Source organism: Kaistia terrae (assembly GCF_026344005.1).
Classification (GTDB): domain Bacteria; phylum Pseudomonadota; class Alphaproteobacteria; order Rhizobiales; family Kaistiaceae; genus Kaistia; species Kaistia terrae.
The window spans coordinates 853,045-966,144 of the sequence record NZ_JAPKNH010000002.1 but is presented as its reverse complement, the minus strand read 5'-3'; the positions used below and the strand labels follow the sequence as shown (position 1 = coordinate 966,144).

Sequence of the window (113,100 nt, the reverse complement as noted above, 5' to 3'; positions counted from 1 at the left end):
TATTGCGACGGCTGCGCTCCCATGGGCTCGACCCTGGACTGGACGCTCGGCAGGACGGTCGCCAGCGGCGCATTGTCATGTGTGCTGCGAATGCTGACGACAACGACATCGCCCGGCTGAAGCCGCGTCGCCGGTGTCGCCCGCAGGTCGGCATCGCCCTCCGCGGTGCTGCGCCGGACCGTGAAGTCCAGCACGACCTCCCGGTTTGCCGCCATCTCCTGTGCCGACAGCGCGGATAGCAGCATCAGTTGCTCCTCCGACGCCCGGCGCGAACTGATCGCCGTGGCCAACCCGGCGGTGTGCGTCTGCAGATCGATCAGAGCCTGCATATGCCGGGCATGCTCGAGTTCGGCGAGTTGGCGCTTCAGGGTTCCGATCCCGCGCCGACCGTCCGAGAGATCGCTCAGAACCTGCAACTGCCGCGCCTCTTCCATGGTCAGCTGGCGCTCAAGGTTGGACACGTCGGTCAGGGTCTTGATGCCGCGCTTCTGCAGACCCTGCCCGCGCTCCAGATCGGCCCGGCTGAATTCGATCGTTTGCGTGACCTTCCCTGACAGTTCCTGCAGCAGATCCTGCCCGCGCACGGCTTCGGCGATCCCCTCGACCAGAATGGCCTGCTGCGCCGCGAAGCCCTGACGATCACTCTGCAGGATCCGAAGCTCGACGGCCCGCATCGTTTCCGCCACCGGACCTTTCATGTAGGCGCGCGCCGATACGGGGATGTCGTTGTCCTGGATCACCTCGCGATCGGCCAGCAGCGCGGTCAGGCGCCCGATGGCCAGTCCCTCGCGGATGATGGTGGTCTCGATCGCTTCGAGTTCGCCATGCAGCCGGGAGCGGGCAAGGATCGGATCCTCGACATTGGCGGCGGTGATCTGGCCGCCGGCGAGGCCCATCGCCTTCTCCACGGTCAGATCGGCCTGGAAGGGAAATGTCCCCGGCTGGCGCACATCGCCGATCACGAAGACCGGGCGATAGGCGGCAACCGACAGTCCGATCTTCGGCGTGACGAAGATCTTGCGCTCGATATAGCGCGCATTGAGATGGTCCAGCGCGGCGGCGACGGTGAGCCCGGCGACAGAGACGGAGCCGAGATAGGGAGCTTGCATCGACCCATCCGAGGCGATCAGCAGATCAACCGGCTCCTTGTCATCGTCCAGAATGTCGAATTTGAGCGTGTCACCGGGCGCAAGAAGCAGGTCCGCCCCAAGCGACCGACCCGAATTGGCAGCAGCCAGCGCTGGCGCGCCAAGCAACACGGCCAAGCATATGGACCACAATATTGTCCATAATCGATTTCTTTCAGCCAACGTCAACATGACAACACCTTCAGACATCAATACATCTGAAATAAATTCTCGATATCGAGCTACGATATACTTAATATAGGATGATACAATTTCAATTCATGTTATTATCCCCGCAATAGCGAGAAGAAGATCTGCATTCCGGGGCAACAGGCAGCGGGTCAGCGAGGCTTGACCGGCATGACGCGGAGGCGAGACGCCCATGGTTCAACATGCCGGTTCGCGTGCCTTCCGGAACGCCACGGTCCAACGCATGACCATTGCCGTCGTCTGCAGCTACACCGTTTCGCTGGTGAATTTCCGCTACCGCCTTCTGGCGGCGATGGTGGAGAACGGCCACGAGGTCGTGGCCTTCGGTCCAGAAGACGACGCACCGACGATCGAGGCGCTCGCCGCGATCGGGGTCCGTTTCGTGCAAATTCCGATGGCAAGGGCGGGCCTCAATCCGCTGGAGGACCTGCGGACGCTCGCCGCCCTGTATCGCGAATTGCGCCGCCTCTCGCCCGATCTGATCCTCTGCTACACCATGAAGCCGATCGTTTATGGCCTGATCGCCGCGCGACTGGCCGGCATCAAGCAACGTCACGCGCTGGTAACCGGGCTCGGCTATGTGTTCAGCGGCGATGAAACCAACCCTCGCCTGCCCCACACCCGCCGGCTTGCAACCTGGCTCTACCGGATCGCGCTGCGCGGCAACGGCCGCGTCTTCGTCTACAATCAGGCCGATGCCGACGACATCCTCGCCGGTCGCATGGTCCGCGATCCCGCGCGCATCCTTGCCGTTCCCGGCTCGGGCGTCGATCTCCAGCGCTACCCCGCGTCCGGGGTTCCGGAAGGCCCGCCGGTATTCCTGATGGTGACGCGCCTGCTCCGCGAGAAGGGAGCGCGCGAATTCGTCGAAGCCGCCCGCCGGCTGCGCCCGCGGCATCCGCAGACCCGGTTCCAGATTCTCGGTCCGCTGGACCCCGGCCCGCTGGCGATCCCGCGCGATGAAATCGATCGATGGGTGGCAGACGGTGCCATCGAGTATCTCGGCGAGACGGCAGACGTGCGCCCCTATCTCGCCGCCAGCACCGTCTTCGTCCTGCCATCCTACTATCGCGAGGGTCTTCCACGCAGCATTCTGGAAGCCCTGGCAACCGGCCGCGCGGTGATCACCGCCGACATGCCGGGCTGTCGCGACGCCATCGTCGAAGGCGAAAACGGCTTTCTCGTCCCGCCCCGCGATCCCGAGGCTCTCGCAGCCGCCATGCAGCGCTTCATCGACGATCCAACCCTGGCCAAGACGATGGGCAGGTGCTCGCTGGAGATCGCGCGCCAACGCTTCGATGTCGAGGCGGTCAATCGCATTCTCCTCACGGAGATGGAGCTGGTACCGTCGACACTGGACTGAAGCTGCGGGCACGCTTTCCTCCCCTGGCCGCCACGGCCGCTCGTCAAACCTCGAGATAGTCCCGCGCCTGTCGCGGATGGTTCATCGCCCCGAGCGATTCCTGCCCGGGCTGTGCATGCGCCTCGACTCCGTTCAGGACCGTCCCGATCAGCGGCGCGTGGTTGATCTGCAGGCGCGAGACGGCGTTCGTCAGTTCCTGTTCCGTGGTGTGGCCGAAGCGAACAACGAGCAGGACAGCATCAACGAAGGGCAGCAGCCAGTTGGCGTCCTCGAGGATCAGCACCGGCGCGCAATGGATGACGATCATGTCGTAGGAAACACGCAGTTCCTCGATCACCCGGCGCATGTCTTCGGAACGAATCCGCAAATCGGCATGGCCGCCATAGGGCGCTTCGAAGGCAGCGATCACGTCCAGCCCGGGGACCTCGGCGATCGGCCGCACCGCCCCGGCGAGCTTGCAAGAACCGGCGAGCACATCGCCCAGATCATGGCCGGAAGCGCCGGCCGGGATGCCCGAAACCTCGGCGCCCGGCGGATCGAAGTCGATGAGGACGGTTCTGAGGCCGTCATGCGCCGCTGAATAGGCAAAGCCCAATGCGACATCGGCCGACCCGTCCTTGGGGAGCGGCGACGCGAAAAGAATAGTGGGCTTGGCGACCGGGAGCCGGATGCGGCAGGCGAGATAGAGCGCGCGCAGGGCCTCAGTATAGAGGGAGCGCGGCCCCTCCAAAAGATGCGCCAGGAACGGCGTGCGCTGCCGGAACCAATGGCGGGCCACCTTCGGGATGCTTGCCAGATTGGGAATTCCGGCAATCTGGAAGATGCGCTGGCCCGACCGGATCCGCATGTCGATCGCCTCGATCATGATGGCGAGCAGGATGGACAGGACGGTCGCCCCGACGACGCCGCCGGCGAAGATCCGGCTTCTCTGCGGGAAGGAAGGCTCCGTCGGCACGGCGGCGACCGACACCACCCGGGCGCTCGGCTTGGCCACCTCGGCATAGGGATCCAGGCTGCCCAGACGCCCGACCACGATATCGTGCAGCTTCTGGTCGGCCAGCAGGTCGCGCTCCAATTCGCGCAGCCGGATCTCCGCCAGGCTGCGTTGCCGCAACGTACCCCGCAATTCGGAAATCTGCGCCTCGAGCTGTTGCACGCGATCGGAGGTGATCGCCTCCTCCCCCGACATCTCATCGACGATGTGACGGATCTCGCGCGTGATCATGGCGTCGACACTGCCGAGTTCGGCATCGGCCTTGAGCACCTGCGGATGGTTGACGCCGAGGTTCGACGCATATTGTGCGCGCTCACGCATGAGCGTGGCCTTGTTGTCCCGCAGGGAAACCAGCAGCGGCGAGGTCAGCGTCGTTCCATCGAGGTCCGCGTTGCCCACCAGCACGATGCGCCCCTGATCGCGGCGCGCGCGAACGCCTGCCAGCTCGACCCGCGCCGCCGTAAGCTGGGTGTTCATGCCATCAATACGCTGGCGTAGTATGTCGTCGCGCGCGTCGGAGGCGAGTTCGTTGACCCGGCTGAACTCGGTGATCTCGCGTTCGTTCTGGGCGATGCGCGCGGCAACCTGGGCGGCACGATCGCGCAGGAAGCTGACCGCATCGGTCATCGCCTCCTTCTTCAGGCTGCGCGACCAGTCGACATAGGCATTAGCCACCGTATTGGCGATCGCCGCCGACAGTTCCGGATCGGCGCTGCTGACATGGACAGACACGGCAAGGCTTTCGCCGCTGCGGGTCACCGACATCCTGGAAAGCAGCACCGTGATGGCCCGGTCGCGCTGGACGGAGAGCGGCGGCATCTTGGCCGGTGGGGGCGAGGTATCGACGCCGAACATCGCGGCCACCGCGTCGAACAGACTGCTGATCACGCCAGCCGGCTTCGCCGCATCGTCGGCGGCCGCCAGATAGGTGTTGAACCACGGGTGCTCGACCAGATTCATTGCGTCCACCACCCGCCCGGCGAAAACGCGCGAGGTGATGATGTCCATCTCGGTCTCCATCGCCGAGCGATCGCGGACCTCTCCCTGCAACTCGCTCACCGCCTCGAGCATCGGCGTGTCGTTGCGTTCCAGCACCAGCGCCGACGTCGCCGTATAGCTGTTGCGCATCGACGCCAGAGCCACGACGAGCAGCATCAAGCAGAGAAGTACGAATGCTATGATGAAGTATTTGTGGCGACGTAGAAGTCCTAACGTCTCGCGCAAACCGATGACGTGCAGAGGACGCGCCGGAGACAGCCCCTCAGGAACAGTTCCAACCGTCGAATTACGGTCGAACTTGATTGCAGAATCCATCACCATTTACCTGCATTTAAATTATTTCGTGATAATACCCTTTAAATATAGAACGCATAGAACTAGCACTCTGGAATCTCGAGTCCGGTAAACTTATGTTTACTGTCCGGGCCTCGAATGTTTCAGCTAGGATCCGAGGATCCTCCGGCGCGCCCAAACGTCCCGATCGGGAGTTCGCATGGATCCGTCTCCTTCCTTTCCGGCCGCCCCTTCGTTCGCCGCCATAACCGCACGTGCGGCGCGGCCATCCGGCCTCGCGGCCAGTCGGTTCGAATTCGTGCTGGCTTGCGCGGTCGTATTCTTCGCGCCGATGAACGTCCTGCGGCTGCCGAGCTTCTACTTCACCGCGAGCGACGCCTTCGCCTGCCTCTGCCTCGGCTTCATGGTCCTGAACCGCTCGATCCATCTGAAGCCGCTGGGGCCGGGAACGGCCTATTGGCTGTTCGGCCTCGCGCTGATGATCGGCGCCCTTCTGGCCAGCAGCCTGCTGGCAGGGGCCGTCGATCGCGGCCTCATCCTGTCGATGCAGTATCTGTTCGCCTATTTCCTGCTGCCCATCATCCTGCTGGCGCGCCCCTGGCCGCAGACGACGATCCTGATGAAGGTCTTTGTCGCCTCGATCGTCGTGATGATCCTGCACGGCATCTACGTCGTCGATTTCGTGGGCGTCACGAACAGCACCTTCGTCAGCGGCAATGGCCGCCTGTTGGGCTTCGTCGAGCGGGCCAATGAATGCGGCAGCCTGATCGCCCTGACGGTACCGATGATCCTGTCGATGGCCGCCATGCGCACGATGCATCCGCTGATCGCGCTCGCGATCCTGCCGCTCGTCGCCTATGGCATCATGCTGACCGGCTCGAACACCGCCCTCTACGCCATGCTCTATGGCCTCGGCGTCTTCTTCCTCGCCACGCTCACTCCGCTGCGTGCCGTCGTCGGCGTCACGGCCATCTTGCTCCTGTGGTCCGCGCCAAACCTGCCGGTCATTAGCGACCACCTGCCGGCCGTGTTCCAGAAGCGCGTGCTGACGGGGCTCGAGACGGGCAATCTGAACGAAGCCGGCACCTTTGTCGGCCGCATGCAGCTGAACCAGGAGGCAGTACGCCTCGGGGGCGAGGCGCTGCTGGTCGGCCATGGCGCCGACCAGTATCGCGAAATCAGCGAATGGCACGCCCCGGTCCACAATCTCTATCTGCTGATATGGAACGAGGGTGGCCTGATCGCCTTGGCCGGCTTCCTGATCATGCTGACCGGCGGCGTCATCGCGCTGGCGATCCCGTTGCGCTATCGCGGCGGCCGACCTGTCTTTGTCTGCGGCTTCGCGACGCTCAGTCTCTTCGCGATCCTCATCAACGCCGTGCCGCATGTCTATGGCCGCTTCTGGGCGGTTCCAATTCTCCTGTCCCTCGCTCCCGCCATCACCTTCCTGAACGAAGGGCCGACATGGCAGCGCAAATCGACCGCGCGACGGAGCTGACCGGAAGCCCGGATCGCGTTTGCCCCCCGACAGCCTCGGATCAATGTGTCGGGCCATCACCTGACCTCACGGAACGCATGCCGGCGCCATCGCCCGCCAGCTCATGGAGATATTCCTCAAGATTGGTCCACCCATCGCCGTCCCGGTCCAGCTGACCGTCGCCCGGATCGGCAGAATTGAGGCCCCTCGCCGTTTCCCAGGCGTCGGCCATGCCATCCTCATCCTTGTCGGGCGGCGGCGTCGCGGCGGCGAGTGTCGGCCAGCCGCCGACTTTTTCGGGGCTAGCCTTGAGCAGCCGTCCCGACCGCGTCCGGACCGCTTCGACGATCCTCAGATCGACGGCATCCCGCGCCGGCCGCGTCGCGCCCGCTTCCGCAAGGACGTCGTCATAGGCCTGGCGTGGCGGGCTGGCCCGGACAGCCTGAACGTCGAAGGGGGTCGGCACCAGAAAGTCCCGCCACGGCTCCGCGATGACCTGATCCTCAGCCGTCGCATCATCGGGCCGGTAGGTCTCGTCGAGATTGTCGGCGACGTAGATCGAGAAGCCGTGCCCGCCCTCCGGGAAGAGATAAACGAGATGGTCGTCCATCGCCCGTTTTCCCTGGATCTTGTAGTTGCCGACCACATTGGCCCGCACCTTGGTCCAGCGGTCGCTGAAGCTGATCACATAGTCCCAGATCGGCGAATACAGCACGTTGTTGACCACGTCGGCCGTACCGCCGCGATCGCTCAGCTGGAACTGCGGATTGCGGAATTTGCCCAAGGCGAAGAGGTTGTGATGGACGGATATGTTGCCGCCCTTCGTCATCAGCATGTTGCGCGCGCGGTTGCGTTTTCCCGGGCCGCCATCGAGCAGCGGCTCGGAGATGATCCCCCACTGGAAGGTGATATTGCTGGCGCCTTCGGAATCGACGGTCTCGTCCGAGCCCCAGCTCGCTGAAACATGATCGACGATGATGTCGGTCGCGTCCTTGCCATAGAAGCCGAGCGCGCCCGAACAGCAGGCCTTGACGGCATGCGGCCCCGGTCGGAGCCGAAGGTGCCGGATGATCACGTCATGGGTGTCGATTTCGAGGGACGGGCGGATCTGCTTCGGTCCATTGCGGATCGCGATCCCCTCGCCCGGCGCCGTCTCGCCGGCAATGGTCAGGAACGGGTTGAGCACCACGAGCGAACCATAGTCGAGCGTGATGGTGCCACTGGTGCGGAAGATGCACGTTCGCGGCCCTTCCGCGCCGATGCAGGCCCGGAGCGATCCGACGCCGCGATCCGCCGTGGTGGTTACGAAGATTGCCCGGCCGCCCCGCCCGCCGATGGCGCCGGCGCCAAACCCCTCGGCCGTTGGAAAGGCGCGCTGGCGTCCGTTCGGCAGTTTTGGCGGGATCGGAATATTGGAGCCGACATCGGTGCTCGGCGGCGAATCCAGTTGGGCGACCCAGCGCGGGATCATCACGGCCAGTTGTCCCTTGGTCGAAAACAGCATGATCGCGACCAGAGCCAACCCGGCGGCAATTCCCAGACGCTTGGCATCACGGAGCGATCGGGTCCGGTTCATGACGCCCCCCGCCGTTCCGCCGCGCCCGCATCGCCGACGACCAGGGCCTCGATTTCAGAGCCCTTGCCGACCCGCGCCAGCACCCTGAAGCTCCCCGCTTCCCCCAGCTCGAACAGGGTGCCGTCATGCTGCGCGCCCCCGGTTTTCACGACCAGCAGCAGCGCGCCCGGCCCTCGGCAATAGGCACGGATGTTGGCGATCGCCACGCGCAGCCTGTCGGGCTTGAAGTAGCCGAGATTGAGGATGTTGGCCGCCCGGATGAAATCGAACCGCGCCTCGAAGGCCGGCTCCGGCACGAAGATGTCGTTCTCGACGAGCCGGATCGGCCGACCGCTCAAGGCCCGGCTCTCCATTCTCACCGATTGCGACGCTCCCGCCGCGATCTGTCGGCGCAGGCGCGGGCGCAGGAGCGAGCGGGCCAGCAATCGGGGCAGGACAGCGAGCGTGACATAGTCGAGCCGCCGCACCCAGGCGCGGATACCGACCCCGGCGACGCCATATTGTAGCGGCCAGCCATCCGGATCCGAGAGTACGTGGATACCCGGCGCGAGATCGACCAGATGCGCCTCGATGAACAGATCCGTTCCGATGACATGCGGAGCAGCCCCTTGCGCGCGCAGGAAATCGGCGAGCTCGACCGTCGTCAGGCCGGTCGACGCGCCGATATCGAGCACGGTGCAGGGACCTTTCACGCGCTCCCGAAGGATCGGGCCGAACACAGCCTCAAGCATCGCGAACCGAGACGGCCGGGTAAGCTTGAAGGTGCCGTTCCGCATCTTCAGGTTCGAAAAATACTCACACTCCAGGGCGAGGTCAGCCTCCATGGAGCGATCTGCCTCCTTGGCGCGACCCGCCTGGAATCCGCGATCGAGCCGCGATCCAGGAGGCGAAAAGAAGCGTTTCGCTGTCAACGTCATGATCGGCGAGCTCCGGGCACAATCATCCGGCACCTCTCAACCCTGTCCAATGAACAAGTCATAGTGACGCGCGACCTGCGGCAGGGAGTAGTTCTCGTCTACCCGGCGCCGGGCGGCGTTTGAAAGGCCGACATAGGCGTGGAGGTCGATGTCGAGCATCCTGCACATGCCCTCCGCCAGGGCGTTCGCGTCGCCGGGCGGGACGACCAGTCCGGTGTCGCCGACCACCGCGGCGGCCTCCCCGACATCGGTCGTGATCACCGGCCTGCCATAGCTCATCGCCTCGGCCACCACATTGGGAAAGCCTTCCGTGCGGGAGGACAGGACCAGCACGTCAATACTGCGATAAAAGGCATCCATATCCGTGACTTCGCCGCGAAGCTTGATGGCCGAATCCGGCAAACCGGACTCGGCGATCATGCTCCGCACCGTGGCGTTATCGTCGCAAAGGCCGGCGCCCACCGCCAGGAAACGGGTCGCCGGATGCCGCCGCTGAACCAGCGCGGCGGCTCGGAAGAACGTTGCGTGATCCTTCTGTCGATGCAGTCGCGCCGCGATACCGAATACCTGGGGCACCCGGCAGGCCGGCTGAATCGCAACGGGCTCGAACCCGTTCGGGATCACCTCCATGTTCTGGTTGCTGAAGCCGAAGCTGCGATGGTGCTCCAAGGCGCGCGAGGAATTGAAGATGATCCCATCCGGCATCCGGGAGAGCAGTCGGGCGAGACGAACCGCCTGTCGCGTGTTCCATGACAGCGCCGAAGGATCATCGAGCGACTGGCGCACGTTCCAGAACACCGGCACGCGGTGGCCGGAGAGCCTGGCTGCCAGCACGCCCGCGATCATGGCGTGATACATCCAGCACAGGATGACCCGTGGCCGCTCGCGGGCGATCAGTCGCGAAAGCCGGGTGATCGCCGGCAGCGCACCGGTGATCGAGTTGACCCGCAGCGGCACATAGCGGATCGAACCGCCAGCGAGATCCCGATGACTGTCCGAGATGTCGATAAGCGAAGCCACAACAGCCGGCTCGGTCGACACGCGGAGCAGCCTGGACAGCATAGCCTCGGCGCCGGCGTTCGCCGTGTAGTTTGTAATGACATGCATTATCATACTACAGATCGCTCCCACCATTCATTTGCACTGACGCCTGAAACAAGCATCAGCGGCAATAAATTGACGCCGATCACGATTTGATGAAAAAGTCATTCTAATATTGAAATATATAGACTCCGGACTTTTTTTCAGGCACAGGAAACGGAGCGGGGTCACACGGATCCATCTGGACGATGGCGATCTGCCAGGGACTACTTCTACAACTCAAGTATAGTTAGAAATTAAACCTGAGCGTGGGTAGTAGCATAGTCCGCCTGGTGCGTAGTCTGGGAGGATTAAAAGCCTGACACGCGCCGCCGTATCTCCTGACGAAGCAACTTTCCGTCGTTCCACTCCAAACGCATCGCTCCGTTCAGGTCGATTTTACCCGTTTGACGGCCTAGCCGGGAGATTCCCGTCAAGTCGGGCAAGCCCGCTTTTGCGGGCCGCCCGCAGCCTGCAACCCGGGCAGGCGCGAGCCAAGCCGTATCGACACAACCAATAATGCAATCAGCCGATACAATACAACCGCAGATCAGCAATAAAAGTCGCACGTAGATACAATTGTATTCACAAACCGTGACTCAGATCGACAAGTGTCGATGTCAAAAGCACGATCCTTGGCAAGGAATTGCTTGAGACATACAATCTAAGCATGATGATAGATAAGACGCATCGATAAGACATCCATACGAACTAGCGGTTAAGTTCTCACGTTTGGTTGAAACGACACCACTTTGACCTGTAAATTATTCATGCTATCTCAAACAGCATGCGAAGCACCGTCTTCGATTTCGGCGGTAGCATATGGGGCAGATGGGGTTTTCCCGGCGTCCACGGAATGAGGGTTTTCACCTTACGTTCCTCCCCTCTTCAGCGTGAAGTATACATTTAAGGGGATCATATGATGACATTGCTACCAGATATTGCAGCCGGAGATGATTCAGGAATATTGCCTTCTATTTCATCTTTTACTGATCAAAATTTAGACATAGAACTCATTGGTGTAGTCGGTGGCGCCGCGCGAGAGAATAGCGCTTGCCTAGACAGCATTGCATTGCGTAGCTCGCTCGATATTGCGAACTCGCCCCACGCAGCATCGATAAATCAGAATAAAATAAATTCTGGCGGCTCTTCGATAAGTTCAAAGTGGGCAAGTATTTACGGCCAGATACCGAGCGCTTTGCCCGCGATAGAGCGCTCGCGCCTAACCAATTGGGAAATCGTCGAACGAGAGCGCCAGAGGTTTTCGCGAGATATTCATGACGTTTCCGGCCAATACATTGTCTCGATGCTATTCCGGCTGGCGGCGCTGGAGCGGAACGTCACCGATCTGCGGCTCCTGTCACAGTTTGCCGATCTGCGCGAGACGCTGACCCATTTCAGCGAAGAGCTGCAGCAACTCGCAACCGGCGAACGCCCCGGCGTCCCTCCTGGCTATCGCCTCGTGGCGTCGCTCTCCGACCTGATCGGGCGTTGGGAAAACCAGGTCGGGATCACAACCCGGTTTCGGCATCATGGAATGAACCGCCCCGATCTCGACGACCGAACGACCGAGGCCGTGTTTCGGATCGTCCAGGAAGCGCTGACCAACATTGCCAAGCACGCCACCACCGCATCGATGGTGACGATCCGGCTGCGGCTCATGCCGGACTATCTCATGCTGCTGATCGAGGACGACGGCTACGGACCGGGGCCGGCATCGACGACGGAGGCGGCCAACGCGCGCAAACGTTGCGGCATCGCCGGGATGATTCAGCGTGTGACGGAACTCGGCGGCACATTTGCGATCCGTGCCCGGCGCGGATCAAAGGGAACCCGGCTGGTCGCCACGATCCCGCTCTTGGCCCGCCGCGGCCTGCGGCGCTCCGGAGGCGATCCGCAATGACATCGCCAATACGGACAGTGATTGTCGACGACCACCCCGTCGTGCTGGCCGGCGCTCGTGCGCTGATCGAAGCCTCGGATGACATCATCTGCGTCGGCGAAGCCAGTAACGGCGCCGATGCGCTGGAGGTCATCAGCCGGACCATACCGGATGTCTCCGTGCTGGACGTCTCGCTGCCGGACATAAACGGCCTGGTCCTGACCGAGCAGATCATCAAGCGAGGCTATTCTGCGCACGTCGTGATCATGACGCTCTATCATGATCGCAGCTACGTCCAGCAGGCGTTGCAGGTTGGGGCAAAAGGCTTCGTCCAGAAATGCTCGGCCGGTCAGAATATGCTGCTCGCGATCCGCTCGGTCATGCTGGGCGGCCTGTTCTTCGACCCGCCGACGGCGAGTGAAATGACGGTGGCGCCGGCCGAACAGAACGCGGCGATCGCCAGATCGGTCGGTGCCCTGGGGCTTACAGCGCGCGAGCAGGATGTCTTGCGGATGGTGGCGCTCGGCTATTCCAACAAGGAAATCGCGGCGCGCGCCAATATCAGCATCAAGTCGATCGAGACCTACAAGGCGAGAGCCACCGAAAAGCTGAAGCTGCATTCGCGGGCGCAGATCGTTCACTTCGCCGTGACGCATGGCTGGCTGAACGTCACCTGAGATTGATGCGACGCGTGCCGCGGAAGTCGTTCAACTGGCAGTGCTGGCTTCTGAAGCGGCGATAATCCTTGTAAGCGGCGGCGAGACAGCGGAGGCCGAGGTGAGAATTGCGTTCGTCCTCTCCGGGCTCGGCGCGGGCGGTGCGGAAAAGATTGTCAACCTGCTTGCCCATCACCGCAGGCAAAGCGGGGACGCGATCCATATCCTCGCCGTGAATGCCGACGGCCCGGAATCCTATTTCCCATACGATCCCGACATCAAGGTCTCGACGCTGGGTGGTCGTGGACTTGGGAGTCAGGGAAGACGCATCGCGGGTGCCAGCCGGCAGATTATCGCGCTCCGCCGCCGCCTCGCCGAGATTTCCCCCGACCTGGTCATATCCTTCCTGACCAAGATCAACGTGATAGCGGGTCTCGCGACGATCGGCTTCGACACTCCGGTCATCATGTCGGAACGGAACAATTTCAAATCCCAGTCGATGAGCTCGGTCTGGCGGCTCGCCAGCCCCCTCGCCGCGCGCCGCGCCTCCAGGCTCGTGATGCAGACAGCCGATGCCTGCGACGCCCTGCCGCCGGGATTGCGATCGAAGGCCACGATCATCCCGAACCCCGTTGCCTTGCCGGACGGCTTCGCTCCCCTCCCCGGCGATGGAACAAGGGTCGTGGCGGTCGGCCGACTGGAGGAGCAGAAGGGGTTCGATCTGCTTCTCGAGGCTTTCGCGCGTTTCGCCCGTCAGGTGCCCGCCGGCCGCCTGACCATCTTTGGCGAAGGCCCGCAGCGCGCGCCCCTCGAACGACAGGCGCAGGATCTCGGCATCGGCGACAGGGTTCACATGCCAGGCCTTACCAAGCGACCCGGCGACTGGTTGCTCGCCGGCGACATGTTCGTGCTGAGCTCGCGGTTCGAAGGATTTCCGAACGTCCTGCTCGAGGCCATGATGGCAAGCCTCCCCAGCATTGCCTTCGATTGTCCCTGGGGACCGTCCGAGATACTGAGCAGCCCCGATATGGGCGTTCTGGTCCCGGCTGGCGATGTCGACCAGCTTGGTGACGCCATGCTGCGCCTCGCAGGGGACCCGGAGCTGCGACACAGTCTGGGCGCTTCAGGCGCCCGCGTCGCAGCCGCTCGCTACTCGATGCCCTCGTTGCTCGCGAGATGGGACGGCCTGATCGCCGACGCGATCACGGTGCCGGCGACGAAACGGCTTGCCCCGGTCGCCTGAGATAGAGGACCGCGTTGCCGTAGCGATCCCTGATGCCGAGATCCGTAACCCGCTCATAGCCGTTTGCTTCGGCATAGGCGACCATCGGCGCTTCGAGCGTGTCGTCGAAGCCAAGCAGCAGCGCCGCCGGTGGATCGCTGTCAAGCAGGGCGCCGATCCGCGTCGGCGACGTCATGCGATATTGGCCAGCGAGCGCGGGCGGCGTGATGTCACCGGTCCGGTAGGCAAAGGGCCCCGTCGCGAGTTCGGGATAGACCTCCAGCCCGCCCTCAAGCGGATAGATCGGCGCCAGAGTCGCCACCCTGCCATCCGCGCCGGCCTCGGTCATCCGCTCCGCGAGCGCAACCCCGCCGTCATGGACACGCATCACCGTCCAGCGTTCCGGATGAAGCGCCGTGCCGAGATACTGGCCGAAGCGCGGCGCCGCGATCACCAGGGCAATCACGGTCGCCGCGAGAAGCGCCGGCGCGACATGCCGGCGCTCGTTGGAACCGAGCCCTGCGAAAAGGACGGCAAGCGCCAGCGGAATGCAGATCAGCGGCTGCGCGAAATATTGCGGGAAACCCGGCGTCGGGATGAAACTCAAGGCGGCGCTGAAGATCAGTGCGCCGACCACGACCCATGCCGGCCCCATCGTCAGGCCGCGTGTCGCGGGGCGAGCTTCGCCTCCCCCCCAAAGCAGCGTGATGAGCAGTGCCCCCACGGCCACCAGCGCCACGGCGACCCCGGCCGCGAGCCAGATGTCGTGGGCGAGCAGAAGCTTGGCAGCCAGCGTCATCGCCGCCCCCTCATCCGCGACGCCGGGCATCCGCATGTATTGGACATGCGGGCCGGTATGATAGCCGAGCACATGGGCCAGAAAGCGCTGCCGGTCGGTGACGAGATAGAGAAGAACCGGTAACCCGCCGATCGCCCCGCCCAAGGCAAGAGGCGCCACAACGCGCAAACCCCTCTCCTGCACACCGAGCGCCCGCGGCAGCAGGAAGGAAGCGATCACCACCGGCGGAATGAAGGCGACGGCGCTGATCTTGAAACAGACGGCCAGCGACAGGAAGAACCCCGCCCCGGCATACAGCATGGGACGGTCACGCTCGTCCCGCACACCCAGGATGAAGAGCCCCAGCCCGAGAAAAGAGAGCGGCAGCGGCAGCAGGTTGTTCGTCGCCGTCATGCCGGGTTGCGTCAGGAACAGTTCATTGGTCACACTGAGAATGACGATGCACCAGCTGATCAGGCGCGACTGCGTCAGCGCATAACTGATGCCGCCGATCACCGCGATCAGGACCACCCATCCAAGCAGGACGCCGAGGCGCCCGGTCAAAAGAAGATGATCCGACCCGGTCAGCCTGCCGAGGCCATAGAACAGCCAGGCCGAGCCAGGCGTATGGTTATAGAAGAAGTCCCTGTAGATCTCCTGCGTATCGAGCAGGCGGATCGGCGGGACGTAGAGCTGTTCATCCTTGCGCATCTCGTAGTTCAGGATGCGCAGCGCCAGGGCAACGAAGATCAGCGCCGACAGGATCGCGACGCCGGCGCTGAGCAGCAGCGATCCCGATCTTGCTGGATGCTGCACCCTTTGCAGCGGGGAGACTTTCTCAAGATAGGCCATCTCGAAGCTCCGAGCGGAAGGCGTCGTCCCAATCAGGGCAGCGACCGAACGACGGCCGCTGAACCGGAATCCTGAATTCGCGAGTATCCAGATTGATGCAGTCGAACCATACAGCATGAATCCCGACGGATGGACGAGGGATTATCCTGACATGCTGCGGCCTTGCGGGTTTACCCAAGATGAGATAGCATTTCAGTCAGTATAATACTTATTGATATTACCTGAATTCGATAAACAAGAACACGATTTGGCAAAGCAGTCTGAATACTTCCGCTCAGATTACCAAAGAACTCGACTGCTTGCATGCTGAACATGCTGTCCTCGCGACACTGTTATCCAGGCCAATCCTGAACGTTGCCGATCGAGGCATTTCGCGGGAGCGCGTCCAGAGGGACGCGCCCCCTCGCATGGACACGATGACCACGCTCCATCCCACGGCTGGCACGCTGGAGGCTCGTCATGAAAATTGTTCTTCTGGCCGGAGGTCTCGGCTCTCGCCTTGCCGAAGAAACCAATCGGATCCCAAAGCCGATGGTGGAGGTCGGCGGACGCCCGATCATCCTGCACGTCATGGATATCTATAGCCATTGGGGCTATCGCGATTTCGTCGTGGCCGGTGGCTACAAGTGCATGATGATCAAGAACTTCTTCCACAATTTCCACTTGTCGACGGCCGATTTCACGGTCGCGCTGGGAAGTGGCTCGATGGTTCTTCGACCTACCCGGCCGCTCGACTGGAATGTCTCCGTCGTCGACACCGGGCTCTCGACCATGACTGGCGGCCGCCTGCTGCGGCTGCGCGACTGGCTCGATAGCGGCACCTTCATGGTGACCTATTCGGACGGCGTCGGAAATATCGACCTCGACGCCCTGCTCAAATTCCATCGCTCGCATGGCCGGCTTGCCACCGTCACGGCGGTGCAGCCGCCGGCCCGCTTCGGCAATCTGGAGATCGAAGGCGACCAGGTGGTCGAGTTCACCGAGAAGGTGCGCAAGTACGAGACCTGGATCAATGGCGGCTTCTTCGTCTTCGAACCCGGCGTGCTCGATTACATTCCCGCCCTCTCCGAGCCGCTGGAAATGTCCCCGCTGACCAGGCTCGCCAAGGACGGCGAACTATTCGCCTACAAGCATCAGGGCTTCTGGCACCCGATGGATACGGTGCGCGATCGCGACTATCTCGACGGCCTTTGCGAGAGCGAGGAGCCGCCATGGCTGCAGTTCGCCAAGCCGATCGTGCCGCCGATCGTCGGCGCGACGCAGCCCGAGGCGAGGATCTAGGCCATGTCCGCGCTCGTCGACGAGAGCTATCTGTCCGAAGTTTTGCGGGGTCGACGCATTCTCGTCACCGGCCATACAGGCTTCAAGGGCGGCTGGCTGTCGCTTTGGCTGCGGCGCCTCGGCGCGACCGTCGTCGGCGTCGCGTTGCCCCCGACCGCCCCTTCGTTCTGCAAGGCGGTCGGGCTGGAAGATCTGGTCGATGGCCGCGTCGGCGATATCCGTTCGGAGAGCGCCTTCGGCCAGAGCATCGAAGGGCAGGATTTCGATCTCGTCATTCATCTGGCGGCGCAGGCGGTCGTACGCGCCTCGTTCGAGGCGCCTGTCGACACCTATCTGACCAACGTCGTCGGCACGGCCATCGTCCTCAATGCCGCCCGGCGCATGCCATCGCTGCGCGGCGTCGTCGTGGTCACCAGCGACAAGTGCTATGAAAACCGCGAGTGGGTCTGGGGCTATCGGGAGAACGACCCGATGGGCGGTCGCGACCCCTACAGTTCCTCGAAGGGCTGCGCCGAACTGGTCGCCGCGGCGTTCCGGTCCTCGTTCTTCAATGATCCGAATGGCCCGCAACTCAGCACGGTTCGCGCCGGCAATGTCATCGGCGGCGGCGACTGGGGCACCGACCGCTTGATCCCGGATCTGGTCCGTTCCGTCGAGACCGGCGCTCCGGTGCGGTTGCGAAATCCGAAAAGCGTGCGGCCCTGGCAGCATGTGCTGGAGCCTGTCCGTGGCTACTTGTTGCTTGCGGCCCGCTTGCTCGAAGCCGGCGCGCGCTACGCCGGCGGCTGGAATTTCGGCCCCGACACCAGTTCCACCGTCGAAGTCGGCACGCTGGCGGACATGGTCATCTCGAAATGGGACGGGCGCCGCCCGCATTATGTCGTCGAGCGTCGCGACAACGAACCGCCGGAATCCGTCGTTCTTCGCCTCGACAGCACGAAGTCGGGGGTCGAACTCGGCTGGAAGCCGCTGCTCCGGCTCGAGGATACCGTCGCGATGACTGTCGCCTGGTACCAGAAGTATCAGCAGGATCCGGCGCGTATCCGCGCCTTCTCAAACCATCAGATCGATGAATACGCCGCCGCCTGGGGGCGCGGCGGCTGACGTCCGACGTGTCGACCAACGGCAGATGAGGATCGCAAAATGCGCGTGAACTACGGTCAGTCCGTCTATGGCGAAGAAGAGATCGCCGCTGTCGTCCAGGTCATGCGCTCATCGACCCAGATGGGTGCTTCGGTCCGGGCGATGCAGGAGCGCGTAGCCGCGCTGTTCGCCAAGTCGCACGGCATCATGGTCAATTCTGGTTCGTCGGCGAACTATCTGGCGATCGAGGTCCTGAACCTTCCCAAGGGGGCGGAAGTGATCACCCCCGCCCTCACCTTCGCCACGACCGTCGCGCCGATCGTCCGGGCCGGCCTTGTCCCCGCCTTCGTCGACGCCGCCGAGGCCACCTACAATATCGACGTCGACGCGATCGAGCGCATGATCACGCCGAACACACGGGCCGTGATGATCCCGTCGCTGATCGGCAATCTTCCCGATTGGGACCGCATTCGCGCCCTTGCCGATGCACACGGGCTGATCGTGATCGAGGACAGCGCCGACACGCTTGGCGCCACCTTGAACGGCACCAGCACCGGCACCCGCTCCGACATCAGCACCACCAGCTTCTACGGCTCGCACGTCATCACCGCCGCCGGCAATGGCGGCATGGTCTGCATCCGCGACGAGGCACTGGCGCGGCGCGCCCTGCTGCTGCGCTCCTGGGGCCGCACTTCCTCGCTTTTCGTCGATTCCGAGACGATCGAAAACCGCTTCAATGTCGAACTGGACGGCTTCGCCTATGACGCCAAATTCGTCTTCGAGGAGCTGGGTTTCAACATCGAGCCATCGGAAATGGGCGCCGCCTTCGGGCTGGTCCAGCTTGACCGGCTGGAACAGAACATCGCGGCGCGCGAACGCAACTTCGCCGCCCAGCGCGCCTTCTTCGAGGAGTATGAAGAGTGGTTCGCGCTGCCGCGACAACTGGCCGGCGCCAGGACGGGCTGGCTGGCCTTCCCGCTGACCGTTCGGCCCGATGCACCGTTCACCCGGCGCGACATGCAGATCTTCCTCGAACGGCGCGACATCCAGACCCGCCCAGTCTTCACCGGCAATATCCTGCGCCAGCCGGCCATGGCCGGCGTCGCCCACAAGGCGGCCCCCGGCGGCTATCCGGTCGCCGACGATGTCATGCGCGGCGGCATCCTGCTTGCCTGCCACCACGGCCTGACGAAAGCGCAACTCGACCATATTCACGAGACGTTCCGCGATTTCGCCAAAGGCTACTCAGCCCAGAATTTATCAGCCAAGCCCCCCGTCAAGGACGGCGTCCGCAAGGAACGCGCCCCGGCGGCAATCATGGAAGATCGATGATGGCCCTCATGACCCGTTGCCGCGCCTGCCTGACGCGCTCGCCCCACGTCTTTCTGCCGATGGGCGACCACCCGCCCGCCAACAGCTTCGTACGCTCCGAAGACGTGCTGAAGCAGCAGCCGGTCTATCCGCTCGACACGCAGGTGTGCCTGGAATGCGGGTTGATCGAGGTCGAGGACCAGGTGCCCGAAGGGTTCTTCGAGCATTACCTCTACGTGCCGTCCGGGGCGACGCTGATGCATACGCATTTCGGCGAGCTGGCTGCGATCATGAAAAAGGAAGCCGGAAACGACCTCGTCGTCGACATCGGCTGCAATGACGGGCTTCTGCTCTCGGCCTGCAACAAGCTCGGCTGCCGGACGATCGGCGTCGACCCGGCTGCCAACCTGGCCGAGATTGCGCGCTCGCGTGGCGTCGATGTCGATGTCGGCTATTTCACGTCCAATTCCGGCGCCGCGCTGGCCGAAAAATACGGCAAGGCGAAGGTGATCGTGACCACCAATACCTTCAACCATATCGGCGATTTACATGACTTCATGGCCGGCGTGGATCATTGGCTGGCCGAGGACGGCGTCTTCGTGATCGAGGTGCCCTGGGCGAAAAACCTCATCGCCGGCAATGAGTTCGACACCGTTTATCACGAGCATGTCTCCGAATTCAGCCTGCTGTCGCTGGTCAAGCTCGGCGCATTCTTCGACCTGGAGGTCGTCGATGTGCACCGTCTCGGCGTGCATGGCGGATCGATGCGGGTGTTCCTGAAACGCGCGGCCACGGCGACAGTGCCCAAGGCGATCGTCGCGGAAATGCTCGCCGAGGAACGCGACGCCGGCATGCTCTCGGTCGAAACCTACGAGGACTTCGCCGCAAGGATCGAGCAGGTGCGGGGCGAACTGATCGCCATGCTGGCCGAACTCAAGGAAGCGGGCCTCAATATCGCCGGCTATGGCGCGCCGGCCAAGGGCAACACGCTGCTCAACTATTTCAAGATCGGCCCCGAAACGCTCGATTATCTCGTCGATCGCAACACCCTGAAGCAGGGGCTCTATTCGCCGGGCATGAAGATCCCGATCCGTTCGCTCGACGCGCTGGAGGAGCAGAAGCCGGACATTCTGCTGGTGCTCGCCTGGAATTTCTTTGACGAGATCCGCCAGCAGCAGAGCGCCTTTTCAGCGCGCGGCGGTCGGTTTCTGGTGCCCTTGCCGCGTCCTGTGCTGGTGAACTGATCAGGGCGGCCGACGTTTGGAGGCGACGGAGATGTCGCGGGTCCTCATCACGGGTGGCGCAGGCTTTATCGGCTCCCATCTGGTCGCCGCCTGCCTGTCCGCCGACCATTCCGTGCATGCGATCGTCCGGCCCGGCTCCGACGACCACCGGCTCCGGCCCTTTGACGGCCGCATTACCCGCCACGGCTTCGATCTCCGGGACCCGGGCGCACTCAAGTGCTGCATGACGGATGTGCAGCCCGAGCGGATTTTTCATCTCGCCACGCGTCCGCGCCGGATGGCAGATCCGAACCTCGACGATGCCCGGCAGAGTGTGCATGAAGATTTGCTGGGGCTCATCGGCCTCCTTGCCGCTGCCAGCGCCGCTCCCAGGCCTGCGAAGACGCTGGTCCGAGCCGGTTCGCTCGCCGAATATGGCGCGACCCCCTCCCCCTATCGCGAGGATGCCCGCGAGGCGCCGCTCACCGCCTATGGCGCAGGGCTCGTCGCCGCCACCCATTTCTGCACCGCGCTACAGCGGCGGCTGCCCTTCCCGATCGCCACCGCCCGGCTGGCGCTCACCTATGGCCCGGCGCAATCGACCGATTATCTGCTGCCGCTCCTGATCCAGCGTTGTCTCGCCGGCGAGCGTACCTTCGTGCGCCACCCGATGGACAGACGAGACCTGATCCATGTCGACGATGTCGTCGAGGCGCTAATGCAACTCGGCGCGGCTGCCCTGCCGGGGGCGGCGATCCTCAATGTCGCCAGCGGCGTCGCCCCGACGATGAAGGAGATGGCCGAGCTGGTCATTGAGCATACCGGCGCCGATCCCGCCTTGATCACCTATGGCGACGGCCAAGCCTCGTCCGGCGCCATCGATCTCCGTGGGTCTGCCGCCCTGGCGCGCCGCAAGCTCGGCTGGCGGGCGCGGATCCCGCTCTTCGACGGCATCGCGCGCACCGTGGCGTGGTATCGCGCGGCCTCGGTCGAGGTGGACCCGCACCCTGGCCGTACAACCTTGGTCGATGCAGGCGAGGTGCCGCGATGGGTGAACTGAAACCGCTGGTTTCCGTGCTGGTGCCGGCCTTCAACGAGGAGGCGAATGTCCAGCGCGCCTATGAAGCGATCGTCGACACCTTCCTCGACCTGCCCGGCTATGACTGCGAAATCATTTTCACCGACAACCACTCGACCGACCGCACCTTCGAGATCCTGAAGGAAATCGCCGGCCGGGATCCCCGCGTCCGTGTCATCCGCTTCAGCCGCAATGTCGGCTACCAGCTGTCGCTGCTCACCGCCTACAAGGCGGCGAATGGCGATTGCTCCGTGCAGATCGACTGCGACCTGCAGGATCCGCCGCACCATATTCCCGCCATGCTGGGGCTCTGGCGGCAGGGCCACCAGGTCGTCTACGGCATTCGCCGCTCGTTGCAGGATGATTGGTTCACCGCCCTGCTCCGGCGCGGTTTCTATCGCTTCATCCATGCGTTGAGCGAGGACGATCTGCCCGTCAATGCGGGCGAGTTCCGCCTGGTCGATCGCCGCATTCTCACCGAGCTCAGGCAGGTCGACGACACCTCGCCCTATCTGCGTGGCCTGATCAGCGCCATGGGCTTTTCTCAGGTCGGCTTCGAATATGACCGGCAAACGCGCATCGCGGGCGAGAGCAAGTTCCCGTTCCGGGCCATGCTGGCGCTCGCCGTCGATGGCATCCTCAACCATTCGCTCGCGCCATTGCGCCTCGCCTCGATGGCGAGCCTCGTCGTCGGCACGGTGACTCTGCTGCTTCTGCTTGGCTATCTGATCGGCAAGCTGCTGTTCGGGCAGGATTGGCCGGCCGGCTTCGCCACCACCACCATGCTGCTGCTGCTGTCGATCACGCTGAATGCCGTCTTCCTCGGCATTGTCGGCGAATATGTCGGCCGCATCTTCATGCAGGCGAAGCACCGGCCGAAGCCGATCGTCGAGGCAACGCTGAATGGCGATATCCGTCGCGTCCACAAGCTGACGATCCCGGATCTGGAGGCGGGTTGATGCTGTCGCCTTCCGCCCCGCGCGGCCCGGGTGCGCGGCGCTTCGATACGCTGCTGCGCTTCGCGGCGGTGGGGGCGATCACGACGATGCTCGACATCGTCCTCTTCACCGGGCTCGTGGCGGCCAACGCTCCACCGGCGCCGGCCAATCTCGTCTCCTATTCCTGCGGCATCGTCGTCAGCTACGTACTCAACCGGTCCTGGACGTTCGAGGTCGGCCACAGTCCGGTCCAGGCGTTGAAATTCGGCGCATCGACCCTGACCGGCCTGCTGATCTCGACGGTACTCGTCACAGCTCTCGCCACCCTGATGCCGCCGACCATCGCCAAGGTGCTGAGCGTGCCGGTGGTCTTCGCATGGAACTACCTCACCGCCCGCCTCTGGGTGTTTCGCGTCTGAACGCGGCACCCAGAGAAACGGAAAGATGTGTCCTTAGCGGATCGACGCGAGCGACAGCCGCGCTTCGAGCTTCGCCGCCGCCTCTTTCCGCTCGCTGTAGCGATCCGTCAGGTAGGGCGCGGCATCCCGGGTCAGCAGGGTGAACTTCATCAGTTCCTCCATCACGTCGACGATGCGGTCGTAATAGGGCGACGGCTTCATGCGGCCGGCCTCGTCGAACTGTTCATAGGCGCGCGCGACGGAGGATTGGTTCGGGATCGTCAGCATCCGCATCCAGCGGCCGAGTACCCGCATCTGGTTGACGGCGTTGAACGATTGCGAGCCGCCGCTGACCTGCATCACCGCGAGCGTCTTACCCTGGGTCGGGCGCACAGCCCCGATCGAGAGCGGGATCCAGTCGATCTGGGCTTTCAGGATGCCGGTCATGGCGCCGTGCCGCTCCGGGCTGCACCATACCTGCCCTTCCGACCAGGCCGACAAGTCGCGCAGCTCCTGCACCTTGGCATGGTTCGCCGGCGCATCGTCCGGCAGCGGCAGGCCGCTCGGATCGAAGATCCGCACTTCGGCGCCCATCGCCTCGAGAAGCCGAGCCGCTTCGAAGGATGCAAAGCGGCTATAGGAACGCTCGCGCACCGAGCCGTAGAGCATGAGGATGCGAGGCGCATGCTGGCTCGCAGGCGGGCGCAGCGCCTCCCTGTCGGGAGCTTGAAACAGCGGTGCATCGAGGCTGGGCAAGTCGCGGATCTCAATCACTTCCGCTCCCCCTCGCCGGTTTCGATGACCTCGCCATCCTCTTTGGTGAAGCGTCCGAAATGCGGGTTCGGCAAGATCTCCAGCACGCGTTCGGACGGACGGCAGAGCCGCGTTCCCTTCGGCGTCTCGACGATCGGCCGGTTGATCAGGATCGGATGCTCCAGCATGAAATCGAGCAGCGCATCGTCGCTCCATGCCGGATCGGCCAGCCCCAGTTCCGCATAGGGCGTGCCCTTCTCGCGCAATAGCGCCCGCACCGGCATGTCCATGGCGCGGATCAGCGCGACCAGGCGCTCGCGGTCCGGCGGCTCGTTGAGGTATTCGACAACGATGGGCGTTTCGCCGCTCTGGCGGATCATCGCGAGCGTGTTGCGCGAGGTTCCACAGGCGGGGTTGTGATAGATGGTGACGGTCATGCTGCCGGCTCTTCGTTCGACGATACGGAGCGCACGGCCGGGCCGCGCTCGTACCAGCCCTTGCTGCGATTGACGATCCAGACGACCGATAGCATCACCGGCACCTCGATCAGGACGCCGACGACGGTGGCAAGCGCCGCGCCGGAATGAAAACCGAACAGGCTGATGGCAGCCGCCACGGCGAGTTCGAAGAAGTTGCTGGCGCCGATCAGCGCCGAGGGGCCAGCGACGCAATGCGCCTCGCCGGAAACGCGGTTCAGCCAATAGGCGAGCCCGGCGTTGAAATAGACCTGGATCAGGATGGGTACCGCCAGCAGCGCGATCACCAATGGCTGGTCGATGATCTGCTTGCCCTGGAAGCCGAAGAGCAGCACCAGCGTTGCCAGGAGCGCCACAAGCGACATCGGGCTGAGCACGCGCAGAAGTCGGTCCAGCGCCGCCGGCCCGCCCGCCGCGAGCAGGCGACGACGCAGGATCTGCGCCACGACAACCGGAATGACGATGTAGAGCACAACGGAGAGGACGAGCGTGTTCCAGGGCACCGTGATGGCGGATAGGCCCAGCAGCAGCCCGACGATCGGCGCAAAAGCCACCACCATGATGATGTCGTTCAGCGCCACCTGGCTGAGCGTGAAATGCGGCTCGCCTTTGATCAGGTTCGACCAGACGAAGACCATCGCCGTGCAAGGCGCCGCCGCGAGAATGATGAGCCCGGCGATATAGCTGTCGATCTGGTCCGCCGGCAGATAGGGCCGGAACAAGGTGCCGATGAAGAACAGGCCCAGCGCCGCCATGGAGAAGGGCTTGACCGCCCAATTGACCAGGAGGGTGACGCTGATGCCGCGCCAATATCGGCCGACCTGGCCGAGGGCGGCGAAATCGATCCGCAGCAGCATCGGGATGATCATCAGCCAGATCAGCACGGCGACGGGAATGTTGACGTTGGCGATCTCGGCCGAGCCGAGCGCGCCGAACAGGTCAGGGACCAGGTGCCCCAGCCCGACGCCGACAAGGATGCAGAGCCCGACCCAGACGGTCAGGTAGCGCTCAAAGACGGTCATGGGAGATTTCAGCCTTCGATGACCGGAGCGGACGCCGAACGGGCGTCGGCCGTCGCGCAGCAGGCCGACAGCGACTGGATCGCCGGCGTGCAGATCTCTGGATGGCCCTGGCAGCAATCGTGCATCAGGAATTCGACCAGCGCGGAGAGTGTCGAATAGCGGGCGCTGTAGATGATCGATCGCGCCTCGCGGCGCGACTGGACCAGCCCGGCGCGCTCCAGATGCGACAGGTGAAACGAAGCCGCGGAGGACGAGGCACCGACTGCCTCCCCCACCGCGCCGGCCGCCAAGCCCTCGGGCCCCGCCTGCACCAGCGCCCGCACCATGCGCAGGCGCGTTTCCTGCGAAAGTGCGCCAAAGGCGTCGAGGGCCTTGTCTTCCTGCATCGTCATTTCAATATCTCAACGTTTATTGAAATGAACGAGTATCACGCACGCGCCGGGAGCGCCAGCCCTAAGAGTCAGGTGCAGCACAGGGCGAGTACGGCGGCGCTGCCCTGACTGCGATCAAGCCTCAATAGACGTCGGCCTGGAACCGGCCGGACTTCTTCAGCGACCGGATCGCCGCGACGGCCTCGTCAGGCCCCAATCCGCCATGGCTGGCGGCAATGGAGACCAGCGCCGCCTCGACATCCTTGGCCATGCGCTTGGCGTCGCCGCAGACATAGAGGTGGGCACCCTCGCCGATCCAGCGCCAGAGCTCCGCGCCGACCTCGATCATCCGGTCCTGCACGTAGAACTTCTCGGCCCCGTCGCGGGACCACGCCAGCGACAGGCGGGTCAACAATCCGCTGGTGCGCATCGCCTGCAACTCGTCCTTGTAGAAGAAGTCCGTCGCCTGGCGCTGGTGGCCGTAGAAGAGCCAGTTGCGACCCGGCGCGGCGATCGCCTCGCGCTCCTTGAGGAAGGCGCGGAACGGCGCGATTCCGGTGCCGGGACCGATCATGATGACAGGTGTGTTCGGATCGGCCGGCAGGGCGAAATCATGTGCCTTCTGGACATAGCAACGCAGTGTTTCGCCGGCTTCCATCCGCTCGACCAGGAAGGTAGACGCGACGCCGAGGCGCTTGCGCTGGCCGATCTGGTAGCGCACGGCATCGACGGTCAGGGTGATCCGGCCGGCCTCAGTCTTCGGCGAGGACGAGATCGAATAGAGGCGCGGCTGCAACGGCTCCAGCGCATCGACAAAGGCTTCCGGATGCGGCCGGGCGGCGGCGAATTTCTGCACGACCGCGAACACGTCGAGCTGCGCCGCGTCGCCGTCGGGATCGCCGCCACGCGCCAGTTCCCGCGCCTTTTCGCGCAGCGTCCCGCCGAGGATATGCGAATAGAGCTCGTAGAGCGCATCCGGCGCGAGGCCGAGCGAAACCTCGTCGCTCAAGACGTCGCGAAGTGTGCGGCCACGAACTTCCGTCGTGTGGGCAACGCCGAGCATGGCGATGATCTGGTCGACATGGCCGAGGCTGTTTCGCGGAAAGACGCCAAAACTATCGCCGACGACATAGTCGAGTTCGCTCGCGCCAATATCGAATTCGACGTGGTGTGTGTCCTTCTCCGAGCCCGCGCCGTTCAGGCGACGACGGCCGAGAAACACGGCATCGACCGGCTGTTCGCGGCTCGTGCCGGGTTTTGAAGCGGGAACCGCGACAGCAGGCTTGTCCTCAAGGCCAGGTGACGCCTTGGCATCCGCGCTCGCGTCGCCAAGCTCGGCCGCCAGCGCCTTGACCAGCCGAAACGTCTCCTTGCCGCCGGGCGCGCAGAGGTTGAGCCGCGCCTCGTCCTTCAGGAAAATCGCATTGGCATAGGCGGCGCAGCTATAGCCGCACTGGCCGCAATCCTGCTGCGCCATCGCCGCCATCAGCTTCTGGCTGGTGGGGCGGCCTTCGGCGAGCTTCATCCGCTCATCGGCAGGCATCGCGGCATCGTGCCAGGGCGCGTCGTCATTGCTGGCCAGTGGCGGTCCGGCGGGTGTTTCCGGAGTCGCGATGATGCCTTGCGGCAGGAAACCGGCGGCGTCGACGGGCGTGAGCGAGCCAAGGGCGGCGGCAAGGAAGCCGGAGAGCCAGGCGCGCTGCTCGTCGCTGAACGGCGCCCCCTCGGGGACGATGTTGGTGGGCGATGGGGTCGGCTGGAAGGTCATGTGGCGGCCTCCAAAGCCAAGGCTTTCAACGCCTCGGCGTCGTGTCGACGGGTGAAGTCGGCGAAGCTCTCGGTCGCGTCGGCGCGATGGGCGAGATAGACGCGCAACAGCCCCTCGATCCGGGCCGGCGCGTCCTCGGCCTTGACGTCGGAATGGAGCAGCCGGCCGATCCGTGCGTCAGCGCCGAAGCCGCCGCCGACATGGATGTGATAGCCCTCGACCTGATCGCCCTCTTCGTTGATCGAAACCTTGGCGCCGACCAGGCCGATATCGCCGATATAATGCTGGGCGCAGGAGTGATGGCAGCCGGTCAGGTGGATGTTGAGCGGCTGGTCAAGCTCGATCCGGCCGTCGAGATGGTCGGCAATTGCCAGAGCATGTCCCTTGGTGTCGGAGGCGGCGAACTTGCAACCCCGACTGCCGGTGCAGGCGACGAGCCCTGCCCGCACGGCGGAAGCGGTCCAGGCAAGGCCGCTTGCCTCAATGCGCGCCTTCGCCTCGGCGATGCGGCTGTGCGCGATGCCGGACAGGATGACGTTCTGCCAGACGGTGAGACGGATATCGCCGTCGCCAAGATCCTGCGCGATCGCCGCGATCGCGCGCATCTCCTGCGCGCTCATTCGGCCGGCTGGAATGACGATCCCCGCCCAGGACAGTCCGGGCTGGCGCTGGGGATGGAAGTCTATGTGCGCGCCGCGATCGGTTACCGGCCGCTTCGCCACATGGGTCGCGTCGACCCGCGTCAGCGGCGCGCCGAGCTTCTTCTCCACCTCTTCGAGGAAACGGGCAAAGCCCCAGTCGTCGAGCAGGTACTTCAGCCGCGCCTTGGTGCGGTCGGTGCGGTTGCCATGATCGACAAACACCCGGACGACGGCGTCGGCGACCCGGACGGCCTCGGCCGGCTCGACAATGATGCCGGTATCGCGGGCAAAATCCTTGTGGCCGGTGATGCCGCCCAGCGTCAGGCGATACCAGATACCGGGACGCACTGGCGCGCCGGGCAGGATCTCGACCGCCTGGAAGCCGATATCGTTGGTTTCCTCCAGCGTCGGGATCTTGCCGCCGCCATCGAAGGCGACGTTGAATTTTCGCGGAAGGCCATACATCGCCCGGGTATTGAGGATGTGGTGGTGCCAGGCGCGGGCATGCGGCCTTGTGTCAAGCAACTCCTGCGGATCGATGCCGGCCGTGGCCGAACCGGTCACGTTGCGGATGTTGTCAGCGCCCGATCCCTTTGAGACGAGACCGACATCCATCAGGCCCTCGACCAGGGCCGGGCCATTTGCCGGCGCGATTTCGCGGATCTGCAGATTGGCGCGCGTCGTCACATGGCTGTAGCCGCCGCCGAGACGTTCGGCGAGATCGGCAACGGCGGCGAACTGCCAATGCGTCAGGATGCCGTTCGGGATCCGCAGCCGGCACATATAGCTGTCCTGCGCCGGCGCGACGTAGAAGAGGCCGTGATAGCGCCAGCGGAAATTATCCTCCGGCTTCGGCTTGGCGCCCGAGCGAGCGTCGCGGCTCAAGCGATCATAGGCCTCGAACGGGTGATCGGCGCGCTTCCACTTTTCCTGGTCGACGAGCTTGCCGCCGGCGGCGACCGTGCGGTCTTGCGCCTTCCACTGGTCGGCGTCCGGTCCTGTCGGCTCGGCGGCAACAGCGGGTGCGGCAGGCGGCGCAACGTTGCGCGCCGCCGTCGCGCCGGAGAGGAAACCCTCCAGCCAGCGTTTCTGTTCGGGGAGAAAATCCTGGCCCATGGTCGCCTCCTCACTCAGCCGCGACGATGCCGGCAACCGGCCGGGACGAAGGTCGTGCCGCCGCCACCCAATAGGCGCCCGCCATCAGCACGGCGCCGGCGAAGGTGTTGCCGATGGTGACCCAGAGCAGGTTCCACGCGGCGCCGGCCCAGGTGATCGTGTCGGGATGCTTCGAGAACAGGGCCAGCGCGAACACCGTCATGTTGGCGACGGAATGCTCGTAGCCGGAGGCAATGAAGGCGAAGAGGCACCAGGCGATGGCGATCATCTTGGCGGCATCGCTGGTGGTGCGGGCCGACATCCAGAGCGCCAGGCAGACAAGCCAGTTGCAGAGGATGGCGCGCGCGACCAGTTGCACCGGATCGGCGTTCATCTTGGCGGCGGCCGCCTTGAAGATGAACTCGCTCGGTGAGGAAAGGATCGATCCGCCACCGGCCACGACGAACAGTCCGGCCAAAAGCATCGCGCCGACCAGATTGCCGACCCAACTCATCAGCCAGACGCGGCCGAGCTGACCGAGCGTCGTCTGACCTTCCAGCGTCGAGATCGTCATGTTCATGGTGTGGCCGGTGTAGAGCTCGGCGCCGGCGAAGACGACGAGGATCAGCGCCAGTCCGAACGACGCGCCCATGACAAGCGGCCGGATGCTGGGATCGAGCAGCGAGCCAAGGCTGAAGATCAACAGGATACCGAAGCCGACATAGATGCCGGCCATAGCCGAGCCGATGAAGAAACCGGCCGGGTTGTTTTCGAGCAGACGGGCCTTGGACGCGCCAAGGGCGGAGAGTTTGCTGATGGTCTCGTCAAACATGCTGCTTGTCCTCAGGTGCCAAAGAGAAGGGTGGGAGTTTGGGAGGTGGTCAGGGCTGCTTTCGCCGTTGCGGCGAATTGGAAGGCCTCGCCGATGCCGACCAGGACCGGGCCATCGGACCGGCTGGAAAGCTCGGTCGCGAGGCTTCCGAGTGTCGCGTGACGGATGGATTGCTCGGGTCGGGAGACGGATTGCGCCAGCACGACGGGCGTCGCGTCGGCGCGGCCCTGCGCCAGAAGGCGGCGGGCAAACTCGGGGGCCGTACGGCCGCCCATATAGACGGCGAGCGTCGTCTCGGGATCGGCAAGACCGCGCCAGTCGAGATCCGGCATCTCGCCGTCACGGCCATGGCCGGTGACGAAGCGGACCGAATGCGCGTGGTCGCGATGGGTCAGCGACGCACCAAGACTGGAGGCCAGCGCCGAGGCCGCCGTGATGCCGGGAATGACCTCGACCGCGATGCCCTCGGCCCGCAGTGCCTCGATCTCTTCGCCGGCGCGACCAAACACCATCGGATCGCCTGACTTCAGGCGAACGACGTTCTTGCCCTGACGCGCCAGCTTGAGCGCCATGGCGTTGATGTCGTCCTGCGAGCAGGAAGCACGGCCGCCGCGCTTGCCAACCAGCATCCGTCGCGCCTCGCGGCGGGCGAGTTCGAGAACGCCATCGGAAACCAGATCGTCGAATAGGATGACGTCGGCAGCTTGCAAAGCGCGAACCGCCTTGACCGTCAGAAGATCCGGGTCGCCCGGTCCGGCGCCAACCAGCGTGACGCGGCCGACGGTCTGGACGACCTCGCCATGGCGCGCTGTGTCGATGAGTTGCTCGGCGAGATCGCCGGCTTCAGCTTGCGCGGTCTGGCCAAGCGCCAGATCGGAAAAGCGCTCCCAGAACCGGCGTCGCTCGGCCCCCGGCTGCAGCCGATCCAGAACCGCCCGGCGCATTTTCATCGCCAGCGTCGCCCACCCGGCGAGCGCAGGCGGCAGCGCGAATTCGATCCGACGACGCACGGCCTGGCCGAGGATCGGCGCGGCGCCGCTGGTTGAAATGCCGATCACGACCGGCGAGCGGTTGACAATGCCGCCGAACTGAAAGCTGCAGAAGTCGGGACGGTCGATGACGTTGTGGGGCACGCCGGCTGCGATTGCCTCGTCGCGAAACTGCGCCGCCTGCTCGTCCGTCTCAGCGTCAAAAACGGCGATCGCCATACCGCGCAACTGTCCGGGCCCGTAGGTGCCCACAACGTTGATGCGACCGGCCTCGACCAGCGCCGCGAGTTCGGGAGCCAACGGCGCATCACCTACACAAGCGAGGCAGGCGGTCGCTCCGGTGGCGGCGAGAAGTTCGGCCTTCCAGGCCGCGGCGGCACTGTGGCCGACAATCAGGACGCACTTGCCTTCCAGCCGCAGGAAGACGGGCAGGACGGCGAGCGGGGCGATACGCGGCGCGGCAATACGGGGCTGGCGAAGCGGCATGCGATCTCCTGTCATCGGGAGGATGGACACGCTTTCCGTTCCGAAGGCATTCGGAGGGAAGCGGGATCGTCGCCGGGAAAACGGATGCATGCGTCGCGGCCGTGCGTTCATGCACTCGAATGCGGCGACGTCGTTGTCGGGGTTAGCCTCGTCAGAGGCAGGCCAATGGCGGATCATCGTTGATCGCCCTGGCGGCGAATTCGGCTCGGAACCGAACTCAGCTTGGAATAAGTGTAAGCCTCTGCCTCATCTTTGCTCAAGTCTATTTATTGAGCATAACGCTGGAATTGAGGGCGGCGATATGCTGCTTTCGGCAGCTAGAGCATTCCACCGTTTCCCTGAAACGGCGCAATTCTCTCGCTCCTTGTTTGGTCGCGTTTTCTTCACGCGAACCGGTACCCACTTCGCTCGAAAAGCTTCAGAGCGGATCGTGACTACCGCTGCCCGCCGTCGGATTGGCGACCGGGAAGCCGGCGACATAGTCGACAATCCGGTCCGGCTCAAAAGCCCGTCCATCGAGAAACGGCGCGGCGCGAAGCGCCATCGGCCCGGCCGTCGTCGCGATCTCGATGGGCACAGCACTTCCCTCGACCTTGCGATCGGCGATCGGCAACGGCGTCGAGGAACCCGCCAGCGCGTGGCGATAGAGATCAGGCCGATAGGCCGACGCTGCCCTGTCGATTCCGTCCGGCGTCAGCGACGCCTGGCCCCAGCGCGCCATCTGGCTGTAGAGCCAGAGCGCCTCGCTGACCCAGGGAAAATTCGCCGCCTCGCCGTGGAAGGTCAGGTAGTTCGGGATATCGCGAAGCGTGCCATCCGGGTCGACAAGGAGGCGATCGGTGAGCAGCGAGCCGATCAGGGCCGATGAACCGCCGACATAAGCGGGCTGCGCCAGCATCTCGGCCAGCGTCGGACGGTTCTCCGGAACGTCGCACCATTTCGCGGCGGCATCGAGCGCGACGATCAGGCGCGACAGCGTTTCGGGCTGGCTCTCGGCCCAATCCGGCCGCACGCCCAGCACCTTTTCCGGCGCGGCCGGCCAGATATCGGCCTTGACCGCGACGACACGACCGACGCCGCGTTCCACCGCGATCATGTTCCACGGCGCATTGACGCAAAAGCCGTCGATAGCCCCAGCGGCCATCGCATCCGCCGTCAAAGGCGGCGGCACGACCGTCATCGTCACATCGCGGTCGGGATCGATACCGGCCGCCGCCATGAAATAACGGAACTCGTAATTATGCGACGAGAACGGATAGGTCATGGCGAAGACCAGCGGCCGTTGCCCGGCCTTGCGCCGCGCCGCGATCACCTGTGCCAGCGCGCGCGCATTGGTCAGCGCATCCTCACTGCCGCCGAGGCCGGCCAGCGCCTGCATGTCGCGATAGAGCCCGACGGAAAGCGTGATGGCATTGCCGCCGCGCCCAAGCACAAACGGCGCAAGCGTGGGCGACGGGTTGGAGCCGAGACCAAGACAGGAGGCGACCGTCATCGGCGCCAGCATGTGGGCGACATCAAACTGATGAAAGGCCAGACGATCGCGGATGTTGGCCCAGGAAACGTCCTTGATCAACTGCAGGCTGATGCCTTCGCGGGCCGCAAATCCCTGCTCTTCCGCTGCGACCAGAACGGCGATATCGAGCAGCGGGATGAAGCCGACGCGCACGACGCGGCTATGGTCCGGCCGGATCACGGCGGCTCTGGCGATCCGCTGATCTCGCGGGTTTGGCGTTATCGAGCTTGCGGTCATGGCGTCGTTTCCGCCTTTCCTGGAATTCAGCATGGCTATTTTCCGAGCAATCCGGCAGCGGTGACGAGGCTTTGCGCGATGTCGGCAATCCGGCGCTTCTCGTTCATCGCCGCCTGCCGCAGCAGCGCATAGGCCTCCTCTTCGGAGAGGTTGCGCGAGCGCATCAGGATTCCCTTGGCGCGGTCGATCACCTTGCGGTCGGCCAGTTCGCTGCGCGCTTCGAGCAACTCGCGCTGCAACCGATCGAATGCCTCGAAGCGGCTGATGGCCATGTCGACGATGGCTTTCACCCGCTCCTTCTTCAGCCCGTCGACGATATAGGCGGAGACGCCGGCATCGACGGCGGCGCGGATCATGGATTGATCAGACTGGTCGACGAACATTGCGACCGGGCGCGAGACGACGCGCGAGACCTGGAACATCTGCTCCAGCATGTCGCGGCTGGGGTTTTCCAGATCGATGATGATGACGTCGGGATCGATCGCGGCGAGACGGCGAACGAGTTGTGTGCTCGTCTCGATCACCTCGACGCCGTCAATGCCGGCTTCGCGCAGGCCATCGACAAGGATGGCCGCCCGCAGCGCATTGTCATCGACCACGACAACCCGGATAGCATTTGGCTTCATCGGCGACCCATCAGTCCTCGCACGCTCTGCATGGACATGAAGCGCAAGCAAGAACCATGCAAGGCCGGGAAGAAAGGACAGGTAGCCATCAAACATGTAGAATTTTCCAGAAGGGCCGACGGTTGCGGCCCTTCTGGAAGCAGAGTGCCGCTTACGCCGTCAGCGGGCGCACGCGCATCTTGATGTGCTTGGACTCGCGGAATGCCAACAGGCCTTCCGGACCCAGCTCGCGACCGACGCCGCTCATCTTCCAGCCGCCGAACGGCGCCTGAAGTTCGGTCGTGTCGTTGACGTTGACGCCGATCGCACCCGCCTCGATCTTGTCGGCGAGCGCCCAGGCCCGCTCCAGATCGCGCGAATAGACGTAAGCCGCGAGGCCGTAGGGCAGCGCGTTGGCGACGCGGAGCGCCTCGGCGTCGTCCGCGACAGGGCGGATCGCCGCGAGCGGACCGAAGGTCTCTTCCGTCAGCGCCAACGCATTGTCGGGTGCATTGTCGACGATGGCCGGCTCGTAGAAGAAGCCGTTGGCGTATTCGTCGCCGACCGGAATCCGGCCGCCGACGAGCAGCTTGCCGCCCTTGGCGACGGCATCCTCGACATGGGTGGTGACACGCTGGCGAACGCCCTCATGCAGCATCGGGCCATAGAGCACGCCGGGCAGGCTGCCATTGCCGAGCTTGATTTTTCGCGTCTCGGCGACCAGCGCCTCGACAAAGTCCTTGTGGATGCCCTTCGAGACCAGGATGCGGTTCACCGCGATGCAGATCTGCCCCATATTGGAGAAGGAGCGTCGCGCCGCTGCCGCAGCAGCCTCGACCGGATCGGCATCGTCCAGCACCACGAACGGGCTCTGGCCGCCCAGTTCCAGCGACAGCCGCTTCAGCGTGCCGGCGGAGGCGCGCATGATCGACTGGCCTGCCGGCACCGAGGCGGTCGCGGTGATCATCCGGATATCGGGATGCTCGGCGAGGGCTGCGCCCACTTCCGGACCGGTACCCGGAATGTCGTTGACGACGCCTTCCGGCACGCCCGCGTCGACGAAGCACTGCACCACCATGCCGATCGCCAGCGGCGTCTCGTGCGGCGGCTTGGCGACGAGCGTGCAGCCCGCCGCCAGCACCGGCGCGATCTTCCAGCAATAGAGATCGACCGGGTAATTCCACGGCACGATCGCGCCGACAACGCCGACCGGCGCTGTCGTCACCATGCTCTTGATGTCGGGACGCGACGAGGGCCGGAACGAGCCACCGATACGGCGTCCCTCTTCGGCATAGTAATGGATGACTTCTATGCCGAAGCCGATTTCCTTCTTCGAATCCGGAACCGGCTTGCCCTGCTCGCGCGTCAGCATCGCCGCGATGGCGTCGATGCGTTCGGCGACCAGATCCGCCGCACGGTGCAGGATTTTTGCCCGCTGGTCGGCATGCATGGCGGACCAGGCCGGCAAGGCGCGACCGGCGGCCGCAACCGCCAGATCGACATCGGCGCGCGACGCCAGTGCGCTGGAACCGACAAGCTCGCCGGTGGCGGGATCGCGGATCTCAATCCGCTCGCCCTTGGCCGCGTCACGCCATGCGCCGTCGATGAAAAGTCCTCTCTCCATCATGTTCACCGCGACTTCAGCCTGCGCCACAATTCCTCGTAATTGCGGTCGTTTTGCGCGTTGGCCTCCGCCTTGCTGGTCGTGTTGGGATTGACCATCACGAACGGCTGGATGCCCTGCTGGACGAGCTTCTCGGCCGTCGTCGCGACGATCGCATGGGCGATCGCTATGGTGACGCTGGTCGAATTGGCGCCGACCGGATGCTCGAGGCCTTCAATCGCCAGCGACGCGTCGGCCTTCGGAATGCCGGTGTCGATGACGACATCGGCGACCTCGAACAGGCGCTTGCCGGAGGAGTGACGCGAAGGCGTGACGCTCGAATGCGGCAGCGACGTCACGCCGACGACCTTCAAGCCGCGCTCCTTGCACTCCAGCGCGATGTCGAGGATCACGGCGTTGATGCCGGAATGCGAGAACAGCACCATCGTGTCGAGCGGGTCGAGCTGGTGCGAGTTCAGGATCGCCTTGCCATAGCCTTCGGCCGCATGGATGAAGCGATACTGCCGCGCGCCCATGTCGCCGAGCACGCGGTGGAACGAGATCATCGTGCTTTCGACGATCGGCCGGAAGCCGGTGATGGTGCCGGTGCGCGGAAAGCTCTCCAGCGCCGGCAGCGCGCCATGGCCGGTTCCGAAGGTGAAGGCCAACTTGTCGGCGGCGATGCTCGCCGCGCACAGCTCGGCTGCCTGGTCGATGGCCGCGGCCTGCGTGGTGCGAACCTTCTCAAGCCGCTCGGCCAGATTGTTGAAATAGCGGTCGACCATCGACGTCATAGCGTCACCTCATTCTTCTTCGTTGCAAATTCAGCGATCGAATCCAGCGCGACATCGAACAGTTCGCGCTCGGCGACGGCCATGGCCGCGTCGTCGATCTTCTCCTGGCTAAAGGCATCGACGGTGGCGATGCAGAGCGTCGAGGCGCTGGCGCCGAGCACGCGGGCCGCCACCAGCAGCGCCGAGGTCTCCATGTCCGTGCCGATCAGGCCGAGGCGCTGGATGTCCTGCTTCAGCGTGTCGATCATCGCCCGGCTCTGGCCCGACAGACCGAACATCTCGGTGTAGAAGCCGTCATAGGTGCCGTAGACGCCGGCGTGCCACTTGCGCCCGGAACGGCCAAGCTGCTGGCGCAGAACCGTGTTCAGCTCGAAATCGGCCATCGCCGGAAAACCGAGCGGCGCATAGGTGTTGGACGTTCCCTCGGCCCGCAGGGCGCCGTCGGCCAGCACGAAATCGCCGAGCTTCGCCGGCGGCACGGCCATGGCGGTGCCGATGCGCAGGAAGCTCCGGACGCCGAGTGCGAACAGCTCGTGCAGGACGATCGTCGCGATCGGCGCGCCCATGCCGAAGGCGCTGACGGTGATGCGCTGGCCGTTGCGCGTGCCGGTGACGGTGCGCAGGCCGCGATTTTCCGGCAGGAACTCGACATCGCTCAGATGCTCGGCGATGCGGCCGATGCGGGCGGGATCGCCGACGAGAATGGCACCGCTGCCGACCTGATCGCGCTTCGCGCCGATGTACCAGGCGGTGTTGGTCTTTTCGTCTTGCTTGGTCATTCTCTCAATGCACTTTCGTTTTCTGAAATCTGGCGTGCCAGCAGCAGCCGGCGCGCGGCGGCATGGCCGGAGCGCACGACGGCAGCCAGATCGGTCTCGCCCTTGGCAAGGGCAGCCAGCACGCCGCCGGCAAAACTGTCGCCGGCGCCGGTTGGATCGGTCACGGTGAGGGGTTCGGCGGAAACGTCGATGGATTGGCCGTCGCGCGTGATGCCGGCGCCCTGCCCGCCGCGCGTCTCGATCAGCACCTGGCCAGGCCGCGCCGCGCCGGCCTCGGCCAGCGCCTGCCGGACAAAGCCCGCCTCGGCTTGGCTGAAGCAGATCAGATCCGCCCGCGCCGCGAAGCGCGCCGCCTGCGCCACTGACATGGCGCGCGGGTCATGCTTGACGATCCAGGCGAGACGGGTCGCCTCGCCGATCGCACACAGCACCGCGTCATTGACGGAGGAAGGCCCGATGGTGACGCAGACCCAATCGGCGGTGCCGACCAGTTCAACCTGCGAGGCCGATAGCGTCAGCCCGGCCGGCATGCCGGGATCATAGAGGCAGATGCAGCCGCCCTCCGGCTCATAGGCCAGCACCGAGACGGGCGTGCGCGCGCCGGCGACGGCGTCGAGCCCGCGGCCCGACACGCCCTTGGCGGCGAGCTGGTCGCGATAGGCGCTGCCTGCCTCGTCGTCGCCGATCCAGCTGACCGGAACCACGTTGTCGATGCCGTCGGCCGCGAGCGCCATCGCCACGAAGGCCGGACCGCCACCAAGGCGTGGCCAGCCATCCTGCGGGCGCTGCAATATCGTCGTGGTCCGGCCCGCCCTTGGCGCGCCGTCGAGGATCGCCACATGGTCGAGGCTGGCATAGCCCGTGATCGCGATGGTGGTCATGCCAGCATCCCGAGGGCTTCCTGCAGCGGAACGACACGGCCCATATAACGGTCGATGTCCTCCAGCGACGCATCGGCCAGATGCGGCCGGTTCGAATTGGTCGCCTCGCGCGGCACCACCGGCTCGAAGCCATTGGCGAAAGCATCCTGCGCCGAGGCGCGGATGCAGACATTCGTCTTGACACCGGCGATGACGACACGCGTCACCTTCTGCTCGTGCAGAAACAGCGCGAGATCGGTGGCGAAGAAGGCGCTGAAGCGGCGCTTGAAGATGGTCGTCTCGCTCGGTCCCTCGGGGCGGAAGTCGGCGAAGAAGGCGGCGTCATGCGCGTCTTCGAGATGATGGACGGGAAGCTTGTTCCATTCGAAGTCGTGGAATTCCGGGCGGTGCTTTTCCACCGCGTGGACCACGATCGTCCCCGACTTGCGGGCCGTCTCCAGCAGGGCGCGCATCGGCTCCAGCACGGCCTCTACGCCGGCGTAATAATTCGGCTGGCCGGGCTCGAAGAACGAGTTGATGACATCCACGAGGATGAGCGCGGTCTTTGTTGTTTCGACCATGTCAGGCTCCTTTGTTCCGCGCACGCTTGAGGGTGATGGCGACCAGGGTGAGGATGACGATGACCATCACGTAGGGCAGCGTCTGCACCAACTCGGCCGGCAGGCCCCTGCCCTGCAACCGGATCTGGATTGCGTCGAACAGGCCGAACAGCAGCGCGCCGATCGCCGTCGGCCAGGGGCGATTGCGGCCGAAATAGAAGGCGGCGAGCGCCAGGAAGCCGCGTCCGGCGGTGATGCCTTCGTTGAAGATGCCAACCACGCCGATGCAGAGATAAGCACCGGCAAGGCCCGACATCATGCCGGCGAACACCGTCGAGGCATCGCGCAGGTTGAGCGGATTGAGACCGAGCGCCCGCGTCGCCTGGGGCGCCGCGCCGGCAGCCCGCAGGCGCAGGCCAAGGCGGGTGCGGGCGAGGAACCAGGCCGTCGCCGGCACCAGCAGCCAGGCTGCCCAGGTGAGCGGGTCATGGTCAGAAAAGACCGCGCCCAGAACCGGAATATCGGCCACGACGGGAATATGGATGCGCGGCAGCATGGCGACATCGGGCAGGCTGAGCGTGCCCGACGTACCGTACCAGCTCTTCAGGAAGAAACGCACCAGCCCGGCAACCGCGATGTTGAAGCCGAGGCCGACGATGATCTCGTTGGCCTGAAGGCGGGTGACGGTGAGCGACATCAGCAGTCCGAGCAGGCCGCCGACGAGGGCGGCGGCGACGAGGGCCGCCGGCCAGCTTCCCGTCTGCGAGGCAACCATGAGGCCAACCAGAGCGCCGGCCAGCATCATGGAATCGAGACCGATATTGACGAGCCCGGCGACTCGGTTGACCAGGCCGCCGAGGGCGGCGAGCAGGATCGGCGTCGTCATGATGAACGCCGCGTGGATGATGTTGTCGATCATTTGCCGCCCTGCCGATTTTTCAGGAGCCAGCCGAAGCGGGCGACCGCGAAGATCATCACCGTTCCCTGCAGGATGTTGACGATCTCGATCGGCACATCGCTGAAGAGCTGGATGGTGGCCCCGGAGGTCGCCAGTGCCCCGAACAGCAGCGCCGCGAGCAGGATGCCGATCGCGGAGCCGCGACCGAGCAGCGCGACCGCGATGCCGGTGAAGCCGTAGCCGGGCGAGAAGCCGACGACGAAGCGGTTGACGGTGCCGAGTGCCTGGATGCCGCCGGCGAGCCCACCGATGGCGCCCGAAAGCAGCATCATCTTGATGATCAGCATCGGCACGTTGATGCCCGACGCGATAGCGAAGCGCGGATTGAGGCCGGCGAGCCGGGTCTCGAGCCCGAGCGCCGTGCCGCGGCCCCAGAGCCAGTAGAGCACCAGCAGCGCGATCGCGATCAGGAAGCCGGCATTCAGCGTCGACGGCGGCATCAGGCGCGGCAGGCGCGCGGCCTCGACCACCATCGGCGTTGCCGAATTGGCGGAGCCCGGCGCCAGCAGCGGGCCATTGACCAGCCAGGCGGTCAGGCTGACGGCGATGAAGTTCAGCATCAGCGTCGTCACGACTTCGTCGACGTCGAGCCGCGCCTTCAGGAGCGCCGGGACCAGCATCCAGAGCGTGCCGGCGATGACGGCGGCGCCGAGCGCAAAGGGTAGCAGCAGAGTGGCCGGCAGGCCGACAAAGGTGAAGCCGACATAGGCGGCGGCGAGGCCGCCGACCAGCACGCAACCCTCGACGCCGACATTGAACACGCCGGAACGGAAGGCGACGGCGGTGGCAAGGCCGGTCAGGATCAGCGGCGTCGAGGCGGCCACCGTCGCGGCGATCCGCTTCACGCCGCCAAAGGATTCCTTGAGTAGCAGCCAGTAGACTTCGAGCGGATTGTGACCGGCGACGGCGAGCACGATCCCGGCGACCACAAGGGCCAGCACCAGTGGCGCCACGGCCAGCGCCACGTCGCGCCAGCCGATGGCGGGCGTCGCACGAGCAGATGAAGCAACGGCGCTCATGCGGCGACCTCCTTGCGGGTTTCGCCCAACATCATGCGGCCAAGCTCCTCGACCTTGGCCGATCCGCGCGCCACTTCACCGGTGACGCGGCCGTCATAGAGGACGACGATGCGATCCGACAATGCGATGAGTTCATCGAGTTCTTCCGAGATGACCAGCACCGCGCCGCCCGCCTCGCGATAGTCGAGCAGGCACTGGTGGATGAAGGCGATGCCGCGAATGTCGACGCCGCGCGTCGGCTGGCAGGCGACGAGCAGCTTCGGGTTGCCATCCAGTTCGCGCGCCATGGCGACGCGTTGCTGGTTGCCGCCGGACAGGCTGGAAATTGGCAAAGCCGCAGAAGCGCGCTTGACCGAGAAGCGATCGAGCAGCGTTTCGACATGGCGCTTGATGGCGCCCTTCTGCAGGACACCCGCCTTGCAGAGAGCTGCCGAACGATGGCGCCCGGCAATCAGGTTTTCCGAGATTGGCGCGGAGAGGCAGAGCCCTTCCGCCGCGCGATCCGGGCTCAGATAGCTGAGGCCACGCTCGCGCCGGGCGCGCAGGCCGAGCTTCGTCACGTCCTCGCCGTCGAGCCTGACCGAGCCGCGCTCGATCCGGCCGAGGCCGGTGACGGCGGCGATCAGCTCGTCCTGGCCATTGCCGGCGACGCCGGCGATGCCGACGATCTCGCCGGCACGGATATCGAGATCGAGCTCCTTGAGCCGCAGCACGCGTCGCGCATCCATGGCGGCGAGGCCGCGAAGCTCGAGCACCGTCCGTCCGACCGGGCTCGGCCGGGCATTCGGCCGACTCAGGATCTCGCCGATCATCATTTCGGCCAGGGCCGCCTTGCTGGTTTCGGCGGTCTTCATCGCGCCGATGACCTTGCCGGACCGGATCACCGTGATCTCGTCGGCCAGCGCCATCACCTCGTCCAGCTTGTGGCTGATGAAGAGAATGGTGCGGCCTTCCGAGCGCAGCTTGCGCAGCAGCACGATCAGTTCCTGCACCTGCGCGGGCGCCAGCACGGCCGTCGGCTCATCGAGGATGAGCACGTCGGCGCCGCGATACAGCAGGCGCAGGATTTCGACGATCTGGCGCACATGCACCGGCGCGTCATCGACCGGCATGTCCCAATCGAGCGTCACCCCCGCTTCGCGCTCCAGCTTTCGCGCGGCGTCGAGGGCCTTCTTTCGGTCGATGCGGCGCAGACCGTCGAGCGGCTCCTGCGCCAGCACCAGGTTTTCGAGAAGCGTCAGCCCCGGCACCAGCATGAATTCCTGATGCACCATGCCGATGCCCTTTTCGAAGGCATCGGCGGGTCCGAAGAAGACGGTTGGCATGCCGTCGACGAGGACGACGCCTTCGTCGGGACGGTCCATTCCCTGCAAGATGCGCATGAGCGTCGACTTGCCGGCCCCGTTGCCACCAACAATGGCGTGAATGGTTCCGCGATGCGCGCGGAAGGTAATGCCGTCATTGGCGACCAGTTCGCCGAACCGCCGGGTGACGCTATGCGCCCCCAGGCGGATCGTCGTGTCTGGCGTGAATTCAGCCATCGACATGGACTGTCCTTACGAGATGGAAAGCGCTTATTTCAGGAAGTCCGGATAGCCCTGATCCACGACGTTCCAGACCTTGATCTGGCCGGAGAGGATGCCCTGCTTCGCGGCCTCGACCTTATCGAGGATCGGCGCGGGAATGAGATCCTTGGTGTACTTCATGTCCGAGAGACCAACGCCGTTCTCCTTGAGTCCGAGCGTGATGGTCTTGCCGCCCGGAAACTTGTCGGCGGCATAGTCCTTGATCACGGTCTCGACGGCGATGTCCGAGCGCTTGACCATGCTGGTCAGAACGTTGCCCGGCGCGATGCCGTCCTGGTCGATGTCGACGCCGATCGCGTAGACGCCGGCTTCCTTGGCCGCCTGGATGACACCCATGCCGGTGCCGCCGGCGACGTGATAAATCACGTCAGCGCCTTCTTCGATCATCGCCTTGGCCATCTGCAGGCCGACCGCCGGATCGCCGAAATTGTTGGAATAGGCGACCTTGACGACGACGTTCGGATTGGCCGCCTTGGCGCCCTCGACATAGCCGGAAATGAACTTGTCGATACCGGCCGACTTGGTGCCACCGATCACGCCGATCACCGGCTGCGCGTTGATGCCCTTGATCGACGTATCGGTCGTAACCAGGGCTGCGAGCGTGCCGGCGAGATAGGAGCCTTCCTGTTCCTGGAACAGCACCGAGGCAATGTTCGCGCCTTCTCGCACCTGGTTCAGGATGACGTATTTGGTATCCGGATAGTCCTTGGCGACTTCGAGCATCGGCTCGCCATGGGCATATTCGAGATCGACGATCAGGCCGAAATCGGCATCCGAGGCGCGACGCAGGATCTCGGTCGCCTGCGAAACCACTTCCTTGGATTCAACCGCGCGGCCGACCAGACCGGTATCCTTCAGGGCGCGCTCGAAGCCGGAATGGGCCAGGTCATTGTAGGACTGGTCACCGAGGCCGCCCTGCGAGACGATCAGGGCGACGGGCTTGTCTTCGGCATGGCCGCTAGCCGTTCCAAGGGCCGAGGCGAGGACCATCGTGGCGAGCGCCATCGAAGTGGTTTTCATCTGACTTCTCCGTGTTGGATACGTGGTTTCGCGGCTGGCGCATGAGCGTCGCCTCGTAGGAGTAGCGGCGCGCGTCATAGACGGCGTCGACCGCATCGAGAGGCGTCCCGTCCGCGGCAAAGGAATGACGCGTCACGGCGACGACGACGGCATCGCCGCCAAGGCTGAGCAATTCCCGATCCCCCGGCTCCGCCGCGCGGGCGATGAGCCGCTCGGTGGCGCTATGGACCGAGAGGCCACGTTCCTCGAAGAAGCGATAAAGCGAAAAGGCGTGCGACGCGGCAACCTCGCGGGTCAGCCCCGTCGAGCGGGCGAGCTCGGCCGAGATCAGCGACCGGTGCAGCGCCACCGCCATGCCGTCGACAAGGCGCAGACGATCGAGTCGGATCAGCGCCGCCCCTTCCGGATAAGGAAGACCGGCCTGCCAGGCGGCTTCCTCGAAGGCGAGCAGCTGATGCGTGGCCCGGTGGCCGGCAGCCTCGACGGCTTCGGTGAAGCTGAGCAGATAGCCGGGCTGGCGACGCAACGGCGCGGGGGCGACGAAAGACCCGCTGCCCTGGCGACGCGTGATCAGCCCCTCGTCGGCTAGCTGCTCGACCGCCTTCGCCACGGTGAAGCGGCTGACGCCCCAATCGCGCGCCAATTGCGGCTCGCTGGGGATCCGGGCGCCCTCGCCGAGCTCGGCAATGTCCTCGCGCAACCGGTCCGCAATCTGCAGATAAAGCGGTCCGTCACGATCGCGTACGCCTGCTGCCATCGTCCCCTCCTCCAACTTGTCCAGTCAACTGTACAAGACGAATTCGGGATTTCAAGCCAGGTCCGATCATTTGCCGCGAAAATATTCGTCGACTAGGGAGAGGTCATGAGAAGGAGGGATCGGGCTCCTCAGAATAAGCCCGATAAAACAGTGAGTTAGCGAGCTTCTCTCTGGCGTCGAACGACAGTCCTGCAGCCCCATTCTCCATTACCCCGATGAGGTTTTCGGAAAAGGCCGCCTCGAAAGACGCACGGCATGGGAGCAAAATTTCGACGGCACAACCGATCTGCGTCCTTCGAGACGACCTTCGGGTCTCCTCAGGATGTTGAGAACGGCGTCTTGCAAGGGTCTCCCTTGGGGAGACCAGATTCCACTTGGATGGGTCAGGTTCTTGGAGTGCGGGCGGTCACGCTTGCGGCAGATGTCCGTCAATGCGTTGGTCGATCCAGGCGGAAACCCGGGTCGCCATGGTCCGCAGATGATCCGCCGTCGAAAAGCCCGAGACGCTCTTGCGCGGCTTCAAGTCGTGATCGCCATCTTCGAGCCAGAGGATCCCGATCCGCTCCGACAGATCGTAGCCCGAAACCTCCTCGCGCGTGCCAAACGGGTCGCGAGTTCCCTGGCAGATCAGCGTCGGGGTCCGGAGGTCCAGTAGATGGGCCGTGCGCAATTGCTCGGGTTTTTCCGGCGGGTGGAAGGGATAGCCGAGGCACAGCAGCCCGATGATCCGTGCCTCGATGAAAAGTCCGTCCGCAATCAGGCTGGCGACGCGGCCGCCCATCGACTTGCCGCCGATGATCAGCGGCCCCTTCGCCGCGAGCGCCGTCACTGCGGCCTGATATTCCGGAATGAGCTTGTCGGCGCGCGGCGGTGGCTTGCGCCCGTCTCCGGTGCGGCGCGCCGCCATATAGGCGAATTCAAATCGCGCCACGCGAAACCCGGCCTCCGCCAGCGCGTGGGCTGCCGCCGTCATTGAGGCCGAATCCATCGGCGCGCCGGCGCCGTGCGCCAACAGGATCGTCGCCCGGCCGTCTTCCGGTCCGTCCAGCAGAAATTCACCGTTCATTCGCTTGGCCCATCCATGTCACTTCAAGCCCGATCGTACCCGGACATCACGCGGAATTTCGGCCGACGCCACCTTCCGTATGGTAATCATGCCGGGCGAGAGGTTTGAGCGTGGGCTCTCCTTCGCAACCAGGGAGGGGATCGTGCGCATGAACATACCAGCAATCGGCCGCTTGAAGCTTGCCTGCCTTGCCGTGGTGCTGACCGGCATCAGCGGCCTGGGCCTGCTGGCGGCAACCACCACATCCAGCGAGGCCGCCGTCTATTGCAAGCGAGTCGGCTATCCGGTCGGCTGCATTGTCCGGCCGGCACCGGTCGTTCGCTCGGGGGCGGTCGTCTATTGCCAGAACGGCGTCTACGTCAAGGGCTGCGTCGCCCGCCCGGCCCCGCGCGTCGTCTATTGCAAGCGGGTCGGCTATCCGAAGGGCTGCGTCGTCCGCTAGAGCGTTTTCAAGCGAAGTGGGTACCGGTTCGCGTGAAGAAAACGCGACTGGAACAGCCAGTTTTTCACGCGGCGCCGGCGCGCCGCGTGAAAAGACATCAACGCGGCTTGGTTGCTTCGGCCAGCGTTGCCAGTGCGCGCTGCGCCTCGCGGGAGCCGGTGCCTGCGACGGCTACGAAGATCGTCTTGGCGTCGTTGAAGCGGCGCAGGTGGAAATAGGACCAGCCCCGCATCATCATCAGGTCGTTCTGCTCGGGCGCAAGGCGCGAGCGCTCGTCCAGCATCAGCAGCGTCTCGATATAGCGGCCGTCGGAATAGGAGCCGATGGCGCGCTGGGTCAGGACTTCCGTCTTCAGCTCGATCGCCCGCGGCACGCTCTGCGAGGTCGAAGCGGCCGAGGCGGCTGCCTGATCCGTCAGCCCGGCGCGCAGATAGGCCAGCGTCCGGCCATAGGCCGCGTCCTGCGCCACCTGGCCGGAGCTGGAACGAACCGCCGCGTCGAACGCATCCGCGGCTTCGATCGGGCGGTTCAATTCCATCAGGCACCAGCCACGATTGAGCGCGCTCATCGAAGAGAGCTGCTCAGGCCGGACCTCGCCCGTGCAGCTGCGGCCGCTGCTTCGAGCGGCGGTCCGCTGGGCAGGACGACGCTCAACCGGCTGGGCAGCGCGGGCGGCCGCCTGGCGGCGCGCGGGCCGGGCCACCGGCTCGGCTTCCTCGACTTCCTCGACGCGCGATGTCTCGACCGTCTCGCCGTCCGGACCGGGGATCGCTTCCGCCGCCGGAATGAGATTGCGCCGGGCCTTCGGGTCGGCCAGCGCCGCGATGCGCGGCGAGCGGTCGCCCCATTCGCGCACGATCTTGTCGAAGCCGGCCTTGTCCTTGAGCTTCTGGTTGGCAAGCGCCAAACCATAGGCTGCGGGCTCGTCGCCGGGCATCAGCGAAAGCGCCATCTCGAACCAGCGGGCGGCGATCGCCGTCTGGCCGATCTTGTAGGCGTACCAGCCGAACTCCTGTGCGCCGGGTCCATATTTCGCGTCGCTGATCGCCTTCGCCGTGCGGGTGAGCACGTCGCGCTCCATCTTTACCGGCGGATCCACGGCCAGCATGGCGGTGGCGACGACCAGATAGGCGTCGGTGTTTTCCTTGCTGGCATCGCGCCACTTGTAGGCAGCGGCCTCCGCCTCGGCCGGGCGCTTCAGCGCGTTCAGCACATAGGCGTAGCCCCGGGCGATGTCGGCGGTGTCGGCGCGCCCCTTGGCGAGTTCGAACCACTGCGCGGCGCGGGTCGGGTCATTGTGCTGGAACCAGTAGGCGCCGAGCAGCACGGCATCGTCCGGGCCTGTGCCTTCGCGCACCAGCCGCTCGACGAGCGCGATATCGGCCGGCGAGACGACCACGCTCGCATCGGCGCCGCCGGCGGCGACGCGGCGACGGGCAAGATCATTCTTGACCGGGGCAAACTCGCCCTGCCCGTCCGGACCGATGCGCTCCAGCTTGAGCAGGTCCGCCAGCTCGGCATCGTCGAGATAGGCCATCGCCTTCTGAATGGTGGCGAGGCGTTCCTTCGGGTCCTGGCAATTGGTCAGGATATAGGTGCCGACATCGCGGGCGCGGCTCGTGCGGTCCGATTTGCCGAATGCCTCGGCGACCCGCCAGAGCACGTCGACGTCGGCGCAGGTCAAAAGGCTTGGCGTGGCGGAGCCGATCGAGACGACCGTATTCCATTGCTGCGCATTCGAGGCATTGATGAGCCGGTCGCGCGCTTCGCCGATATCGAGGCGGGTGATCAGGTCGGGCGGCGCCTGCCATTGTGGCTCGCGCACGAGGCGGGCGGCGATGGCGCTGCGGACCGCGGCGTACTGGCCGTCGCCATAGAGCTTCCACATCTGGTCAAGCTGGGCGTCCGATATCGGCGCAGGGGCCGAGAAATCGTCCGGAGGCGTCCAGTCGGGATAGAGCGCGCGCAGGCGAGCGATTTCCGCCTGCAGGCGACGCTCGTCACCCTGGCGGGCGAAATAGCGCAGTGCCGTCTCGTCGACCGCCGGTCCGACGGGGGGAGCCGGAGCCGCTACCGGTGCGGGCACAGGGGCCGGTGCGGGCGCAGGGGTCGGCGCAGCGGCAGGCGCGAGCGCCGCGGGGGCCGTGGCCGTGCCGGTTGCCAGCTCCGCCATGCGTATGGGCGCGTAGAATGCTTGCTGCGAGCCGGACGGGCGCTGAACCTGCAGAATGGGCGCTTCGCCCCTGGCCTCCGCCGAAGACGTGGCCAGATCCAGGAGATAGGCGCCCTCAAGCCCGATGACTGCGAGCGTTCCGAAGACGAGGAGCTGCTGCTTCAAAGACATTCGGCGTGCCTTTCCGTCAGAAAGGACAGGGAGAGGAGATGAAGCGTCGACGGGAAATACAGTGTCGGCGCGAAGGTCTTGAGGTCGTCCGGCACCTTGGTTCCGCTGCGCACGCAGGCAAGAGCTGCCGCCAGCATCCGGTAACCGGGCTCGTTCAGCGGGCTCTCGACGGCATTCGTCTTCACATTGATGACGGCGGGACCGAGCTTGCCCTCGCCGAGCCATGCCTTTTCATAGGGCGCGAGCAACGCGGCGTCGGTAATGCCGGCGCGTATCAGATAGAGCGGAATGCGGATGGCGTTGTAGCCGAAGTCGGGATCGAACCCAGCCGCCGGAACGGGCGTCTTGTCCTTGACCGAAATCCAGTCGGTCGGGAGCTTTTGCACGCCGAACTGGGCCAGCTGCAAAAGCGCCAGGCCGGACTGCGACAACCCCTGCCAATCGGTGTGCGGAGCCAGTTGCGCCATCACCGGGAAGGCTTCGAAAATCCAGTAGGACAGATTGACGACCGGGCCATCAGGCCGGGCTGCGCGGCTGAAACCATCGACGCCCGGCAGCATCAGCTGGCGGCCCAGGTCTTCCACCACGGTCTTCTTGCCCAACACCTCGGCAATCGCGGCGGCGGCCTTGAGAAAGGCCGGCTCATTCCACGTCCAGCCTGCCTCGGCCAGCGCATAGGCGATCAGCAGGTCGCCATCGCTGGCGTTGTTGCTGTCGCGCACATGCGGGAGCGTCGGCTGCCAGCTCCAGACGGCGAGTCCGTCATCACGCAGCATCAGTTCGGTGCGGGTAAAGCTCCAGATCCGCTCGAAGCCGGCGCGATCGTCAGCAGCCAGCGCCAGCAACAGGCCATAGCCCTGCCCCTCGCTGTGGCTGATCCCGCCATTGCCATCATCGATGACGCGGCCGGATGCATCGACGAAGCGCTCGCTATAGGCGCGCCAGTCGGCGGCCGTGACGGTTCCGCGCATGGTGGATGGCTCCGCATGGGCCAGGGTCGCCATGGAAACAGTAGCCGCGGCGATCAGCGCGGCAACACCGGCGGAACGGAGGAGCGAGGCGATCATGTCGCTCTCCCCAAGCGGCGCAGAAGCCCGGTCGTCACGATGCCGAGGAGGATGCAGAGAACGACCAGAGCCAGCGCGTAGAACGCGATATTGCTCGACAGCCAGTTGGCGGCAACCAGGCGCAAGTTGACCAGCGAGAAAGGCTGGGTCTGCACGAACTCATAGCGGACGAGCGGCCGGCTCTCGACCCGATCGGTGGTCGCCGAATAGGTGGTGAGCGGTCCGCTGACGTCCTGCCAGCGCTGGATGGCCGTGATCGTGTGGATGCCCGAGATCAGGCGCTCTTCGGACGGCGCCGTGAGAACGGTCCAGGTGCCGCCGCCATTCGGGCTCGCCGCCTGCGCCAGGATCAACGTCGTCTTCGGCTCCGGCACATAGGCGGGAACCTCCGCGTCGAGCAGACGCATCGTTGCGAAGGAAATATCGAAATTCCGCTTCAGCCAGTTCTCGATACCGGTGCCGTAGTCCTGCCAGCCGCCGCCGACAACCTCATTGCGCCAGCGGTCCAGGGTGGCGTCGGTGTTCTCCGTTCCGAAAGCCGCCCGCGGCGCCTGGCCGAGTTCGGCTCCGGGGGGCAGAAGGGCTCCGCCGAGCGCGCCGAAATCGTTGGTTCCGGCGGCAGGAACAGCGCGAACGCCAGCACTCGTCTCGTCGCGCCAGCTTGTCCGGATGCTTTCCGCGACACGCACCTGCCCCAGCACGCTGCTCGGGATCTGCGCCGCCGTACCGACGAAGATCGCCGAACTGTCGCCGACACCCGTCGCCGGCGTCGGCGTCAGGGGAATGATGCGGCCCGACTGGATGGCCATCCGCGCCGCCAGGCTCGCGGCGGCAGAGTAGGTGCTCGGATCCGTGCGCCCCAGAACCATCGAGACCGGATCCACCGTGCGGTTGTACGGCGCGGACGTCCCCGCGAAAGCCGCGAGATTGGGGCGCTGGCCGATGCGGGCGAAGTTCGGCATCGCAAAGGTCGTCGTGTCGAACAGCACGAAGCGCTGGCCACCCTCCGTCGATCCGCCAGGCGCGCAGGCCGCATCCTCGGCAGTGTCGAGCATTGCGTTGATCGAGATCCGGTTCACGCCGGGCTTGAAGTGGCGGAGCGGAATGTTGATCGGAAACTGCCGATAAATGCCGCCCTGCTGCCGGGTGATGCGGGTTGTCGCGGCGATTTGGTCGTTCACATAGATGTCGATATGGCTGGCAGGGCGCACCGCCGAGGTATAGGCGGCGTCCAGCAGAAGCTGCGCCTCGCCATAGGCCTGGGCATACAGATCGGACGGCACGCCAACCGCGAATTCGCTGCGGAAGCGACGGCCGGCAAATTCCTGCGTGCCGACGCCGGCGTCGGCGATGCGGAAGCTGTCCCTGCCGGTGACGAAACGCGCATCCGGCGCCATCCACGGCGCGGTGTTCAGCGTGGCGCGAGCCACGCCCACGGGCCGATCGACACTGGCGGCGATCGATTCGATTGCCGTGCCGATCTGCGTCCAGTTGCCGCCCGAGACCACCAGAACCGAGGAACCAAGCTTCTCGTCGTCGACGAAGCCGACGATCGGCCGCGTGGCGGCATCCGCCGGCGGGTTGGACAGCAACGAACGGATCTCGCTGGCGACGCCCAGAACAACCGTCAGCGTTCCCTCTCTGTCGGAAGAGGCTGCGCCATCGGACGCGGCGGCGTCGGAAACCGTGACATTCGGATTGGGATAGTTGCCGGCCAGCGCAAGCGCCTGCACCAGCTTCAGCAGATGCGGCGCGATCGTCACCTGATTGCTGGCCGGTGCGATGACGTGGATCGAGGTGATGCCGTCGCCATTGTATCCAATGGCCGGAAGGTCATCGAGGCCGCGCAACAGACGCGGGGCATCGCCGCGCGCAAAAGTCAGCGACGTGCCGCCGGCATCGATTTCGGTCCACAGCTCGTAGGTCGATTGAATGCTGCAATCGGTCCGGTGGCGCTGGGAAACCTGGAAGCGGATCGTGTTGGCGCCGGCGCGCAGCAGGCCGGGCGGCACCATGGCGACGACATCACGGAACGATTCCGACGCCGACAGCGCCGTCTCCAGAACCGGCTCGTTGTTGATCGAGATGCGCAACCGGGAGGCTTCCGGCATCACGACGATGGCGTTCCTGAAGGAAACATCGAGGCGTGCCGGCTGGGTAGCTTCTTCGCCGGAGAGGAAGATCGCCCAGGCGCGCTGGTCCATTTCGCCTTCGAGCCGCAGGGTCGACGCAGGAACGATGAAGCGACGATCGAGACCGGCGGGAAGCGGCGCTTTGGCCGGCTCGTTCGCAGCCTGCGCTTCGATCGCGGGCGCGGCGATATCAGGAACCGGAGCCGGCGCAGGGGCTGCGACAACCGGCGCGACAGAAGGTGCCGGAGCGAGGATCGGCTCCGGCGCTGCGACGGGTACGGGTGCAACCGCTGGCGGCGCCACCGGCACGGCGATCGGCGTCTGCGGCGCGACGGGCGGAGCGGCCGGGGTTGCCGGCTCAAACTGGAACGGCGCTGCCGGCTGACCGGGAACGGCGCGAACCGGCGCGGTCGGCACGGCAATCGGCGCCGGGTTCGCGGCACGCTCGCCGCTCATGTCGAAGGGAGCCGGGCTTTGGGCAACCGCCCAAAGGGCGCTGGTGCCCAGTAGGGTGACGGCGAGGCCGGCGCGGGTCAGCGTTTTCATGCGTTCGGCTTTCCGGCAGGCGCGGCAACAGCGGCCTTTTCCGGCGCCGAGCGACGGAACGATTTCATGAAATAGGTCAGCCCGCGTCCCGTCTGGTAGATCGACAGGCTCAGGAACCAGATCGTGCCACGCAGGATTCCGATATTGGTGCGGCGCGACCACTGGAACTTGGTCCAGAGATCGGAGCTGGCGAACACCAGGTCCGAGATCAGCTTGTAGTGGCCGGCGACCGTCGGTTCATAGCGGACGCCGAGTATCACGCCATCCGGCGTCCGGGTCATGCTGCGGACGCTGATCGGCAGGGAGTCGGTTTCGATCGACACATTGGTCTTGAAGCGCACGTCGCAAGCGAGGTCGCGGCTGATTTCGGGAACCTTCACATTGCCCAGATTGATGCGCGCGCCGCCGACCGAGGCATCCTCGATGGTGGCCGGCACGGCCTTGTCGCCGACGAGGATCTCGCAGCGCCGCTTGACGTCGACGCGGCGGCTGCCCCGGTTCTCCCGCCGCTCGGAGACGACGCCGAGCGCACAGCCGGCGATGATCAGGTTGAGAAGGTTCCAGCCGCCCACCACCATGGTGACGTCGGCCTTGTAGGGCTCGTTGATGACGCGCCAGACCGTCATGACCAAGGCCAGCACCAGCACGAAGAAGATGATGAAGAACGGACGCGAAAGCTCCGAGACACGAGCGGTGTCGAGCGACTCGCTCTTCGACGTTACCTTGAAGGTCGGCTTGCTGGGATTGAGGATGACCGAGACCAGGGCCGGAAGCAGATAGACGGACTGCACATACTCATACAGCTCCGAGATCCATGGCCAGCGGAAGCGGCCATAGAGGTAGTTCTGCATCATCAGGTTCACGATCATATAGGTCGCGCTATAGGCGAGGAACTCGCCGCCCGAGGCCGTGAAAATCTCGAGATTGAGGAAGAGGTAGCAGAGCGGCGCGAGCAGGAAGACCCAGCGCGTGATCGGGAAGAACCAGAACAGCGTGCTCGACATGTAGCAGAGGCGCTGCGGGATCGAGAGGCCGCGCTTCCCCGGCGGGAAGCGGTAGCGCAGGATCTGGTACATGCCCTGCGCCCAGCGGCTGCGCTGGCCGATGAAGGAAGCGAAGGTGGCGGGCTGCAGGCCGGCGATCAGCGGGCGGTCGACATAGACGCTGTGCCAGCCGCTGGCATGCAACTCCAGCGCCGTCTCGGCGTCCTCGGTGATCGAGACGCCGGAGAAGCCGCCGGTCTGGTCGAGGGCTGCGCGACGCAGCACGGCGGCCGAGCCGCAGAAGAACGAGGCATCCCACTTGTCGAGGCCGCGCTGGATGATGCCGTAGAACATCTCGTTCTCGGAGGGCATCGCCTCGAAGGTGCGCAAATTGCGCTCGACCGGGTCGGGGTTGAGGAAGAAGTGCGGCGACTGGACGAGGAAGAGCTTCGTGTCTTCCTTGAAGTAGCCGACCGTGTAGAGCAGGAAATCGCGCGCTGGGGCGTGGTCGGCATCGAACACGACGACGAGATCGCCGGTCGCATATTGCAGGCCGTTGTTCATGTTGCCGGCCTTGGCATGCTCGTTGCGCTCGCGCGTCAGGTAGCGGCAGCCCATGTCGGCCGCCAGCTTCTGCAGCGTGATGTAGCGCTCCTCGGCCTCCTGGGCCGATTGCATGTTCTCGGCATTGCGCTTCTGTACCGTGGCGCCGTCATCGAGCAGCCAGACCGTCAGCTTGTCGGCCGGGTAATCCATCGCCTTCGCGGCCGCCAGCGTCGTCGCCAGCAGCTCCGGCTCTTCATTGTAGGTCGGAACGAAAACGTCGACCGTCGGCAGGTCCGCATCGGACGAAGAGATCTTGAGATTGCGCGGCGGATGCGGAAGCATCACCACAAACAAGCTCAGGAACAGCATGAAAATGCTGTACATTTCGCAGATGTAGACGAGGAAACCGGGGATGAAATTCTGCAGCTCATTGACCGGCGGCAGCGTGCTGGTCGTGCGCCAGTAGGCGTAGCGCAGCACGATCGAGGTGCCGAGCGCGAGCGCGATCTGGCGCCAGACGCCACCGCTGGTGAAGGTCTTCAGCACCATCATCGCGCCGAGCACGGCGGTGCCGGCGATCAGATGCGCCTGCAGGCTGATCGGAAGCGTGATGAGGAAAGCCATCACCAGGGCCGCGACGGCCCACAGGAGCCCGATGCCGATGCGTGCCATCAAGCGTTCCTCATTTCACGTTCGAGCATGAAGCCGGAGAATTTTCGCGACGTCGCCCGACAAGCGGAAAGGGCGGCGGTCGTTGCCGACCGGGCCGCCCTCATGGCTTTGCTGGCCGATGAGCCTGCTTGTCGCGGAGATGCTGGGTTGCGCCACATGTGACTGCTCAAAGTTGGGGTGGCGGAACAGGGGCGTAGTCTTCGAAGCGGCCGGAGTCTTCGGGCGCAGCCGCCTCGACCGCGGGAGCCACCTCGACAGGCGCCCTGCGCACAGCGCGCCGAACCGGGGCAGCAGCGACCGGAGCCGGCGCCGGCGCCAGTTGCGGCGTCACGGGCGGCGTGATGGGCGTGGTCGGCACGACGGTGGTGCCAAGCTGGCCGAGATGCGCGGGAATCGGCGGCGCGCCGCCATAGGGATTCCAGTTGGAAGCCATGACGTAGGAGCTGATCGTCATGCCGGTCATGACCGCGAGCAGGTTCTCCTCGCTCATCCCCGGCTCGCAGAGCCGCAGGCGAAGCGTGATCGTGCCCTGGCCGATAGTCATGTTCGAATCGAGATCGGGGGTGCGGATGCGCTGCCAGGCGTAAATGCAGTTGTCGCCCTGGGGCGACGTGCCCATGGCATAGCCGAACGAGCCGTAGCGGCTCTGGGCGAAATAGGGTGAGACACGCATCGACACACCGGGCATCGCCTGGCGCATTTCCCCGCCGATGGCGGAAAGGCTGATGGCCGGATTCGACTGCAGGTTTTCCGGCCCCGTCACCGACTTGACCGGCCCGAACAGCGTCGCCGTGACCATGTTCTGGCCGGGCGTGTTCGAGCGGTTGGAGAGGATGATTTCCTGCGTGGTCGAATTGGCGAAATGGCGCTCGACGACACCGACAACGCCGGGACCGCCCGGCGGCATGTCGACGAAAGCCTTCTCGATCGGCGCGCGGGTGGCAATGGAACCGGACTGGATATCCTTGCCGACGCTGCCGCAGCCGGCGAGGCCTGCCAGGGCCAGCGCGCAACCAAACCAGCGGATCGAGGCAAGGCGTCTCGTGGAGGTCATCGGGCGACATCGCCCCGGCCGCGGACGCGCGCGTCGGGATGCTGTCGGTTGTTCGACTTAACTGAATTTCGTTGCATCGATCGCCTCACGCCCGCCATTGCCTTGTCGGACCTATCTGGATCCGCTCGACTGCTGAACAGCCGATCGATCCGACCGCAAACAGCCAAGGGTCCCTGATGCAATCTCTTCCGGGCATGGTTAACGAACGGTTAGCGAGACGTGGTTAACCGCCGTTAATCCCGCGCCGCAGCAAAAAAGAATTTACGTCAAAAATGCAAATAACTGCAAAACCTTGCGGGAGCCGGCTTCACCTCGTGTCCGGCTCCGAACGCAGGGCTCAGGCGACGGTTGCCAGGGTCGCCTGCAAACGCGCGACCAGCGCCTCGCGCTCATCCGAAGGATAGGGATCCCGAGCACCCTTCCCCCAGACGGGACCGGGCCAGGCGGCATCGCCAACCGTCCGGCCGATGATGTGGACGTGCATCTGGCGGACGATGTTGCCGAGCGCGCCGACATTCAGCTTGTCGAAGCTGGCGACGGCGGCGAGCGCCGCCCCTGCCCGCTTGATCTCGACCGCGAGAACCGCGAGTTCGCCGTCGTCGAGCTCCGTCCACTCCTCCAGCCCCGGCTTGCGCGGCAGGAGAAGCAGCCAGGGAAACCGCCGGTCGTCCATCAGCCGGAGCTGGGAGAGCGACCACTCGGCAATCAGAACGCTGTCGGCCTCGATCTGGGGAGCCACCGCGAACGCCGTGCTCATGCGGTTTCCTTCATCAGGGCATCAAAATAGCGGATCGTGTGGCCGAGACCCTCATCCAGCTCGATGGTCGGCTGCCAGCCAAGCACGCGCTGCGCGAGGCCGATATCGGGCTGGCGCTGGCGCGGATCGTCGGAAGGCAAGGGCTTGAAGACGAGCTTCGACGAGGAATTGGTCAAGGCGATCACCCGCTCCGCCAGCTGGCGGATGGTGAACTCGTTGGGATTGCCGATATTGATCGGTCCCGTCACCTCGTCGCCCGTATCCATCAGGCGGATCATGCCGTCGAGCAGGTCGTCGACATAGCAGAACGAACGCGTCTGGTCGCCCTCGCCATAAATGGTGATGTCCTCGCCGCGCAGCGCCTGGACGATGAAATTGGAAACGACGCGCCCGTCATTCGGGTGCATGCGCGGACCATAGGTATTGAAGATCCGCATCACCTTGATGCGCAGCTGGTGCTGGCGCCAATAGTCGAAGAACAGCGTCTCGGCGCAGCGCTTGCCTTCGTCATAGCAGGAGCGGATGCCGATCGGGTTGACGTTGCCCCAATAGTCCTCGGTCTGCGGATGCACGGACGGATCGCCATAAACCTCGGAGGTCGAGGCCTGCAGGATCTTCGCCTTCACGCGCTTGGCGAGCCCCAGCATGTTGATCGCGCCATGCACGCTGACCTTGGTCGTCGCCACGGGATCGTGCTGGTAGTGCACCGGCGAGGCCGGACAGGCGAGATTGTAGATCTCGTCGACCTCGACATAGAGCGGAAAGGTCACGTCGTGGCGCATCAGCTCGAAGCGCTTGTGGTCGATCAGATGCTCGACATTGCGACGGGAGCCGGTGAAGAAATTGTCGGCGCAGAGCACCTCGTCGCCGCGCGCCAGCAACCGGTCGCACAGATGCGAGCCGAGAAAGCCTGCGCCGCCGGTGACGAGAATTCGCTTGTTCGAATGCATGGGGGCCCCTTCGATTCGTGAGCGCCATACTAGCGCTTGCAACCCGCCCGCCAATGCGGCCGATGCCCCCTTGACCGGGCTTTTCCGCCACAGGCGCTCAACAACATCATAACATCATCATACTGGCCCCGAATCGGCGCGAATACGCCTTGATTCCGTCACCGGGCGGGTCTTGCATTGGCTTGCAACCATGGCTGGTGAGTCTCTCCAGCCGGTCTGTCACCCGCACACCACCCGAGGCCGTCGTGTCTATCCTTGCCGAGAAGCGTCGCGTCGTTGTTGACGCGCGCTGGATTAAAGCGCTTTCGAACGAAGTGGGTACCGGTTCGCGTGGAGAAAGCGCGATCAGACAGAGAGTTGGAGCCGTTCGGCGTTTCCATGAAACGATGAACCGCTCTATCCCGCTTCACAGGAGCGGAAGCCGATGACGGCTGTGCTGCCCACCACCAACGACCACGCCGAACGCGTCGTCGCCGGCATCCTGATCGCGCTCTCCGGCAACATCCTGTTCGCCACCAGCGACGCGATGGTCAAACTTCTGACGGCGCGCTACTCCGTCTTCCAGATCATCGTCACCCAGGCCCTGTTCGCGCTGATCCCGCTGACGGTGATGATCCTGCGAAACAGCAGCTTCCAAGCGCTTCGCATCCGCCACCCACGCCTCGTCGTGCTGCGCGCCCTGCTCGCCGGCAGCGCGACGGTGTTCGGCTTCTACAGCTTTTCACGTTTGCCGCTGGCCGAGAGCTATTCGATCGCCTTCTGCACGCCGATCTTCGTGACGATGCTGTCGATCCCGATCCTGGGCGAGCGCGTCGGACTGCATCGCTGGGGTGCGGTGCTGGTCGGGTTGCTCGGCATCCTGGTCATGGTGCGTCCCGGCTTCGAGGCGCTGAATGCCGGCCATGCGGCGGCGCTGGCCGGTGCCTTCCTCGGCTCGTTCACCGTGCTGGTGATGCGCCGGATCGCGCGCGAGGAGCAGCATGCGGTCATGGTGCTGGCGGTCGTCACAGGGCTGATCGTCGTCGGCCTGCCCGGCATGATCGTTACCTTCCGCATGCCGACATGGCCGGACATGGCGCTGTTCGCCTGCACGGGCCTGTTCATGGGCAGCGCGCAGTTCTGCGTGGCGAAGTCGCTGTCGCTGGCGCCGGCCTCGGTCATCGCGCCGATGCAGTATTCGATGATCCTCTGGGCGATCCTCTATGGCGCGCTGTTGTTCGGCACGCATGTCGACCCGATCATGGTGTTCGGCGCGACGATCGTGATCGCCAGCGGCCTCTACATCATGCACCGCGAGCGCAAACGCGCCCGCCAAGGGCGGTAGGGTCGAGCCGAAGCCTTCCCTTCACCTCTCCCTCAGGGAGAGGTCGACGCACGCAGTGCGGCGGGTGAGGGTTTACGGCCTCACCGGATGGTTTCCTAAACCCTCACCCGGAGCTTCGCTCCGACCTCTCCCTCAGGGAGAGGTGAAGAAAGCCCCGCGCCAATCGACGAGCGCCCCTAGAACTTCGGCTCGGGCTTGCCGGCAGCGCGGCAGGCGGCCGTCAGCGTGTTGGCCATCAGCATGGCGATCGTCATCGGGCCGACGCCGCCGGGAACCGGCGTGATCGCGCTCGCTACCGCCGCCGCCTCGTCATAGGCGACATCGCCGACGAGGCGGGTCTTGCCCTCGCCGCGCTCGGGCGCGGGAATACGGTTCATGCCGACATCGATGATCACAGCGCCGGGCTTGACCCAGTCGCCACGAACCATCTCCGGCCTACCAACCGCGGCGACGATGATGTCCGCCTTGCGCGCCAGCTCCGGCAGGTCGCGGCTGCGCGAATGGGCGACCGTCACGGTGCAGCTTTCCTGCAGCAGCAATTGCGCCATCGGCTTGCCGACGATGTTGGAGCGGCCGATCACGAGCGCGTCCTTGCCGGCGAGATCGTCGCCGAGCACGCGCTTGACCAGCAGCAGGCAACCGGCCGGCGTGCAGGAGACCAGCGCGCGGTCGCGTTCGCCGATCGCCAGTCGGCCGACATTGATCGGGTGGAAGCCGTCGACGTCCTTGGCCGGATCGATTGCCTCGATCACCTTCGACGTGTCGATATGCCGGGGAAGCGGCAGCTGGACGAGGATGCCGTGGATCGCCGGGTCGCGGTTCAGCTGCTCGACGATGGCCAATACTTCGGCCTCGCTGGTCGAGAGAGGCAGCGTGTGCTGGACCGAGTGAAAACCGAGTTCGCTCGCCTTGCGCCCTTTGGCCCCGACATAGACCTGGCTGGCGGCATCGTCGCCGACCAGCACGACGGCGAGGCCGGGAGCCAAACCTCCGGCCTCGATCAGGCGGCCGGTCTCGACCGCGACCTTGGCGGTGATCTCGGCGGCAACCGCCTTGCCGTCGATGACGGCGGCCTTAGCGGAAGACGACTGTCCGTGTGTCATTGAGAAGGACCCGATGCTCGATGTGGAACTTGACCGCGCGGGCCAGCACTGTGTTCTCGATATCGCGGCCGATGGCGATCATCGTCTCCGCCGACATGGCGTGATCGACGCGGCCGACATCCTGTTCGATGATCGGGCCTTCGTCGAGTTCGGCCGTGACGTAATGCGCCGTCGCGCCGATCAACTTGACGCCGCGCTCATGCGCGCGGTGATAGGGCTTGGCGCCCTTGAAGCTCGGCAGGAAGGAATGGTGGATGTTGATGACGCGGCCAGCGAGGCGGGCCGACATGTCGTCCGACAGCACCTGCATGTAGCGGGCGAGCACGACCAGATCGATCTTCTGTTCGTCGATCAGGGCGAGGATCTCGCCTTCCTGCTCGGCCTTGGTGCGGCCATCCATCGGAATGTAATGATAGGGCAGCCCCTCGCCCTCGACGCGGCGACGCATCGTTTCGTGATTGGAAACGACGGAGACGAGATCCATCGGGATCTGGCCGATCGAATTGCGATAAAGCAGGTCGTTCAGGCAGTGCCCCATCTTCGAGACGAGGATAAGGACACGCGGCTTGACCTTCAGGTCATGCAGCTTCCAATCCAGATCGTACGCGGTCGCCACCGGCTCGAAGCCGCGGGCAAAGCTCTCGACCGAGGTGTCAGGCAGGCCAGAGAACGAAACGCGCATGAAGAAGCGACCGCTGTCCGGATCGCCATATTGCGCGCTCTCGACGATGTTGCAGCCCTGCGAAGCAATGCAGTTGGCCACGGCCGCGACAATACCTCGACGATCGCCGCACGACAGGGTGAGAACAAAACGCGCGGGTTCGACGGACATGGTTGTGACTAACCTCGATCTGGATGCGACGAAGACGGGCTCCGCAGGCGCGCAGCACTATCCTCCACATCGCCGCGCCGCAACTGACAACTGCGTCGCATGAGGGAAAACGCCGAAACGCTTGCGCCGTCCTGTGGGCTCGGGACAGAGTGCAGGCCCCGTCTGCAGGAAATCGTCATGACCGACCGCCCCATCGAACCGAGCTATGTCGTCCCGCCCTTGCCGCGTGTCTCCGTCGCGGTTCGCGATTCGACCGACCGCTTCCCCGTTCACCGGATCTATTGCGTCGGCCGCAACTACGCCGCTCACGCTCGCGAGATGGGACATGACGACCGCGAGCCGCCCTTTTTCTTCCAGAAGAATCCGGACGATATCGTCGAGGCAGGCAAGCCCGCCCCCTACCCGCCCCTGACCGCCGACCTCCATCATGAGGTCGAGCTGGTTGTGGCGTTGGCGCATGGCGGCAGCGACATCGCGGCCGAGAATGCGCTATCGCATGTCTATGGCTATGCGATCGGCCTCGACCTGACCCGCCGCGACGTGCAGGCGGAAGCCAAGAAGGGCGGCCGGCCCTGGGCGACCGCCAAGGGCTTTGCCAATTCTGCCCCGCTCGGCGCGATCCTGCCTGCCACGACGGTCGGTCATCCGGCGGCAGGAAAGCTAACCGCGACCGTCAATGGCGACCCCCGCCAGGAAGGCGACCTTTCCGACATGATCTGGTCGGTGCCGGAGATCATCGCCCATCTGTCACGCTGGTTCGTTCTGGCCCCGGGCGACCTGATCTTCACCGGCACGCCGGCCGGCGTCGGCGAACTGAAGCGCGGCGATGTCGTCGTCGGCGCCATCGAAGGGCTCGGACAGCTCGAAGTAAGGATCGACTGACGGGGAATTTCAGATCCCCTGACGGGGTCTGCCACTCTCAACGGTTTGGAAACGCCCGGGCGGCATGGTACGCCCGGTCAACAGCAATACGGACGCGATCCGTCGCGACCGGGAGGAAATCATGGCGATCGAACCAGTGCGGCAAGGGGCGATCGCCTTCATCGCCAGCGGGACACCGGACGCGAACGAGGCGCAGACGCGTCTCTCGGCGCGCTATGACGGTGTCGACCCCGAGGCCGCCGACATCGTCGTGGCGCTGGGTGGCGACGGCTTCATGCTGCAGACGCTTCATCGCTTCATGAATTCCGGCAAGCCGATCTACGGCATGAACCGCGGCTCGGTCGGCTTCCTGATGAACGAATATCGCGAAGACGATCTTCGCGAGCGCATCGCCGCTTCGATCCCCTCGACACTGCATCCGCTGCGCATGGATGCCCACGATGCCAGCGGCAACGAGCATCGCGCCTTCGCCATCAATGAAGTGTCTCTGTTTCGCCAATCCTACCAGACGGCGAAGCTGCGCATCTCGATCGACGACCGGGTCCGGCTGGAAGAGCTGATCGGCGACGGCGTGCTGGTTTCAACGCCAGCGGGCTCGACAGCCTATAACCTCTCCGCCCATGGACCGATTTTGCCGATCCATGCGCCGCTGCTGGCGCTGACGCCGATCAGCGCCTTCAGGCCCCGCCATTGGCGCGGCGCGCTGATCCCGGATCGAGTGACCGTGACAATCGAGGTGCTGGAGCCGGAAAAGCGCCCGGTCAACGCGGTGGCCGACCATACCGAGATCAAGTCGGTGATGAAAATCGCCATCAAGCAGGATCGCCGCACCAAGAGCCTGATCCTGTTCGACCCCGGCCACAGCTGGGACGACCGCATTCTGGCAGAGCAGTTCCGCTACTGAGGCTCGGACCACCCAGCCGCTGCTGCTTCCCACACGCGCGCCGTCATCCCGGACGGAGACCCGGGATCCATACAGCCGAGGCATCGGGATTATTCCGGTCAAGGCTTCGGCTGAATGGATCCCTGCTTTCGCGAGGAATGACGGAGCTTTGGCGATCAGACTACCGGAGGCGTCCACTCGCTGACAATGTCGGCGAGCGACGGGCGCGGACGCTCGAACGGCTCGGTGTTGGGCGTGCCGACATAGACCAGACCGACCAGCTTCTCCGTCTCGGCCAGGCCGATCACGCGGCGAGCCTCGGCGTCATAGGTGACCCATTCGGTCAACCACTGCGTCGCGAAACCCATGGCATTGGCGGCGACGATCAGGTTCATCGCAACGGCGCCGGCCGACATCAACTGTTCCCATTCCGGGATCTTGGCATGCGGCGCTGCGCGGCTGACGACGGCCACGACCAGCGGCGAGCGCAGGAAGCGGTTCTTCTCGTGCGCCAGCGACTTCTCGTCGAGATCCGGACGGTTCTTCAGCAGCACTGCCGCCGTCGCCTCGCCGGCCTCTGTGCGCGTATCGCCCCGGAACAGGATGAAGCGCCAAGGCGCCAGCTTGCCGTGGTCCGGCACGCGGCTGGCAATGGTCAGGAGTTCAGTCAATTGCTCCGGCGTCGGGCCGGGCTCGACGAGGTTCATGGATGGGAACGAACGTCGTGTCTTCAGAAGCGAAATTGTGTCTGTCATCGTGTCTGTCTTGGCATCCGCGAACAGGAAAGACGGGAGGAGTTGGCGGGCGGCTTGCCATCGATGACAAGGCGCGTCTAGCTGCAGCAGACATCGGATGAATCCGCTGCCATTGCAACCCCCGTGGATTCGCAGGCTTTCCGAGGCTGCGGAGGGTCGATTTCCAATGCGCTGGTCTTGAAATCGCCATGCTGATCGGGCTCTAACGGACATCCGGAAGGATCGTTCGGGACTGGATCGAGATGTGCGCGTGAACGCTTCAAACTGGTGGATGCAGCAGGTCCGGATGGCGGGAACCGCCATGGCCGTCATTTTCGCGGTTTCCACCCTGCCCGCGCAGGCGCAGGACGCGCCGCCGATCCCGCCCGCCGACATTCCCGATGGCGCCGCCCCTTCGGACCCGCTCTCTCTCGCCCCTCTGCTGCCCGACCAGATCGACCCCGCCGCCCTGCTGAAGCCGGGCAAGCCTGTAGCGGTAAGTCCAAGAGCCACCGAAACCCGGCCCCAGCCGGGCCTCATGCTGGAAGCGAAGCTGCTCGACGGCGGCCCCAGCATCCCCAAGGGCATCGTCTGGCGCGTCTTCTCCAGCAAGCCCGGCAAGGACGGCAAGCTTTCGCTCGTGCGCGAAACCGAAGGCGGCACGGTGAGCCTGCCCCTTCAGGCCGGCGAATATGTCATTCATGCCGCCTATGGCCGAGCCGGCGGCATGAAGCGGATCAGCGTCGGCGGCGGCGACGAGCACGAAACCCTCGTGCTCAATGCCGGCGGTCTCAAGCTCGATGCGCTGGTCGGCAAGGACCTCGCCCCCCTGCCCAATCTCGTCAAGTTCGACATCTTTCCAGGCGACAGCTCGGGTGGCGAAGAACGCTCGCCGCTTGTGCCGGCGCTGCGCGACTACCAGATCGTCCGCCTGAATGCCGGCACCTATCACATTGTCAGCCGCTACGGCGAAGCCAACGCCATCGCCCGCGCCGACATCGTCGTCGAGGCCGGCAAGCTGACCGAAGTGCGCATGTTCCACCAGGCCGCCCGCATCACGCTCAAGCTGGTGTCGGAAGGCGGCGGCGAAGCGCTTGCCAACACCTCCTGGACGGTGATGACACCCGCCGGCGAAACGGTTTTCGACAGCGCCGGCGCCTTCCCCGACGTGATCCTGGCGATCGGCGACTACACCGCCATCGCCAAGCACGACAACCAGATCCACGAGCGCAACTTCAAGGTCGAGCCCGGTCTCAACCGCGAAGTCGAGGTCCTGGCCAAGTAGGCTGCCGCCAAGCCGGACGGCCCAGGCGGACCAGCGCCTCTCGCGGCACGGCTAAAATGCCCTTCTGGCGAGCTCAGCCAGGCCCTGCGCCTGCGCTTCCTGACCGATAGTCGGATCCGCACTAGACTAAAGACTTAGCGCGAATCCGTTCGGATTTACTTGAGCGGCTAGCGCTCGTGATGCGCGAAGCCTGTGACGGCGATCACGACGACACCACGGCGGATCCCGACGTCTACAGCATCGCGCTCCCGGAAAGCCTCTGGCGGATCAAGTCCTTCCATGGCGGAAGTATAGAGTCCCGTTATATTTTACCGAGCCTCGCGTACTGTCACAACTTCGTTACACCAGGACACAACCATAACGTCTTGTTGCGCTCCATTTCATATGATGAATTAAGTGTCTCAATCTAGCCATAATTCAACGCAGCCGATTGCTGGCAAAAATTTCGCGCAATAGCGAATTTTGAAACAATTCTCCGATTTGCGGGCCGACCAACCTGGCTGAGCTCCCTTCACGTCAGTCATACCGATAAGACAAGCATGCGAGTCATGCGGCTTCACCAATCGTCTATTACTATAGATTTACTGGCAGCCCGTAGCCGGATATTGGAAATATTGGCTGATACTGGAATAGAGCGGGGAACGCCCCCCTCTTCAATACCCCTTTGAGATGCAGTAACTTCATGCCAGCGAGAGGTGAGGTCTGGCAGGACCTGCGTCTCAATTGAAGCCAATTCATATTTGTATTTTCAATTAGGGGTTCAAATCATGTTCCGGACAAAAGGTTCGTCCGCCCATATTGTTGGGCAGACTTCGCGGTATATTGCCCTGGCGGCTGTCCTTTTGATGCTCTCCCCGCCCGTTGCCTACGCGGAAGACGCTTCAGGCACGGGCGGCTCCGCCGGAACCACGTCATCCAGCCCCAGCGACTCCGGCGCCTCATCCACCACCACCAGCAGCGGCGGTGCGCAATCCTCCCAGTCGGACGGTGGCTCCGCCACCAGTGCGGGAGCCGGCACCAGCGCTACCGCCAGCGTCTCCAATGAAGGCGGCACCATCCAGGCCTCATCCTCCGCGACCGGCGCCGCAGGCGCCTCGGCAACAACGCCGTCGGACGACACCAAGGCAACAGCCGGCACGACCGTGACCGCAGTCGCAATTTCAGGCGAAACGCCGACGGCCTATACCAGCGCCGGCAGCGAAACCAGCGCCACCGCGGTAGGCGGCAAGAACCACAAGACATCGGCGACCGGCGGCACCGTGGTGAACAAGAAGATGCGCGACGGCAGCACGATGTCGATGGCCTATACGGATACCGGTACCTATTCGATCGCGATCTCCAACCGCGTCAGCGCGACAGCGATGTCGAGCACCTTCGCCTCGGGCACCGCTTTCACCGCCCGCGACGTTCGATCCGCAGCCAAGAGCGCGGCCACCGCTTACGCTCACGCGACCCAGAAAGGTGCGACAGCCTGGGCGCGGGCAACCGCATCCGCCACGGCTAAGACGCCGTTCGGCTCATCCAGCGCCATGAGCAGCTCCTTTGCCAATGCCAAATTCAACATGGGCACGGTCGGCCTGAAGAGCGTTCGGATCGCCAACGCCAACGGAAGCAATGGCGCCAATTGTGTCTGGAGCCAGCAGCGGAAGACTCTCTACTGCCAGCCGTTCCGCTCAGGCCGCTAGTTCCGCGTACCAAAATAAGAAGAAGTTTGAGGAATACAATCATGAGTACCATCCACCTTTCACGCTCAACTTCGCTTCTTACTATCGGCCTTGCCGCTGGCCTCCTGCTCATCGGCGCCACCAGCACCAATGCGAGCAATATCGGCGTTCAAGATGACGTGCTGTCCTGGGCGCAGCAGACCAACGCCAGCGCCTCGGCATCGGCAGGGACCACGCAACAGAGCAGTGCCTCCGCCTGGTCCGACAGCAATGGCGATCACGGCATGACCGTCACGACAACCCGGTCGGGCGACCGCACAAGCTGCATGGTCGTCGAATGGAAGCGGGAGAATGGCGGCATCAAGAAGTGGCAATACCGATGTGACACGCCACAGCCTTGAGACGCACAGTCCGGGCCGATCAGCTCAGACCAATAGACTAGATCTAGGACAGAATATTCAAATTCATTGCTGGCCCCTTTTCGAGAGGGGCGATTAGGGAGATTTGATCATGCATTCCTATTCCATCACCAAGCGATCGCTCGCGACGTCTGTAGCCTTGCTTTCGATCGTGGCTTTCACTGACGTATCCATCGCCGCAGGCTCGGCCTCGAGCAGCAGCGGCAGCCACTCAAGCGCATCCTCGTCCGGTCCCAGCGGCTCGGCCAGCGCCTCCAATACTTCCAGCGGCAATTCCAACGGCAGTGGCGGCGGCGGCGGGGCCAGCGCCGGCGCCAATGGCAGCTCGACGAGTGGCGCGAATGCCTCCACCTCCGGCACAGGCACGGCCCAGAGCCTGGCCTATGGCGGCTCCGACTCGACTGGCAAAGGTTGGGATGGCACCGCGACCGCCACACACACGGCGAAAGTCGGCACAGTCGCCGGCGCCTTTACCACCGGCCCCGGCGGCAACCCCGGCCCCGGGCCAGACCCGAATCCTACTCCGAGGGGCTTCTTCGCCAGGCTGTTCAGCAATACCGGCGGCTCGTCTGGCTTCAACTGCGCCAACTATAAACCAAAGACGATGAAACAACAAAAACAATGGGAAGAACGGTGCGAATTCAGAAATTAGCGATTTTATGAGTATAAGCTCACTTTCACATCACATAAATATCAACAGACGTTACTTTTTATTACTTATAAACATACTATAATATCAATTGCTAATTGTGAAATTACACAAGAAGCAAGAACAAGCAGTGAAATGCAGCCACAGCATAACCAAGGGAGTTCAATTATGACCACGTATCGTAATATTCTTATCGGTGTTGCCACTTCAGCTCTGTTTGTCATTGCGTCCGCTTCGGCTATGGCCGGCCAAGCTTCGAGCAGCGCCAGCCAGAACGCCGGCGGCACCTCCTCTACGTCATCGAACGGCAGCGGCAGCGGCACCGGTGGCTTGTCCAGCGGGGGCGGCGGCGGCACTGGCGCGAGCACGAGCTCGTCCAGCAGCTATTCCAACACCTCGACCGCCTCGTCGACCAACAGCTACGGTTCGGTCGCCGCGGCTGGTGCTCTCGGCGGTTCGTCCGGCAGCGCCGGCAGCGACTATCATGGCGGTGGCGGCGGCTCGGGCCTCTTCGGCGGCCATGGCGGTGGCGGAACGTCCGGCGGCTCGTCGCAGGGCAGCGGTGCCGGAACGGGCGGCTTCAGCTTCTCGTGGGGCCCGTAACAGGCTTTTGCCCGCTTGCTGAACTGAACATGGCAAGCAAAAACGGCCGGGGGAAACCCCGGCCGTTTTACCATGTCGAGAGCGAAGTAAAGCCCGATCAGGCCTCGGCGCGCTCGCGCACCAGATCCGGCGCCGTTGCCTCTGCCACCAGCGAGGCGATCGCCTCGTCCAGCGACATCGACACCTGGTCGCGCGAACCGATGCGGCGCACGTTCACCGTCTGCTCTTCCGCCTCGCGCTTGCCGCAGACCAGGATCACCGGGATCTTGGCGACCGAATGCTCGCGGACCTTGTAGTTGATCTTCTCGTTGCGAAGATCGACCTCGGCGCGAAGGCCGGCCTTGCGAAGCTTGGCGCAGACTTCCTCGGCATAGGCATCCGAATCCGAGGTGATCGTCGTGACCACGACCTGCTGCGGCGCGAACCAGAGCGGGAAGTGACCGGCGAAATTCTCGATCAGGATGCCAAGGAAGCGTTCCATCGAGCCGCAGATAGCGCGGTGGATCATCACCGGCGTCTTCTTGTTGCTGTCGGAATCGACATAGAACGCGCCGAAGCGTTCCGGTAGGTTGAAGTCGACCTGCGTCGTGCCGCACTGCCATTCACGGCCGATCGCATCACGCAGCGTATATTCGAACTTCGGACCGTAGAACGCGCCCTCGCCTTCGAGGATGCCGGTCTTGATCTTGCCGCCCGACTGCTCCTCGATCGTCTTCAGAACCTTAGTCATGACCTCTTCGGCATGATCCCAGTTCTCGTCCGAGCCGACGCGCTTTTCCGGCCGCGTCGACAGCTTCACGACAATCTCGTCAAAGCCGAAATCGGCATAGGTCGAGAGGATCAGATCGTTGATCTTCAGGCATTCTTCCGCCATCTGCTCTTCGGTGCAGAAGATGTGGGCGTCGTCCTGCGTGAAGCCGCGAACCCGCATCAGTCCATGCAACGCGCCAGACGGCTCGTAGCGGTGCACGGCGCCGAATTCGGCGAGGCGCAGCGGCAGGTCGCGATAGGACTTCAGGCCGTGCTTGAAGATCTGGACGTGGCCGGGGCAGTTCATCGGCTTCAACGCAAAGACGCGCTCGTCCTCGGTGTCATCACCGGCTGACGTCGCCGCAAACATGTTCTCCTTGTACCAGCCCCAGTGACCGGACGTTTCCCAGAGCGATTTGTCGAGCAGCTGCGGGGCGTTAACCTCCTGGTAACCAAGCGGACGCAGCCGGCGGCGCATGTAGGAGATCAACTCCTGGAACATCGTCCAGCCCTTGGCGTGCCAGAAGACGACGCCCGGTCCCTCTTCCTGGAAATGGAACAGATCCATCTCGCGGCCGAGCTTGCGGTGGTCGCGCTTCTCGGCCTCTTCCAGCATGTGGAGATAGGCGTCGAGCTGCACTTGGTCATGCCAGGCGGTGCCATAGATGCGCGTCAGCATCGGATTGTTGCTGTCGCCGCGCCAATAGGCGCCGGCCACCTTCATCAGCTTGAAGGCGGAACCGATCTGGCCCGTCGAGGCCATATGCGGACCGCGGCAGAGATCGAACCAGTCGCCCTGGTTGTAGATCTTGAGATCTTGGCCTGCCGGGATCGCGTCGATCAGCTCAACCTTGTAGGCCTCGCCCTTGTCGGAAAAGACCTTCTTGGCGTGATCGCGCGACCAGACCTGCTTGGTGAAGTGAGCGTTGCGCGAAATGATCTCGCGCATCTTCTGCTCGATCTTCGGCAGGTCTTCGGTCGTGAAGGGCTCGTTACGGGCGAAATCGTAGAAGAAGCCGTTCTCGATCACCGGGCCGATGGTGCACTGGGTGCCGGGGAACAGCTCCTGCACCGCCTCGGCCATCACATGCGCCGCATCATGGCGGATCAGCTCGAGCGCGCGCGGGTCATCGCGCGTCACGATCTCAAGCTTGGCATCCTGGTGGATCGGGTCGGAGAGGTCGCTCAGCACGCCGTCGAGGGTCATGGCGACCGACTTCTTGGCGAGCGACTTGGAAATGCCTTCGGCGATCGCCCGGCCGGTTACACCGGCTTCAAATTGGCGAACGGAACCATCGGGAAATGTCAGATTGATCATATCTGTCTCCTGCTCACTCCCGCAGACGAGCGCGGGTAAGCGGTTGGGCTAAAAGAGAGGCGAGATCCGGACCGCGCCCCACCGGCCGACAATGCCGGTTCGAGACGGCTATACGATGGCAGCCCGCCATTCAAGCCGCTGAGCCCAAAAGCGAACCGGACCGGCGAAAATCGAGAGCCTGGAGCAAGATTCATCTGCTTTGAAACGCCAACACCTCACCTCTCCCTCAGGGAGAGGTGAGAAGTCAGTTTCCACCGAGATGGATCTTGCTCTCGCCGATTTCCGCCGAGCTGGATTTCTGCTTCGATCAGCTTCCCGCCAGACCGGCAAAGTCCTTCAGCATCGCGTCGCGGGCGATCATGCCGCCATAGGTCTTGGAGCGCTCATTGCCAAGATTGAAGCGGGCGAAGACGACCTTGCGACCGTCCTTCTCGCCCCAGCCGACAAACCAGCCGATCGGCTTGGCGCGATCGTACGCGCCCTTGGCCGTGCGCAGAAAGCCGCTGCCGGTCTTGCCGTACAGGTTCCAGCCGCCATCGGCTCGATATTGCGCCAGGCTTGCCAGAGTCGCGTCGTAGGCATGATCCGAAACGGCCAGCTTGCGGTCGAGGAAACGCCTGATGAACGCGACCTGCTCGTCCGGCGAGATGGTCAGGGACGACATCAACCAGGACTGGGTCAGTCCATCCTTCTTGCCGGGATTGCCCGAGACGTCCTCATTGCCGTAGCCGAAGCGGGCGACATAGCCGCGAAACCGCGCCTCGCCCAGCTTGCGGGTCAGTTCCTGGGAATACCAGACGATCGAATCCCGGAGCCAGATCGTCGGATCGGTCGCCTTCTTCTGCTGTTCCATCGTTGTCTGGAATTCCGCCCGGTAATCCCAGAGCGGGTGATGCGGATCGATCAGCACGCCGGAATCGAAACCCATCACCGCGAGCGGAAACTTGAAGGTCGAGCACGGCGAGAAGCGGCGTTCGGCCGGGCCGGCGCGATGGATCGTCCCGCCGGTCGCGGCGTCGACCAACACGGTGGATACGAATTTCTCTGATGCCAGCGCAGCCGTCGCGAAGCCGGGCCCGCCGAACAGCGCCGTGCCGGCCGTCATCATAAGGCCCCTGGAAAACTGCCGTCTATCGATCATTCGAGCCATCTCCGTTGGTTGAGTGCCCCTTGGTAGGTCACTCGCCAAGACCGGACAAACGATGATATTTCTGGCAAGCCATAAGAAAATCTAGGGGGTCCAATGGTTCGCCCACATCTGCCGCTTAACGCGCTGAAGGCCTTCGAGGCCTCTGCCCGGCACCTGAGCTTTACCCGCGCCGCGATTGAACTGGCGGTGACGCAGGCTGCCGTCAGCCATCAGGTCAAGTCGCTGGAAGAGCGGCTGGGCTCGACTCTGTTCCGTCGCCTGCCGCGCGGACTGGCGCTGACCGACGAGGGCCAAGCCTTGCTGCCGACGCTACGCGATTCATTCGATCGCATCGCCGGTGTGCTGGAACAATTCGAGGGCGGCCATCTCCGCGAGGTACTTGATATCGGCGTCGTCGGCACCTTCGCGGTCGGCTGGCTGATCGAACGGCTGCCCGAATTCAAGCTGGCCCACCCTTTCGTCGACCTCCGCCTCTCGACCAACAACAACCGCGTCGACATCGCCGCCGAGGGACTCGACTTCGCCATCCGCTTTGGCGACGGCGCCTGGCACAGCACCGAAGCCGAACGGCTGTTCGCCGCCCCTCTCTCCGTGCTCTGCATCCCCGAAATCGCCGATCGGCTCTCGGAGCCACAGGATCTGCATGGCGAAACCCTGCTGCGATCCTACCGGGCGGATGAATGGCCAAGCTGGTTCGCCGCCGCCGGTGTCGCCGCGCCGACGGTGAAGGGCCCGGTGTTCGACTCCTCACGCACGATGGTCGAGGCAGCCATCCTTGGCGCCGGGGTGGCGCTTGCGCCGCCGCTGATGTTCCAGCACCAGTTGGCCGCCGGCGCCATCCAGCAGCCGTTCCAGACCTTCGTCACCCATGGCTGCTATTGGCTGACCTGGCTGAAATCCTCGACGCCCACGCCGGCGATGCGATCGTTCCAGGCCTGGATCCTGGCTGCTTCGCTACCCTATGCGGCGGCCGAGGAGACCGACTAGAACGCTTTCGAACGGCTCCAGCAGACCTATGCCGCCAGTCCGTCGGCCACCGGTTCGAGTTGGTCCGGCCTGCCTTCGTCGATCACATCGGACGAGAGAGACGCCAAATAGCCGGCGCGGCCATACTGCCTTGGCGAACAGCCCATGACGCGCTTGAAAGCGGTGCTGAAGGCGCTTTCGGATTCATAGCCGAACGCCAGCGCGATCACGGAAATCGAATCCCGTGAATTCGCCAGCCGGTCGCCGGCCAGCAGCATCCGCCAGCGCGTCAGATATTCCATCGGCGACTTGCCGACCGTCTCCTTGAACCGGAGCGCGAAGGTCGAGCGCGACATGCCGGCCAGTTCCGCCAGCGCCTGCAGAGTCCAGCGATGCGCCGGATCGCCATGCATGGCGGTGATCGCCGCGCCCATCTGGCGGTCACCGAGCGCAAACAACCAGCCGACGCCGCCGCTTGGCCCCTCCGCCATATGCATCCGCAAGGCCTGCACCAGCACCATATGGGCGAGGTGCTGAACGACCAGAAAACCGCCGGGTTGCGGTTCACGCAATTCCTGCATCATCCGCTCCACCGGCCAGCGCAGCACCGCCTGATCGGCCTCCTTACGGAGATGGACGATGGGCGGCAGCACGCCGAGCAGCATGCCGGCATAGTTGCCGGCGAGCGCGAAGCGGCTGCTGACGAGAAGACAATCGCCGCCGCCATTATGCGTGACGACACCGCCCTCCCGCACGCTCGCAAACACCGAGGCCGCGCCAACCGACGCCAGCGCCAGATCGCTGGCGAGGCGAAATGGCCGGCCGCTCGGCAGCAGAAAGCTGTCGCCGGCTTCAAGCAGCACCGGTTCGGCGACGCTCTCGACCGACAACCAGCAACGGCCGGAAACAACGGCACCGCACTTGATGCTTTGCTCCTGGTCGGGAAACTGGATCGACCAGTCACCGCCCGCATCGAAGCCGGCCGACATGTAGTTGCGCGGCCTCAGCAGCGACAGCACATCGGAAAGCGGATCCATCAAGCACTCCGGACGAATGCGAAGAAAATACGGATTTATCAACATAGATCGTATTGGCGCTGTCGCCTAGCTTGCGGATCAGAGGCCGCGATCGGCCAAATCGAACCCTAGCAAGGATCCACCGTCATGCGCGTTTTCGTCACCGGAGCCTCGGGCTTCGTCGGCTCCGCCGTTGTCCGAAACCTTCTCGATGCCGGCCATCAAGTCCTGGGCCTCGCCCGCTCCGACGCCTCGGCCAGCGCGCTTGTCGCTGCCGGTGCCACGCCGCATCGTGGCGATCTCACCGATCTCGACAGCCTGCGGAAGGGAGCCGAGCAGTCAGACGGCGTGATCCACACCGGCTTCATCCACGACTTCACGAACTTCAAGGCGAACTGCGAGATTGATCGCGCCGTCATCGAGACGCTCGGGGCCGCCCTCGCCGGCTCTAACCGCCCGCTGGTCGTCACCTCCGGCACCGGGTTGCTGGCCGGCCAGCCCCTGGCGACCGAAGACGGCGTACCCGGCCCCGGCTCCGCCAATCCCCGCGTCGCCTCCGAAGAGGCGGCGAAAGCAGCGGCCAACGGCGCGCGAGTCTCCGTCATCCGCTTGCCGCCCTCGGTCCATGGCGAAGGCGACCACGGCTTCGTGCCGATGCTGATCGGCATGGCGCGGGAAAAGGGCGTCTCGGCCTATATCGGCGAAGGGTTGAACCAATGGCCGGCGGTGCACCGGTTCGACGCGGCCGAACTTTTCCGGCTGGCGCTGGAGAAAGGCGCGGCCGATTCCCGCTATCACGGCTCGGCCGAAGGCGGCATTCCCTTTAGAGATATCGCCGGCGTCATCGGAAAGCGATTGAACCTGCCGGTCGTCAGCGTTTCGGCCGAGGAAGCCGCCACACATTTCGGCTGGTTCGCGCATTTCGCGGCGATGGACAATCCGTCATCGAGCGAGTGGACCCGGCAGACGCTCGGCTGGCAGCCGACTGGCGCCGGCCTGATCGCCGATCTCGATCGGCCAAGCTATTTCGGAGGCTGAGCCCCGGCGGCCGCTAGAGATCCAGCCGCGTCTTCGGGTCGATGTGCTTGCCCGTCCACTGGCCGTAGCGCCAGGGCAGAAACCACCTGCCCTCGCCCGGCAGCGTTTCCGGCACCGGGTCGTATCCGGATGCGCCGAAGGGGCCGCAGCGCTGGAAGCGGGCGAGCGTCATCCAGCCGCCGGCCCACAGCCCATAGCGGCGTATGCACTCCTCGCCATAGCTGGAGCAGGTCGGCAGGTAGCGGCAGTTCTGGCCGATGAAAGGCGACAGCGTGAGTTTGTAGACGCGGATCAGCCCGATGCCGATGAGGCCCGGCCAGCGCGCAGGAGAAAGATGCGACCCGAGCCGCGTGGTCGTTCCCTCCGGGGGCGGCCCATGCGCGCAGCCATCAGGATGGGCAGTGGAAGTACAGATAGCGTCCGGCCTCCTGGCCCGCGGCCCGCGCAACCGTGTGGTCGCCATTGATCTTCTTCGCCCCGGCCAGTGCGATCGTCGCCGCCGTGACCACCTCGGTCAGCTTGCCGCGATCGGAGCAGACCGGATGCAGATTCGGCGTCGTCGCCTTGACCCGGTCGACGATCGCCTGGGCATCGTTGGAGAGCGCCAGCGCCACGCCAGTTCCAGCCACCGTTATGGCTAACAGAAGGGTAACGGACAGTTTACACCGCCGAGGAGTGAAGATCATGGTCATGCGCCTCTCCCATTCGCCGAGATGTCCGCCCGTCGATCAGCCGGATTCCAGCTCCACGGGCACTCGCCTAGCCTCGATTTGCTCGATCGCGTCGACCACCGCATCGAAGGTCAGAAGGGTCGAGGCATGCCGGGCCTTGTAGTCGCGCACCGGCTCCAGGAAGCGGAGATCGCCAAAGCGACCGTCCGGCGGCGCGCCATTTTCCTTCAGCATCCGCACCATGGTATCGCGAAGCGCGCGAAGCGTCGCCGTATCCGTGCCGACGATGTTGCGGGCGAGAATCGAGGACGACGCTTGGCCCAGGGCGCAGGCGCGCACCTCATGGCTGAAGTCGCTGACGACATCGCCATCCATCTTGAGATGTACGGTGACAGTCGAACCGCAGAGCTTGGAATGCGCCGTCGCGCTAGCATCCGGCTGTTCGAGCCGGCCAAGCCGAGGGATATTGGCGGCGAATTCCAGGATCCGCGCATTATACATGTCGTCGATCATTGCGACCTCCTGACGCCAATATAGAAACTCGCCAACCGAGGGACCAGATAGTAGGACTGCGACCCGTCGCACCTATCGGCCCAGTCGAGACCCTCCTGTCCGACATCCGGCCCCAGTCGGAGTACCCTCATGGACGCCAAAAGCCCGCCGGCCAAGCCCGTTCCGCACACGAGCCATCGTCCGACCCGCGAAGAAGCCGAGGCCGCTGTCCGCACGCTGATCGCCTGGGCCGGCGACGACCCGTCGCGCGAAGGCCTGCTCGATACGCCGAAGCGCGTCACCAAGGCATTTGGCGAGTTCTACAAAGGCTATCACGAAGACGCCGCCGAAACGCTGGACCGTGTGTTCGATGAGGCCGGCGGCTATGATGACATCGTGCTGGTGCGGGATATCCCCTTCTTTTCGCATTGCGAGCACCACATGGTGCCCTTCATCGGCAAGGCGCATATCGCCTATTATCCGAAGGGTGGCGTGGTCGGCCTGTCGAAGCTGGCGCGTGTCGTCGACATCTTCGCCCGCCGCCTGCAGATGCAGGAGCGACTGACCAACCAGATCGCCGAGGCCGTCGACCAGGGGCTGCTGCCGCGAGGCGTCGCCGTGATGGTCGAGGCGGAGCATCATTGCGTCTCGATGCGCGGCGCCCATAAGTCTGGCGTCTCGACGATCACGACGAGCTTCACCGGCATTTTCCACAAGGACCCGGCCGAACGGGCCCGTTTCCTTTCGCTGGTACAGCATCGCTAGACCGTTTCACCTGCAGTTCCAGTCCCTTCGCCGCAGTGCCGGCGCCATGGCGAATGCAAACGCCGGAGTACACCATGACCACGACGACCGTCGACCCGATCTCGCCCCGCTTCGCTGCCCCCGGCTCGCATGCCGAAGTCGAGGAAGGCACCGCCTTGATGCCCCGTTTCGGCGCCGATGGGCTGGTGGCCGCCGTCGTGACGGATTTTGAAACCGGCGACGTCGTCATGCTCGCCTGGATGAATGAAGAGGCGCTGGCCAAGACGATCGAGACCGGCGAAGGCTGGTACTGGAGCCGCTCGCGAAAAGAACTCTGGCACAAGGGCGCGACGAGCGGCCATGCCCAGACGGTGAAGGAAATGCGGGTCGACTGCGACCAGGATGCGATCTGGATTCGCGTCAGCACCGCCGGCACCGGCGCCAATTGCCATACCGGCCGCAAGGGTTGCTTCTACCGCAGCGTGCCTGTCGGCCAGCCCGTCTCGCCCGAGCTGAAGCTTGCCTTCACCGGCGACGAACCGCTGTTCGACCCGAAGGCCGTCTACGGCGATAGCTGACGCCGCAAAAGGCCCGAAACAAAGCCTCCGGCAACCGATCGAGACCGTCCATGCTGCGCCGCTTCTTCGCCTATTACGTCCCCTATAAGCGCCTGTTCTTCCTCGACTTCGGCTGCGCGGTACTGGCCGGCTTGCTTGAGCTGGGCTTTCCGCTGGCGGTGAAGCTGTTCGTCGATCAATTGCTGCCCGGCCAGAACTGGGGCCTGATCGCCGGCGTCGCGGCGCTGCTGCTCGTGGTCTATGTGCTGAACACCGGCCTGATGGCGGTCGTCAACTACTGGGGCCACGCGCTCGGCATCGGCATAGAGACGGACATGCGCCGCGAGGCGTTCGACCATATCCAGAAGCTCAGCTTCCGCTATTTCGACAACAACAAGACCGGCCATTTGATCACCCACGTGACCAAGGACCTCGAGGAGGTCGGCGAAGTCGCGCATCACGGGCCGGAAGACGTCTTCATCGCCATCATGACGTTCGTCGGCGCGTTCGTCCTGATGTTCACCGTACATTGGAAGCTGGCGTTGATCACCACGGCGATCATCCCGGTCATGACCTGGCTGGTCAGCCGCTACGGCGCCAAGATGACGGAGAACTGGCGCCGGTTGTTCCGCCAGGTCGGCGATTTCAACACCCGCGTCGGCGAGAGCGTCGGCGGCATCCGCGTGGTCAAGGCTTTTGCCAATGAGGACCACGAGCGGGCCCTCTTCGCCGAAAACAACGAGAGCTACCGGACAACCAAGCTCAGCGCCTACGCCTATATGACCGCCAGCTTGGCGATGTCCTATTTCAGCACGCGTTTCGTGCAACTCGTGGTGATGGTTGCCGGCACCTATTTCGTCATTCGTGGCGAGCTCAGCAATGGCGGCTTTGTCGGCTTCCTGCTGCTGGTCAACGTGTTCTTCCGGCCGATCGACAAGATCACCTCGGTACTGGAGAGCTATCCGAAGGGCATCGCCGGCTTCAAGCGCTTCATCTCGCTGATCGATACCGCACCCGACATTGCCGATCGGCCCGGCGCCATCACCGTGGATCACCTAAAGGGCGACATTGTCTATCGCGACGTCGACTTCGGCTACAACGAGCATGGCAAGGTTCTGCAGGGGTTGAACCTGACGATCCGAGCTGGCGAGACGATCGCCTTCGTCGGTCCCTCGGGCGCCGGCAAGACGACGATCTGCTCGCTGCTGCCGCGCTTCTACGAGGTTGATGGCGGGAGCATCGCCATTGACGGCATCGACATTCGCGACATGACGCAGGCATCGTTGCGCAATCAGATCGGCATCGTGGCGCAGGACGTGTTCCTGTTCGGCGGCACCATTCGCGACAACATCGCCTATGGTCGGCTCGACGCCACCGACGAGGAAATCATCGAGGCGCTGCGGCGTTCGGCGCTGGATGAATTCGTGCTGTCGCTGCCGGATGGGCTCGACACGCTGACTGGCGAGCGTGGCGTTAAGCTTTCCGGCGGCCAGAAGCAGCGCCTGGCGATCGCGCGCATCTTCCTGAAGAACCCGCCGATCCTCATCCTCGACGAAGCGACATCAGCGCTAGACACCGCGACCGAGTTCGCCATCCAGCAATCGCTGGCGGCCTTGTCGGAGGGCCGCACGACCCTGGTCGTAGCGCACCGACTGGCGACGATCCGCAATGCCGACCGCATCGTTGTCGTCGGCACAAGCGGCATCGTCGAGCAAGGCACCCATGCCGAATTGCTTGCGCGTCGAGGCGATTATGCAAGGCTGCACGAGGCGCAGTTCGGCGGCTTGTCTCAGGCCGTGGCTATATAGGCGCGCATTTCATCGGCTTCGCGCTCGACCTGCTCGATGCGCGCCTTGACCACGTCGCCGATCGAGACAATGCCGGCGAGCTGGTCATCCTCGACGACCGGAAGGTGGCGGAACCGGCCCTCGGTCATGCGCGTCATCACCTCGTTGATCGTGTTCCGATCCGTGCAGGTGACGACTTTGGCCGTCATGATCGACGACACAGGCCCGTTCAGCGCGTCGGCGCCGCGGGCCAGCGCCCGCACCACATCGCGTTCCGAAACGATACCGAGAATATGGTTGGCGCCATCGGTGACAACGATCGCGCCGATCCGGCGCTCGGCCAGGATTCGCACGACTTCTGCAATGCTGAGGTCGGGAGAGACGGTGATGACGTCCCGCCCCTTGTTCGACAATATGGCTGCGACGGTCATTGGGCGGCTCCCTGTTCAAGCAGGGCCGGCCGCTCTCTGAGGTGGACCGGTCCGAACCCCAATCATGATCGGAGGCTCCATCACCTTACGATCATCTACCGTGCAGGACGCCAGGCTTGGCGCGCTGGTCGTCATGTCCGTCCCCTGATGATGAGACTGTGACGAGGCGATTGCAAGGTGCGCCTGCGGGGACCGCGATGGCGGTTCCGGCCCGGACTTAACGGCGAGCGCGCCCGATCGGATCGAACCACGGAAACAGCAGCACGCCGAAGATGAAGCCGCCGAGATGGGCTTCCCAGGCCACCGTGCTGTTTGTCACGCCGGGTGGGGTGAACAGCAGACCGAACACCAGGTTGAAGACGAACCACACGCCGAGAAACGCGACGATGCGCCGGTCGCGCGCCATCTCCAGGAACGACAGAGCCGGGCGGAAATCCGCGTCACTGCGCGGAATACCGCCGCCAAGCCGACCGCCGGCTGAAAAGGCGAACCGAGCCGAGGCGGCCATCTGGGCCGAGATCGCCGCCGAAGCGCCGATCAGCGGCGCCTGTCCGGACGGATAAAGCAGAAGATGCGCCGCCGCGCCCGCTGCCGCGCCGCCCAGAGAGAAGGCAAGGAAACGCCAGGTGCCGAAACGACGTGCGAGCGGCGTGCCAAAGGCGGCAAGCCAGAGACCGTTGACGCCGTAGTGCATCCAGTCCGCATGCAGGAACGCGTAGCTGAAGAAGGTCCAGACATCTCCCGCCAGACCGCCCGGCCAATAGAAGCCCGGGATGGACGGGCCTGTCAGCCGGATGGGGAAGAAGGCAAAGGTCGCGATCAACCAACTCGCCTGTTCCTCGTCCAGAACATAGACGCGAACAACGTGGACGATCGCCAGCACGGCCAACGAGGCAATGATGACGGCGGGGAGGTTGAATACGGGTTCGCGCTCGGCGCGTTCGCTTCTGGGGCTCATTCATCCGGCATAGTCGGCCCACGATTTCCGCGCAAGCGCAGCGGGAGCGAGGCCAGGGCGTTTTCAAGCGAAGTGTAGTGAGGCTCGCACGAAGAAGACGCGACACAGCGAAGGATTTCCGCTCTTCGGCGTATTCGTCAAATGGCGAAAAGCTCTAGGGAAAAGCAAATTGGCCGTCCGGCGCGCTTCTCAGACGGGCACGCGCGGACGGCCTTCGTCACGCCCCGTCTAGCCCCCCAGCAAAGACGCCCCGTAACGCGACGTAACTTTTCATGCTTCAAATTTAAGATCAATCACGAAATGAGATCAACTTGTGCGTAACCCTGTCCGGCGGGAGTTGCCCCGGCGACCCGCGCCATCTGCTATGAGCGCAGGCAGGGACGGCCGCAGCGCCTTCCTCGCACGCCCCGCCAGCCGTCCGAAATGACGGTGGAACGGGGCTTCGGATGCAAGGTTGCGCCTATGAGTGACGAATTCCCAACAAGGCACGCGTCGTCGCAACAGCTCTATGCGTATTGGCAAGGCCAGCGCGCTGGCAGGCCCGCGCCGCTCCGCAGCGCGATCGAGCCCGTCCATTTCGCAAAGCTGCTCGGTGATATTTTTCTTCTCGATGCGTCCCACACGACGGCATTCCCCTTTCGCCTGGCCGGTACGGGTCTCTGCGCCAATTTCGGCCGCGAACTGACGGGCGACGACTTCCTGTCGATCTGGCAGGGAACAGACCGCGAGCCCCTCGCGACAACCCTCCGCACGATTGCCCGAAATGCTTCCGTGGCCATCGTCGAGATCGCTGGGCAAACGGAGCGCGGCAACACGGTGTCCGTCGAGATGCTGCTTTTGCCGATCAGCCAGGACGGACGGCGCAATGACCGCATCCTCGGCCTGTTCTCGCCGCTGGAGCGGCCCTATTGGCTGGGCATGCAGCCGATCGTCCGCCAGCAGGTCCTGAGCCTGCGATGGCTTGAGCCAGAGGCGAGCCTGTCGACTGCGACGTCGATCGCGGCCCGCCCCCTCCCCGCTGTGCTTCGCACGCCGGAGCCGGCGGGCCCGACCACCCCGGTTCAACCGTCCGGACGCCGCCATCACCACCTGGTCGTCCTCGACGGCGGCCGCGACTGAACTGCCCAGTCGGGCCGCGTCTCACAGAGCGCGCGCCCCCGTTCACGAGGCTCCGGCAGGCCGCCTTCGCGATCCTCCTGTCAGATTGCTCGCGCGCGATCCCCCGGGACGGCTCCAAAAAGCCGGATTTGCCGGCCCCTCCGACCGATATTCACAATTTCCTTACCATGATGTGTCGGCCGCATCACAAGGAGGCCAGGAATCCAGCGATTCCGCGAAAACGCCTGCCCGACCCATCCGCCATTGTCTACAGGGCAGAGACAATCCCGCGAGCAGAATTGGTTAATCGTTCATTAAACCAAAGCTTAAACTTCTCGCAAAATTTGAAGAGAAGTCGATTAGAATCATCGTGCTTGGCTTAGAGAGCAGTAAAAGCCTATATGACATAGTCTTCCTCAGACAAGAGGACGGGATCTATGTCGTTTGTACGCGTATCGAGTTGCATTGCCGGGCTTGCATTGTTCTTCGGCCTGATCGCCGGGGCTTCCGCACAGGAACACGCCGCTTTCATGCGGGTGACGGGCAAGACCAGCCAGCCTGTCGGCCATTTCGAGCTCTGCTCGCGGATGCCGGGCGAATGCAAGGAGATGACGCGCGACACCTCCCCGGCCCATCTGACCGTCACGCTCTGGAACGAGCTGATCGCCGTCAACGACAACGTCAACACCGCGATCGAGCCAGTAACCGACGAAGAACTCTATGGTCGTCAGGAATACTGGACCTACCCGGAAGACGGTAAGGGCGATTGCGAAGACTTCGTTCTTCTGAAGCGTCGTGAATTGATCGAAAAGGGATGGTCGGCCGGCGTGCTGCTCATCACCGTCGTTCGCCAGACCAATGGCGAAGGCCATGCAGTGCTGACCGTTCGCTCCGATCGCGGCGACCTCGTGCTCGACAATCTCGAGCCGAAGGTCAAGCTCTGGGGCGATACCGAATACCAGTTCGTCAAGCGCCAGTCCGACCAGAACAGTGGCCGCTGGGTTGCCATCGAAGACGACCGTCCGACCCTCGTCGGCAGCATCAAGCGCTGAGGGCGGCCCGAACGGCTCGCGCGTCCTGAAGGACAAAGGATATCAAGCCCCGGCGCCACCCGCCGGGGCTTTGTTTTGGGCAGGACTGCTGGCCTTGCCGATAAAGAGCTTGGGATCGCGGAGGGTGCCAGAACAACCCAAGTCTTGCGGACAGTGACGGACACGCCCGCGACCAACCTGGAAATTCCCCCAGATCAGGGAATCGGCGCCGGCTGAAGCAGCCCCTACTCGAAGCTCGCCGCGAAACGCCGCCAGTTGGCGACATAGTGCGCCGCGCCTTCGCGCAGTCTGGCGAATGTCGTCTCGTCCAATGCACGAATGACTTTGGCCGGCATTCCGACGACGAGCGACCCGTCCGGGATCTGCTTGCCCTCCGGGACGAGCGCACCGGCGCCGATGACGCAGTTTGCGCCGATCTTCGCCCCGTTCATCACAGTCGCGCCCATGCCGATCAGGCTGTTCGAACCGATGGTGCAGCCGTGGAGAATGGCGCGGTGGCCAATCGTGCAGCCCTCGCCGATCGTGAGCGGAAAGCCCATGTCGGTGTGGAGGACGCAATGTTCCTGGATATTGCTGCGCGCGCCGATGGTGATGCGTTCATTATCGCCGCGAAGAACGGCGCCGAACCAGATGCTGACCTCGTCGCCGAGCGTGACCTTGCCGATCACGCGCGCATCGGGCGCAACCCAGTAGCGATCCGCGGCGGGGACTTCGGGCCAAAGGCCATCGAGCGCGTGCAGGGGCATGGCGGTTCAATCCCGGTTGTTCGGACGAACCGTGCGCCCGCGCCGGTCAAGCGGGCGTGGACACGATGGCCGCCGCTTCGGTGGTGTCCACGACCGGCGCCTGCTCGCAAGCCAGCGCCAATCATGGAACCGCATTCGTCAATCGACGGCTCGCCTCAGGCGTGCCGTTTCAAGCTTCTTCTTCGAGGTCGATATCGAGGATCGCCATCGTGAAGTTGTAGGAGAGTTCACCCTCTTCGTCGTCCCGGAACAGGACGCCGACGAACTCATCGCCGAAATAGACCTCGGCGGTATCGTCCTTGCGGGGACGCGGACGGATGGTGATGCCCTTCATGTTGAAGCGGCGATGAAAGAAGCCCTCGAGCTTCTGGATCTCTTTTCGATCCAATTTGATCTCCTGAGGTTCGGGGAAACAACCGGGCATCGCCGCCGCGCCAAAAGGCACCGCGGAGCGTCGCAGCCGCTGCCCCGAGCAGCGCCGCCACAACCCACGAAACGAAAATCGATTATGCCTGATCCGGCAGGATCTGGTCCATCATTCGCGACGGCTCGGCGCAGGGCGCCTTGCCGACCACCTTGGCCGGCACGCCGGCGACCGTCGTGTTCGGCGGAACGGAATGGAGCACGACCGAACCGGCCGCCACCCGCGAGCAATGGCCGATCTCGATATTGCCGAGGATCTTCGCACCGGCTCCGAGCAGCACGCCATGCCGGACCTTCGGATGGCGGTTGCCGGTTTCCTTGCCCGTGCCGCCCAGCGTCACGCCCTGGAGGATCGAGACATCGTCCTCGATCTCGGCGGTTTCGCCGACGACGAGGCCGGTGGCGTGGTCAAGGAAGATGCCCTTGCCCATCGGCACGGCCGGATTGATGTCGACCTGGAACACGGAGGACGACCGGCTCTGCAGGTAATAGGCGAAATCGCGCCGGCCTTGCCGCCAAAGCCAATTGGCCAGGCGGTGGGTTTCGATCGCGTGAAATCCCTTGAAATAGAGAACCGGCTCGATGGCGCGGGTGCAGGCGGGGTCGCGGTCAAAGACCGCCTGGATGTCGACGCGCACGGCATTCGAGATAGCCGGTTCGGAATCGAATGCCTCGGCAAAGGCCTGGCGGATGAACTCGGCCGACAAATCGCGATGATGCAGCCGCTCGCCAATGCGATGCGCCACCGCATCTTCCAGACGGTCATGGTTCAGGACCGTCGCATAGATGAAGCTGGCGAGAGCCGGCTCGGCGCGCATGATTTCTTCGGCCTGAACCCGCATGGAAGACCACAGCGGATCGAAGCTGGCGAGACCCTCGCCAACGATGCGGGAATTGACGGCCGACATTGACGTCTCCTTGCTGCCATCCACCGTTGCAGCCATTTCCAAGCCGCACCCTAACATGGGGACCTGATGCCGCAAAACGAACAGAAGCGAGTTAATTTTGCTCGCGACCCGATCCGGCGATGTGCGCCTCGGACGGGGTGTGACACATATCGGCCGGCCGCGAAAAAGCAATGAAAATCAAAACAGCGGCACAGCAAAACACAACGGATCGAGCGCGCCAAATTGTCCAGGCGCCCCGTCCGGCACATGAATCAATCTCTCCACTGCCCCCGCTAACCACCTGACCGAGCGCGCCTTTTACGGCATGCTCAATGCAGGCCGCGCTTTTCCAGGAAGGCCAGAACGCCGGCCTTGTAGACCTTGTCGCCGACGGCGAGCATATGGTCGCGCTTCGGGATATCCAGCACCTCGGCACCTGGAATGATCGCCGCCAGATCGGCAGCCGAGCCGGCCAGTTCGTCGCGTTCGCCGACGGCGATCAGGACGGGCAGACGGATCGTCGCCAGGTCGTCGGCAGAGATCGGCTGGCGCGTCGCCTTCATGCAGGCGGCAAGCGCGACGCGATCGCTTTTGGTCTGGTCGGCAAACTTGCGGAACATCTGCCCGGTCGGATCGGTAATGCCATCGGGATCGTCCGTTTCGAGCGCCGCGACCACGGGCTCCCACGGTCCGATTCCGGTGACGATGCCATAGCCCAACCCGCCGAGAATGAGGGACTTGACCATCTCGGGATGCGCCAGCGCCAGGAAGGTGGAAATCCGCGCGCCCATCGAATAGCCCATGACGTCGGCGCGGGTGATGCCGAGATGCCGCAAGAGGTTGCGCGCATCCTCCGCGAGGGCGGCGACCCGGTAAGCGGCGACGTCGTGCGGCTTGTCGCTTTGGCCATGGCCGCGATTATCGAGGGCGATGACCCGATGCCCTGCCTTGACCAGCGTGTCGACCCAGCCGGGATTGACCCAGTTGACCTTCGCGCTCGATCCGAAACCGTGGATAAGAAGGATCGGCGGTCCCTCACCCTCGTCCAGAAAAGCGATGGAATGGCCGTTCGAAAGGAAGCTTTGCATGGGGGAATTCCGAGGAAGGATGCGGCGCTGTTATGCAGGATCGCGACGCCCGCGCCAAGGTGTCGCCGCGCAGGAGCCCTGCCCGGTCTGTTCATAGCGCCATCACAACGCTATGGTCCGGGAAATAGTTGCTTCGAACCGACGGACTCGCGCCATGGCCGCACATGTGATCCCGCATTTCCATAATGATTCCGGTGTCGTAACGATCGAGATCGGCGTCAAGGAATTCATGTGCGTCGGCGCCAAGCCGCCCTTCGATCATCCGCACATCTACATCGACATGGGCGACGACAACGAGAAGGTCTGCGCTTATTGCTCGACCCTCTACCGGTTCAATGCCCGTCTGCACGGCCCGGAAACCCTGCCGCCTGGTCATCTGTTCGTAGAAGCCGTCGCGGCCTGACCGGATCACGTCATGACTCCAATCCGCGTCGGAATTGCAGGCGCGGGCATAGCCGGGCTGACGACGGCCCTGTCGCTCGCGCGCCGGGGCATCGCCTCGACGGTGATCGAACGGACGGCGCAGTTGTCCGAAGTCGGCGCCGGCTTGCAGATCTCCCCCAATGCCGGACGAATCCTTGAAGGCCTGGGTCTGGGCGACGCGCTCGATCGCGCGGCCGTATTTCCCGAAGCGATCGACATGCGGTCGGGACGGACGGGCGAGCCGATCGTCAGCCTGCCGCTCGGCGAACATGCGCGCGCCGCTTTTGGCGCCCCTTACCGGCTGCTGCATCGCGCCGATCTGCAGTCCCTGTTGCTGGAAGCCGTCGAAGCCGACCCTCGGATCGAGTTGAAACTCGGCGTCGAAGCCAGGGCCGTGACGCAGACGCCGGACGGTGTCACGCTCTCGCTCGATAATGGCGAACTCGGCTTCGATGCGATGATCGCCGCCGATGGAGTGCGCTCCAGGCTAAAACCGGCCGTCGCAGGCGCCTCCCCGCCCAGACCGAGCGGCCGCACCGCCTGGCGGACGACCATTCCAGTCGGCATCGCGCCACGCGACCTGCCGCATGAGCGCACCACCGTGCTGCTCAGCCGCGCCGCCCATGTCGTCATCTATCCGGTCCGTAGCGCCCGCCTGATCAACATCATCATCGTGATCGAGGAACCATGGGACAATGACGACTGGAGTGCGCCCGGCGACGCCGCCGTCCTGCGGCAGCGCTTCGACAGCGACAGCACGCGCTATATCAGCCGACTTACCGGGCTCGACCTCCAATGGACGCGCTGGTGCCTGACGGAAGTGGTCCCGACCGGCGCCTGGGTGGACGACCGCATCGCCCTGATCGGCGACGCAGCCCACGCCATGCTGCCCTTCCTGGCACAGGGCGCGGCGATGGCGATCGAGGATGCCGACGTGCTGGCCCGCGAACTCGCCAACGCGCCAGTCGCGGAGGCCCTGCAGCGCTACCAGGCGCTACGCAGGCCGCGGGTCAATCGCGTGTGGAAGACGGCGCGCCAGGCTGGGCAGATCTATCACCTCGGCGGCGCGATGGCGGTGGCGCGCGACATGACCATGACGGCGCTGGGCGGCCAGAGGCTGCTCGGACGCTATGACTGGATCTATGGCTGGAAGCCGTAGATCGCTGACGCTCCACGCGCAGGTGGCTATTCAGCCGCCGCGCTGCCCCGGACCGGTGGCACATAGAGCACGATCCGGTTTCGTCCCAGCGCCTTGGCCTGGTAGAGCGCCGCGTCGGCGAGCGGCAGCATTTCGACCACGCCCCCGGCCGGATGACGCGCTCGATGGTTGATGCCGATCGAGATGCTGATGCGGATCACCCGCCCCGCGCCTGCCGGGATCATCAGCCGCTCGACCGTATGGCGTAGCCGTTCCGCCATAGCGACGGCATCGTCGCTGGTGATATCGGGCAGCGTGACGGCAAACTCCTCGCCGCCGAGCCGCCCGAAGAGATCAAGGCGGCGCAGTTCGTCCCCGATAGCGTCCGTCACCGCCACGAGCACCGCGTCGCCCGCCGCATGGCCATGTTCGTCATTGACCTGCTTGAAGTGGTCGATGTCGATCATCAGCACGGCGACGCCGGAAAAGAGGTTCGACTGCGGCTGCGCCAACAGGGCGGCGCTGCGCTCAAGATAGGCGCGGCGCGCGAGGATATCCGTCAGGCTGTCCATGCTGACGGCCCGGTCGAGCCGGGCCAGCAGCCCCCGCTGCGCCACCGTGATCGTCGCGACCGTGAGCGGGCCAACCGCCAAAAGCGTGAGGCCGAGGCGGAACGACATGCTGTTGTCGAGCAGGTCGACCGTGCTCGGCAGGTAGATCAGGTCGGCGGATTCCGCCACCAGCATGGTCAAGCTCGACAGCAGCACCAGCACGCTGGTCGGGAACATGCCGTAGCTGAGCGAGCACCAGAGCAGTGCGGGTATGGGAAAGGCGATCGCGCCGGGGCCGCCAATGCCGATCGAGGCGATGACGGAGAGGCAGAGCGCGAGGACCGGCATCGTCGTCGGCGCATCGGGCACGAAATTGCGCAGCCGCTCGACCAGTTCCGGCAGGCGCAACCCGCGCGGAAACGTCAGCAACACCGGCAGGATGATGACGTAGTTGCTGAGTTCCGTCGTGAACCAGAAGATGAAGCCGGTCTTCATCGGCAGGGTCGACAGGAACGACGCCAGAATGCAGCCGACGCCGGCGGCCATGCCCGCTGCGGCGACGCAGATCAGCAGCATATGCAGGACGGAAAGCGGCCGCCGCAGCGCCCGGTCGTCCGGGCCGAGCCAGCGGAACAACACATATCCGGTCGCCACGCCGATCAGGTTGGCGTCCGTCAGCCAGAGATTGGTCGAGGGATCGTCGCCGCTGAGATGGCCGGCGACGAGAAAGCCGATCAGGGCGCCAAGCCAGCCGGGATAGCCCGCCAGTTGCGGCCGGACCACGAACAGGCCGAGCAGGATGGCGTTGGCCGGCCACAGCGCCGCGATGAAGCCGAGCGGCCGCGTCAAGATACCGGCCAGGGCCGCGACGAACACCACGCAGGCGACGAGGCAGAGCGGCCACAGCGCAGCAGCCAGCTTGCCGGTCGCCGGTCTGATGCTTTTCGGGGTGGCGCCCATGCGGTTCCGGTCAATCGTGAGTTGCGGAGATCGAACCAATGCCTTCGAATTGAGCAGCATCAGCGGTCCGCCGCAAGCAGCACATTCCGCGCCGGGATACTAGCCCCGCGCGAGCTCGGCGATCGCGAGGTAGTCCGTCTTGCCCGTCGCCAGCATCGGCAGGGTCTCGACCATGACAATGCGCTTCGGCACCATGATTTCCGGCACGCCATGCGCCTTGGCCGAGGCGATCAGTGCGTTGCGGTCGGCATCGACCCGGTCGGTGACCAACACGATCTGCTCGCCCTTGCGTTCATCGGGCACCGAGACGGCGGCATGGATGTTGTCCGGCCAGACCTGGGCCGCATAGGCCTCGACCGCCGCCAGCGAGATCATCTCGCCGCCGATCTTGGCGAAGCGCTTGGCCCGGCCGCGAATGGTGATGTAGCCGTCGGCGTCGAGGGTGACGATGTCGCCGGTATCGTGCCAGCCGTCCTGCGTCTTCTCCAGCACGCCCGGCGCGCTGTCGCGCATGTAGCCGAGCATGACATTCGGCCCCTTGATCCAGAAGCGCCCGCCCTCATCGAGGCCCGGCACCGGCTCGATCCGGTAGGACATGCCCGGCAGCAGCCGGCCGACGGTGCCGTCGCGATGATAGAGCGGCGTGTTGGCCGAGACGACCGGCGCGGCTTCCGTGGCGCCATAGCCCTCGAACAGCTCGAGGCCGAAGCGGTCGCGCCAGAGCACGCGGGTCGCCGGCTTGATCTTCTCGGCGCCGAGCACGACCAGCCGCAGCTTGGCGAAATCCTCTTTCTCGGCCATGCGCGCCCAGCCGACGGCGAAGGTGTCGGTGCCGATCAGGATGGTGGAGCCGCTGTCGCGCACCAGCGCCGGGATCTGCTTGTAGTGCAGCGGCGTCGGATAGAAGAACACGCGCATGCCGATCGCGAAGGGCGCGATCAAGCCGACCGTCATGCCGAAAGAATGGAACACCGGCAGCGGGTTGAACAGCGAGTCGTCGGATTTGAGTTCCAGCGTGCGCAGGAACTGCTCGACATTGGCCAGCACATTGGCATGGGTCAGCGCCACACCCTTCGGTACGCCCTCGGAGCCCGAGGTGAAGAGCAGCACGGCGACATCGTCCGGCTTGGCGCGGGAGAGCGCATGCAGCGGCCGGGCGAACCAGGACGAGACGACGCCACGCAGCTTGTCGAACTTGCTGACCGACTTGCCGATGTCTTCCAGCCACAGGATCTGGACATGCGCCTCGAGCGCCGCAACCAGTTCCTCGAGCTTGCCCTCGGTGATGAAGCGACGCGACGAGATCACATGCTTGATGTCAGCCGCCTTGCAGGCGACGAGGAGATTCTTCGGTCCGGCGCTGAAATTGAGCATGGCCGGCACGCGGCCGAACGCGACCAGTCCGAAGAAGGTCGGCGCCACGGTGGCGACGTTGGGCAGCAGCATGCCGACCCGTTCGCCCCGCTTCGTCTTCGCCGCGAATACCCGGCCCAGGACCATTGCCCCGATGACGACGCGATCGAAGGTCATCGGCTTGCGCTGGTTGTCCTCGATCACCTCTCGCTTGCCGCCGAAGCGGGCGCGCGAATCGAGCAGCATCCCGAATAGTGTTTTCCGCCAGCGCTTTTCGTCGAGCGGGATAGCCCGCGTGGCAGGGCTGGGAATGGCGGTAGGCATATCCATTTGCGGTAGTTCGCTCTGCTACGAGGTCAGTATGGCCGCGCATCTTCGGAACGGCGCGTCAACATACAATGACGACGACCACAGAGCGAGTTTGGCTGCACACGCCCTGCTCTCCGAACGCAGCCGAGGCAGCTGCGAGCGATCCCGCAGCGATTTTTCGCCAGACACTTCTTGACGCAGGGGCACGACAGGCCTAGCGAGAGTGTATCGTACGATATATCGGAGCCAGAATGGACCGCGCACTCCCCCCGGACATGCCCCCCAAGGGCAACGGTCGCCAAGGCCTGCTAGCGGGGCATGACACCGCCCACATGGCAAGTTCTGGCCGGCAGACCATGGGTGGACGCGGCGGCGACGGATTTCGCGTCGGCCGCATGGTCGCGGACGGCGACCTGCGCCTGGTCGGCCTTTCCCTGCTCGCCGAAGCCCCGCGCCACGGCTACGACGTCATCAAGGCGATCGAAGAACTAACCAGCGGCACCTATAGCCCCAGTCCCGGCGTCATCTATCCGACGATGGGGTCTCTCGAGGCGGCCGGCCATGTTACGGCCGTCACCGAGGGAACCCGGAAGGTCTATTCGATCTCCGAAGCCGGCCGGCAGCATCTGGCTGAAAACCGCGCCGCCGTCGATGGCATCCTCGACCATCTCGACCGCATCGGCCGACGCATCGTGGAGGCGCGCGAATGGTACGGACGCAGCGGGGCGGCATCGCTTCAGGACCGGCCGGATCGCGACGTACCCGGTGTTATTCCAGAGATCAACGATGCCCGCCGCGCGCTCAAATCGGTAATTGCATCGATGAGCGGCGCCAGTTCGATCGAACAACACCGTGTCGCCGACATCCTGCTGCGCGCCGTTGCCGAAATCCGCGACCTGCGCAGCGAAGACGTCGACATCTGAGCACGGACGTCGATTGCGCCGCGCGGTTGGCCTCAGTGTCCCGCAACACCCCATCGAGTGGCGCCTCGATTCCCTAGGGTAAGAGACACGAAGAAAGCTGTCGAAATCACAAATCCTCCCGAAAGCAGGAAATTGCCGAATACTCGGCGCTGACGCCAAGATGTTCGAACAACGACACGTCTCGCGCCTAAATCCTTCTATCGAAAAATATCGTATCCGTTATAGCGGACGAAATTTCGAGATCTTTGTCACGGCTGCTGGCTCCTGCGAAAGCCTGTCCGCTCCTTAGGAGGAAACGTCAGCGACCTGTCGAAGGTCCATTGTCGGGCGATCGGGCGGGGTCTAGATCCCCATGCATGGACGGCAGCAGCCGCCGACGAGATCCCGGAGATTGAACCATGAGCCATGCCATGCAGATGATGCCGATGCCCGCCATGATGCCGATGCCCATGCAGAACATGATGCCCGGAATGGGCATGATGAACGGCATGATGCCGATGATGGGCAACATGATGCCGATGGGTGGCATGATGCCGATGCCCATGATGATGACCAAGATGACCTGCACCATGACCGACAAGGGCATGACCTGCGAGATGATGCCGATGGAAGGCATGTCGAAGGAAATGTTCATGGACTGCTGCAACCGCATGATGAGCATGATGGGCATGGGCATGCCCATGATGATGACCATGGGCGGCATGCCGATGATGATGTGCATGATGGAAATGAAGGCCTGAGGCCTGGCGCCGCCAGCACATCGATGCAGGGGCTGCCCGTCGGGCGGCCCTTTTTTTTATGGCCGCCGCTCAATCTCCAGCCTAGCCGGAGATCGTCTCGACATAGGTCATGACGAGATAGATCACCGCCTCCGTGGTGCGGAGATTGCGGTAGCTGTGCGGCACGTCGGCCTCGAAGGCGATGGCATCGCCCTCGCCCAGCACCAGCGGCGCATCGCGCCCGGCGACAATCTCGACCGTCCCTTGCGCGACGACCAGATTCTCCAGCGTTCCGGGCGCGTGGGGGTCGGCGTCCTCGCGATGGTTGGGAGCCAGCCGAAGCTCGTAGAACTCGACCTTGCGCTCGCCGCTGAAGGGAAACAGCGCCCGTGACGAAAAACGGCCGTCGCTCGAAGCGAGGATCTTGGCCTTGTCGCGCGGCAGGAATGTCGTGCCACGCGTCTCCTGCCCGTTCATCAACGTCGCGAATGGCACGCCGAGCGCGGTCGAGACCTTCCAGAGCAGGTTTATCGTCGGCGCGCTCTTGCCGGTCTCGATCTGTGAAAGCATGGCGCGGCTGACGCCGGAGAGCTTGGCCAGCCGCTCCAGCGAATGGCCGCGCCGGGTGCGAAGCCGGCGAAGGTTGCGACCGACCAGGGCCGCCAATTCACCGGACGTGTCGACAACGACTTCCTCGGAAGTCTCCTCAATCAAGGCTGGCGACCAGGGAGCCATCGCCGCCTCTCTCAGGAGGTCGCGACGGGAGACGCGACAGGCACCGGCACCATGATCCAGACCGGCATCCAGGCTATGGGCATCGACGCCATCGGGACAGGCATCAACGGAGCCGGCTGCTCCGGCGATTTCGCCTTGCGGTAGGTTGCGAGGTCAATGATCTGGGCCGTCTGCGTTTTCATTCCGGGTGCCTTCCATAACGGGCTGACACTGTCCGTTATATCAGAACTGCGGTCGTTATTTCGACGAGCCCACCCAAAATCCAGCATAAAAGTAATGATTTCCGCCATTTCGCACCTAGGCGAGGCGCAAGTTCGGGATCGTCCCGGATCGGCAAAATCCTGTTCCACAATTCGACCGCCCCAAGGGCGACGTCGATTGGATGGAGGCCGGAGGACCACCGGATTAGCGGCGCATCTGTGGCAGTGTCATGGATAGTCTCCCCCATCGCCATCTCGGACAGGACGTACAATGACCGCGTCCGATCCGCTGGCCGCCGGCTGGGACGCCCAGTGCCAGCCGAATAGGACGGTCCAGACAATCTATTCCGCGACGTCTCCGGAAGACATGAGAGCTTTTCCGTTCTGGCGGTAAAGCTCGCAACCCGATCCCTCGATAATACGGGTCAACTGGCTAGATTTTGAGCCTTCGCGACTGCGGATTGTTGCCGCCTCGCCTCGCCATTTCGGCGAACAGGACTATCGCCAGGAGACCATGATGACGTTCAAGTTCGAATCTGCACCGGCCACGCGCCGCACTATTCTCGGCGGACTGGCCCTTGCACTTGCAATCGGTGGTTTGTCCCTCGCCCCCGTCGCAGCCCGCGCCGAGGACAAGGCGATCAAGGTCGGCATCATCGGCGGGGAGGACGAGGATCTCTGGCGCATCGTCGTCGAGGAAGGCAAGAAGCACGGCCTCGCCATCGAGACGGTCGTGTTCTCCGATTACACCCAGCCGAACGAGGCGCTGGAGCGCGGCGAAGTCGACGCCAATGCCTTCCAGCACAAGCCCTACCTCGACAACCAGATCCAGACGCAGGGCTATCACATCACCCCGGTCGGCTATACCGCCGTCTGGCCGATCGGCCTCTATTCGCGCAAGTTCAAGTCGATCGGCGACATCACCGAAGGCGCCGTGATCGGCGTGCCGAACGATCCCTCGAACGAGGGCCGCGCGCTGCGCGTCCTGCAGGCCGAGGGTTTGATCAAGCTGAAGGACGGCACCGGCATTCTCGCCACCGCCACCGACATCGTCGAGAACCCGAAGAAGCTCGAGATCAAGGAACTGGACGCCGGCATCGTCGGCCGCTCGATCGACGATCTCGACGCCGCCGTGGTCAACACCGACTGGGCGCTGAAATCCGGCCTGAAGCCGGAGACCGACCGGATCGCCCAGGAATCGGCGCAGGACAACCCCTACAACAACTTCATCGCCGTGAAGACCGACCGCAAGGACGAAGCCTGGGTCAAGGACCTCGTCGCCTCCTACCAGAACGACCGGGTCAAGGAAGGCATCGTCGCCATCTACAAGGGCACCGGCCAGGCTGCCTGGTAAGCGCCAATCCGGCGGGGTGGCGCGCTGAAAGGCGGCGCCGCCCCGCTTCTCCTCCCTCCCGATCGAGCCTTGTCCGCCGGGCTCCGAGTACCGAGTTCTTGAACAATCCGTTTCCGACCATTGGCGCGCATGCGCCCCTCCAGCGCGATCTTGCCGCGACGCCGCCCGTCGTGCGGCTGCGCCATGTCCGCCGCAGCTTCGACGGCGTCGTCGCCCTCGACGACATCTCGCTCTCCGTGCAGCCTGGCGAGATCCTCGGCATCATCGGCCGCAGCGGCGCCGGCAAATCGACCCTGATCCGCACCATCAACGGCCTCGAACGCATTGATGCCGGCCAGGTCGAATTCGACGGACAGGACATCACCGGCCTCCACGAAACGGCGCTTCAGCCGGTTCGCCGCCGGATCGGCATGATCTTCCAGCATTTCAACCTGCTCTCGGCCAAGACGGTCGCCGAGAATATCGGCCTGCCGCTCAAAATCGCCGGCGAAGCGCGGGCTGCCCGGAATGCCCGCGTGGCCGAACTGCTGGAACTGACGGGCCTGCGCGACAAGGCGAACGCCTATCCGTCACAGCTCTCGGGTGGCCAGAAGCAGCGCGTCGGCATCGCCCGGGCGCTGGCGGCCAAGCCGCTGCTGCTGCTCTCCGACGAAGCAACCTCGGCGCTCGACCCGGAGACGACCCACTCGATCCTCGAATTGCTGCGCGAGATCAATCGCCGGCTTGGCCTGACGATCGTCCTCATCACCCACGAGATGGAAGTGATCCGGGCGATCGCCGACCGGGTCGTCGTGCTCGACCATGGCCGCATCGTCGAGGAAGGCTCGGTGTTCGACGTCTTCGCCACGCCGCGCTCCGAGACAACGAAGAGCCTGCTCCGCAGCCTGAGGCCGAGCCTGCCCGCCCACATCGCCGAACATCTCGATGTCGCCGGCGGCGCGGAGATCGTGCTCCGGATCGATGTCTCGGGCGATGCGGCGCGCCGGCCCCTGCTGGCCGAAGCAGCGACAGAACTCGGCCTGCTGCCACGCCTGCTGCATGGCGGCATCGATCACGTCGGCGACCAGCCGATTGGAACGCTGTTCGTCGCCGTGCCGGCCCCCGGCCCCGGCGACCGCGCCCGCATCCTCCGGCACTTCAACGACAAGGTCTCCGGTCTGGAGGTTCTCGGCTATGTCACCGATCCTGTTTAATCTTCTGCTGCGCTCGATCGGCGAGACGGTGATCATGACGCTGGCGTCGGGGCTGATCTCGCTTCTGATCGGCCTGCCGCTCGGCATCATCCTGATCGCGACCGACCGGGGCGGGCTTTTCCAGAACCGGCCCGTCAACCTGGCTCTGGGCGGGCTCGTCAACGCCTTCCGCTCCGTCCCCTTCATTATCCTGCTGGTGGCGCTGATCCCGTTGACTCGGCTGATCGTCGGCACGTCGATCGGCACCATGGCGGCCATCGTACCGCTATCGATCGCCGCCATCCCCTATTACGCGCGAATGGCTGCCGTTTCGCTGCGCGAGGTCGATCGCGGTCTGATCGAGGCGGCGCGCTCGATCGGCGCCAGTCGCTGGACGATCATCCGCGAGGTCATCGTGCCGGAATCGCTGCCGGGCCTGACGGCCGGCTTCACCGTCACGCTCGTGACCCTGATCGGCGCTTCGGCAATGGCGGGCGCCGTCGGCGCCGGCGGCCTCGGCGACCTGGCGATCCGCTATGGCTACCAGCGCTTCGAGACCGGCGTCATGGTGGCGGTCGTCGCCGTCCTGATCGTGCTCGTCTGCGGCATGCAATGGGTCGGCGATCACATCACACGCCGCGTCGATCACCGGTGACCGTCGCGGCAGAACCCAAAACGAACCGACGCGGCCTCAGTGGACCGAGGCGAACATGATCTGCTCCTGCGAGACGTCGAGCGGCGAAAACTCCTCGGAGATTATTTTTGCAAGAAAAGACGGCCGAAAAAGCTTTGCGAGGCAAACGGGAGCGCGCCCCATTCACCGACAGTGCCGATCAAGCAGCGCCGCGGGATGTGCGACGCCGTCGCGCTGCCTGTGGCGGCCAGAAGAAGACGGAAGTCGCTAGCTGACGACTTCGAATTCCGGATCGATCGGAATGCCGAGCGCCGTGACGATGCGGTTGGTCGAAGATGCCATGCCGACCACCGCCAGCAAGTCGCCGTACTGGGCTTCGGTCATGCCCTTCGCGCGGGCGGCAGCCGTGTGCGAGTGGATGCAGTAGCCGCAGCCATTCGAGACGGATACGGCGATATAGATCAGTTCCTTGGTGACCGGATCGAGCGCGGAGGGAGCGATCATGACCTCCTTCAGACTGTTCCAGGTCCGCTCGAGCGTCGCCGGATCATTGGCAAGGCCACGCGAGAAATTGTTGATGAAATCCGAGCCGCGCACCGCGCGGATGTCGTCGAACACCGCCTTGACGCGGGGGGACTGGTTCGCGTCGGAATCGGTCCAAAGCTTTACCGTTGCCATAGATATCCACTCGAGTGATGGCTCTCCGCTGATGTCGCGGCTTGAGCGCCAGATGGGCAGCCACTGTCGCTAGACAGGGTTGCAGCAAGCCTGATCCTTCGCGCCGGATCAAGCAGGTGCGCTAGTCGAGCGTCGTGATGATCGATCGAACGCCGATGCGCACCGAGATGAACAGGACGCGGCCCTCTTCTCCTCTTCCTCACACACAATGGCGGCCTCTTGTCGATTTTTTCGCAGTTTTCCGCATCGTGGAATGAACCGATCCGTAGAAATATTTGCCTATTCGTGACGACGATTTAGAACATCGTCTGTTACATCGCCCATTATTGATAAATCCTCATAGGATACGGTCAAATAACAAAATTGACCTCAATCAATAAGCGCTTTCCATTGGCCCCGCTAAACGATCGGACAAGAGCTCCGGCGTCATAGGGCCTGAAACTCAACGCAGGCCCACCACGAGTGAGGTCTGCATTGTTCCAGGATGCCGTTTTAGGGAAGTCGAGACTGGCGTTTCAACGCCTGGGTGTGGCGTTGCCTTTCCTGGTCATTCTGGGTCTGGTCGCCACCGCCGCGCCGACCCTTCTCGAACCCAGCAATATCGGCCAGGTGCTGCGGCAATCCTCGATCGTCGGCGTCATGGCGCTCGGCATGACTTTCGTGCTGATCAGTGGTCGCGTCGACCTTTCGATCGGCTCGATGTTGTCGCTGATCACCATGATCACCATCGACCTGCATGACCGGGTTGGCCCCGGCGTCGCCGTGATCGCGGCGCTCGGCGTCGGCCTGGGGATCGGCATCGTCAACGGCATCCTGGTCGGCTTCCTCCGCCTGAACGCCCTGATCGCGACGCTCGCCATGCTGTCGCTGCTGCAGGGCGCGACGATGATCTATAGCAACGGCCGCGACCTGACCGTCGCAGCACCAGGCGAAACCTGGTTCGCCTTCATCGGCCGTGGCCAGGTCTACGGCATCGCCGTGCCGATCCTGATCTTCCTCGGCCTCGCCGCGTTGCTCGGCTTCCTGCTGCACAAGACCAGCTATGGACGCCGCGTCTTCGCGGTCGGCGGCAACGAGACGACCAGCGCCTTTTCCGGCCTGCGTGCGCCGCTGATCGTCGCCTCCACCTATGTCATATCGGGCCTGACAACCGCCGTCGCGGCGCTGATCATCGGCTCCCGCGTCATGGGCGCCCAGACCAATACGGGCGTCGGCTACGAGTTCGAAGTCATCGCCGCCGTGGCGCTCGGAGGGACCAGCTTCCTCGGCGGCTCCGGCAGCATCGCCGGCTCGGTCATCGGCGTCGTCATCCTCGCCTTCCTGCAGAACGGGCTGCTCCAGATGGGCCTGCCCTACTACCTGCAATGGATCGTCAGCTGGGTGATCATCATCCTGGCGGTCTGGACCGACGCCGCCTCCAAGCGCAAGAAGGTCCTGGTATGAGCGCCGTCTCCGAACCGATCGACGGCCTCGGCCGCGACAGCACCAACTGGGCAGCCACCGCGCTGACCGCCATCGGCCTCTGGGCGCGACGCTACCCGGTCTGGATCTTCCTCGCCGCCGCGCTGGTCTTCTTCAGCCTGAAGAGCCCGCATTTCCTCAGCGTGTTCAACCTCTCGAACATCCTGCTGCAGGCCGCCTTCTTCGGCTTCCTCAGCATCGGCCTGACCCTCCTCATCATCAGCCGCAACATCGACCTGACGGTCGGTTCGGTCGCGGGCCTCGCCGCCTGCCTCGCCGTCGGGCTGCAACCGAGCCTCGGCCTCTGGCTGCCGATCGCGATCGGGCTCGGCGCCGGCCTCGCCATCGGCCTGCTCAACGGCTTCCTGGTCGAACGCGCCGGCATCGATTCCTTCATCGTCACGCTGGCCGGCATGATCGGCATCAAAGGCCTCGCCTTCGCCTTTGCCGGCGAGGAATCGATCTCGGCCTCAATCGACCTGTTCAACGAGCTGGGCGCGCTGCGCATCGGCCGCATCCACGCCATCGCGCTGCTGTTCCTGGCGCTGCTGGCGATCGGCCACTACGTGCTGAAACACACGAAATACGGCCGCGAGACCTACGCCATCGGCGGCAACCGCACGGCAGCCGTGAATGCCGGCGTGCGCGTCTCGCGCCACGTCATCATCGGCTTCGCCATCTCCGGCCTGCTCGCGGCCTTCTGCGGCATCGCCATGGCCGCCAATATGGGCGCCGCCATGCCGGCCTTCGGCCTCGGCTACGAGGGCTGGGCGATCGCCGCCGTCGTGCTCGGCGGCACCAAGCTCAGCGGCGGCTCAGGCCGGATCGTCAACACGCTGGGCGGCGTGCTGCTGCTCGCCTCGCTCCGCAACGGCCTGAACATGATCCACGTCCCTGCCTACTACGTGCTCGTCACGATCGGTGGCGCGCTCATCCTCGCCTTGTTCTTCGACACCCAGTTCTCGCGCAAGCCGCGCCAGGGCTGAACGCCTTCCTCCCTTCCGAAAATGAGATCTGCCTGATGCGCAATATCCTGCTTACCGTGACAGCCCTGGCGACGCTGGTCGTCAGCCCGCTCGCCGCCTCCGCCGAACCCAAGCCGCGCGGCGACATCACGGTCGGCCTCGCCTTCGACCTGGTCAATCCCTGGGCCGCCGCCTACGACGCCGCCTTCAAGAAGACGGCAGGCGAACTCGGCATCAAGATCGTCGTGCTCGACTCGCAGGGCGACGTCCCCCGCCAGAGCAACAATCTGCGCGACCTGGTCGCCCAGCAGGTCGACGCCATCGTCCTACTTCCCAACAACAAGAAGGCCGTCATCCCGGCGGTGCGCGAAGCCCACGACGCCGGGATTCCGATCGTGCTGTCGAACGGCCGGGTCGACGAGTCGGGCGAAAAATACGTCGTGGCCTGGACCGGCCCGGACCATCACCTGACCGGCTTCCGCTCGGGCGAACTGCTCGCCGAAGCGCTCGGCGGCAAGGGCCGCGTCGTCATCCTGACCGGCACGCCGGGCACCGAATCCTCGATCGAGCGCGAACGCGGCTGCCGCGATGCGCTGGCCAAGCATCCCGGTATCGAGGTGCTGGATTCACAGCCGACCGACTGGAAGCGCGAAAAGGCGCAGACCGTCACCGAGGCCCTGATCTCCCGCTTCGGCGACAAGATCGACGGCATCTGCGCCAATGACGACGGCATCAGCCTCGGCGCGCTGAGCGCGATCGACGCCGCCGTGGTTTCGGGCCGCGTCCAGGCCGACCACATCAAGGTCACCTCCGGCGCAGCCTTCGCCGAGGGTTACCAGACGATCAAGAAGGGCGGCTCGTTCTATGGCTCCGTGCTGATGCCGCCGGAGCAGGACGCCGCCCTGGCGCTCACCACCGCCGTCCGGATCATCGACGGCGAGACCGTGCCGAAGAGCCAGTTCTACGAAACGCCGGCCTTCTCGCGCGCCAACATCGACCAGACCCCGATCCCGAATTTCTGAGCCTCGTTCCTCGAACCGCCCGGCCTCCCCCGGGCCAAGGAGACCTTGATGCGTTCCCATTTCCTGGCCGCCATCGCCATGGCCGCCATGTTCGTCGCGGGGCCCGCCCTCGCGCAGGATGCTCCCGACTTCCTGAAGGCGCCGCTGAAGAAACCGCTGAAGGAGATCACGATCGGCCTGTCGTTCGATCTCGTGAACCCCTATGGCACGGTCTACGACACTACCTTCAAGAGCTTCACCGAAGGGCTCGGCGTGAAGACCGTCATCCTGGATTCGCAGGGCGACGTGACCCGCCAGCCCAACAACATCCGCGACCTGATCGCCCAGCAGGTCGATGCGATCATCGTCTTGCCGAGCAACGCCAAGACGGTCATTCCGGCGGTGAGCGAGGCGCATGCTGCCGGCATCCCGGTCGTCATCTCCAACTCGGTGATCGATCCGGCCGGCGAACCGTACATCGCCGCCTTCTCCGGCCCGAACCAGTACATCACCGGCCTGCATGCCGGCGAGCTGCTGGCCGAGGCGCTGGGCGGCAAGGGCAATGTCGTGCTGATCACCGGCAATCCCGGCGGCTCCGCCTCGATCGAGCGCGAAAAGGGCAATCGCGACGCGCTCGGCAAGTTCCCCGACATCAAGATCCTGGATTCGCAGCCCTCCGACTGGAAGCGCGAAAAGGCGCAGGCCGTGACCGAGGCCTACATCTCGCGCTTCGGCAACACGATCGACGGCCTGATCGGCGCCGATGACGGCGTGGCGCTCGGCGCCCTCAACGCGATCGACGCGGCGATCGCGGCCGGCAAGATCGACAAGGACAAGATCAAGGTCACGTCCGGCAACGTCTTCAGCGCCGGCTACGACGCGATCAAGGCCGGCGGCATCTATTACGGCTCGTCGATCCAGGCACCCGAGGAAGATGCGCGCAGCGCCATCCGCACCGCGCTCAAGGTGATCGAGGGCGAAGATGTGCCGAAGAAGGTGTTCTTCGACACGCCGAAGTTCACCAAGGAAACCATCGACCAGTATCCGCGTCCGGCGATCTGAGGCGGAACCCGGCCATGACGAATTCAGCAACGCAGCCGACCGACGACGTCATCCTCAGCGCTTCCGGGATCTCCAAGAGCTTCCCCGGCGTGCGCGCCCTGGACGATGTCAGCTTCACCCTCCGCAAGGGCGAGGTCCATGCCCTTTGCGGCGAGAACGGAGCCGGCAAGTCGACGCTGATGAAGATCCTGGCCGGGGTCTACCAGCCGGATGGCGGCGTCATCCGCTATGACGGCCGCGACGTGGCCCTGACCGATCCGCTCGCCGCCAAGCAGCTCGGCATTCTCCTGATCCACCAGGAACTGTCGCTGGTGCCCGAACTCAGCGTTGCCGAGAACATCTTTCTCGGCAGCCTGCCGCTCAAGCGCTTCGGCCGGGTCGACGGCGCAAGGCTGCGCGCCGACACCCGCCAGGCGCTCGACCGGCTCGGCTGCGACTTCGGGCCGGACGACATCGTCTCGACCCTGTCGATCGCCCGCCAGCAGCTGGTCGAGATCGCCCGCGCCGTCGCCTTCCAGTCGTCCATCGTCATCTTCGACGAGCCGACCGCCTCTCTGACCCAGCAGGAAGCAGACCACCTGTTCCAGACCATTCGCCGCCTGTCGGAAAGCGGCGTCACCACCGTCTATATCTCGCACAAGATGCGCGAGATCTTCGAGATCAGCGACCGCATCACGGTGCTACGCGATGGCAAGGTCTCCGGCGGCCTGACAACCCGGCAATCGAACGAGGACGAGGTCACCCGGTTGATGATCGGGCGCGACCTCGACCACTACTTCATCCGCGCCGAGCGGCAGGAAGGCGCCGAACTGCTGCGCGTCGAAGGGCTCACCTCGGGCCCGGTGCGCGACATCAGCTTCAACGTGCATCGCGGCGAGATCGTCGGCCTCTACGGCCTCGTCGGCTCCGGCCGCACCGAGATCGCCGAGGCGATCTTCGGCATTCGCCCGCTCGAATCCGGCACCCTAAGCTGGGAGGGCGAGGTCCGCTCGATCCGCTCGCCGCGCGACGCGATCGCGCTCGGCATCGGCCTGGTCCCCGAGGACCGCAAGCATCAGGGCCTGGTGCTCGGCCTCGGCGGCAGCGACAACCTTGCGCTCCCCAATCTCGGCCGCGTCAGCCGCCTCGGCGTCATCGCCTCCGGCCTCGAAGGCCTGCTGTTCGAGGATTACCGCAAGCGGCTCTCGATCAGCACGGCCGGCCCGAAGCAGCCGGTGCTGACGCTTTCGGGCGGCAACCAGCAGAAGATCGTCATCGCCAAGTGGCTCGCCGTGGCGCCCAAGCTCCTGATCCTCGACGAGCCGACGCGCGGCGTCGATGTCGGCGCCAAGGCGGAGATCCACGGCCTGATCGCCAAGCTCGCCGAAAGCGGCCTCGCCGTCATCGTCATCTCCTCCGAGATGCCCGAGATCATCGGCGTCTCGCACCGCATCCTGACCATCGCCGATGGCCGCCTCACCGGCGAGATCGCCGAGAGCGAGTTCAGCGAAGACCGGCTGATCGCCGCCGTCACCGGCCATGTCTGGGCCGATGAAACCCCGAGGCCGCAGGCGGCCTGACCCTTCCTCCGCATCCCTCCAAGGAGACTGTCCATGTCCAATCTTCTGAAGTTCTACATCGACGGCCAGTGGGTCGATCCCGTGACGCCGAACACGATCGACGTCATCAACCCGGCGACGGAGGAAGCCTTCGCGACCATCTCGCTCGGCAGTGCCGCCGACGTCGACAAGGCGGTCAAGGCTGCCCGCGCCGCCTTCCCGGCCTTCTCGGCGACCTCGAAGGCCGAGCGCCTCGCGCTGCTGAAGCGCGTCGCGGAAGTCTACGCCTCGCGCCTCGACGAGATCGGCGACACCATCCGCCAGGAAATCGGCGCGCCGACGACCTTTGCCCGCGACGCGCAGGCCGGCGTCGGCGTCGCGCATCTCGAATCCGCGATAAAGGCGCTCGAAGAGCTGGAATTCGAGAGCTGGCAGGGCACGACCCGCATCGTCAAGGAGCCGATCGGCGTCGTCGGCCTGATCACCCCTTGGAACTGGCCGATCAACCAGATCGCGCTCAAGGTCGCCCCGGCGCTCGCCGTCGGCTCGACCATCGTGCTGAAGCCGAGCGAGATCTCGCCGCTGTCGGCGATCCTGTTCGCCGAAATCCTGCATGAGGCGGGCGTCCCGGCCGGCGTGTTCAACCTCGTCAATGGCGACGGCGCCACCGTCGGCGAGGCGATCTCGGCCCATCCCGATATCGACATGGTCTCGTTCACCGGCTCGACCCGCGCTGGCATCCTCGTCGCCAAGGCGGCGGCTGACACGATCAAGCGCGTCAGCCAGGAACTCGGCGGCAAGTCCGCCAACATCGTTCTCGCCGATGCCGATCTGAAGGACGCCGTCTCGAAGGGCGTCGCCGGCGCCTACCTGAACAACGGCCAGTCCTGCGCCGCGCCGACCCGCCTGTTCGTGCCGGAATCGCGCAAGGAAGAGGCCTATGCCATCGCCCGCGAGGCGGCCGAGGCCTTCAAGGTCGGCGATCCCTCCGATCCGGCGACGCAGCTCGGCCCGGTCGTTAGCCAGGTCCAGTTCGACCGCGTACAGCGGCTGATCGAGGCCGGCATCGCGGAAGGCGCCCGCCTGATCACCGGCGGCCCCGGACGGCCGAACGGCCTCAACCGCGGCTATTACATCCAGCCGACGGTCTTCGGCGATGTCCTTCCCTCGCACAGCATCGCGCGCGAAGAGATCTTCGGGCCGGTGCTGTCGATCCTCACCTATCGCGACGAGGAAGAGGCGATCGAGCTCGCCAATGACAGCATCTACGGCCTCGCCGCCTATGTGCAGGCCGGCGACCGCGACCGCGCTGCGGTCATCGCCCGGCGCCTGCGCGCCGGCCAGGTCTCGATCAACTATCCGGGCTGGGATTCCTCGGCGCCGTTCGGTGGCTACAAGCGCTCCGGCAATGGCCGCGAGGGCGGCCCGTTCGGCCTGCACGAATTCCTCGAAGTGAAGGCAATCCTGGGCGACCAGGCCGCCTGAGCCAGCTCCGACGAACCCGGCGGCGGATCCGTTCCGTCGCCGGCATCTTCCGCATCGGCTGTTGCCGTTGCTCCACCTCCGAGGTCCGCCGATGACATTGCCATCCAATCTCGACATGGACGTCCTGCGCAGCTTCGTGCTCGGCGTGCAGTTGAACAGCTTTGCCAAGGCGGCCCAGCGCGTCGGCCGGTCGCAATCGGCGGTCAGCCTGCAGATGCGCAAGCTGGAACAGCAGGCGAACTGCGAGGTGTTCCGCAAGAACGGTCGCGGCCTGCTGCTGACCGATGTCGGCGAGACGCTGTTCCATTACGCCCAGCGCATCCTCGAATTGAACGACGAGGCGGTCAGCGCCGTCGACCGCTCGGACATGTCGGGCCGGATCGCGATCGGTATGCCGCCCGATTTCGCCGAGACATGGCTGCCGGGCGTCTTGGGTCGCTTCGCGCGCATCCATCCGAACGTGCTGGTCGAGGCGCGGGTCGACAAGAACGCGACGCTGCTGGAGGACCTCGCCGCCGGCCAGATCGACCTCGTGCTGTTCTGGGGCGACACGCAGGCCGATCCGAGCCTGCCGGGCCGAAGCCTCGCCGAATTCCCGATCGTCTGGGTCGGGCCGGAGGATTATGAGCCGGATGATTCCGCGCCGCTGCCGCTGGTCATGATGGGCGCGCCCTGCATGTTCCGCACGGCCGGCATCACCTCGCTCGACACGGCCGGCATGCGCTGGCGACTTGCCTTCAGCAGCACCAGCCTGTCGGGCCTCTGGGCCGCCGTGACCGCCGGCCTCGGCGTCACCATCCGCACGCCGGAGGGCATCCCCTCCAATCTCAGGATCATTCGCGACAGCAGGCTGCCGGATCTCGGCCGCACCCGCCTTCGCCTCCACACCACCAGCCATCCCTCGCCGCCGGTACAGCGCTTCATCTCGATTCTCGACGAGCACATGAGCCTGAACTTCCAGACCGCCAACCTCCTGCCCCGCCTCGTGGCAGTGGGCTGATGGACGGAGCCCGCCATGACCAGCCCCAACACGTCCCAAGCCCGATGAAGGACATCGTCTCCCCCATCGACACGGCCGAGCAGATCGCCGCCGAATTCGCCGTCACCGCCGCGTCGAGTGATGCCAGCGGCCGACTGCCGCGCCGCCACATCGCGCGCCTGCACGAAACGCGGCTCTCCGCGCTGACGGCGCCGAAGGCGCATGGCGGCGGCGGCGCCGGCCTGCTGACGGCGGCCCGCGTCATCGGCGCCATCGCGCAGGGCGATCCCTCGATCGCACTCGTCCTCTCGATGCAATACATCAACCTCTCCACGCTGCCGCAGAGCCGCTGGCCGGAAGCGCTTGTCGCCAGGGTGCTTGCCGATGCGGCCGATTCCGGCGGTCTGATCAACGGCCTGCGGGTCGAGCCGGAGCTGGGCACGCCGCTGCGCGGCGGCCTTCCGGCGACAACCGCGAAGCTCGAAAACGGCGGCTGGCGGATTTCCGGCCACAAGATCTATTCGACCGGCGCCGGCGTACTGCGCTGGGGCATCGTCTGGGCGCGAACCGACGAGCGCGAGCCGCGTGTCGGCGCCTTCCTCGTGCCGATGTCGGCACGCGGCGTCCGCATCGAGAAGACCTGGAACCAGCTCGGCATGCGCGCGACCGAGAGCCATGACGTGCATTTCGACGACGTGCTGATCCCGCTGGAAAACGCCGCCGACATCCGCCTGCCGGCGGAATGGGGCCAGGGCCGCGACGCCGCCGCCTCGGTCTGGGGCGCGCTGCTGATCGGCGCGATCTATGACGGCGTGGCGCGAGCCGCCGCCGAATGGACGCGCGGCTTCCTGCAGAACCGCGTCCCAAGCGGCCTCGGCGCGCCGCTCGCCACCCTGCCGCGCATGCAACAGGCGATCGGCGCGATCGAGGAAGGGCTTGCCGTCAACCGGCGCCTGCTCTGGTCGGCAGCCCGCGATCTCGACGAAGGCGACGCGCCCTCCCCGGAAGAAGCCAACCTGCTGAAGGTCGCGATCACCGAGCGGGCGATCGACCTCGTCGGCGCCTGCCTGAAGCTTTCCGGCAATCACGGCCTCGCCCGCGCCAACCCGCTGGAACGGCATTACCGCAACGTGCTCTGCGGCCGCATCCACAGCCCGCAGGAAGACACCGTCCACCTCGCCGCCGGCCGCGCTGCGCTGGCATCAGCCACCTGATCCCAAGACTTCGGAGAAACCCCATGCCCGTCGAATTCATCGGCTTTGTCGGCCAGAGAAACTATTCCGAGACGGTTCCCGGCGAAGGCCCCGTCGTCGATGTCGCCTTCATCGAGGCGATGGCCAAGGCGCAGGAATTCGGCGGCTTCGACCGCGTCCTGGTCGCCTTCGGCTCGTCGACGCCGGAAAGCATCCTGATCGCCCAGCACGCAGCTTCCGTGACGCGGAACCTGCAGCTGATGATCGCGCACCGGCCGGGCTTCAACGCACCGACCATCGTTGCCCGCCAGCTGGCGACCCTCGATCACCTGACGCAGGGCCGTGTCGCCGTCCACATCATCACCGGCGCGGAGGATGCCGAACTGGCGCGCGACGGCGACCACCTGACCAAGGACGAGCGCTATGCCCGCGCCGGTGAATTCCTCGACATCGTCCGCTCGGAATGGACCAGCGACAAGCCGTTCGACTATGCCGGCAAGTATTACCGCGTCGATGGCGCCTTCTCGGATGTGAAGCCCTGTCGCCCGACCGGCATCCCGGTCTATTTCGGTGGCGCCTCCGCCGCGGCCCTCGAAGTCGCCGGACGCCACGCCGATGTCTATGCGCTCTGGGGCGAGACGCATGAGCAGGTCCGCGACCTGATCGCCCGGGTCCGCGCTGCCGCCAGGCCGCATGGCCGCGATCCGCGCTTCAGCCTGTCGCTGCGCCCGATCATCGCCGACACCGAGGAAGCCGCCTGGGCCAAGGCCGACGCGATCCTGGAGCGGGCGCGCTCGGTTCTCGACCAGACCGGCTACCGCTTCGACAAGCAGCCGGCGAACGAAGGCGCCAAGCGCCTGCTCGACGCCGCCGCCAAGGGCGACCGCCACGACAAGCGCCTCTGGACGGCGCTGGCCGGCCTTGTTGGCGCCAAGGGCAACACGACCTCGCTGGTCGGCACGCCCGATCAGGTCGCCGATGCCATGCTCGACTATTACGACCTCGGCATCAGCACCTTCCTGATCCGCGGCTTCGATCCGATCACCGATGCCGTCGCCTATGGCCGCGATCTGCTGCCGCGCGTCCGCGCTCTCGTCGCCGCCCGCGACGGCGCGCAGATCGCCGCCGAATAACGCCGGAACAGGCCGGGCCGAATCCGGCCCGGCGCCCAACAGAGGACAGAGGAACGATGAAGTTCTTCGACTGCAACCGCTCGTCGGCCGCCTACCGCGTCCGCATCGCGCTGGCGCTGAAGGGACTGGCGCCGGAGCGGATCCCGATCGATATCCATGGCGAGGCGGCCGAGCACCTGAAGCCGGGCTACGTTGCGGTCAACCCGCAGAAGCTGGTGCCGGCGCTCGTCGATGACGACGACCGCGTCATCACCCAGTCGCTCGCCATCATCGAATATCTGGACGAGATCGCGCCGCAGCCGTCGCTGCTGCCCGGCTCGGCCGCCGACCGGGCGCTGGCGCGCTCGATCGCGCTCGCGATCGCCTGCGACATCCACCCCTTCGGTACGCCCCGCGTCGCCCGCTTCCTCGCCAATGACCTCCAGCTCGACAGCGCCCGCACCGCCGGCTGGGCGCCGCACTGGATCCGCTCGGGGCTGGAAGCGGTCGAGGACCTGATCGCCCGACGGGGCAATGGTCCGTTCGCCGCCGGTGCAACGCCGACCCTCGCCGACATCGTGTTGCTGCCGCAGGTCCTGGTCGCCGAGCGCAACCAGATCGATCTCAGCGACCTGACGGCGCTGACGGCGGTCGTCGCGAAACTCCGCACCTTGCCGGAATTCGTCGAGACAGCGCCGGGCTTCCAGCCCGTGCCGGCCTGAGCGACATGGCGACGGCGCACACCCTGTTCCACTGGGGGCTCTACGAGGCGCGGCCGCATGAAAGCGGCGAACCGGGCCTCGGGCGCTGGCGTGGCGACGAAGATCCCTCGCCGATCGGCCTTGCCGACCGGTTGTCGGATTTCGACGTCGCGCGCATCGCCCGTCCGTCGGTCCGACGCAGCGTGCTCGAACAGGGCCCCGGCGCGCGACGGGATCTGCGCGGCCGTGAGGCCTTCGTCGAAGTGGACTGGGAGATCGCGATCAAACTGGTGGCCTCGGAGCTCACCCGCGTCATCGCCGAGCATGGCAACGCCTCGATCTTCGGCGGCTCCTATGGCTGGGCCAGCGCCGGCCGCTTCCACCATGCGCTGAGCCAGTTGCACCGGTTCCTGAACGTCATCGGCGGCTATATCCGCCAGACCGATTCCTACAGCCTCGGGGCGGGCCGGGTGCTGATGCCGCATCTGCTCGGCACCATGGACGAGATCATGGGCGGCATGACGTCTTGGGACGTCATGGAGCGGCATACCGAGCTGTTCGTCACTTTCGGCGGCGTGCCGGCCAAGAACGCGCAGGTGTCGCCGGGCGGCGCGGGATCGCACCGCGTCGCCGGGGCGCTCCGCCGGATGAAGGCGAACGGCGCCCGCTTCGTCAATTTCAGCCCCGTGCAGTCCAATCTCGACGTCGGCGGCGAGGTCGAGTGGATCCCGATCCGACCTAATACCGATACTGCGCTGATGCTCGGGCTCGCCTTCGTGCTGCAGACGGAAGGCTTCACCGACCGCGCCCAGATCGACCGCTACGCCAGCGGCTTCGGCGAATTCCTGCCCTATCTGCTGGGCGAGACGGATGGCATGCCGAAGACGCCGGAATGGGCCGCCGCCATCACCGGCGTGCCGGAGGAAACGATCCGCCGGGTCGCCCGCGACATGGCCTCAAGCCGCACGATGCTGAACATCGCCTGGGCCCTGCAGCGCGCCTCGCATGGCGAACAGCCCTTCTGGATGCTGATGACGCTCGGCTGCATGCTGGGGCAGTTCGGCCTACCGGGCGGCGGCTTCGGCCTCGGCTACGGCGCCATGAACGGCATCGGTTCGCCGCATGTGAAGCTGAAGGGGCCCACCTTCCCGCAGGGACGCAACCCGATCGACGCCTTCATTCCCTGCGCCCGCGTCACCGACATGCTGCTCTCGCCGGGCGAACGCTTCGCCTATAATGGCGGCGTCCACACCTATCCGGACGCGCGGCTCATCTATTGGGCGGGCGGCAACCCGTTCCATCATCATCAGGACCTGAACCGCCTCGTCGCCGCCTGGCAAAGGCCCGAGACCATCATCGTGCATGAGCCCTACTGGACGCCGACCGCCAAGCATGCCGACATCGTCCTGCCGGTGACGACTTCGGTCGAGCGCGAGGATATCGGCTTCTCGACGCGCGAGGGCACGATCGTGGCGATGCGCAAGCTGAAGCCGGCCTATGGCGAGGCGCGCTCCGACTTCGACATCCTCGCCGCCATCGCGGCCCGGATGGGCCTGGAAGCCGCCTTCACCGAGGGGCTCGACGAGGACGGGTGGCTGCGCCGGCTCTATAGCGAATTCCGCCGCGACTCGTCGGCCTTGCTGCCCGACCTCCCCGATTTCGATGCCTTCCTCGAGGCCGGCGTGGTGCCGCTGCCCCTTCATGACGAGGGCGTCGTCTATCTGCAGGACTATCGCCGCGATCCCGAGGCCCATCCGCTGCCGACGCCGTCCGGCAAGATGGAGATCCATTCCGAGCGCATCGCCGCCTTCGGGCTGGCCGATTGCCAGGGCCATCCACGCTGGTACGAGCCGGCCGAGTGGCTGGGTTCGGCCCGCGCGAACGCCTATCCGCTGCACATGATCTCGGACCAGCCGGAGCGGCGGCTGCACAGCCAGCTCGATACCGCGCCCTGGAGCAAGGCCGGCAAGGTCGATGGCCGCGAACCGATCCAGATCCGGACCGAGGATGCCCTGGCACGCGGCATAGCGTCGGGTGACATCGTCCGCGTCTTCAACGATCGCGGCGCCTGCCTCGCCAGCGCCGTCGTTACCGATGCGATCGCGCCCCATGTCGTCAAGCTCTCGACCGGCGCCTGGTTCGACCAGCCGGGTTCGATCGAGCAGGCGGGAAACCCCAACGTGCTGACCCTCGACATCGGCGCCTCGGGCCTTTCGCAGGGCTGCATCGCCCAGACCTGCCTCGTCGAGATCGAGAAATATGCCGGTGCGCCCACCCGGGTCACCGCCCACGACCTGCCGCACCTCGTCGCCGCCGCGACGGTGCGTCCCATAATTCACGGAGACCCCAAAGAAATGACAGAGCTCGCATTCACGCCGTCGCCGGGACGGACATCATGAGCGAACCGACCGAGATTTCCGTCGGCACGTTCTGGCAGGTGCTGGGCGAGCGCGCCGTCGGCATGACGCTCGTCACCGCCGCCGATACCGGCGGGCCCGTCGGCTTCATCGGCCTGTCGGCCGCCCATGTCTCGGCCTCGCCGCCGACGCTGCTGGTGTCGCTCGATCACAAGACGGCGGCCCGCGCCGCCATCCTCGAGCGGCGGCACTTCGCCATCAACTATCTCGGCCGCGACCAGCAGGCGCTGGCGGACCTCTTCGCCGACCGCCATTCCGACCGCGCCGCGCGCTTCGCCTCGCCGGACTGGACGAGCCTCAAGACCGGCGCACCCGTGCTCTCCAGCGCGCTCGGCGCTTTCGACTGCGAGGTTGTCGACGTCATCGAGCGCGGCGAAACCAGCGTCGTGTTCGGCAAGGTCGTCGGCTGGCACCGGCGCGGCGATGGCGAACCGCTCGTCTATTTCCGTGGAAAGTACCTGCCGTGACCGACCTCCATGGGTTCAAGCTCGGCATGCGGCGACTGGCCTCCGGCGTCTCGCTGATCACCACGCGCGAGGACGGCACGCCCTACGGCCTGGTCGCGACCTCGGTCACCTCGCTGACCGGCGACCCGCCGACCCTGCTCGTCTGCGTCAATGCCGGCACCTCGAGCCACGACCCGCTGGCGCGCTCCGGTACGTTCTGCGTCAACCTGCTACCCGACAGCGCGAAGGACCTGGCGGACCGGTGCTCCGATCCGGCGCGCCGACACGAACGCTTCATCGAGGCGGACTGGACCACCCTGCAGACGGGCGCGCCGTCGCTGCGCGGGGCGATCGCCACCTTCGACTGCACGGTCGAGAAGGCCGTCCGCCATCACACCCACACGATCTTCATCGGCCGCATCGAGGCGATCGCGCTCGACGAGGCGCCGATTGCACCGCTCGTCTATCTCGACGGGCGCTATCATGGACTGCGAGAGCGGGCGGCCTGAGCCAGACCACCGCCGACGAGAACGAGGCAGACACAATGAGCCAGCACGACCATTCCCACGATCCTTCGCATGTTCATGACCATTCCCACGACCACGCTGCCGCCCCGCGCTGGAAACATGACGGCGTGCGGGTCATCAAGGGCAACCAGCTCGACGACAACACGGCCCAGACGCCGGGCATGTACCGGCAGGCGGCGATCAACCATGCCCGCGTCGGCGCGCAGAAGATCTGGGCCGGCACGGTGCAGATCGCCCCGAACGCCAAGACCGGCGTGCACCATCACGGCGAACTGGAAAGCGTGATCTTCGTGGTCAAGGGCCGCGCCCGGCTGCGCTGGGGCGACCGTCTGGAGTTCGTCGCGGAGGCCGAGGCCGGTGATTTCATCTTTGTGCCGCCCTTCGTGCCGCATCAGGAGATCAACGCCGATCCGAGCCAGACTCTCGAATGCGTTCTGGTCCGCTCCGACAACGAGGCGGTCGTCGTCAACATCGATACCGTCGATCCGGTCGAGAAGCCGGAGGAAGTCTACTGGGTCGATCCGATCCACAAGCACCCGTAGCGGATCGGCTCCCACGGACCTCGAAGGCGGCTATTTCTTGCCGCCTTCGGCCGCGACAAGATCGAGCAGGCCGGGCAGCCGCGCCTCGATGTCGTCGGCGCGCAGGCAGGCGGCGCGACTGTTGCCGCGATTGACCTGACGGATCAGGCCTGCCTCGCGCAGCACGCGAAAATGATGGGTCAGCGTTGCCTTGCTCACCGGGAAGCCGAACGAGGCGCAGGTCCGCTCGGTGCCGCCGGGAGCACGGGCCAGTTCCGCCACCACCTGCCGCCGCAACGGATCGGCCAGGGCGGCGAGCACGCTGCCCAGCGCGATCTCGTCGCCATCCGGATGCCCTTCGCTATCGACCATGGATTCTCCTTAGGTACGGATTGCATCGTACCTTTGTCGCTGATAGGTAAGGCCACCTTCTTACCAATCGGAGTTCCCCATGTCCAACGCAGCCTTCGCCCTTCCCGAGCCCGATGCGGATGAGACCGGACCCTACGCCTTGGTCGGCACTGCCCGCGCCAAGCCGGGCCAGGCAGACGCGCTGGAAGCAGCCCTGCTGGCAATGGTCGCGCCGACGCGGCTCGAAGACGGCGCGCTCGAATATCACGTCCATCGCGACCGGGCCGACTCGGACCTGTTCTTGTTCTTCGAGGCCTGGGCGAGCCTCGACCACCTGAAGGCACATCTCGAACAGCCCTACATCCTCGACTATCTGTCGAAGCGCACCGCCTATCTCGACGGCGACATGAAGGTGAACTGGCTGAAAATGGCGAGCCCCTATCCGAAGAACTAGCCTGAACGCAAAGGCGAACCCCGATTCGGACGAATTCGAACCGGGGAATGCCGCCAGACCGCGAGGAGACTGACTTGAGCCGCCACGACGATTTATCAACACCGACCCGTGCGCCCCTGCTCGTCTCCGGCTCCTGGTTGGCAGACTGTCTGGGATCCCCCGATCTCCGAATCCTCGATTCGACCACCCGGCTCGTTGCGGATGCAGAGAGGGGTCTCGACCGGCCAGAAGGTGACATCGAGGGTTTCGAAGCCTCCCACATTCCCGGCGCCCAGTTCCTCGATCTACAGCGCGATCTGTCCGCCGCGAATGCCTCGCTTCTGTTCATGGCGCCGGATGAAGCGGCGTTCGCAACCGCAATTGCCCGGCTCGGGATCGGCCGCGATTCCCATGTCGTCGTCTACAGCCGGGGAAATCCCTGGTGGGCGACGCGGGTCTGGTGGGTCTTCCGCTTGTTCGGCCTCGACAATGTCTCGATCCTCGATGGCGGCTGGAAGAACTGGATCGATGAAGGCCGCCCGGTCGAAACAGGCCCTTCCCGCCAACTGTCCGCCGGCTCGGCGCCTCGCCTGCAACCGCGCCGTATGATCGCGACGTGCGAAACCGTGCTGGCCGCCATCGGCGAGCCGCAAAGGCCGATCGTGAACGCGCTGCCGCCTGCAAACTTCTCCGGCGCATCGGCGCCCTCAAAAGGGCGCGCCGGGCGGATCGCCGGCAGCGTCAACCTGCCGGCCGGCGAATTGCTTGATCCGCAGTCGGGCTGCTTCCTGCCTGTCGCGGTCCTCGCCAAACGCCTGAACGTGGCCGGCCTCAGCGGCAAGGAGGGCGGCATCGCCTATTGCGGCGGTGGCATCGCGGCATCGGCGGTCGCCTTCTCCGCCGTGCTTGCCGGTCTTCCGGAGCCGCTGCTTTATGATGCCTCGCTGCAGGAATGGGCGGCGGACGACTCCCTGCCGATGGAAACGGGACCGGCGGCGAATTCTGTGGGAAGCTGACGCAGCGGTACGAAATCATATTCCCTCGTCCTCGCCCTTGGCAGAATTTGATGCACCTTCCGCTTGCCATTTCAGGGCGTTACGGCGTTACGATCGCGCGTCAAACTCCCTAGACTGATCTGGATTTCTTCCGAGGGAGCCCGCGCTGTCGAGGCTTCCGACGATCCCATCGCGCCGTCCGGACACGCTTCGGCGGCCTGCCCGAGATCCAGAACCATGACCTCCCAGACCTGGCCCGCCCCCGCCATCGCGTCGAACCTCGCCGCCGTCCGCCAGGCGTCGCCGCTGGTCTTCGGCCTCACCAACTATATCGCCGCGCCCCTGAGCGCCAACGTGCTGCTCGCGGTCGGCGCGTCGCCAGCGATTGGCGGCATTCCCTCGGCCGCCGAGCATTTCGCCGGCATCGCGCAGGGGGTCTGGATCAATCTCGCCTCGCTCGTCTCCGACGATCCGCCGATCCTGCTCGCCGTGGCGAAGGCTGCCGCAGCCCGGGGAACGCCCTGGGTACTGGATCCGGTCACGGTCGGCGCCGGCGCGACGCAGAATGACCGCCTCGCCGCCGAACTGGTGCAGCTTCGTCCTGGCGTGGTGCGCGGCAATGCCAGCGAGGTGATCGCGCTCGCCGGCGGCGCGGGCGGCACCAAGGGCGTCGATTCGACCGCCGGCCCGGAAGAAGCCATCCCCTTCGCGAAGAGCCTGGCGAAGAAGACCGGCGGTATCGTCGCCGTCAGCGGGCCGACCGATTACATCACCGATGGTGACGCAGTCGTCTCCGTGCCGGGCGGACATATCAACCTCACCCGCGTCACCGGCACCGGCTGCAGCCTCGGCGCGCTGGTGGCGGCGTTTGCCGGCGTCGTGCCGGACCGGTTGCAGGCAGCGGTGTCGGCGCATGCGGTCCTCGCCGTTGCTGCCGAACGAGCGGCGGCGATCGCGCCGGGAACCGGCTCGTTCTCGATCGCCCTGCTCGACCAGCTATCGCTGCTCGACCTCGCGGCGTGAACCGGTTGCCGATCGCATGACCATCGAGACCGAGACCTTGCAGCCGACCCGGATCGCCAACCGTCCGCAGCGGCGGGCCAAGCGCGATCTCTCGCGAAACGTCCTGCTGCCCTGGCTCAGCCCGATCGCGATCCTGCTGGTCTGGTGGTTCGTCTCCGCCGCCGGCATC

The 113,100-nt window shown here is 64.8% G+C and carries 108 protein-coding genes (2 of these 108 cut by a window edge); 52 read left to right on the top strand and 56 right to left on the bottom strand.

Annotation, left to right across the window (positions count from 1 at the left end):
- On the bottom strand, positions 1 to 1,259 hold the 5' portion of the coding sequence (locus OSH12_RS09665) for a polysaccharide biosynthesis/export family protein (RefSeq protein WP_266343367.1). The gene continues 1 nt to the left of window position 1, outside the view; only the first 1,259 of its 1,260 coding nucleotides appear in the window; it begins with the start codon at positions 1,257 to 1,259; the stop codon is cut by the window's left edge — 2 of its three bases fall inside, at positions 1 to 2.
- Between the two features lie 250 nt (positions 1,260 to 1,509).
- Here OSH12_RS09665 and OSH12_RS09660 point away from each other — a divergent pair, with 250 nt between their 5' ends.
- Complete coding sequence (locus OSH12_RS09660) at positions 1,510 to 2,700, top strand: glycosyltransferase family 4 protein (protein WP_266343303.1); 1,191 nt, start codon at positions 1,510 to 1,512, stop codon at positions 2,698 to 2,700.
- A gap of 43 nt (positions 2,701 to 2,743) precedes the next feature.
- Here the strand turns inward: OSH12_RS09660 and OSH12_RS09655 are convergent, their stop codons facing one another.
- Complete coding sequence (locus OSH12_RS09655; protein WP_266343302.1) at positions 2,744 to 5,008, bottom strand: GumC family protein; 2,265 nt, start codon at positions 5,006 to 5,008, stop codon at positions 2,744 to 2,746.
- Between the two features lie 178 nt (positions 5,009 to 5,186).
- Here OSH12_RS09655 and OSH12_RS09650 point away from each other — a divergent pair, with 178 nt between their 5' ends.
- Entirely contained in the window at positions 5,187 to 6,485 is a 1,299-nt protein-coding gene (locus OSH12_RS09650; protein ID WP_266343301.1) for an O-antigen ligase family protein, read from the top strand.
- A 40-nt stretch (positions 6,486 to 6,525) separates the two neighbouring features.
- Here the strand turns inward: OSH12_RS09650 and OSH12_RS09645 are convergent, their stop codons facing one another.
- The 3 genes from OSH12_RS09645 to OSH12_RS09635 are packed head-to-tail and all read right to left on the bottom strand — an operon-like array spanning position 6,526 to position 10,064.
- Positions 6,526 to 8,040, bottom strand: a complete 1,515-nt coding sequence (locus OSH12_RS09645; protein WP_266343300.1) for a pectate lyase family protein — start codon at positions 8,038 to 8,040, stop codon at positions 6,526 to 6,528.
- Complete coding sequence (locus OSH12_RS09640) at positions 8,037 to 8,957, bottom strand: ATP-binding protein (RefSeq protein WP_266343299.1); 921 nt, start codon at positions 8,955 to 8,957, stop codon at positions 8,037 to 8,039. The genes OSH12_RS09645 and OSH12_RS09640 overlap by 4 nt, the downstream gene beginning before the upstream one ends.
- Positions 8,958 to 8,993: 36 nt before the next feature.
- On the bottom strand, positions 8,994 to 10,064 hold the full coding sequence (locus OSH12_RS09635; protein WP_380223569.1) for a glycosyltransferase: 1,071 nt from the start codon (positions 10,062 to 10,064) through the stop codon (positions 8,994 to 8,996).
- Between the two features lie 892 nt (positions 10,065 to 10,956).
- On the opposite strand from OSH12_RS09635, the gene OSH12_RS09630 reads away from it, so the two are divergent.
- The 3 genes from OSH12_RS09630 (at position 10,957) to OSH12_RS09620 (ending at position 13,818) form a co-directional block, all read left to right on the top strand.
- A complete protein-coding gene (locus OSH12_RS09630; protein ID WP_266343297.1) occupies positions 10,957 to 11,940 on the top strand; it encodes a sensor histidine kinase in 984 nt (327 codons plus the stop codon).
- Positions 11,937 to 12,596, top strand: coding sequence for a response regulator transcription factor (locus OSH12_RS09625; RefSeq protein WP_266343296.1), 660 nt, complete (start codon positions 11,937 to 11,939; stop codon positions 12,594 to 12,596). The genes OSH12_RS09630 and OSH12_RS09625 overlap by 4 nt, the downstream gene beginning before the upstream one ends.
- 100 nt (positions 12,597 to 12,696) lie before the next feature.
- Positions 12,697 to 13,818 (top strand): glycosyltransferase family 4 protein, encoded by a 1,122-nt coding sequence (locus tag OSH12_RS09620; RefSeq protein WP_266343295.1) that lies wholly within the window; start codon positions 12,697 to 12,699, stop codon positions 13,816 to 13,818.
- Here the strand turns inward: OSH12_RS09620 and OSH12_RS09615 are convergent.
- Positions 13,778 to 15,427: a hypothetical protein gene (locus OSH12_RS09615; RefSeq protein WP_266343294.1), complete on the bottom strand. Its 1,650-nt coding sequence runs from the start codon at positions 15,425 to 15,427 to the stop codon at positions 13,778 to 13,780. The genes OSH12_RS09620 and OSH12_RS09615 overlap by 41 nt on opposite strands.
- A 459-nt stretch (positions 15,428 to 15,886) precedes the next feature.
- On the opposite strand from OSH12_RS09615, the gene rfbF reads away from it, so the two are divergent.
- From rfbF to OSH12_RS09580, 7 genes are read left to right on the top strand one after another with little or no spacing between them, the layout of a single operon-like run.
- A complete protein-coding gene (gene rfbF, locus OSH12_RS09610; protein WP_266343293.1) occupies positions 15,887 to 16,708 on the top strand; it encodes a glucose-1-phosphate cytidylyltransferase in 822 nt (273 codons plus the stop codon).
- 3 nt (positions 16,709 to 16,711) lie between these two features.
- On the top strand, positions 16,712 to 17,812 hold the full coding sequence (gene rfbG / locus OSH12_RS09605; RefSeq protein WP_266343292.1) for a CDP-glucose 4,6-dehydratase: 1,101 nt from the start codon (positions 16,712 to 16,714) through the stop codon (positions 17,810 to 17,812).
- Between the two features lie 39 nt (positions 17,813 to 17,851).
- Positions 17,852 to 19,123 carry an aminotransferase class I/II-fold pyridoxal phosphate-dependent enzyme gene (locus tag OSH12_RS09600; protein ID WP_266343291.1) on the top strand — a complete coding sequence of 424 codons (1,272 nt, stop codon included), beginning with the start codon at positions 17,852 to 17,854 and terminating at the stop codon, positions 19,121 to 19,123.
- A complete protein-coding gene (locus OSH12_RS09595) occupies positions 19,120 to 20,346 on the top strand; it encodes a class I SAM-dependent methyltransferase (RefSeq protein WP_266343290.1) in 1,227 nt (408 codons plus the stop codon). Before OSH12_RS09600 ends, OSH12_RS09595 begins: the two co-directional genes overlap by 4 nt.
- Before the next feature lie 31 nt (positions 20,347 to 20,377).
- Positions 20,378 to 21,385, top strand: coding sequence for an NAD-dependent epimerase/dehydratase family protein (locus OSH12_RS09590; protein WP_266343289.1), 1,008 nt, complete (start codon positions 20,378 to 20,380; stop codon positions 21,383 to 21,385).
- A complete protein-coding gene (locus OSH12_RS09585; protein ID WP_266343288.1) occupies positions 21,373 to 22,362 on the top strand; it encodes a glycosyltransferase family 2 protein in 990 nt (329 codons plus the stop codon). The genes OSH12_RS09590 and OSH12_RS09585 overlap by 13 nt, the downstream gene beginning before the upstream one ends.
- A complete protein-coding gene (locus OSH12_RS09580; RefSeq protein ID WP_266343287.1) occupies positions 22,362 to 22,760 on the top strand; it encodes a GtrA family protein in 399 nt (132 codons plus the stop codon). The genes OSH12_RS09585 and OSH12_RS09580 overlap by 1 nt, the downstream gene beginning before the upstream one ends.
- Before the next feature lie 33 nt (positions 22,761 to 22,793).
- Here the strand turns inward: OSH12_RS09580 and arsH are convergent, their stop codons facing one another.
- From arsH to OSH12_RS09475, 21 genes are all read right to left on the bottom strand, one after another.
- Entirely contained in the window at positions 22,794 to 23,504 is a 711-nt protein-coding gene (gene arsH / locus OSH12_RS09575; protein ID WP_380223567.1) for an arsenical resistance protein ArsH, read from the bottom strand.
- A 5-nt stretch (positions 23,505 to 23,509) separates the two neighbouring features.
- The gene (arsC, locus tag OSH12_RS09570) at positions 23,510 to 23,929 is read right to left on the bottom strand and encodes an arsenate reductase (glutaredoxin) (RefSeq protein WP_266343286.1); all 420 of its coding nucleotides are present in this window, start codon (positions 23,927 to 23,929) and stop codon (positions 23,510 to 23,512) included.
- Entirely contained in the window at positions 23,926 to 24,990 is a 1,065-nt protein-coding gene (gene arsB, locus OSH12_RS09565) for an ACR3 family arsenite efflux transporter (protein ID WP_266343285.1), read from the bottom strand. The genes arsC and arsB overlap by 4 nt, the downstream gene beginning before the upstream one ends.
- Before the next feature lie 8 nt (positions 24,991 to 24,998).
- Positions 24,999 to 25,376: an ArsR/SmtB family transcription factor gene (locus OSH12_RS09560; protein ID WP_266343365.1), complete on the bottom strand. Its 378-nt coding sequence runs from the start codon at positions 25,374 to 25,376 to the stop codon at positions 24,999 to 25,001.
- Between the two features lie 127 nt (positions 25,377 to 25,503).
- The gene (locus tag OSH12_RS09555) at positions 25,504 to 27,129 is read right to left on the bottom strand and encodes a sulfite reductase subunit alpha (protein ID WP_266343284.1); all 1,626 of its coding nucleotides are present in this window, start codon (positions 27,127 to 27,129) and stop codon (positions 25,504 to 25,506) included.
- The gene (locus OSH12_RS09550; RefSeq protein WP_266343283.1) at positions 27,126 to 28,886 is read right to left on the bottom strand and encodes a NirA family protein; all 1,761 of its coding nucleotides are present in this window, start codon (positions 28,884 to 28,886) and stop codon (positions 27,126 to 27,128) included. The genes OSH12_RS09555 and OSH12_RS09550 overlap by 4 nt, the downstream gene beginning before the upstream one ends.
- Positions 28,887 to 28,896: 10 nt before the next feature.
- Positions 28,897 to 29,697 (bottom strand): nitrite transporter NirC, encoded by an 801-nt coding sequence (nirC, locus tag OSH12_RS09545; RefSeq protein WP_266343282.1) that lies wholly within the window; start codon positions 29,695 to 29,697, stop codon positions 28,897 to 28,899.
- 11 nt (positions 29,698 to 29,708) lie between these two features.
- Complete coding sequence (cysG, locus tag OSH12_RS09540; RefSeq protein ID WP_266343281.1) at positions 29,709 to 31,172, bottom strand: siroheme synthase CysG; 1,464 nt, start codon at positions 31,170 to 31,172, stop codon at positions 29,709 to 29,711.
- 418 nt (positions 31,173 to 31,590) lie between these two features.
- Positions 31,591 to 32,922, bottom strand: coding sequence for a CmpA/NrtA family ABC transporter substrate-binding protein (locus tag OSH12_RS09535; protein ID WP_266343280.1), 1,332 nt, complete (start codon positions 32,920 to 32,922; stop codon positions 31,591 to 31,593).
- A 35-nt stretch (positions 32,923 to 32,957) separates the two neighbouring features.
- Positions 32,958 to 33,548, bottom strand: a complete 591-nt coding sequence (locus tag OSH12_RS09530) for an ANTAR domain-containing response regulator (protein ID WP_266343279.1) — start codon at positions 33,546 to 33,548, stop codon at positions 32,958 to 32,960.
- A 151-nt stretch (positions 33,549 to 33,699) separates the two neighbouring features.
- Complete coding sequence (locus OSH12_RS09525; RefSeq protein WP_266343278.1) at positions 33,700 to 35,181, bottom strand: aldehyde dehydrogenase family protein; 1,482 nt, start codon at positions 35,179 to 35,181, stop codon at positions 33,700 to 33,702.
- Positions 35,157 to 35,924: an SIS domain-containing protein gene (locus OSH12_RS09520; RefSeq protein ID WP_266343277.1), complete on the bottom strand. Its 768-nt coding sequence runs from the start codon at positions 35,922 to 35,924 to the stop codon at positions 35,157 to 35,159. The genes OSH12_RS09525 and OSH12_RS09520 overlap by 25 nt, the downstream gene beginning before the upstream one ends.
- Complete coding sequence (locus OSH12_RS09515) at positions 35,921 to 36,703, bottom strand: nucleoside phosphorylase (RefSeq protein WP_266343276.1); 783 nt, start codon at positions 36,701 to 36,703, stop codon at positions 35,921 to 35,923. The genes OSH12_RS09520 and OSH12_RS09515 overlap by 4 nt, the downstream gene beginning before the upstream one ends.
- Positions 36,700 to 37,584: a carbohydrate kinase family protein gene (locus OSH12_RS09510; protein ID WP_266343275.1), complete on the bottom strand. Its 885-nt coding sequence runs from the start codon at positions 37,582 to 37,584 to the stop codon at positions 36,700 to 36,702. Before OSH12_RS09510 ends, OSH12_RS09515 begins: the two co-directional genes overlap by 4 nt.
- Positions 37,581 to 38,144: a cysteine hydrolase family protein gene (locus tag OSH12_RS09505; protein WP_266343274.1), complete on the bottom strand. Its 564-nt coding sequence runs from the start codon at positions 38,142 to 38,144 to the stop codon at positions 37,581 to 37,583. Before OSH12_RS09505 ends, OSH12_RS09510 begins: the two co-directional genes overlap by 4 nt.
- Position 38,145: 1 nt before the next feature.
- On the bottom strand, positions 38,146 to 39,042 hold the full coding sequence (locus tag OSH12_RS09500) for an ABC transporter permease (RefSeq protein ID WP_266343273.1): 897 nt from the start codon (positions 39,040 to 39,042) through the stop codon (positions 38,146 to 38,148).
- Positions 39,039 to 40,100 carry an ABC transporter permease gene (locus OSH12_RS09495; protein WP_266343272.1) on the bottom strand — a complete coding sequence of 354 codons (1,062 nt, stop codon included), beginning with the start codon at positions 40,098 to 40,100 and terminating at the stop codon, positions 39,039 to 39,041. Before OSH12_RS09495 ends, OSH12_RS09500 begins: the two co-directional genes overlap by 4 nt.
- Complete coding sequence (locus OSH12_RS09490) at positions 40,097 to 41,647, bottom strand: ABC transporter ATP-binding protein (RefSeq protein ID WP_266343271.1); 1,551 nt, start codon at positions 41,645 to 41,647, stop codon at positions 40,097 to 40,099. The genes OSH12_RS09495 and OSH12_RS09490 overlap by 4 nt, the downstream gene beginning before the upstream one ends.
- 27 nt (positions 41,648 to 41,674) lie before the next feature.
- The gene (locus tag OSH12_RS09485) at positions 41,675 to 42,706 is read right to left on the bottom strand and encodes a BMP family lipoprotein (RefSeq protein ID WP_266343270.1); all 1,032 of its coding nucleotides are present in this window, start codon (positions 42,704 to 42,706) and stop codon (positions 41,675 to 41,677) included.
- Entirely contained in the window at positions 42,645 to 43,463 is an 819-nt protein-coding gene (locus tag OSH12_RS09480) for a GntR family transcriptional regulator (RefSeq protein ID WP_266343269.1), read from the bottom strand. Before OSH12_RS09480 ends, OSH12_RS09485 begins: the two co-directional genes overlap by 62 nt.
- A 406-nt stretch (positions 43,464 to 43,869) precedes the next feature.
- Positions 43,870 to 44,529, bottom strand: a complete 660-nt coding sequence (locus OSH12_RS09475) for an alpha/beta hydrolase family protein (protein ID WP_266343268.1) — start codon at positions 44,527 to 44,529, stop codon at positions 43,870 to 43,872.
- A gap of 148 nt (positions 44,530 to 44,677) precedes the next feature.
- Between OSH12_RS09475 and OSH12_RS09470 the strand changes: the two genes are divergently transcribed.
- Positions 44,678 to 44,971: a hypothetical protein gene (locus OSH12_RS09470; RefSeq protein WP_266343267.1), complete on the top strand. Its 294-nt coding sequence runs from the start codon at positions 44,678 to 44,680 to the stop codon at positions 44,969 to 44,971.
- 97 nt (positions 44,972 to 45,068) lie between these two features.
- Here the strand turns inward: OSH12_RS09470 and OSH12_RS09465 are convergent, their stop codons facing one another.
- From OSH12_RS09465 to OSH12_RS09435, 7 genes are all read right to left on the bottom strand, one after another.
- Positions 45,069 to 47,315: a cellulose synthase gene (locus OSH12_RS09465; protein WP_266343266.1), complete on the bottom strand. Its 2,247-nt coding sequence runs from the start codon at positions 47,313 to 47,315 to the stop codon at positions 45,069 to 45,071.
- Positions 47,306 to 48,382 (bottom strand): glycosyl hydrolase family 8, encoded by a 1,077-nt coding sequence (locus OSH12_RS09460; protein WP_266343265.1) that lies wholly within the window; start codon positions 48,380 to 48,382, stop codon positions 47,306 to 47,308. The genes OSH12_RS09465 and OSH12_RS09460 overlap by 10 nt, the downstream gene beginning before the upstream one ends.
- Positions 48,379 to 51,060, bottom strand: coding sequence for a cellulose biosynthesis cyclic di-GMP-binding regulatory protein BcsB (locus tag OSH12_RS09455; protein ID WP_266343264.1), 2,682 nt, complete (start codon positions 51,058 to 51,060; stop codon positions 48,379 to 48,381). The genes OSH12_RS09460 and OSH12_RS09455 overlap by 4 nt, the downstream gene beginning before the upstream one ends.
- Complete coding sequence (bcsA, locus tag OSH12_RS09450; protein WP_266343263.1) at positions 51,057 to 53,261, bottom strand: UDP-forming cellulose synthase catalytic subunit; 2,205 nt, start codon at positions 53,259 to 53,261, stop codon at positions 51,057 to 51,059. Before bcsA ends, OSH12_RS09455 begins: the two co-directional genes overlap by 4 nt.
- 166 nt (positions 53,262 to 53,427) lie before the next feature.
- Complete coding sequence (gene bcsN / locus OSH12_RS09445; protein ID WP_266343262.1) at positions 53,428 to 54,315, bottom strand: cellulose biosynthesis protein BcsN; 888 nt, start codon at positions 54,313 to 54,315, stop codon at positions 53,428 to 53,430.
- Between the two features lie 337 nt (positions 54,316 to 54,652).
- A complete protein-coding gene (locus OSH12_RS09440) occupies positions 54,653 to 55,072 on the bottom strand; it encodes an HIT domain-containing protein (RefSeq protein WP_266343261.1) in 420 nt (139 codons plus the stop codon).
- Complete coding sequence (locus OSH12_RS09435) at positions 55,069 to 56,022, bottom strand: UDP-glucuronic acid decarboxylase family protein (protein WP_266343260.1); 954 nt, start codon at positions 56,020 to 56,022, stop codon at positions 55,069 to 55,071. The genes OSH12_RS09440 and OSH12_RS09435 overlap by 4 nt, the downstream gene beginning before the upstream one ends.
- A 424-nt stretch (positions 56,023 to 56,446) precedes the next feature.
- Here OSH12_RS09435 and OSH12_RS09430 point away from each other — a divergent pair, with 424 nt between their 5' ends.
- Positions 56,447 to 57,346, top strand: coding sequence for a DMT family transporter (locus OSH12_RS09430; RefSeq protein ID WP_266343259.1), 900 nt, complete (start codon positions 56,447 to 56,449; stop codon positions 57,344 to 57,346).
- A 176-nt stretch (positions 57,347 to 57,522) separates the two neighbouring features.
- Here the strand turns inward: OSH12_RS09430 and folD are convergent, their stop codons facing one another.
- Both folD and purU read right to left on the bottom strand, forming a co-directional pair.
- Complete coding sequence (gene folD, locus OSH12_RS09425; RefSeq protein ID WP_266343258.1) at positions 57,523 to 58,449, bottom strand: bifunctional methylenetetrahydrofolate dehydrogenase/methenyltetrahydrofolate cyclohydrolase FolD; 927 nt, start codon at positions 58,447 to 58,449, stop codon at positions 57,523 to 57,525.
- Positions 58,421 to 59,281 carry a formyltetrahydrofolate deformylase gene (gene purU, locus OSH12_RS09420; protein WP_266343257.1) on the bottom strand — a complete coding sequence of 287 codons (861 nt, stop codon included), beginning with the start codon at positions 59,279 to 59,281 and terminating at the stop codon, positions 58,421 to 58,423. Before purU ends, folD begins: the two co-directional genes overlap by 29 nt.
- 177 nt (positions 59,282 to 59,458) lie before the next feature.
- Between purU and OSH12_RS09415 the strand changes: the two genes are divergently transcribed.
- Together OSH12_RS09415 and OSH12_RS09410 are read left to right on the top strand one after the other, a co-directional pair.
- Positions 59,459 to 60,163: a fumarylacetoacetate hydrolase family protein gene (locus OSH12_RS09415; protein WP_266343256.1), complete on the top strand. Its 705-nt coding sequence runs from the start codon at positions 59,459 to 59,461 to the stop codon at positions 60,161 to 60,163.
- Positions 60,164 to 60,284: 121 nt separating this feature from the next.
- Positions 60,285 to 61,067 carry an NAD kinase gene (locus OSH12_RS09410; protein WP_266343255.1) on the top strand — a complete coding sequence of 261 codons (783 nt, stop codon included), beginning with the start codon at positions 60,285 to 60,287 and terminating at the stop codon, positions 61,065 to 61,067.
- A gap of 155 nt (positions 61,068 to 61,222) precedes the next feature.
- On the opposite strand, the gene OSH12_RS09405 is transcribed toward OSH12_RS09410, so the two are convergent.
- On the bottom strand, positions 61,223 to 61,801 hold the full coding sequence (locus tag OSH12_RS09405) for a nitroreductase family protein (protein WP_266343254.1): 579 nt from the start codon (positions 61,799 to 61,801) through the stop codon (positions 61,223 to 61,225).
- Positions 61,802 to 62,051: 250 nt separating this feature from the next.
- Between OSH12_RS09405 and OSH12_RS09400 the strand changes: the two genes are divergently transcribed.
- The 5 genes from OSH12_RS09400 to OSH12_RS09380 all read left to right on the top strand — a co-directional run bounded on the left by OSH12_RS09400 (position 62,052) and on the right by OSH12_RS09380 (position 66,400).
- Positions 62,052 to 63,065, top strand: coding sequence for a hypothetical protein (locus OSH12_RS09400; RefSeq protein ID WP_266343253.1), 1,014 nt, complete (start codon positions 62,052 to 62,054; stop codon positions 63,063 to 63,065).
- Positions 63,066 to 63,910: 845 nt separating this feature from the next.
- Positions 63,911 to 64,750, top strand: coding sequence for a hypothetical protein (locus OSH12_RS09395; protein WP_266343252.1), 840 nt, complete (start codon positions 63,911 to 63,913; stop codon positions 64,748 to 64,750).
- 41 nt (positions 64,751 to 64,791) lie between these two features.
- Positions 64,792 to 65,130 carry a hypothetical protein gene (locus OSH12_RS09390; RefSeq protein WP_266343251.1) on the top strand — a complete coding sequence of 113 codons (339 nt, stop codon included), beginning with the start codon at positions 64,792 to 64,794 and terminating at the stop codon, positions 65,128 to 65,130.
- A 109-nt stretch (positions 65,131 to 65,239) separates the two neighbouring features.
- Positions 65,240 to 65,800 (top strand): hypothetical protein, encoded by a 561-nt coding sequence (locus tag OSH12_RS09385; RefSeq protein ID WP_266343250.1) that lies wholly within the window; start codon positions 65,240 to 65,242, stop codon positions 65,798 to 65,800.
- A 165-nt stretch (positions 65,801 to 65,965) separates the two neighbouring features.
- Positions 65,966 to 66,400 carry a hypothetical protein gene (locus OSH12_RS09380; RefSeq protein WP_266343249.1) on the top strand — a complete coding sequence of 145 codons (435 nt, stop codon included), beginning with the start codon at positions 65,966 to 65,968 and terminating at the stop codon, positions 66,398 to 66,400.
- A 97-nt stretch (positions 66,401 to 66,497) separates the two neighbouring features.
- Here the strand turns inward: OSH12_RS09380 and thrS are convergent, their stop codons facing one another.
- Together thrS and blaOXA are read right to left on the bottom strand one after the other, a co-directional pair.
- A complete protein-coding gene (gene thrS / locus OSH12_RS09375; RefSeq protein ID WP_266343248.1) occupies positions 66,498 to 68,468 on the bottom strand; it encodes a threonine--tRNA ligase in 1,971 nt (656 codons plus the stop codon).
- A gap of 307 nt (positions 68,469 to 68,775) precedes the next feature.
- Positions 68,776 to 69,609 carry a class D beta-lactamase gene (gene blaOXA / locus OSH12_RS09370; RefSeq protein ID WP_266343247.1) on the bottom strand — a complete coding sequence of 278 codons (834 nt, stop codon included), beginning with the start codon at positions 69,607 to 69,609 and terminating at the stop codon, positions 68,776 to 68,778.
- Positions 69,610 to 69,711: 102 nt separating this feature from the next.
- Between blaOXA and OSH12_RS09365 the strand changes: the two genes are divergently transcribed.
- Positions 69,712 to 70,605: a LysR family transcriptional regulator gene (locus OSH12_RS09365; protein WP_266343246.1), complete on the top strand. Its 894-nt coding sequence runs from the start codon at positions 69,712 to 69,714 to the stop codon at positions 70,603 to 70,605.
- 26 nt (positions 70,606 to 70,631) lie between these two features.
- Here the strand turns inward: OSH12_RS09365 and OSH12_RS09360 are convergent, their stop codons facing one another.
- Positions 70,632 to 71,621 carry an AraC family transcriptional regulator gene (locus tag OSH12_RS09360; RefSeq protein ID WP_266343245.1) on the bottom strand — a complete coding sequence of 330 codons (990 nt, stop codon included), beginning with the start codon at positions 71,619 to 71,621 and terminating at the stop codon, positions 70,632 to 70,634.
- A gap of 126 nt (positions 71,622 to 71,747) precedes the next feature.
- On the opposite strand from OSH12_RS09360, the gene OSH12_RS09355 reads away from it, so the two are divergent.
- Positions 71,748 to 72,638, top strand: a complete 891-nt coding sequence (locus tag OSH12_RS09355) for an SDR family oxidoreductase (protein ID WP_266343244.1) — start codon at positions 71,748 to 71,750, stop codon at positions 72,636 to 72,638.
- A 13-nt stretch (positions 72,639 to 72,651) separates the two neighbouring features.
- Here OSH12_RS09355 and yidD read toward each other — a convergent pair whose 3' ends face one another.
- Genes yidD through OSH12_RS09340 form a run of 3 tightly spaced genes read right to left on the bottom strand, consistent with a single transcriptional unit; the run spans position 72,652 to position 73,822 of the window.
- Positions 72,652 to 73,101, bottom strand: a complete 450-nt coding sequence (gene yidD / locus OSH12_RS09350) for a membrane protein insertion efficiency factor YidD (RefSeq protein ID WP_323180627.1) — start codon at positions 73,099 to 73,101, stop codon at positions 72,652 to 72,654.
- A complete protein-coding gene (locus OSH12_RS09345) occupies positions 73,028 to 73,330 on the bottom strand; it encodes a hypothetical protein (RefSeq protein WP_266343243.1) in 303 nt (100 codons plus the stop codon). Before OSH12_RS09345 ends, yidD begins: the two co-directional genes overlap by 74 nt.
- A 36-nt stretch (positions 73,331 to 73,366) precedes the next feature.
- Positions 73,367 to 73,822, bottom strand: a complete 456-nt coding sequence (locus OSH12_RS09340) for an iron-sulfur cluster assembly scaffold protein (RefSeq protein WP_266343242.1) — start codon at positions 73,820 to 73,822, stop codon at positions 73,367 to 73,369.
- A gap of 129 nt (positions 73,823 to 73,951) precedes the next feature.
- Here OSH12_RS09340 and folE point away from each other — a divergent pair, with 129 nt between their 5' ends.
- The 3 genes from folE to OSH12_RS09325 all read left to right on the top strand — a co-directional run bounded on the left by folE (position 73,952) and on the right by OSH12_RS09325 (position 76,910).
- Positions 73,952 to 74,566: a GTP cyclohydrolase I FolE gene (gene folE, locus OSH12_RS09335; RefSeq protein WP_266343241.1), complete on the top strand. Its 615-nt coding sequence runs from the start codon at positions 73,952 to 73,954 to the stop codon at positions 74,564 to 74,566.
- Between the two features lie 74 nt (positions 74,567 to 74,640).
- Positions 74,641 to 75,123 carry a phosphoribosyl-AMP cyclohydrolase gene (gene hisI, locus OSH12_RS09330; protein ID WP_266343240.1) on the top strand — a complete coding sequence of 161 codons (483 nt, stop codon included), beginning with the start codon at positions 74,641 to 74,643 and terminating at the stop codon, positions 75,121 to 75,123.
- A 50-nt stretch (positions 75,124 to 75,173) separates the two neighbouring features.
- Positions 75,174 to 76,910, top strand: a complete 1,737-nt coding sequence (locus tag OSH12_RS09325; protein WP_266343239.1) for an ABC transporter ATP-binding protein — start codon at positions 75,174 to 75,176, stop codon at positions 76,908 to 76,910.
- Here OSH12_RS09325 and OSH12_RS09320 read toward each other — a convergent pair.
- A complete protein-coding gene (locus OSH12_RS09320; protein ID WP_266343238.1) occupies positions 76,892 to 77,320 on the bottom strand; it encodes a CBS domain-containing protein in 429 nt (142 codons plus the stop codon). The two genes, OSH12_RS09325 and OSH12_RS09320, sit on opposite strands and share 19 nt — an antisense overlap.
- 217 nt (positions 77,321 to 77,537) lie before the next feature.
- Positions 77,538 to 78,278 carry a rhomboid family intramembrane serine protease gene (locus tag OSH12_RS09315; protein WP_266343237.1) on the bottom strand — a complete coding sequence of 247 codons (741 nt, stop codon included), beginning with the start codon at positions 78,276 to 78,278 and terminating at the stop codon, positions 77,538 to 77,540.
- A 462-nt stretch (positions 78,279 to 78,740) separates the two neighbouring features.
- Between OSH12_RS09315 and OSH12_RS09310 the strand changes: the two genes are divergently transcribed.
- Positions 78,741 to 79,397 carry a PAS domain-containing protein gene (locus OSH12_RS09310; RefSeq protein WP_266343236.1) on the top strand — a complete coding sequence of 219 codons (657 nt, stop codon included), beginning with the start codon at positions 78,741 to 78,743 and terminating at the stop codon, positions 79,395 to 79,397.
- A gap of 416 nt (positions 79,398 to 79,813) precedes the next feature.
- Positions 79,814 to 80,428 carry a transglutaminase-like cysteine peptidase gene (locus OSH12_RS09305; RefSeq protein WP_266343235.1) on the top strand — a complete coding sequence of 205 codons (615 nt, stop codon included), beginning with the start codon at positions 79,814 to 79,816 and terminating at the stop codon, positions 80,426 to 80,428.
- A 224-nt stretch (positions 80,429 to 80,652) separates the two neighbouring features.
- On the opposite strand, the gene OSH12_RS09300 is transcribed toward OSH12_RS09305, so the two are convergent.
- The 4 genes from OSH12_RS09300 to OSH12_RS09285 all read right to left on the bottom strand — a co-directional run bounded on the left by OSH12_RS09300 (position 80,653) and on the right by OSH12_RS09285 (position 83,572).
- The gene (locus tag OSH12_RS09300; RefSeq protein WP_266343234.1) at positions 80,653 to 81,174 is read right to left on the bottom strand and encodes a gamma carbonic anhydrase family protein; all 522 of its coding nucleotides are present in this window, start codon (positions 81,172 to 81,174) and stop codon (positions 80,653 to 80,655) included.
- 169 nt (positions 81,175 to 81,343) lie between these two features.
- Complete coding sequence (locus tag OSH12_RS09295; RefSeq protein WP_266343233.1) at positions 81,344 to 81,562, bottom strand: DUF3126 family protein; 219 nt, start codon at positions 81,560 to 81,562, stop codon at positions 81,344 to 81,346.
- 118 nt (positions 81,563 to 81,680) lie between these two features.
- Positions 81,681 to 82,505: a serine O-acetyltransferase gene (gene cysE / locus OSH12_RS09290; RefSeq protein WP_266343232.1), complete on the bottom strand. Its 825-nt coding sequence runs from the start codon at positions 82,503 to 82,505 to the stop codon at positions 81,681 to 81,683.
- Between the two features lie 308 nt (positions 82,506 to 82,813).
- Complete coding sequence (locus OSH12_RS09285; protein WP_266343231.1) at positions 82,814 to 83,572, bottom strand: alpha/beta fold hydrolase; 759 nt, start codon at positions 83,570 to 83,572, stop codon at positions 82,814 to 82,816.
- A gap of 154 nt (positions 83,573 to 83,726) precedes the next feature.
- Here OSH12_RS09285 and OSH12_RS09280 point away from each other — a divergent pair, with 154 nt between their 5' ends.
- Entirely contained in the window at positions 83,727 to 83,975 is a 249-nt protein-coding gene (locus OSH12_RS09280) for a zinc-finger domain-containing protein (protein WP_266343230.1), read from the top strand.
- A gap of 12 nt (positions 83,976 to 83,987) precedes the next feature.
- On the top strand, positions 83,988 to 85,154 hold the full coding sequence (locus OSH12_RS09275) for an FAD-dependent monooxygenase (protein ID WP_266343229.1): 1,167 nt from the start codon (positions 83,988 to 83,990) through the stop codon (positions 85,152 to 85,154).
- A 26-nt stretch (positions 85,155 to 85,180) separates the two neighbouring features.
- Here the strand turns inward: OSH12_RS09275 and OSH12_RS09270 are convergent, their stop codons facing one another.
- Complete coding sequence (locus OSH12_RS09270) at positions 85,181 to 86,704, bottom strand: GGDEF domain-containing protein (protein WP_266343228.1); 1,524 nt, start codon at positions 86,702 to 86,704, stop codon at positions 85,181 to 85,183.
- Positions 86,705 to 86,743: 39 nt separating this feature from the next.
- Positions 86,744 to 88,327, bottom strand: coding sequence for an AMP-binding protein (locus OSH12_RS09265; protein WP_266343227.1), 1,584 nt, complete (start codon positions 88,325 to 88,327; stop codon positions 86,744 to 86,746).
- 311 nt (positions 88,328 to 88,638) lie between these two features.
- Between OSH12_RS09265 and OSH12_RS09260 the strand changes: the two genes are divergently transcribed.
- A complete protein-coding gene (locus OSH12_RS09260; protein WP_266343226.1) occupies positions 88,639 to 89,229 on the top strand; it encodes a PadR family transcriptional regulator in 591 nt (196 codons plus the stop codon).
- A gap of 298 nt (positions 89,230 to 89,527) precedes the next feature.
- On the opposite strand, the gene OSH12_RS09255 is transcribed toward OSH12_RS09260, so the two are convergent.
- From OSH12_RS09255 to OSH12_RS09245, 3 genes are all read right to left on the bottom strand, one after another.
- The gene (locus OSH12_RS09255; protein ID WP_266343225.1) at positions 89,528 to 89,950 is read right to left on the bottom strand and encodes a hypothetical protein; all 423 of its coding nucleotides are present in this window, start codon (positions 89,948 to 89,950) and stop codon (positions 89,528 to 89,530) included.
- Positions 89,951 to 90,050: 100 nt separating this feature from the next.
- Positions 90,051 to 90,683 (bottom strand): helix-turn-helix domain-containing protein, encoded by a 633-nt coding sequence (locus tag OSH12_RS09250; RefSeq protein ID WP_266343224.1) that lies wholly within the window; start codon positions 90,681 to 90,683, stop codon positions 90,051 to 90,053.
- A gap of 11 nt (positions 90,684 to 90,694) precedes the next feature.
- Positions 90,695 to 90,865 (bottom strand): hypothetical protein, encoded by a 171-nt coding sequence (locus OSH12_RS09245; protein WP_266343223.1) that lies wholly within the window; start codon positions 90,863 to 90,865, stop codon positions 90,695 to 90,697.
- Positions 90,866 to 91,400: 535 nt separating this feature from the next.
- Between OSH12_RS09245 and OSH12_RS09240 the strand changes: the two genes are divergently transcribed.
- The 3 genes from OSH12_RS09240 (at position 91,401) to OSH12_RS09230 (ending at position 94,064) form a co-directional block, all read left to right on the top strand.
- Positions 91,401 to 92,237, top strand: coding sequence for a MetQ/NlpA family ABC transporter substrate-binding protein (locus OSH12_RS09240; RefSeq protein ID WP_266343363.1), 837 nt, complete (start codon positions 91,401 to 91,403; stop codon positions 92,235 to 92,237).
- Between the two features lie 98 nt (positions 92,238 to 92,335).
- Positions 92,336 to 93,430 carry a methionine ABC transporter ATP-binding protein gene (locus OSH12_RS09235; RefSeq protein WP_266343222.1) on the top strand — a complete coding sequence of 365 codons (1,095 nt, stop codon included), beginning with the start codon at positions 92,336 to 92,338 and terminating at the stop codon, positions 93,428 to 93,430.
- The gene (locus tag OSH12_RS09230) at positions 93,411 to 94,064 is read left to right on the top strand and encodes a methionine ABC transporter permease (protein ID WP_266343221.1); all 654 of its coding nucleotides are present in this window, start codon (positions 93,411 to 93,413) and stop codon (positions 94,062 to 94,064) included. Before OSH12_RS09235 ends, OSH12_RS09230 begins: the two co-directional genes overlap by 20 nt.
- Before the next feature lie 246 nt (positions 94,065 to 94,310).
- Here the strand turns inward: OSH12_RS09230 and OSH12_RS09225 are convergent, their stop codons facing one another.
- Entirely contained in the window at positions 94,311 to 94,721 is a 411-nt protein-coding gene (locus OSH12_RS09225) for a carboxymuconolactone decarboxylase family protein (protein WP_266343220.1), read from the bottom strand.
- 528 nt (positions 94,722 to 95,249) lie between these two features.
- Here OSH12_RS09225 and OSH12_RS09220 point away from each other — a divergent pair.
- From OSH12_RS09220 to OSH12_RS09155, 14 genes are all read left to right on the top strand, one after another.
- Entirely contained in the window at positions 95,250 to 96,164 is a 915-nt protein-coding gene (locus OSH12_RS09220; RefSeq protein ID WP_266343219.1) for an ABC transporter permease, read from the top strand.
- Positions 96,161 to 97,168 (top strand): ABC transporter permease, encoded by a 1,008-nt coding sequence (locus tag OSH12_RS09215; protein ID WP_266343218.1) that lies wholly within the window; start codon positions 96,161 to 96,163, stop codon positions 97,166 to 97,168. The genes OSH12_RS09220 and OSH12_RS09215 overlap by 4 nt, the downstream gene beginning before the upstream one ends.
- Positions 97,169 to 97,203: 35 nt before the next feature.
- Positions 97,204 to 98,169 carry a sugar ABC transporter substrate-binding protein gene (locus OSH12_RS09210; protein ID WP_266343217.1) on the top strand — a complete coding sequence of 322 codons (966 nt, stop codon included), beginning with the start codon at positions 97,204 to 97,206 and terminating at the stop codon, positions 98,167 to 98,169.
- Positions 98,170 to 98,217: 48 nt separating this feature from the next.
- Positions 98,218 to 99,210, top strand: coding sequence for a sugar ABC transporter substrate-binding protein (locus OSH12_RS09205; protein ID WP_266343216.1), 993 nt, complete (start codon positions 98,218 to 98,220; stop codon positions 99,208 to 99,210).
- Between the two features lie 14 nt (positions 99,211 to 99,224).
- Entirely contained in the window at positions 99,225 to 100,769 is a 1,545-nt protein-coding gene (locus OSH12_RS09200) for a sugar ABC transporter ATP-binding protein (protein WP_266343215.1), read from the top strand.
- A gap of 33 nt (positions 100,770 to 100,802) precedes the next feature.
- Positions 100,803 to 102,233, top strand: a complete 1,431-nt coding sequence (locus tag OSH12_RS09195) for an aldehyde dehydrogenase family protein (RefSeq protein WP_266343214.1) — start codon at positions 100,803 to 100,805, stop codon at positions 102,231 to 102,233.
- A 91-nt stretch (positions 102,234 to 102,324) separates the two neighbouring features.
- Positions 102,325 to 103,233, top strand: coding sequence for a LysR substrate-binding domain-containing protein (locus OSH12_RS09190; RefSeq protein WP_266343213.1), 909 nt, complete (start codon positions 102,325 to 102,327; stop codon positions 103,231 to 103,233).
- Between the two features lie 44 nt (positions 103,234 to 103,277).
- Complete coding sequence (locus tag OSH12_RS09185) at positions 103,278 to 104,426, top strand: acyl-CoA dehydrogenase family protein (RefSeq protein WP_380223564.1); 1,149 nt, start codon at positions 103,278 to 103,280, stop codon at positions 104,424 to 104,426.
- Positions 104,427 to 104,449: 23 nt separating this feature from the next.
- Positions 104,450 to 105,538: an LLM class flavin-dependent oxidoreductase gene (locus tag OSH12_RS09180; RefSeq protein WP_266343211.1), complete on the top strand. Its 1,089-nt coding sequence runs from the start codon at positions 104,450 to 104,452 to the stop codon at positions 105,536 to 105,538.
- A 56-nt stretch (positions 105,539 to 105,594) separates the two neighbouring features.
- Entirely contained in the window at positions 105,595 to 106,239 is a 645-nt protein-coding gene (gene maiA / locus OSH12_RS09175; protein WP_266343210.1) for a maleylacetoacetate isomerase, read from the top strand.
- A gap of 5 nt (positions 106,240 to 106,244) precedes the next feature.
- Entirely contained in the window at positions 106,245 to 108,617 is a 2,373-nt protein-coding gene (locus OSH12_RS09170; RefSeq protein ID WP_266343209.1) for a molybdopterin-dependent oxidoreductase, read from the top strand.
- The gene (locus OSH12_RS09165; RefSeq protein ID WP_266343208.1) at positions 108,614 to 109,102 is read left to right on the top strand and encodes a flavin reductase family protein; all 489 of its coding nucleotides are present in this window, start codon (positions 108,614 to 108,616) and stop codon (positions 109,100 to 109,102) included. Before OSH12_RS09170 ends, OSH12_RS09165 begins: the two co-directional genes overlap by 4 nt.
- Complete coding sequence (locus OSH12_RS09160) at positions 109,099 to 109,590, top strand: flavin reductase family protein (RefSeq protein ID WP_266343207.1); 492 nt, start codon at positions 109,099 to 109,101, stop codon at positions 109,588 to 109,590. Before OSH12_RS09165 ends, OSH12_RS09160 begins: the two co-directional genes overlap by 4 nt.
- A gap of 35 nt (positions 109,591 to 109,625) precedes the next feature.
- On the top strand, positions 109,626 to 110,150 hold the full coding sequence (locus OSH12_RS09155; protein ID WP_266343206.1) for a cupin domain-containing protein: 525 nt from the start codon (positions 109,626 to 109,628) through the stop codon (positions 110,148 to 110,150).
- A 30-nt stretch (positions 110,151 to 110,180) separates the two neighbouring features.
- Here the strand turns inward: OSH12_RS09155 and OSH12_RS09150 are convergent, their stop codons facing one another.
- Positions 110,181 to 110,501, bottom strand: coding sequence for an ArsR/SmtB family transcription factor (locus OSH12_RS09150; RefSeq protein ID WP_266343205.1), 321 nt, complete (start codon positions 110,499 to 110,501; stop codon positions 110,181 to 110,183).
- Positions 110,502 to 110,580: 79 nt separating this feature from the next.
- Between OSH12_RS09150 and OSH12_RS09145 the strand changes: the two genes are divergently transcribed.
- From OSH12_RS09145 to OSH12_RS09130, 4 genes are all read left to right on the top strand, one after another.
- Entirely contained in the window at positions 110,581 to 110,934 is a 354-nt protein-coding gene (locus OSH12_RS09145; RefSeq protein WP_266343204.1) for a putative quinol monooxygenase, read from the top strand.
- Positions 110,935 to 111,008: 74 nt separating this feature from the next.
- Positions 111,009 to 111,929, top strand: coding sequence for a sulfurtransferase (locus OSH12_RS09140; protein ID WP_266343203.1), 921 nt, complete (start codon positions 111,009 to 111,011; stop codon positions 111,927 to 111,929).
- Positions 111,930 to 112,145: 216 nt separating this feature from the next.
- On the top strand, positions 112,146 to 112,931 hold the full coding sequence (gene thiM, locus OSH12_RS09135; protein ID WP_266343202.1) for a hydroxyethylthiazole kinase: 786 nt from the start codon (positions 112,146 to 112,148) through the stop codon (positions 112,929 to 112,931).
- A 16-nt stretch (positions 112,932 to 112,947) separates the two neighbouring features.
- Positions 112,948 to 113,100, top strand: the 5' portion of a protein-coding gene (locus tag OSH12_RS09130; protein ID WP_266343201.1) for an ABC transporter permease. It continues 681 nt past the right edge of the window; only the first 153 of its 834 coding nucleotides appear in the window; the start codon lies at positions 112,948 to 112,950; its stop codon lies off the right edge, out of view.

Bases quoted from the DNA above. Each gene is read 5' to 3' on its own strand.
- OSH12_RS09660 (WP_266343303.1), top strand. From the start codon at position 1,510: ATGGTTCAACATGCCGGTTCGCGTGCCTTCCGGAACGCCACGGTCCAA.
- OSH12_RS09655 (WP_266343302.1), bottom strand. From the start codon at position 5,008: ATGGATTCTGCAATCAAGTTCGACCGTAATTCGACGGTTGGAACTGTT.
- OSH12_RS09650 (WP_266343301.1), top strand. From the start codon at position 5,187: ATGGATCCGTCTCCTTCCTTTCCGGCCGCCCCTTCGTTCGCCGCCATA.
- OSH12_RS09645 (WP_266343300.1), bottom strand. From the start codon at position 8,040: ATGAACCGGACCCGATCGCTCCGTGATGCCAAGCGTCTGGGAATTGCC.
- OSH12_RS09640 (WP_266343299.1), bottom strand. From the start codon at position 8,957: ATGACGTTGACAGCGAAACGCTTCTTTTCGCCTCCTGGATCGCGGCTC.
- OSH12_RS09635 (WP_380223569.1), bottom strand. From the start codon at position 10,064: ATGCATGTCATTACAAACTACACGGCGAACGCCGGCGCCGAGGCTATG.
- OSH12_RS09630 (WP_266343297.1), top strand. From the start codon at position 10,957: ATGATGACATTGCTACCAGATATTGCAGCCGGAGATGATTCAGGAATA.
- OSH12_RS09625 (WP_266343296.1), top strand. From the start codon at position 11,937: ATGACATCGCCAATACGGACAGTGATTGTCGACGACCACCCCGTCGTG.
- OSH12_RS09615 (WP_266343294.1), bottom strand. From the start codon at position 15,427: ATGGCCTATCTTGAGAAAGTCTCCCCGCTGCAAAGGGTGCAGCATCCA.
- rfbF (WP_266343293.1), top strand. From the start codon at position 15,887: ATGAAAATTGTTCTTCTGGCCGGAGGTCTCGGCTCTCGCCTTGCCGAA.
- rfbG (WP_266343292.1), top strand. From the start codon at position 16,712: ATGTCCGCGCTCGTCGACGAGAGCTATCTGTCCGAAGTTTTGCGGGGT.
- OSH12_RS09600 (WP_266343291.1), top strand. From the start codon at position 17,852: ATGCGCGTGAACTACGGTCAGTCCGTCTATGGCGAAGAAGAGATCGCC.
- OSH12_RS09595 (WP_266343290.1), top strand. From the start codon at position 19,120: ATGATGGCCCTCATGACCCGTTGCCGCGCCTGCCTGACGCGCTCGCCC.
- OSH12_RS09590 (WP_266343289.1), top strand. From the start codon at position 20,378: ATGTCGCGGGTCCTCATCACGGGTGGCGCAGGCTTTATCGGCTCCCAT.
- OSH12_RS09585 (WP_266343288.1), top strand. From the start codon at position 21,373: ATGGGTGAACTGAAACCGCTGGTTTCCGTGCTGGTGCCGGCCTTCAAC.
- OSH12_RS09580 (WP_266343287.1), top strand. From the start codon at position 22,362: ATGCTGTCGCCTTCCGCCCCGCGCGGCCCGGGTGCGCGGCGCTTCGAT.
- arsC (WP_266343286.1), bottom strand. From the start codon at position 23,929: ATGACCGTCACCATCTATCACAACCCCGCCTGTGGAACCTCGCGCAAC.
- arsB (WP_266343285.1), bottom strand. From the start codon at position 24,990: ATGACCGTCTTTGAGCGCTACCTGACCGTCTGGGTCGGGCTCTGCATC.
- OSH12_RS09560 (WP_266343365.1), bottom strand. From the start codon at position 25,376: ATGCAGGAAGACAAGGCCCTCGACGCCTTTGGCGCACTTTCGCAGGAA.
- OSH12_RS09555 (WP_266343284.1), bottom strand. From the start codon at position 27,129: ATGACCTTCCAGCCGACCCCATCGCCCACCAACATCGTCCCCGAGGGG.
- OSH12_RS09550 (WP_266343283.1), bottom strand. From the start codon at position 28,886: ATGGGCCAGGATTTTCTCCCCGAACAGAAACGCTGGCTGGAGGGTTTC.
- nirC (WP_266343282.1), bottom strand. From the start codon at position 29,697: ATGTTTGACGAGACCATCAGCAAACTCTCCGCCCTTGGCGCGTCCAAG.
- cysG (WP_266343281.1), bottom strand. From the start codon at position 31,172: ATGCCGCTTCGCCAGCCCCGTATTGCCGCGCCGCGTATCGCCCCGCTC.
- OSH12_RS09535 (WP_266343280.1), bottom strand. From the start codon at position 32,922: ATGACCGCAAGCTCGATAACGCCAAACCCGCGAGATCAGCGGATCGCC.
- OSH12_RS09530 (WP_266343279.1), bottom strand. From the start codon at position 33,548: ATGAAGCCAAATGCTATCCGGGTTGTCGTGGTCGATGACAATGCGCTG.
- OSH12_RS09520 (WP_266343277.1), bottom strand. From the start codon at position 35,924: ATGACGTCGATGGTCGACCGCTATTTCAACAATCTGGCCGAGCGGCTT.
- OSH12_RS09515 (WP_266343276.1), bottom strand. From the start codon at position 36,703: ATGACCAAGCAAGACGAAAAGACCAACACCGCCTGGTACATCGGCGCG.
- OSH12_RS09510 (WP_266343275.1), bottom strand. From the start codon at position 37,584: ATGACCACCATCGCGATCACGGGCTATGCCAGCCTCGACCATGTGGCG.
- OSH12_RS09505 (WP_266343274.1), bottom strand. From the start codon at position 38,144: ATGGTCGAAACAACAAAGACCGCGCTCATCCTCGTGGATGTCATCAAC.
- OSH12_RS09500 (WP_266343273.1), bottom strand. From the start codon at position 39,042: ATGATCGACAACATCATCCACGCGGCGTTCATCATGACGACGCCGATC.
- OSH12_RS09495 (WP_266343272.1), bottom strand. From the start codon at position 40,100: ATGAGCGCCGTTGCTTCATCTGCTCGTGCGACGCCCGCCATCGGCTGG.
- OSH12_RS09490 (WP_266343271.1), bottom strand. From the start codon at position 41,647: ATGTCGATGGCTGAATTCACGCCAGACACGACGATCCGCCTGGGGGCG.
- OSH12_RS09485 (WP_266343270.1), bottom strand. From the start codon at position 42,706: ATGAAAACCACTTCGATGGCGCTCGCCACGATGGTCCTCGCCTCGGCC.
- OSH12_RS09480 (WP_266343269.1), bottom strand. From the start codon at position 43,463: ATGGCAGCAGGCGTACGCGATCGTGACGGACCGCTTTATCTGCAGATT.
- OSH12_RS09475 (WP_266343268.1), bottom strand. From the start codon at position 44,529: ATGAACGGTGAATTTCTGCTGGACGGACCGGAAGACGGCCGGGCGACG.
- OSH12_RS09470 (WP_266343267.1), top strand. From the start codon at position 44,678: ATGAACATACCAGCAATCGGCCGCTTGAAGCTTGCCTGCCTTGCCGTG.
- OSH12_RS09465 (WP_266343266.1), bottom strand. From the start codon at position 47,315: ATGTCTTTGAAGCAGCAGCTCCTCGTCTTCGGAACGCTCGCAGTCATC.
- OSH12_RS09460 (WP_266343265.1), bottom strand. From the start codon at position 48,382: ATGATCGCCTCGCTCCTCCGTTCCGCCGGTGTTGCCGCGCTGATCGCC.
- OSH12_RS09455 (WP_266343264.1), bottom strand. From the start codon at position 51,060: ATGAAAACGCTGACCCGCGCCGGCCTCGCCGTCACCCTACTGGGCACC.
- bcsA (WP_266343263.1), bottom strand. From the start codon at position 53,261: ATGGCACGCATCGGCATCGGGCTCCTGTGGGCCGTCGCGGCCCTGGTG.
- bcsN (WP_266343262.1), bottom strand. From the start codon at position 54,315: ATGACCTCCACGAGACGCCTTGCCTCGATCCGCTGGTTTGGTTGCGCG.
- OSH12_RS09440 (WP_266343261.1), bottom strand. From the start codon at position 55,072: ATGAGCACGGCGTTCGCGGTGGCTCCCCAGATCGAGGCCGACAGCGTT.
- OSH12_RS09435 (WP_266343260.1), bottom strand. From the start codon at position 56,022: ATGCATTCGAACAAGCGAATTCTCGTCACCGGCGGCGCAGGCTTTCTC.
- OSH12_RS09430 (WP_266343259.1), top strand. From the start codon at position 56,447: ATGACGGCTGTGCTGCCCACCACCAACGACCACGCCGAACGCGTCGTC.
- folD (WP_266343258.1), bottom strand. From the start codon at position 58,449: ATGACACACGGACAGTCGTCTTCCGCTAAGGCCGCCGTCATCGACGGC.
- purU (WP_266343257.1), bottom strand. From the start codon at position 59,281: ATGTCCGTCGAACCCGCGCGTTTTGTTCTCACCCTGTCGTGCGGCGAT.
- OSH12_RS09415 (WP_266343256.1), top strand. From the start codon at position 59,459: ATGACCGACCGCCCCATCGAACCGAGCTATGTCGTCCCGCCCTTGCCG.
- OSH12_RS09410 (WP_266343255.1), top strand. From the start codon at position 60,285: ATGGCGATCGAACCAGTGCGGCAAGGGGCGATCGCCTTCATCGCCAGC.
- OSH12_RS09405 (WP_266343254.1), bottom strand. From the start codon at position 61,801: ATGACAGACACAATTTCGCTTCTGAAGACACGACGTTCGTTCCCATCC.
- OSH12_RS09395 (WP_266343252.1), top strand. From the start codon at position 63,911: ATGCTCTCCCCGCCCGTTGCCTACGCGGAAGACGCTTCAGGCACGGGC.
- OSH12_RS09390 (WP_266343251.1), top strand. From the start codon at position 64,792: ATGAGTACCATCCACCTTTCACGCTCAACTTCGCTTCTTACTATCGGC.
- OSH12_RS09385 (WP_266343250.1), top strand. From the start codon at position 65,240: ATGCATTCCTATTCCATCACCAAGCGATCGCTCGCGACGTCTGTAGCC.
- OSH12_RS09380 (WP_266343249.1), top strand. From the start codon at position 65,966: ATGACCACGTATCGTAATATTCTTATCGGTGTTGCCACTTCAGCTCTG.
- thrS (WP_266343248.1), bottom strand. From the start codon at position 68,468: ATGATCAATCTGACATTTCCCGATGGTTCCGTTCGCCAATTTGAAGCC.
- blaOXA (WP_266343247.1), bottom strand. From the start codon at position 69,609: ATGATCGATAGACGGCAGTTTTCCAGGGGCCTTATGATGACGGCCGGC.
- OSH12_RS09365 (WP_266343246.1), top strand. From the start codon at position 69,712: ATGGTTCGCCCACATCTGCCGCTTAACGCGCTGAAGGCCTTCGAGGCC.
- OSH12_RS09360 (WP_266343245.1), bottom strand. From the start codon at position 71,621: ATGGATCCGCTTTCCGATGTGCTGTCGCTGCTGAGGCCGCGCAACTAC.
- OSH12_RS09355 (WP_266343244.1), top strand. From the start codon at position 71,748: ATGCGCGTTTTCGTCACCGGAGCCTCGGGCTTCGTCGGCTCCGCCGTT.
- yidD (WP_323180627.1), bottom strand. From the start codon at position 73,101: ATGGCGACCACACGGTTGCGCGGGCCGCGGGCCAGGAGGCCGGACGCT.
- OSH12_RS09345 (WP_266343243.1), bottom strand. From the start codon at position 73,330: ATGACCATGATCTTCACTCCTCGGCGGTGTAAACTGTCCGTTACCCTT.
- OSH12_RS09340 (WP_266343242.1), bottom strand. From the start codon at position 73,822: ATGATCGACGACATGTATAATGCGCGGATCCTGGAATTCGCCGCCAAT.
- folE (WP_266343241.1), top strand. From the start codon at position 73,952: ATGGACGCCAAAAGCCCGCCGGCCAAGCCCGTTCCGCACACGAGCCAT.
- hisI (WP_266343240.1), top strand. From the start codon at position 74,641: ATGACCACGACGACCGTCGACCCGATCTCGCCCCGCTTCGCTGCCCCC.
- OSH12_RS09325 (WP_266343239.1), top strand. From the start codon at position 75,174: ATGCTGCGCCGCTTCTTCGCCTATTACGTCCCCTATAAGCGCCTGTTC.
- OSH12_RS09320 (WP_266343238.1), bottom strand. From the start codon at position 77,320: ATGACCGTCGCAGCCATATTGTCGAACAAGGGGCGGGACGTCATCACC.
- OSH12_RS09315 (WP_266343237.1), bottom strand. From the start codon at position 78,278: ATGAGCCCCAGAAGCGAACGCGCCGAGCGCGAACCCGTATTCAACCTC.
- OSH12_RS09310 (WP_266343236.1), top strand. From the start codon at position 78,741: ATGAGTGACGAATTCCCAACAAGGCACGCGTCGTCGCAACAGCTCTAT.
- OSH12_RS09305 (WP_266343235.1), top strand. From the start codon at position 79,814: ATGTCGTTTGTACGCGTATCGAGTTGCATTGCCGGGCTTGCATTGTTC.
- OSH12_RS09300 (WP_266343234.1), bottom strand. From the start codon at position 81,174: ATGCCCCTGCACGCGCTCGATGGCCTTTGGCCCGAAGTCCCCGCCGCG.
- cysE (WP_266343232.1), bottom strand. From the start codon at position 82,505: ATGTCGGCCGTCAATTCCCGCATCGTTGGCGAGGGTCTCGCCAGCTTC.
- OSH12_RS09285 (WP_266343231.1), bottom strand. From the start codon at position 83,572: ATGCAAAGCTTCCTTTCGAACGGCCATTCCATCGCTTTTCTGGACGAG.
- OSH12_RS09280 (WP_266343230.1), top strand. From the start codon at position 83,727: ATGGCCGCACATGTGATCCCGCATTTCCATAATGATTCCGGTGTCGTA.
- OSH12_RS09275 (WP_266343229.1), top strand. From the start codon at position 83,988: ATGACTCCAATCCGCGTCGGAATTGCAGGCGCGGGCATAGCCGGGCTG.
- OSH12_RS09270 (WP_266343228.1), bottom strand. From the start codon at position 86,704: ATGCTGCTCAATTCGAAGGCATTGGTTCGATCTCCGCAACTCACGATT.
- OSH12_RS09265 (WP_266343227.1), bottom strand. From the start codon at position 88,327: ATGGATATGCCTACCGCCATTCCCAGCCCTGCCACGCGGGCTATCCCG.
- OSH12_RS09260 (WP_266343226.1), top strand. From the start codon at position 88,639: ATGGCAAGTTCTGGCCGGCAGACCATGGGTGGACGCGGCGGCGACGGA.
- OSH12_RS09255 (WP_266343225.1), bottom strand. From the start codon at position 89,950: ATGCACATCATCATCGGCATGCCGCCCATGGTCATCATCATGGGCATG.
- OSH12_RS09250 (WP_266343224.1), bottom strand. From the start codon at position 90,683: ATGGCTCCCTGGTCGCCAGCCTTGATTGAGGAGACTTCCGAGGAAGTC.
- OSH12_RS09245 (WP_266343223.1), bottom strand. From the start codon at position 90,865: ATGAAAACGCAGACGGCCCAGATCATTGACCTCGCAACCTACCGCAAG.
- OSH12_RS09240 (WP_266343363.1), top strand. From the start codon at position 91,401: ATGACGTTCAAGTTCGAATCTGCACCGGCCACGCGCCGCACTATTCTC.
- OSH12_RS09230 (WP_266343221.1), top strand. From the start codon at position 93,411: ATGTCACCGATCCTGTTTAATCTTCTGCTGCGCTCGATCGGCGAGACG.
- OSH12_RS09225 (WP_266343220.1), bottom strand. From the start codon at position 94,721: ATGGCAACGGTAAAGCTTTGGACCGATTCCGACGCGAACCAGTCCCCC.
- OSH12_RS09215 (WP_266343218.1), top strand. From the start codon at position 96,161: ATGAGCGCCGTCTCCGAACCGATCGACGGCCTCGGCCGCGACAGCACC.
- OSH12_RS09210 (WP_266343217.1), top strand. From the start codon at position 97,204: ATGCGCAATATCCTGCTTACCGTGACAGCCCTGGCGACGCTGGTCGTC.
- OSH12_RS09205 (WP_266343216.1), top strand. From the start codon at position 98,218: ATGCGTTCCCATTTCCTGGCCGCCATCGCCATGGCCGCCATGTTCGTC.
- OSH12_RS09200 (WP_266343215.1), top strand. From the start codon at position 99,225: ATGACGAATTCAGCAACGCAGCCGACCGACGACGTCATCCTCAGCGCT.
- OSH12_RS09195 (WP_266343214.1), top strand. From the start codon at position 100,803: ATGTCCAATCTTCTGAAGTTCTACATCGACGGCCAGTGGGTCGATCCC.
- OSH12_RS09190 (WP_266343213.1), top strand. From the start codon at position 102,325: ATGACATTGCCATCCAATCTCGACATGGACGTCCTGCGCAGCTTCGTG.
- OSH12_RS09185 (WP_380223564.1), top strand. From the start codon at position 103,278: ATGAAGGACATCGTCTCCCCCATCGACACGGCCGAGCAGATCGCCGCC.
- OSH12_RS09180 (WP_266343211.1), top strand. From the start codon at position 104,450: ATGCCCGTCGAATTCATCGGCTTTGTCGGCCAGAGAAACTATTCCGAG.
- maiA (WP_266343210.1), top strand. From the start codon at position 105,595: ATGAAGTTCTTCGACTGCAACCGCTCGTCGGCCGCCTACCGCGTCCGC.
- OSH12_RS09170 (WP_266343209.1), top strand. From the start codon at position 106,245: ATGGCGACGGCGCACACCCTGTTCCACTGGGGGCTCTACGAGGCGCGG.
- OSH12_RS09165 (WP_266343208.1), top strand. From the start codon at position 108,614: ATGAGCGAACCGACCGAGATTTCCGTCGGCACGTTCTGGCAGGTGCTG.
- OSH12_RS09155 (WP_266343206.1), top strand. From the start codon at position 109,626: ATGAGCCAGCACGACCATTCCCACGATCCTTCGCATGTTCATGACCAT.
- OSH12_RS09150 (WP_266343205.1), bottom strand. From the start codon at position 110,501: ATGGTCGATAGCGAAGGGCATCCGGATGGCGACGAGATCGCGCTGGGC.
- OSH12_RS09145 (WP_266343204.1), top strand. From the start codon at position 110,581: ATGTCCAACGCAGCCTTCGCCCTTCCCGAGCCCGATGCGGATGAGACC.
- thiM (WP_266343202.1), top strand. From the start codon at position 112,146: ATGACCTCCCAGACCTGGCCCGCCCCCGCCATCGCGTCGAACCTCGCC.